The organism is Nonomuraea guangzhouensis (assembly GCF_019396345.1).
Classification (GTDB): Bacteria; Actinomycetota; Actinomycetes; order Streptosporangiales; family Streptosporangiaceae; genus Nonomuraea; species Nonomuraea guangzhouensis.
The window spans coordinates 109,353-219,787 of the sequence record NZ_JAHKRM010000024.1 but is presented as its reverse complement, the minus strand read 5'-3'; the positions used below and the strand labels follow the sequence as shown (position 1 = coordinate 219,787).

119 protein-coding genes, 2 tRNA genes, 1 other RNA gene and 1 pseudogene (1 of these 123 only partly in view) are annotated in these 110,435 nt (G+C 68.5%); 60 read left to right on the top strand and 63 right to left on the bottom strand.

Translation table 11 applies throughout. The features are described from left to right. Positions 1-1,004 precede the first annotated feature (1,004 nt). From KME78_RS42020 to KME78_RS42010, 3 genes are all read right to left on the bottom strand, one after another. Positions 1,005-2,054 carry a threonine aldolase family protein gene (locus KME78_RS42020; protein WP_219535091.1) on the bottom strand — a complete coding sequence of 350 codons (1,050 nt, stop codon included), beginning with the start codon at positions 2,052-2,054 and terminating at the stop codon, positions 1,005-1,007. 377 nt (positions 2,055-2,431) lie between these two features. Further along, positions 2,432-3,388, bottom strand: a complete 957-nt coding sequence (locus tag KME78_RS42015) for a D-alanine--D-alanine ligase family protein (RefSeq protein ID WP_219535090.1) — start codon at positions 3,386-3,388, stop codon at positions 2,432-2,434. A gap of 157 nt (positions 3,389-3,545) precedes the next feature. After that, the gene (locus KME78_RS42010) at positions 3,546-4,892 is read right to left on the bottom strand and encodes an aminotransferase-like domain-containing protein (RefSeq protein ID WP_219535089.1); all 1,347 of its coding nucleotides are present in this window, start codon (positions 4,890-4,892) and stop codon (positions 3,546-3,548) included. Between the two features lie 155 nt (positions 4,893-5,047). Between KME78_RS42010 and KME78_RS42005 the strand changes: the two genes are divergently transcribed. Next, a complete protein-coding gene (locus KME78_RS42005; protein WP_219535088.1) occupies positions 5,048-5,665 on the top strand; it encodes a GNAT family N-acetyltransferase in 618 nt (205 codons plus the stop codon). A gap of 78 nt (positions 5,666-5,743) precedes the next feature. On the opposite strand, the gene trxA is transcribed toward KME78_RS42005, so the two are convergent. The 8 genes from trxA to KME78_RS41965 all read right to left on the bottom strand — a co-directional run bounded on the left by trxA (position 5,744) and on the right by KME78_RS41965 (position 14,565). Then, the gene (gene trxA / locus KME78_RS42000) at positions 5,744-6,058 is read right to left on the bottom strand and encodes a thioredoxin (RefSeq protein ID WP_214635245.1); all 315 of its coding nucleotides are present in this window, start codon (positions 6,056-6,058) and stop codon (positions 5,744-5,746) included. A gap of 10 nt (positions 6,059-6,068) precedes the next feature. After that, the gene (gene trxB, locus KME78_RS41995; protein ID WP_219535108.1) at positions 6,069-7,001 is read right to left on the bottom strand and encodes a thioredoxin-disulfide reductase; all 933 of its coding nucleotides are present in this window, start codon (positions 6,999-7,001) and stop codon (positions 6,069-6,071) included. A 154-nt stretch (positions 7,002-7,155) separates the two neighbouring features. Beyond that, entirely contained in the window at positions 7,156-8,031 is an 876-nt protein-coding gene (locus KME78_RS41990; RefSeq protein WP_219535087.1) for an anti-sigma factor family protein, read from the bottom strand. Next, entirely contained in the window at positions 8,021-8,656 is a 636-nt protein-coding gene (gene sigM, locus KME78_RS41985) for an RNA polymerase sigma factor SigM (RefSeq protein WP_219535086.1), read from the bottom strand. The genes KME78_RS41990 and sigM overlap by 11 nt, the downstream gene beginning before the upstream one ends. Positions 8,657-8,672: 16 nt before the next feature. After that, positions 8,673-10,178, bottom strand: a complete 1,506-nt coding sequence (locus KME78_RS41980) for a protein kinase family protein (RefSeq protein ID WP_219535085.1) — start codon at positions 10,176-10,178, stop codon at positions 8,673-8,675. Positions 10,179-10,343: 165 nt separating this feature from the next. Next, a complete protein-coding gene (murJ, locus tag KME78_RS41975; RefSeq protein WP_219535084.1) occupies positions 10,344-11,957 on the bottom strand; it encodes a murein biosynthesis integral membrane protein MurJ in 1,614 nt (537 codons plus the stop codon). Continuing rightward, positions 11,954-14,071: a DUF6049 family protein gene (locus KME78_RS41970; protein ID WP_219535083.1), complete on the bottom strand. Its 2,118-nt coding sequence runs from the start codon at positions 14,069-14,071 to the stop codon at positions 11,954-11,956. The genes murJ and KME78_RS41970 overlap by 4 nt, the downstream gene beginning before the upstream one ends. 47 nt (positions 14,072-14,118) lie before the next feature. Next, complete coding sequence (locus KME78_RS41965; RefSeq protein WP_246653132.1) at positions 14,119-14,565, bottom strand: aminoacyl-tRNA deacylase; 447 nt, start codon at positions 14,563-14,565, stop codon at positions 14,119-14,121. A 227-nt stretch (positions 14,566-14,792) separates the two neighbouring features. On the opposite strand from KME78_RS41965, the gene KME78_RS41960 reads away from it, so the two are divergent. Then, positions 14,793-16,196, top strand: a complete 1,404-nt coding sequence (locus KME78_RS41960; RefSeq protein ID WP_219535107.1) for a CCA tRNA nucleotidyltransferase — start codon at positions 14,793-14,795, stop codon at positions 16,194-16,196. Positions 16,197-16,216: 20 nt separating this feature from the next. Here the strand turns inward: KME78_RS41960 and KME78_RS41955 are convergent, their stop codons facing one another. Next, on the bottom strand, positions 16,217-17,506 hold the full coding sequence (locus KME78_RS41955) for an MFS transporter (protein WP_219535081.1): 1,290 nt from the start codon (positions 17,504-17,506) through the stop codon (positions 16,217-16,219). Positions 17,507-17,603: 97 nt separating this feature from the next. Here KME78_RS41955 and idi point away from each other — a divergent pair, with 97 nt between their 5' ends. Then, entirely contained in the window at positions 17,604-18,209 is a 606-nt protein-coding gene (gene idi, locus KME78_RS41950; protein WP_219535106.1) for an isopentenyl-diphosphate Delta-isomerase, read from the top strand. Positions 18,210-18,236: 27 nt separating this feature from the next. Here the strand turns inward: idi and KME78_RS41945 are convergent, their stop codons facing one another. Next, positions 18,237-19,316: an inositol-3-phosphate synthase gene (locus KME78_RS41945; protein WP_219535080.1), complete on the bottom strand. Its 1,080-nt coding sequence runs from the start codon at positions 19,314-19,316 to the stop codon at positions 18,237-18,239. Between the two features lie 13 nt (positions 19,317-19,329). Beyond that, complete coding sequence (locus KME78_RS41940; protein ID WP_219535079.1) at positions 19,330-19,911, bottom strand: PadR family transcriptional regulator; 582 nt, start codon at positions 19,909-19,911, stop codon at positions 19,330-19,332. Between the two features lie 133 nt (positions 19,912-20,044). Between KME78_RS41940 and KME78_RS41935 the strand changes: the two genes are divergently transcribed. The 4 genes from KME78_RS41935 to KME78_RS41920 all read left to right on the top strand — a co-directional run bounded on the left by KME78_RS41935 (position 20,045) and on the right by KME78_RS41920 (position 25,550). Continuing rightward, complete coding sequence (locus KME78_RS41935; protein ID WP_219535078.1) at positions 20,045-20,431, top strand: DUF5318 family protein; 387 nt, start codon at positions 20,045-20,047, stop codon at positions 20,429-20,431. A 366-nt stretch (positions 20,432-20,797) separates the two neighbouring features. Next, positions 20,798-23,167 (top strand): transglycosylase domain-containing protein, encoded by a 2,370-nt coding sequence (locus tag KME78_RS41930; protein ID WP_219535077.1) that lies wholly within the window; start codon positions 20,798-20,800, stop codon positions 23,165-23,167. Continuing rightward, positions 23,164-24,483 carry a glycosyltransferase family 87 protein gene (locus KME78_RS41925; protein ID WP_219535076.1) on the top strand — a complete coding sequence of 440 codons (1,320 nt, stop codon included), beginning with the start codon at positions 23,164-23,166 and terminating at the stop codon, positions 24,481-24,483. The genes KME78_RS41930 and KME78_RS41925 overlap by 4 nt, the downstream gene beginning before the upstream one ends. A 2-nt stretch (positions 24,484-24,485) precedes the next feature. Beyond that, positions 24,486-25,550, top strand: a complete 1,065-nt coding sequence (locus tag KME78_RS41920; RefSeq protein ID WP_219535075.1) for a mannosyltransferase family protein — start codon at positions 24,486-24,488, stop codon at positions 25,548-25,550. Between the two features lie 63 nt (positions 25,551-25,613). Here KME78_RS41920 and KME78_RS41915 read toward each other — a convergent pair whose 3' ends face one another. Beyond that, a complete protein-coding gene (locus KME78_RS41915) occupies positions 25,614-26,357 on the bottom strand; it encodes a deoxyribonuclease IV (RefSeq protein WP_219535074.1) in 744 nt (247 codons plus the stop codon). 72 nt (positions 26,358-26,429) lie between these two features. On the opposite strand from KME78_RS41915, the gene KME78_RS41910 reads away from it, so the two are divergent. Next, a complete protein-coding gene (locus KME78_RS41910) occupies positions 26,430-26,609 on the top strand; it encodes a hypothetical protein (protein ID WP_219535073.1) in 180 nt (59 codons plus the stop codon). Between the two features lie 54 nt (positions 26,610-26,663). Here KME78_RS41910 and KME78_RS41905 read toward each other — a convergent pair whose 3' ends face one another. Next, a complete protein-coding gene (locus KME78_RS41905; RefSeq protein ID WP_246653078.1) occupies positions 26,664-26,990 on the bottom strand; it encodes a hypothetical protein in 327 nt (108 codons plus the stop codon). Between the two features lie 177 nt (positions 26,991-27,167). Here KME78_RS41905 and rpsF point away from each other — a divergent pair, with 177 nt between their 5' ends. The 7 genes from rpsF (at position 27,168) to KME78_RS41870 (ending at position 31,549) form a co-directional block, all read left to right on the top strand. Beyond that, positions 27,168-27,458 carry a 30S ribosomal protein S6 gene (rpsF, locus tag KME78_RS41900; protein WP_026214314.1) on the top strand — a complete coding sequence of 97 codons (291 nt, stop codon included), beginning with the start codon at positions 27,168-27,170 and terminating at the stop codon, positions 27,456-27,458. Between the two features lie 88 nt (positions 27,459-27,546). Next, entirely contained in the window at positions 27,547-28,122 is a 576-nt protein-coding gene (locus KME78_RS41895) for a single-stranded DNA-binding protein (RefSeq protein ID WP_219535072.1), read from the top strand. A gap of 144 nt (positions 28,123-28,266) precedes the next feature. Next, a complete protein-coding gene (rpsR, locus tag KME78_RS41890; RefSeq protein WP_020543048.1) occupies positions 28,267-28,503 on the top strand; it encodes a 30S ribosomal protein S18 in 237 nt (78 codons plus the stop codon). A 14-nt stretch (positions 28,504-28,517) separates the two neighbouring features. Next, positions 28,518-28,964 carry a 50S ribosomal protein L9 gene (gene rplI, locus KME78_RS41885; protein ID WP_219535071.1) on the top strand — a complete coding sequence of 149 codons (447 nt, stop codon included), beginning with the start codon at positions 28,518-28,520 and terminating at the stop codon, positions 28,962-28,964. A 127-nt stretch (positions 28,965-29,091) separates the two neighbouring features. After that, entirely contained in the window at positions 29,092-29,964 is an 873-nt protein-coding gene (locus tag KME78_RS41880) for an ABC transporter substrate-binding protein (protein WP_219535070.1), read from the top strand. Next, a complete protein-coding gene (locus tag KME78_RS41875; protein ID WP_219535069.1) occupies positions 29,961-30,809 on the top strand; it encodes an amino acid ABC transporter permease in 849 nt (282 codons plus the stop codon). The genes KME78_RS41880 and KME78_RS41875 overlap by 4 nt, the downstream gene beginning before the upstream one ends. Further along, positions 30,806-31,549, top strand: a complete 744-nt coding sequence (locus KME78_RS41870; RefSeq protein WP_219535068.1) for an amino acid ABC transporter ATP-binding protein — start codon at positions 30,806-30,808, stop codon at positions 31,547-31,549. Before KME78_RS41875 ends, KME78_RS41870 begins: the two co-directional genes overlap by 4 nt. A 3-nt stretch (positions 31,550-31,552) precedes the next feature. Here KME78_RS41870 and KME78_RS41865 read toward each other — a convergent pair whose 3' ends face one another. Further along, entirely contained in the window at positions 31,553-33,028 is a 1,476-nt protein-coding gene (locus KME78_RS41865) for an APC family permease (RefSeq protein ID WP_246653077.1), read from the bottom strand. A 67-nt stretch (positions 33,029-33,095) separates the two neighbouring features. Then, the gene (locus KME78_RS41860; protein WP_219535067.1) at positions 33,096-34,397 is read right to left on the bottom strand and encodes an MATE family efflux transporter; all 1,302 of its coding nucleotides are present in this window, start codon (positions 34,395-34,397) and stop codon (positions 33,096-33,098) included. 283 nt (positions 34,398-34,680) lie between these two features. On the opposite strand from KME78_RS41860, the gene KME78_RS41855 reads away from it, so the two are divergent. Then, the gene (locus KME78_RS41855) at positions 34,681-37,977 is read left to right on the top strand and encodes a replicative DNA helicase (RefSeq protein ID WP_219535066.1); all 3,297 of its coding nucleotides are present in this window, start codon (positions 34,681-34,683) and stop codon (positions 37,975-37,977) included. 100 nt (positions 37,978-38,077) lie between these two features. Here KME78_RS41855 and KME78_RS41850 read toward each other — a convergent pair whose 3' ends face one another. Continuing rightward, positions 38,078-38,251: a hypothetical protein gene (locus tag KME78_RS41850; protein WP_219535065.1), complete on the bottom strand. Its 174-nt coding sequence runs from the start codon at positions 38,249-38,251 to the stop codon at positions 38,078-38,080. A gap of 430 nt (positions 38,252-38,681) precedes the next feature. Here KME78_RS41850 and KME78_RS41845 point away from each other — a divergent pair, with 430 nt between their 5' ends. Further along, entirely contained in the window at positions 38,682-39,266 is a 585-nt protein-coding gene (locus KME78_RS41845) for a DUF4407 domain-containing protein (RefSeq protein ID WP_219535064.1), read from the top strand. A gap of 144 nt (positions 39,267-39,410) precedes the next feature. Here KME78_RS41845 and KME78_RS41840 read toward each other — a convergent pair whose 3' ends face one another. Continuing rightward, the gene (locus tag KME78_RS41840; RefSeq protein ID WP_246653076.1) at positions 39,411-40,049 is read right to left on the bottom strand and encodes a GtrA family protein; all 639 of its coding nucleotides are present in this window, start codon (positions 40,047-40,049) and stop codon (positions 39,411-39,413) included. Between KME78_RS41840 and KME78_RS41835 the strand changes: the two genes are divergently transcribed. The 4 genes from KME78_RS41835 (at position 40,030) to KME78_RS41820 (ending at position 42,518) form a co-directional block, all read left to right on the top strand. Beyond that, on the top strand, positions 40,030-40,212 hold the full coding sequence (locus KME78_RS41835; protein ID WP_219535063.1) for a hypothetical protein: 183 nt from the start codon (positions 40,030-40,032) through the stop codon (positions 40,210-40,212). The two genes, KME78_RS41840 and KME78_RS41835, sit on opposite strands and share 20 nt — an antisense overlap. A gap of 375 nt (positions 40,213-40,587) precedes the next feature. After that, on the top strand, positions 40,588-41,205 hold the full coding sequence (locus tag KME78_RS41830; RefSeq protein ID WP_219535062.1) for an alpha/beta hydrolase: 618 nt from the start codon (positions 40,588-40,590) through the stop codon (positions 41,203-41,205). A 33-nt stretch (positions 41,206-41,238) separates the two neighbouring features. Continuing rightward, complete coding sequence (locus KME78_RS41825) at positions 41,239-41,694, top strand: GbsR/MarR family transcriptional regulator (RefSeq protein WP_219535061.1); 456 nt, start codon at positions 41,239-41,241, stop codon at positions 41,692-41,694. Between the two features lie 11 nt (positions 41,695-41,705). Continuing rightward, complete coding sequence (locus KME78_RS41820) at positions 41,706-42,518, top strand: class I SAM-dependent methyltransferase (RefSeq protein WP_219535060.1); 813 nt, start codon at positions 41,706-41,708, stop codon at positions 42,516-42,518. Positions 42,519-42,530: 12 nt separating this feature from the next. Here KME78_RS41820 and KME78_RS41815 read toward each other — a convergent pair whose 3' ends face one another. Further along, positions 42,531-43,670, bottom strand: coding sequence for a sensor histidine kinase (locus KME78_RS41815; protein WP_219535059.1), 1,140 nt, complete (start codon positions 43,668-43,670; stop codon positions 42,531-42,533). Beyond that, the gene (locus KME78_RS41810; RefSeq protein ID WP_219535058.1) at positions 43,667-44,323 is read right to left on the bottom strand and encodes a response regulator transcription factor; all 657 of its coding nucleotides are present in this window, start codon (positions 44,321-44,323) and stop codon (positions 43,667-43,669) included. The genes KME78_RS41815 and KME78_RS41810 overlap by 4 nt, the downstream gene beginning before the upstream one ends. Positions 44,324-44,442: 119 nt before the next feature. Between KME78_RS41810 and KME78_RS41805 the strand changes: the two genes are divergently transcribed. Both KME78_RS41805 and KME78_RS67510 read left to right on the top strand, forming a co-directional pair. Continuing rightward, a complete protein-coding gene (locus KME78_RS41805; protein ID WP_219535057.1) occupies positions 44,443-45,522 on the top strand; it encodes a serine hydrolase domain-containing protein in 1,080 nt (359 codons plus the stop codon). A 32-nt stretch (positions 45,523-45,554) separates the two neighbouring features. Then, the gene (locus KME78_RS67510) at positions 45,555-46,997 is read left to right on the top strand and encodes a S41 family peptidase (RefSeq protein ID WP_219535056.1); all 1,443 of its coding nucleotides are present in this window, start codon (positions 45,555-45,557) and stop codon (positions 46,995-46,997) included. Between the two features lie 16 nt (positions 46,998-47,013). Here the strand turns inward: KME78_RS67510 and KME78_RS41795 are convergent, their stop codons facing one another. From KME78_RS41795 to KME78_RS41785, 3 genes are all read right to left on the bottom strand, one after another. Continuing rightward, positions 47,014-47,646, bottom strand: coding sequence for a hypothetical protein (locus KME78_RS41795; protein ID WP_219535055.1), 633 nt, complete (start codon positions 47,644-47,646; stop codon positions 47,014-47,016). Further along, a complete protein-coding gene (locus tag KME78_RS41790) occupies positions 47,643-48,188 on the bottom strand; it encodes an RNA polymerase sigma factor (protein ID WP_219535054.1) in 546 nt (181 codons plus the stop codon). The genes KME78_RS41795 and KME78_RS41790 overlap by 4 nt, the downstream gene beginning before the upstream one ends. Before the next feature lie 68 nt (positions 48,189-48,256). After that, positions 48,257-49,045, bottom strand: coding sequence for a phosphotransferase family protein (locus tag KME78_RS41785; protein ID WP_308127332.1), 789 nt, complete (start codon positions 49,043-49,045; stop codon positions 48,257-48,259). A gap of 127 nt (positions 49,046-49,172) precedes the next feature. On the opposite strand from KME78_RS41785, the gene KME78_RS41780 reads away from it, so the two are divergent. After that, positions 49,173-49,619 carry a universal stress protein gene (locus tag KME78_RS41780; RefSeq protein WP_219535052.1) on the top strand — a complete coding sequence of 149 codons (447 nt, stop codon included), beginning with the start codon at positions 49,173-49,175 and terminating at the stop codon, positions 49,617-49,619. A 1-nt stretch (position 49,620) separates the two neighbouring features. On the opposite strand, the gene soxR is transcribed toward KME78_RS41780, so the two are convergent. The 3 genes from soxR to KME78_RS41765 are packed head-to-tail and all read right to left on the bottom strand — an operon-like array spanning position 49,621 to position 51,298. Next, positions 49,621-50,121, bottom strand: a complete 501-nt coding sequence (gene soxR / locus KME78_RS41775; RefSeq protein ID WP_219535050.1) for a redox-sensitive transcriptional activator SoxR — start codon at positions 50,119-50,121, stop codon at positions 49,621-49,623. A 4-nt stretch (positions 50,122-50,125) separates the two neighbouring features. Continuing rightward, on the bottom strand, positions 50,126-50,851 hold the full coding sequence (locus tag KME78_RS41770; RefSeq protein WP_219535048.1) for a metallophosphoesterase: 726 nt from the start codon (positions 50,849-50,851) through the stop codon (positions 50,126-50,128). 9 nt (positions 50,852-50,860) lie between these two features. Further along, positions 50,861-51,298: an Lrp/AsnC family transcriptional regulator gene (locus tag KME78_RS41765; RefSeq protein WP_219535047.1), complete on the bottom strand. Its 438-nt coding sequence runs from the start codon at positions 51,296-51,298 to the stop codon at positions 50,861-50,863. Positions 51,299-51,368: 70 nt separating this feature from the next. Here KME78_RS41765 and KME78_RS41760 point away from each other — a divergent pair, with 70 nt between their 5' ends. Beyond that, a complete protein-coding gene (locus KME78_RS41760) occupies positions 51,369-52,247 on the top strand; it encodes an SMP-30/gluconolactonase/LRE family protein (protein ID WP_308127331.1) in 879 nt (292 codons plus the stop codon). A gap of 2 nt (positions 52,248-52,249) precedes the next feature. Here KME78_RS41760 and KME78_RS41755 read toward each other — a convergent pair whose 3' ends face one another. Next, positions 52,250-52,984, bottom strand: a complete 735-nt coding sequence (locus KME78_RS41755) for an ABC transporter permease (RefSeq protein WP_219535045.1) — start codon at positions 52,982-52,984, stop codon at positions 52,250-52,252. Next, a complete protein-coding gene (locus KME78_RS41750; protein WP_219535044.1) occupies positions 52,981-53,886 on the bottom strand; it encodes an ABC transporter ATP-binding protein in 906 nt (301 codons plus the stop codon). Before KME78_RS41750 ends, KME78_RS41755 begins: the two co-directional genes overlap by 4 nt. A gap of 109 nt (positions 53,887-53,995) precedes the next feature. Between KME78_RS41750 and KME78_RS41745 the strand changes: the two genes are divergently transcribed. From KME78_RS41745 to dnaN, 3 genes are all read left to right on the top strand, one after another. Next, positions 53,996-55,429: a sensor histidine kinase gene (locus KME78_RS41745; RefSeq protein WP_219535043.1), complete on the top strand. Its 1,434-nt coding sequence runs from the start codon at positions 53,996-53,998 to the stop codon at positions 55,427-55,429. Then, a complete protein-coding gene (locus tag KME78_RS41740) occupies positions 55,426-56,076 on the top strand; it encodes a response regulator transcription factor (RefSeq protein WP_219535042.1) in 651 nt (216 codons plus the stop codon). The genes KME78_RS41745 and KME78_RS41740 overlap by 4 nt, the downstream gene beginning before the upstream one ends. Positions 56,077-56,139: 63 nt before the next feature. Beyond that, positions 56,140-57,237, top strand: a complete 1,098-nt coding sequence (dnaN, locus tag KME78_RS41735) for a DNA polymerase III subunit beta (protein WP_219535041.1) — start codon at positions 56,140-56,142, stop codon at positions 57,235-57,237. A 9-nt stretch (positions 57,238-57,246) separates the two neighbouring features. Here the strand turns inward: dnaN and KME78_RS41730 are convergent, their stop codons facing one another. The 5 genes from KME78_RS41730 to upp form a co-directional block, all read right to left on the bottom strand. Beyond that, entirely contained in the window at positions 57,247-57,924 is a 678-nt protein-coding gene (locus tag KME78_RS41730) for a FadR/GntR family transcriptional regulator (protein WP_219535040.1), read from the bottom strand. A 97-nt stretch (positions 57,925-58,021) separates the two neighbouring features. After that, entirely contained in the window at positions 58,022-59,365 is a 1,344-nt protein-coding gene (locus KME78_RS41725) for a helix-turn-helix domain-containing protein (RefSeq protein WP_219535039.1), read from the bottom strand. A 97-nt stretch (positions 59,366-59,462) separates the two neighbouring features. Continuing rightward, positions 59,463-59,993, bottom strand: a complete 531-nt coding sequence (locus KME78_RS41720) for a PH domain-containing protein (protein ID WP_214635196.1) — start codon at positions 59,991-59,993, stop codon at positions 59,463-59,465. Between the two features lie 251 nt (positions 59,994-60,244). After that, positions 60,245-60,469: a hypothetical protein gene (locus tag KME78_RS41715; protein WP_214635195.1), complete on the bottom strand. Its 225-nt coding sequence runs from the start codon at positions 60,467-60,469 to the stop codon at positions 60,245-60,247. 127 nt (positions 60,470-60,596) lie between these two features. Next, entirely contained in the window at positions 60,597-61,235 is a 639-nt protein-coding gene (gene upp / locus KME78_RS41710; protein WP_219535038.1) for a uracil phosphoribosyltransferase, read from the bottom strand. 140 nt (positions 61,236-61,375) lie between these two features. Between upp and KME78_RS41705 the strand changes: the two genes are divergently transcribed. The 8 genes from KME78_RS41705 to KME78_RS41670 all read left to right on the top strand — a co-directional run bounded on the left by KME78_RS41705 (position 61,376) and on the right by KME78_RS41670 (position 66,176). Then, positions 61,376-61,885 (top strand): tRNA adenosine deaminase-associated protein, encoded by a 510-nt coding sequence (locus KME78_RS41705; protein WP_219535037.1) that lies wholly within the window; start codon positions 61,376-61,378, stop codon positions 61,883-61,885. A 16-nt stretch (positions 61,886-61,901) separates the two neighbouring features. Further along, positions 61,902-62,378: a tRNA adenosine deaminase-associated protein gene (locus KME78_RS41700; RefSeq protein WP_219535036.1), complete on the top strand. Its 477-nt coding sequence runs from the start codon at positions 61,902-61,904 to the stop codon at positions 62,376-62,378. Further along, a complete protein-coding gene (tadA, locus tag KME78_RS41695) occupies positions 62,375-62,830 on the top strand; it encodes a tRNA adenosine(34) deaminase TadA (protein WP_219535035.1) in 456 nt (151 codons plus the stop codon). The genes KME78_RS41700 and tadA overlap by 4 nt, the downstream gene beginning before the upstream one ends. 10 nt (positions 62,831-62,840) lie before the next feature. Continuing rightward, positions 62,841-62,930 (top strand) — tRNA-Ser (locus KME78_RS41690). Between the two features lie 273 nt (positions 62,931-63,203). Next, positions 63,204-63,341, top strand: coding sequence for a hypothetical protein (locus tag KME78_RS41685; protein WP_219535034.1), 138 nt, complete (start codon positions 63,204-63,206; stop codon positions 63,339-63,341). A gap of 155 nt (positions 63,342-63,496) precedes the next feature. Beyond that, positions 63,497-64,468, top strand: a complete 972-nt coding sequence (locus KME78_RS41680) for a YobF C-terminal domain-containing protein (protein ID WP_219535033.1) — start codon at positions 63,497-63,499, stop codon at positions 64,466-64,468. A 116-nt stretch (positions 64,469-64,584) separates the two neighbouring features. Then, positions 64,585-65,082 (top strand): SigE family RNA polymerase sigma factor, encoded by a 498-nt coding sequence (locus KME78_RS41675; protein WP_219535032.1) that lies wholly within the window; start codon positions 64,585-64,587, stop codon positions 65,080-65,082. Continuing rightward, on the top strand, positions 65,079-66,176 hold the full coding sequence (locus KME78_RS41670; RefSeq protein ID WP_219535031.1) for a CU044_5270 family protein: 1,098 nt from the start codon (positions 65,079-65,081) through the stop codon (positions 66,174-66,176). The genes KME78_RS41675 and KME78_RS41670 overlap by 4 nt, the downstream gene beginning before the upstream one ends. A 110-nt stretch (positions 66,177-66,286) precedes the next feature. Here KME78_RS41670 and KME78_RS41665 read toward each other — a convergent pair whose 3' ends face one another. The 6 genes from KME78_RS41665 to ypfJ all read right to left on the bottom strand — a co-directional run bounded on the left by KME78_RS41665 (position 66,287) and on the right by ypfJ (position 71,036). Further along, positions 66,287-67,336 (bottom strand): ABC transporter substrate-binding protein, encoded by a 1,050-nt coding sequence (locus KME78_RS41665; protein WP_219535030.1) that lies wholly within the window; start codon positions 67,334-67,336, stop codon positions 66,287-66,289. Continuing rightward, on the bottom strand, positions 67,333-67,935 hold the full coding sequence (locus KME78_RS41660; protein WP_219535029.1) for a GntR family transcriptional regulator: 603 nt from the start codon (positions 67,933-67,935) through the stop codon (positions 67,333-67,335). The genes KME78_RS41665 and KME78_RS41660 overlap by 4 nt, the downstream gene beginning before the upstream one ends. A 901-nt stretch (positions 67,936-68,836) precedes the next feature. Beyond that, entirely contained in the window at positions 68,837-69,286 is a 450-nt protein-coding gene (locus tag KME78_RS41655) for a TIGR03668 family PPOX class F420-dependent oxidoreductase (protein WP_219535028.1), read from the bottom strand. 76 nt (positions 69,287-69,362) lie between these two features. Continuing rightward, positions 69,363-69,812 (bottom strand): VOC family protein, encoded by a 450-nt coding sequence (locus KME78_RS41650; RefSeq protein ID WP_219535027.1) that lies wholly within the window; start codon positions 69,810-69,812, stop codon positions 69,363-69,365. A 36-nt stretch (positions 69,813-69,848) separates the two neighbouring features. Beyond that, complete coding sequence (locus tag KME78_RS41645) at positions 69,849-70,145, bottom strand: type II toxin-antitoxin system VapB family antitoxin (RefSeq protein ID WP_219535026.1); 297 nt, start codon at positions 70,143-70,145, stop codon at positions 69,849-69,851. A 48-nt stretch (positions 70,146-70,193) separates the two neighbouring features. Next, on the bottom strand, positions 70,194-71,036 hold the full coding sequence (ypfJ, locus tag KME78_RS41640) for a KPN_02809 family neutral zinc metallopeptidase (RefSeq protein ID WP_219535025.1): 843 nt from the start codon (positions 71,034-71,036) through the stop codon (positions 70,194-70,196). A 142-nt stretch (positions 71,037-71,178) separates the two neighbouring features. Between ypfJ and KME78_RS41635 the strand changes: the two genes are divergently transcribed. From KME78_RS41635 to KME78_RS41625, 3 genes are all read left to right on the top strand, one after another. Beyond that, positions 71,179-71,808 carry a LysE family translocator gene (locus tag KME78_RS41635; RefSeq protein WP_246653074.1) on the top strand — a complete coding sequence of 210 codons (630 nt, stop codon included), beginning with the start codon at positions 71,179-71,181 and terminating at the stop codon, positions 71,806-71,808. A gap of 73 nt (positions 71,809-71,881) precedes the next feature. Next, positions 71,882-72,505 carry an RNA polymerase sigma factor gene (locus KME78_RS41630; RefSeq protein WP_219535023.1) on the top strand — a complete coding sequence of 208 codons (624 nt, stop codon included), beginning with the start codon at positions 71,882-71,884 and terminating at the stop codon, positions 72,503-72,505. Then, the gene (locus tag KME78_RS41625; RefSeq protein WP_219535022.1) at positions 72,502-73,407 is read left to right on the top strand and encodes a CU044_5270 family protein; all 906 of its coding nucleotides are present in this window, start codon (positions 72,502-72,504) and stop codon (positions 73,405-73,407) included. Before KME78_RS41630 ends, KME78_RS41625 begins: the two co-directional genes overlap by 4 nt. Here KME78_RS41625 and KME78_RS41620 read toward each other — a convergent pair whose 3' ends face one another. The 7 genes from KME78_RS41620 to KME78_RS41590 all read right to left on the bottom strand — a co-directional run bounded on the left by KME78_RS41620 (position 73,408) and on the right by KME78_RS41590 (position 78,054). Next, positions 73,408-74,166, bottom strand: coding sequence for a MauE/DoxX family redox-associated membrane protein (locus tag KME78_RS41620; RefSeq protein WP_219535021.1), 759 nt, complete (start codon positions 74,164-74,166; stop codon positions 73,408-73,410). A gap of 9 nt (positions 74,167-74,175) precedes the next feature. Next, a complete protein-coding gene (locus KME78_RS41615; RefSeq protein WP_246653073.1) occupies positions 74,176-74,775 on the bottom strand; it encodes a cell wall protein in 600 nt (199 codons plus the stop codon). A gap of 10 nt (positions 74,776-74,785) precedes the next feature. Beyond that, entirely contained in the window at positions 74,786-75,235 is a 450-nt protein-coding gene (locus KME78_RS41610) for an RlpA-like double-psi beta-barrel domain-containing protein (protein ID WP_219535020.1), read from the bottom strand. A gap of 92 nt (positions 75,236-75,327) precedes the next feature. After that, positions 75,328-76,143, bottom strand: coding sequence for a hypothetical protein (locus KME78_RS41605; protein ID WP_219535019.1), 816 nt, complete (start codon positions 76,141-76,143; stop codon positions 75,328-75,330). 75 nt (positions 76,144-76,218) lie between these two features. Further along, the gene (locus KME78_RS41600; protein ID WP_219535018.1) at positions 76,219-76,884 is read right to left on the bottom strand and encodes a hypothetical protein; all 666 of its coding nucleotides are present in this window, start codon (positions 76,882-76,884) and stop codon (positions 76,219-76,221) included. Between the two features lie 7 nt (positions 76,885-76,891). Further along, positions 76,892-77,740, bottom strand: a complete 849-nt coding sequence (locus tag KME78_RS41595; RefSeq protein WP_219535017.1) for a hypothetical protein — start codon at positions 77,738-77,740, stop codon at positions 76,892-76,894. 2 nt (positions 77,741-77,742) lie between these two features. Further along, a complete protein-coding gene (locus KME78_RS41590; protein WP_219535016.1) occupies positions 77,743-78,054 on the bottom strand; it encodes a hypothetical protein in 312 nt (103 codons plus the stop codon). Positions 78,055-78,189: 135 nt separating this feature from the next. On the opposite strand from KME78_RS41590, the gene KME78_RS41585 reads away from it, so the two are divergent. Beyond that, positions 78,190-78,585: a YbaB/EbfC family nucleoid-associated protein gene (locus KME78_RS41585; protein WP_219535015.1), complete on the top strand. Its 396-nt coding sequence runs from the start codon at positions 78,190-78,192 to the stop codon at positions 78,583-78,585. A 46-nt stretch (positions 78,586-78,631) separates the two neighbouring features. On the opposite strand, the gene KME78_RS41580 is transcribed toward KME78_RS41585, so the two are convergent. From KME78_RS41580 to KME78_RS41565, 4 genes are all read right to left on the bottom strand, one after another. After that, positions 78,632-78,877, bottom strand: a complete 246-nt coding sequence (locus KME78_RS41580; protein ID WP_219535014.1) for a DUF6289 family protein — start codon at positions 78,875-78,877, stop codon at positions 78,632-78,634. A gap of 74 nt (positions 78,878-78,951) precedes the next feature. Continuing rightward, positions 78,952-79,185 (bottom strand): DUF6289 family protein, encoded by a 234-nt coding sequence (locus KME78_RS41575; protein WP_219535013.1) that lies wholly within the window; start codon positions 79,183-79,185, stop codon positions 78,952-78,954. Between the two features lie 290 nt (positions 79,186-79,475). Then, complete coding sequence (locus KME78_RS41570) at positions 79,476-79,748, bottom strand: hypothetical protein (RefSeq protein WP_219535012.1); 273 nt, start codon at positions 79,746-79,748, stop codon at positions 79,476-79,478. Between the two features lie 18 nt (positions 79,749-79,766). Further along, positions 79,767-79,854, bottom strand: a tRNA-Ser gene (locus tag KME78_RS41565). A 105-nt stretch (positions 79,855-79,959) separates the two neighbouring features. On the opposite strand from KME78_RS41565, the gene ffs reads away from it, so the two are divergent. Next, positions 79,960-80,055: signal recognition particle sRNA small type (gene ffs, locus KME78_RS41560), an RNA gene on the top strand. Between the two features lie 31 nt (positions 80,056-80,086). Beyond that, positions 80,087-82,873, top strand: coding sequence for a DNA polymerase III subunit gamma and tau (locus KME78_RS41555; protein WP_219535011.1), 2,787 nt, complete (start codon positions 80,087-80,089; stop codon positions 82,871-82,873). Positions 82,874-83,048: 175 nt separating this feature from the next. Here the strand turns inward: KME78_RS41555 and KME78_RS41550 are convergent, their stop codons facing one another. Continuing rightward, entirely contained in the window at positions 83,049-84,371 is a 1,323-nt protein-coding gene (locus KME78_RS41550) for a helix-turn-helix domain-containing protein (RefSeq protein WP_219535010.1), read from the bottom strand. A gap of 337 nt (positions 84,372-84,708) precedes the next feature. Between KME78_RS41550 and KME78_RS41545 the strand changes: the two genes are divergently transcribed. The 5 genes from KME78_RS41545 to KME78_RS41525 all read left to right on the top strand — a co-directional run bounded on the left by KME78_RS41545 (position 84,709) and on the right by KME78_RS41525 (position 88,599). Continuing rightward, positions 84,709-85,059, top strand: a complete 351-nt coding sequence (locus tag KME78_RS41545) for a YbaB/EbfC family nucleoid-associated protein (RefSeq protein ID WP_219535009.1) — start codon at positions 84,709-84,711, stop codon at positions 85,057-85,059. Between the two features lie 3 nt (positions 85,060-85,062). Further along, positions 85,063-85,662 (top strand): recombination mediator RecR, encoded by a 600-nt coding sequence (recR, locus tag KME78_RS41540; RefSeq protein ID WP_219535008.1) that lies wholly within the window; start codon positions 85,063-85,065, stop codon positions 85,660-85,662. Further along, entirely contained in the window at positions 85,655-86,185 is a 531-nt protein-coding gene (locus tag KME78_RS41535) for a DUF5063 domain-containing protein (RefSeq protein ID WP_219535007.1), read from the top strand. Before recR ends, KME78_RS41535 begins: the two co-directional genes overlap by 8 nt. Positions 86,186-86,269: 84 nt before the next feature. Then, complete coding sequence (locus KME78_RS41530) at positions 86,270-87,544, top strand: aspartate kinase (protein WP_219535006.1); 1,275 nt, start codon at positions 86,270-86,272, stop codon at positions 87,542-87,544. Further along, positions 87,541-88,599 carry an aspartate-semialdehyde dehydrogenase gene (locus tag KME78_RS41525; RefSeq protein ID WP_219535005.1) on the top strand — a complete coding sequence of 353 codons (1,059 nt, stop codon included), beginning with the start codon at positions 87,541-87,543 and terminating at the stop codon, positions 88,597-88,599. The genes KME78_RS41530 and KME78_RS41525 overlap by 4 nt, the downstream gene beginning before the upstream one ends. Positions 88,600-88,874: 275 nt before the next feature. Here KME78_RS41525 and KME78_RS41520 read toward each other — a convergent pair whose 3' ends face one another. Next, complete coding sequence (locus tag KME78_RS41520) at positions 88,875-90,080, bottom strand: YML083C domain-containing protein (RefSeq protein ID WP_219535004.1); 1,206 nt, start codon at positions 90,078-90,080, stop codon at positions 88,875-88,877. A 155-nt stretch (positions 90,081-90,235) separates the two neighbouring features. Here KME78_RS41520 and KME78_RS41515 point away from each other — a divergent pair, with 155 nt between their 5' ends. From KME78_RS41515 to KME78_RS41500, 4 genes are all read left to right on the top strand, one after another. After that, positions 90,236-90,904 carry a TetR/AcrR family transcriptional regulator gene (locus KME78_RS41515; protein ID WP_219535003.1) on the top strand — a complete coding sequence of 223 codons (669 nt, stop codon included), beginning with the start codon at positions 90,236-90,238 and terminating at the stop codon, positions 90,902-90,904. Between the two features lie 99 nt (positions 90,905-91,003). Then, entirely contained in the window at positions 91,004-91,960 is a 957-nt protein-coding gene (locus KME78_RS41510; protein WP_219535100.1) for an LLM class F420-dependent oxidoreductase, read from the top strand. Positions 91,961-91,974: 14 nt separating this feature from the next. Further along, entirely contained in the window at positions 91,975-93,393 is a 1,419-nt protein-coding gene (locus tag KME78_RS41505; protein ID WP_219535002.1) for an amidase, read from the top strand. A 65-nt stretch (positions 93,394-93,458) separates the two neighbouring features. Then, complete coding sequence (locus KME78_RS41500; protein ID WP_246653072.1) at positions 93,459-93,815, top strand: YkvA family protein; 357 nt, start codon at positions 93,459-93,461, stop codon at positions 93,813-93,815. On the opposite strand, the gene KME78_RS41495 is transcribed toward KME78_RS41500, so the two are convergent. The 3 genes from KME78_RS41495 to KME78_RS41485 all read right to left on the bottom strand — a co-directional run bounded on the left by KME78_RS41495 (position 93,812) and on the right by KME78_RS41485 (position 96,716). Further along, complete coding sequence (locus KME78_RS41495) at positions 93,812-95,008, bottom strand: amidohydrolase family protein (protein ID WP_219535001.1); 1,197 nt, start codon at positions 95,006-95,008, stop codon at positions 93,812-93,814. The genes KME78_RS41500 and KME78_RS41495 overlap by 4 nt on opposite strands. Positions 95,009-95,170: 162 nt before the next feature. Next, on the bottom strand, positions 95,171-95,920 hold the full coding sequence (locus tag KME78_RS41490) for a tyrosine-protein phosphatase (RefSeq protein ID WP_219535000.1): 750 nt from the start codon (positions 95,918-95,920) through the stop codon (positions 95,171-95,173). A gap of 10 nt (positions 95,921-95,930) precedes the next feature. Then, on the bottom strand, positions 95,931-96,716 hold the full coding sequence (locus KME78_RS41485; protein ID WP_219534999.1) for an SURF1 family cytochrome oxidase biogenesis protein: 786 nt from the start codon (positions 96,714-96,716) through the stop codon (positions 95,931-95,933). A gap of 164 nt (positions 96,717-96,880) precedes the next feature. On the opposite strand from KME78_RS41485, the gene KME78_RS41480 reads away from it, so the two are divergent. Continuing rightward, positions 96,881-97,528, top strand: a complete 648-nt coding sequence (locus KME78_RS41480) for a VC0807 family protein (protein WP_219534998.1) — start codon at positions 96,881-96,883, stop codon at positions 97,526-97,528. Positions 97,529-97,536: 8 nt separating this feature from the next. On the opposite strand, the gene KME78_RS41475 is transcribed toward KME78_RS41480, so the two are convergent. Further along, a complete protein-coding gene (locus KME78_RS41475; protein WP_219534997.1) occupies positions 97,537-98,001 on the bottom strand; it encodes a winged helix-turn-helix transcriptional regulator in 465 nt (154 codons plus the stop codon). A 60-nt stretch (positions 98,002-98,061) separates the two neighbouring features. On the opposite strand from KME78_RS41475, the gene KME78_RS41470 reads away from it, so the two are divergent. Together KME78_RS41470 and KME78_RS41465 are read left to right on the top strand one after the other, a co-directional pair. Then, on the top strand, positions 98,062-98,574 hold the full coding sequence (locus tag KME78_RS41470; RefSeq protein WP_219534996.1) for a GNAT family N-acetyltransferase: 513 nt from the start codon (positions 98,062-98,064) through the stop codon (positions 98,572-98,574). Continuing rightward, complete coding sequence (locus tag KME78_RS41465) at positions 98,571-99,161, top strand: TetR/AcrR family transcriptional regulator (protein WP_219534995.1); 591 nt, start codon at positions 98,571-98,573, stop codon at positions 99,159-99,161. Before KME78_RS41470 ends, KME78_RS41465 begins: the two co-directional genes overlap by 4 nt. On the opposite strand, the gene KME78_RS41460 is transcribed toward KME78_RS41465, so the two are convergent. After that, complete coding sequence (locus tag KME78_RS41460) at positions 99,115-99,459, bottom strand: hypothetical protein (RefSeq protein ID WP_219534994.1); 345 nt, start codon at positions 99,457-99,459, stop codon at positions 99,115-99,117. The two genes, KME78_RS41465 and KME78_RS41460, sit on opposite strands and share 47 nt — an antisense overlap. Before the next feature lie 137 nt (positions 99,460-99,596). Here KME78_RS41460 and KME78_RS41455 point away from each other — a divergent pair, with 137 nt between their 5' ends. Then, positions 99,597-101,006 (top strand): DUF7059 domain-containing protein, encoded by a 1,410-nt coding sequence (locus KME78_RS41455; protein WP_219534993.1) that lies wholly within the window; start codon positions 99,597-99,599, stop codon positions 101,004-101,006. 283 nt (positions 101,007-101,289) lie between these two features. Here KME78_RS41455 and KME78_RS41450 read toward each other — a convergent pair whose 3' ends face one another. The 3 genes from KME78_RS41450 to KME78_RS41440 all read right to left on the bottom strand — a co-directional run bounded on the left by KME78_RS41450 (position 101,290) and on the right by KME78_RS41440 (position 106,652). Further along, complete coding sequence (locus KME78_RS41450) at positions 101,290-104,334, bottom strand: AfsR/SARP family transcriptional regulator (protein ID WP_219534992.1); 3,045 nt, start codon at positions 104,332-104,334, stop codon at positions 101,290-101,292. 245 nt (positions 104,335-104,579) lie between these two features. After that, positions 104,580-105,224 (bottom strand): GNAT family N-acetyltransferase, encoded by a 645-nt coding sequence (locus KME78_RS41445; RefSeq protein WP_219534991.1) that lies wholly within the window; start codon positions 105,222-105,224, stop codon positions 104,580-104,582. A gap of 141 nt (positions 105,225-105,365) precedes the next feature. Continuing rightward, positions 105,366-106,652 carry a pyridoxal phosphate-dependent aminotransferase gene (locus KME78_RS41440; protein ID WP_219534990.1) on the bottom strand — a complete coding sequence of 429 codons (1,287 nt, stop codon included), beginning with the start codon at positions 106,650-106,652 and terminating at the stop codon, positions 105,366-105,368. A 79-nt stretch (positions 106,653-106,731) separates the two neighbouring features. Between KME78_RS41440 and KME78_RS41435 the strand changes: the two genes are divergently transcribed. The 4 genes and pseudogenes from KME78_RS41435 to KME78_RS41420 all read left to right on the top strand — a co-directional run bounded on the left by KME78_RS41435 (position 106,732) and on the right by KME78_RS41420 (position 109,173). Then, positions 106,732-107,667: a LysR family transcriptional regulator gene (locus KME78_RS41435; protein ID WP_219534989.1), complete on the top strand. Its 936-nt coding sequence runs from the start codon at positions 106,732-106,734 to the stop codon at positions 107,665-107,667. Between the two features lie 12 nt (positions 107,668-107,679). Continuing rightward, positions 107,680-108,351 carry a ribonuclease HII gene (gene rnhB / locus KME78_RS41430; RefSeq protein ID WP_219534988.1) on the top strand — a complete coding sequence of 224 codons (672 nt, stop codon included), beginning with the start codon at positions 107,680-107,682 and terminating at the stop codon, positions 108,349-108,351. 209 nt (positions 108,352-108,560) lie between these two features. Continuing rightward, positions 108,561-108,662: pseudogene (locus KME78_RS41425) on the top strand (IS481 family transposase); the annotation flags it as partial. A gap of 142 nt (positions 108,663-108,804) precedes the next feature. Beyond that, positions 108,805-109,173 carry a nuclear transport factor 2 family protein gene (locus KME78_RS41420; RefSeq protein WP_246653057.1) on the top strand — a complete coding sequence of 123 codons (369 nt, stop codon included), beginning with the start codon at positions 108,805-108,807 and terminating at the stop codon, positions 109,171-109,173. 253 nt (positions 109,174-109,426) lie between these two features. On the opposite strand, the gene KME78_RS68210 is transcribed toward KME78_RS41420, so the two are convergent. Beyond that, positions 109,427-109,666 carry an AbrB/MazE/SpoVT family DNA-binding domain-containing protein gene (locus KME78_RS68210; protein WP_372455053.1) on the bottom strand — a complete coding sequence of 80 codons (240 nt, stop codon included), beginning with the start codon at positions 109,664-109,666 and terminating at the stop codon, positions 109,427-109,429. Here KME78_RS68210 and KME78_RS41415 point away from each other — a divergent pair. Further along, a protein-coding gene (locus KME78_RS41415; RefSeq protein ID WP_219534986.1) for an LLM class flavin-dependent oxidoreductase crosses the window boundary here: on the top strand, positions 109,634-110,435 show its 5' portion. 182 nt of this gene lie beyond the right edge of the window; only the first 802 of its 984 coding nucleotides appear in the window; the start codon lies at positions 109,634-109,636; the stop codon falls past the right edge of the window. The two genes, KME78_RS68210 and KME78_RS41415, sit on opposite strands and share 33 nt — an antisense overlap.

The window sequence follows — 110,435 nt, the reverse complement described above, 5'->3', positions numbered from 1 at the left end:
GCCCGCCTCCGGCTCATCGTCGGCGACACACCGACCCCGAACCCACTCCCACAGACACTTACCGCTTAACCTGCAGAAACAGGATCACGCGAAGATCGATTCATACACCACGTCCGTGGACGTGACCAGGAGCGAGTGTGCTGTGCGCGAGGTCTGAAGCCGAACTGTCCCGAACATAGCGGGGACAGAGCGGCGGAGCGTGGCTTGGCGGCGTGAGACGCGGGTGCGCGTGGGGTGGGCGGGATGCGGGCCAGGGCGTGGTCATGGTGTGAGGCGTGCGGTGGCGAGTGTGGGTGTGAGGCGTGCGGTGGCGGGCGTGCGGTGGTGAGCGTGGGATACGGGTCACGGTGTGGGGCATGGGGTGCGGAGCGTGGGGCCTGGGGTGTGAGGCCTGGGGTGCCTGTTGGGTGTGGGGCGACTGCGGTCATGCGGAGCGGTTGCTCGCACGTCGCTGCCGCGGTGAGGAGGGCCGGTCTGCGTAGCCCATTTCCCCGGCGGCCGCCTACCGCCAGGCTCTGTCTGGTTGGGGAAGCGGAGGGTGGAAGCCGGCGAAGGGCAGAGCGTGGTGAGGATGTCGTGGGAAGCGTGCGCTCTAGTGGGGCTGGGCTTGGCTCGGTGTCGCGAAGGCGTTGTAGGCTCTCGGCGCATTCAGCGGATCCCCACACCTTGCGGTCGTTCTCTGTGGTGCGCAGTGCCGAGGCTCCAGGACGTGTCGCCCGGTGCACCCATGCCTTTGGTGGGCGTGGTTCGCATTGCGCGCATTAGTGGTGCGGTTCGCCTTTATGTGGCTCGGAAAGGCGGAGTGGTGCTGCGGCTTGGTGGATGCGCTGTCGGGTGAGCGGGTGGCGGGCGCGCTCTTGTCGGGGTGGTGGGTGGTTGGTTTCACGTGAAACAGAGGCGTTGCGGGTGCGTTGGCTGGCGGTGTGCGGCGATGTTTCACGTGAAACCGGGAGTCGGGCGCCTAGCGGAGCGGGTGCGCCGGGAGAACGGCCGAGCCGAGGGGATCAGGGGATGACGAGGGATTTGCGGATGACGTCGAGGAAGTCGTCGACGTGGTCCGGGGTGGTGTCGAAGGCGGTCATCCAGCGGACGGTGCCCGCAGCCTCGTCCCAGTAGTGGAACAGGTAGCGGTTGAGGAGGGCAGCGGTGGCCGCTTTGGGGAGGGTGGCGAAGACGGCGTTCGACTGGACGGGGTAGGCGATGGTGATGCCAGGGAGGTCGGCGACGCCGTTGGCGAGGCGGGTGGCCATTTGGTTGGCATGGGATGCGTTGTGGCGCCAGAGGTCGTGGGTGAGGAGGGCGGAGAGTTGGGCGGAGATGAAGCGCATCTTCGAAGCCAGTTGGAGGGACTGGCGGCGGAGGAAGGGGATGGCGTGAGCGAGAGAAGGGGAGAGGACTATTACCGCTTCAGCCGCCAGGGCGCCGTTCTTTGTGCCGCCGAAGCTGAAGATGTCCACGCCGACTTCCGTGGTGATCGCGCCGAGGGAGGTGTTCAGGTGGGCGGCGGCGTTTGCCAGTCTGGCGCCGTCCATGTGGAGGAGTAGGCCGGCGGCGTGTGCCGTGTCGGCGAGGGCGGCGATTTCTTCGGGGGAGTAGCAGGTGCCGAGTTCGGTGACTTGGGAGATGGAGACCACGCGGGGCTGGGGCTCGTGGTGGCTGCCCAGGGTGCTGAGGCGCGCGGTGACGTCCTGGGGGCGTAGCTTGCCGTCGGCTGTAGGAGTTGTCAGGAGCTTCGTGCCCAGTAGTCGTTCCGCCGCGCCTGTTTCGTGGGTGGCGATGTGGGCGGTGTCGGCGCAGACAATGGCGTCGTAGCGGCCGAGCATGGGGGCGAGGCCGACCATGTTGGCGCCGGCTCCGTTCAGGACGGCGAAGCCTTCCGCCTCGGGGCCGAAGGTCTCTTTGATGTGGTGCTCGAAGGTCGATGTCCAGCGGTCGCCGCCGTAGGCGGGTGCGTCCCCGTGGTTCGCCGCAGTCATGGCTTCGAGGATGGTGGGGTGGACGCCTGCGTGATTGTCGCTGGCGAAGCTCTTGGGGTAGGTCGAATCGATCAGCACATGGTCAGGCTACTTTCAGACGTTAGAGAAGGGAGGGGGAGGGCGGGGCCGCTCGGAGCGGGGGTACGGCGACGAAGGGCGCGAAGCCGAGCAGGAGCTCGACCCTGGAGGAGAAGGGAAGGCAGGGTCCCGTCTGGGATTGAGGGCAGGACAAGGTCTCCACTCGCCGCGTGAAGGCGGAGCGGCGCGGAGTCGGGAGCGGGGTTGTGACGGGAGGTAGGGAGCGTCTGGTCGCGCCAGCGGGCGACCCGGTGCCAGCCGACGTTAAGAAGGCGGGTGAGGGTGGACCGGGTACGGCCGTTCCCGAGGGAATGCCCGCGAAGGCGGGGCGAGGACGGCGTTAACGTATGAACAGGAGCGGCCTCCTGCGGATGTGGCTAAGCGTGGAAGCGAGAGGCCGCGTTCTGGAGGAGGATCCGGCAGAGGTCGCCAAGGTCCTGGCCCGCCGCCTCCGCCGCCATCGGCAGCAGGGACGTCTCCGTCATCCCGGGCGCCACGTTGACCTCCAGGAAGTGAGCCTCGTCTGAGGCGTCGACGATGAGGTCGGTGCGGGAGATGTCGCGGAGGCCCAGGGCGGTGTGCGCCGTCACGGCGGTTTCCGCGCAGGCGGCCGCTGCCTTGGCGGACAGGCGGGCGGGCGCGAAGAACTCGGTGTGGCCGGCGGTGTAGCGGGCCGCGTAATCGTAGACGCCCTCGTCCGGGACGATTTCGACGGCAGGCAGGGCGATCGGGCCGTTGCCCAGGTCGACCACGGAGACCGCCACTTCGACGCCCTCCACGTAACGCTCGATCAGCGCCGTGTCGCCGTACGCGAAACAGCCGACCATCGCGGCGGGGAGCTCTTCGGCGGTGCGGACGATCGAGGCGCCCAGGGCGGAGCCGCCGCGGGCGGGCTTGACGAACAGGGGGAGGCCGAGATGCTCCACGATGCGGCCCAGGACAGCCGTGGCGCCGAGGTCGTGGAAGGTCTCCTTCGGCAGGGTGACCGATGCGGGGGTGCGCAGGCCGACCGAGCGCACGACGGCTTTGGCGGTGGGCTTGTCGAAGGCGACCCGGCAGGCGTCGGGGTTGGCGCCGACGTAAGGGACGTTCAGGAGTTCGAGGATGGAACGGATGGCGCCGTCCTCGCCCGCGCCGCCGTGCAGCGTGACGAAGACCGCGTCCGGAGGATCGGCCAGGATGTACGGCACGAGGGACGCGTCAGTGTCGCGGGCCTCCACGTCGATGCCCACCGCCCGCAGCACCTCGCTCACCCGGCGACCGGAGCGCAGGGACACCTCCCGCTCGTAGGAGAGTCCCCCGGCCAGCACGAGCACGTGGCCCAGATCGCTCATTAGTTCTCCTCCGCTGATCGCACACGCTGTCCAACCGTACCGGCGCTGGGGCGGAATGGTGTACAGCAGGTGCTTTCTACCGTGTGAGCAACGGAGGTTCCGGGCACATCGGTACACGCCAAGCCGGCGCCCGCTCTGGACGCCGGCCAAGAACAGATCAGGCCAAGTCAGGCCCGGGCGTGTCCACGCCGATGTGCCCCCGAGTCGACCCCGTCCCGAACGTGTCCCGCAGCTGGATCTCCTGCTCGATCACCCCGGCCAGCCGCCGAACCCCTTCCCGAATCCGATCCGGCTCGGGGAAGCAGTAGGACAGCCGCATCTGCCGAGCCCCACTCCCATCGGAGAAGAACCCGGTCCCGGGCACGAACGCCACCCGCTCCGCCACGGCCCGCGGCAGGATGGCCTTCGAGTCCAGGCCCTCCGGCAGAGTCGCCCACACGAAGAAGCCCCCAGCCGGTCGGGTCCAGCTGACCTCGGGGGGCATGAGCGCCGAGAGCGCGTCGAGCAGCGCGTCGCGTCGCTCGCGATAGAGCTCCTTGAACGTTTTGATCTGCTCCCGCCACGGCTGCGTGGCGAGGTACTGGCCCACGGCCAGCTGGGTGAAGGACGAGTGCGAGAGCACGGCCGACTCCATGGCCAGCACGAGCTTGTCGCGGATGGCGTGCGGTGCCAGCGCCCAACCGACCCGGAACCCGGGCGCGAGCGTCTTGGAGAACGACCCGAGATAGACCACGCCGTCGGGATTGTCGGCCCGCAGCGCCCGCATCGGCTCGCCGTCGAAGCCGAGCAGCCCGTACGGATTGTCCTCGATGATCAGCACCCCGGCCCGCTGGCAGATGTCGAGCACCTGCTGCCGCCGCGCCATGTTCAGGGTGACGCCGGCCGGGTTCTGGAAGGTCGGGATCGTGTAGAGGAACTTGATCGGGGCACCCGCGGTCTCCAGCGCGTAGATGGTCTGCGCGAGGGATTCGGGAATGATGCCCTGATCGTCCATGGCGATATGAACGACTTTGGCCTGGTACGCGGCGAAAGTGCCGAGGGCGCCCACGTACGACGGGCCTTCGGCCAGCACCACGTCACCCGGGTCGATGAAGATCCGGGTGATCAGATCAAGCGCTTGCTGCGAACCTACGGTGACGACCACGTCGTTCGCCCCGGCCTGGATCCCCTCCAGCCGCATCACGTCGCAGATCTGCTCACGCAGGTGCGGATCGCCCTGCCCGGAGCCGTACTGCAGCGCGACCGTTCCGCGCCTGGTGACCAGATCGGACACCAGCTCGCCGACCATGTCGAGGGGGAGAGCCGTGACGTACGGCATGCCGCCCGCGAGCGAGACCACCTCGGGCCTCGACGCGACGGCGAAAAGAGCTCGGATCTCGGAGGCGACCATCCCGGTAGCTCGCGCGGCGTACCGATCGACATAGGCGTCGATGCGCGACCCTTGGGTCGCGGGCGTCTGACCGTGATCAAGCTCTTCCGTCACGGTCCACCTCCTTGGTGTCATTTGTCGCTGAGCTACCAGATTACGCCAGCCGGACATGTCGGCTGTGACCGGGCCTGACCGTGGTGCTAGCCGATAGCGGGACCGTCACTGGGCTACGATGCCAGGTGGGGACGCGTTTTTCGCGCGCTTTTCCGGGTCAACGATTGGGGCCGTAGTTGTCGCGTCGGCTGGTCAACATAACCCTGGATAATCTGGACGATCTGCCGCGCCGCTGTCGACGGTGCGTCTTCTGGGAGCTCGACCCGGTCAGCGGGGAGCGCGCGATCGATTCCGGTGATCCAGCGCTGGAGAAAGAGGCATGGCTCTCCGGCACGCTGCTCGAATGGGGGAGCTGCGGCAAGATCGTGTACGTCGACGGGGTGCCCGCCGGATTCGTCGTCTACAGCCCGCCGCTCTACACCCCCCGTTCGGTGGCCTTCCCCACCTCGCCGGTCAGCGCGGACGCGGTGCTGCTGATGACCGCGCACATCATTCCGGAGTTCTCGGGTGGCGGCCTGGGCCGGATGCTGATCCAGGGCGTGGCCAAGGACCTGACGCGCCGCGGGGTGAAGGCCATCGAGGCGTTCGGTGACCTCAAGTGGGAGGAGCCGAGCTGTGTGGTGCCGGCTGACTACCTGCTTTCCGTGGGTTTCAAGACGGTACGCCCGCATCTGCGGTTCCCCCGGCTCCGGCTGGAGCTGAAGACCGCCGTCTCGTGGCGTGAGGACGTCGAGGTGGCCTTGGAGCGCCTACTCGGCTCCATGAGTCCGGAACGAGCCCTTCGCCCCGTCTGACGCCTTCTGAGGCACGACAGCAAACGGAAGCCCCCTGGGAGTCCCAGGGGGCTTCCGTTTGCAACGGTACGGGCGTCGTCAGATGAGGCCCTCGAGCTCGCGCAGCAGCATGGCCTTCGGCTTGGCGCCGATGATCTGCTTCACGACCTCTCCACCCTTGTAGACGTTCAGCGTGGGGATTTGGAGTACACCGTAGTTACGCGGGACATCCGGGTTCTCGTCGATGTTGAGCTTGACGATCTCCAGCTTGTCGCCGTGCTCCTTGGCGATCTCCTCGAGGATGGGCGATACCTGACGGCATGGGCCGCACCACTCGGCCCAGAAGTCGACGAGCACGGGCTTGTCGCTCTTGAGGACCTCGGCCTCAAAAGTGGCGTCGGTTACTGCCTTCACGGTGCGCTCCTTAATTGTCGTTCGTGGCCAGCCAGCGCTCGGAGTCGAGAGACGCCGAGCAGCCGGTGCCGGCCGCGGTGATGGCCTGCCGGTAGATGTGGTCGACCACGTCACCCGCGGCGAAGACGCCGTCGATGTTGGTCTCCGTGGTGGGTGCGGACACCTTGACGTAGCCGTCGTCGTCGAGGTCGATCTGCCCCTTGACCAGCTCGGTGCGCGGGTCGTGGCCGATCGCTATGAACAGCGCGTCAGTGGCCAGCTCGGATTCCTCGCCGGTCTTGAGGTTGCGCAGCTTGACGGCCTCGACCCGGTCGGCGCCGAGGACGTCGGTGACCTCGCTGTCCCAGACGAAGCGGATCTTGTCGTTCGCGAACGCCCGATCCTGCATGATCTTGCTGGCCCGCAGCTCGCCGCGGCGGTGCACGACGGTGACCATGCGGCCGAAACGGGTCAGGAACGTGGCCTCTTCCATCGCGGTGTCGCCGCCGCCGACGACCACGATGTCCTTGTTGCGGAAGAAGAAGCCGTCACACGTGGCACACCAGGAGACACCGCGACCGGACAGCCGCTTCTCGTTGGGCAGGCCGAGCTCGCGGTAGCCGGAGCCCATGGCCAGGATGACCGACTTGGCGTAGTAGGTCTCGCTGTGGGTCTTGATCACCTTGGGATTGGCCGCCAGGTCCACTTCGAGTACGTCGTCCGCGACCAGCTCGGCACCGAACCGCTCAGCCTGCTTGCGCAGGTTGTCCATCAGGTCGGGGCCCATGATGCCGTCGGGGAACCCGGGGAAGTTCTCGACGTCGGTGGTGTTCATCAGCGCACCGCCCGCCGTGACCGACCCCTCGAAGACCAGCGGCTTGAGCTCGGCACGCGCGGAGTAAACGGCCGCCGTGTATCCAGCGGGGCCGGATCCAATAATGATCACGTTACGCACGTCGCTCAACGCTCTCACGCCTTCCTCGTCTGCTTTTGCCTGTCGCCACAACAGATCCTGGGCCGCCGTGATTCCCGGGGTTGCTCTCAACGTACGCCCATAACGTCAGAGCCCGCCGAAGCGGGCTCTGACGTGGGAATCAAGTTACCAGCGGCTCATCAAGCTACCAACTGCCCACCGTGGGCTTGCGTAGGTTCTTGCAGTTGAACGGGTCGACGATGTCGATGCGGAGCGTCTTGGCCGACTTGTTCTTCCAGGAGGTCATGATGACGGCCTCCTGCCCGTTGTACTGGCCCTGGTCGACCGCGAAGACCTTGAGCTTCGTACGGTTGGCCACCCGGTTGACGCACTTGTCGACCGCGTCGACGTCAGAGGAGCCGCCACCCACTATGGGAGCAGGCCCGAAAAAGTTTTCGAGTGGCTGCTTCAACTCCTGGTCGCTGTAGTTGTGCCCACTGTCGGTCAGCGCGTACGCCTTGGCGCGTAGTTCCGACGTGGTCGGGGCCGGCGCGTCAGTGGTCACTCCCTGCTGCCCGGCGACGACGGTGCCGCCACCCGAGAACAGGTTGGTCGAGATAACCGCGGTGCCCACCACAGCCGCAGCGGCGGCAGCGGCGACCGCGGGCATCGCCCACCGGCGTCGTCGTGCGGCCTTGCGCCCGGCCGGGACGATGGTGCCGTCGTCGGAGACCACTCCGAGGCGCACCGGCTCCGGCTGCTGAGGGTCGTTTCCCGGCACCCAAGGAGAGTCTCGCATGAGCTCATCCCAGTTGGGTGCTTCCGCGAGGCCGACACCCCCTCGCCCGGATCCCGCTTCGGCGGCCAGCGCCTTGTCGATGCGCAGGGCCACCCCCATCGGCATGGCCGGAGTCGGAGTCGCCGCGAGCACCTCGCGAACCGCTGCCAGGTCAGCCAGTAGCTCCCCGCAGGGGTCGCATACCGCGAGATGCTCGCGGACCTGGCGGGCCGTGCCAGCGTCTAGGAGACCCTCGGCCAACTCGGCCAGGATTTCCAGATCGTAGTGCGTATCACCCGTCACGAAGTTCTGCTCCCTTCGCGGATGAGACGCGACTGAGGTCCGATCGGTTCCGCAGATGCGAAAGAATTGGGGCAAGTTTCGCGCGCCCCCGCGCGCACCGGCTCTTCACCGTCCCGCTGGGCACTTCGAGCACCTGAGCTGCGTCTTCGACCGAATAGCCCATCATGTCGACGAGCACCAGCGCGGCCCGCTGGTCTGTGGGAAGCATTTTCAGAGCGGCCGAAACCTCCATCGAAACCTCACGCTCACCCGTCTGATCGGGCATCGGCGTGTCACGCTCGGCGGCCTCGATGAGCTCGTCATCGGCCACCGGTCTGACAGATTTACGGCGCATCCGGTCAAGGCAGGCGTTGACCACGATCCGGTGCAGCCACGTGGTGACCGCAGCCTCGCCGCGGAACGTGCCCGCCTTCCGGTAGGCCGATACGAAAGCGTCCTGCACGGCGTCGGCCGCCTCGTCGGGATCGCCCAGCGTGCGCAGGGCCACGGCCCACATGCGGTCACGGTGTCTTTTGACGATCTCGCTGAAGGCGTGAGGATCCCCATTGATGTGCGCGGTCAGCAGCTCGGCGTCGGTGACGGCGGGCCGCTCCGCGGATGAAGGTGTATCGGGTGGGGAGTTCACAAGAGGGATTCCTGGGTTATGCCGATCCGGGAGAATGCACCACTACTTCATAGATGGTGCCATGAAACTTGCCCGCATCTGCCGGAAGCCGGGTAAACCAGATCAAAACGTACCGACCACTTGCGGCTTGATCAGGCTTCAAGGTGATCTTCCCGGCCCCGTTTTTCTCCTTGGCGACGGTCTTCAGCGAGCCCAGCTCGGGCGCGTCGCCGACCTTCAGCTCGACGCTCGCACCGGACGCTTCGGCCAGCGTAGCCACCACGTCGCCGATCTGCATGGACTTGCCCATGTCGAGCAGCAGACCCACGCCGTCCTTGAGATTGCCCAGGTCGGCGCTGTTGTAGTTTTCCGTCTTCCAGAACGTGCTGGGCTTGCCGTCGATGGTGAGCGGCGCCATCTCGTTCTTCTCGTCCCGGTCGGCGAGCGGGTCGAAGCCTGTCGCCTTCTCCGGCTTCACGACGACCATCGGCTGCGCGGACGCGGAGGCCGAGGCGGTCGGGGAGGTCTCCGCCTGCGGGGTGTTCGGACTGCCCAGGCTGCGGCCGATCGTCCAGGCGCCGACGCCGACCGCGGCGATGACGAGCAGCACCACGACGGTCATCAGCACCCGGTTGAGCGTGCTGCCGCCGCCCTGCGCGCGGGACGGCATGGGTCGGGGCTGCGGGGGCAGCGGCGGGCGCCGCTCGGTCTCGATGCCTTCGGAGTGCGAGGCCGACTGCACCGCCGGCGTCGGGGAATAGGCGATCGGGATGGGCATGGGCCGGGCCACGTTGGCGAGCGCGTCGGCGATCTCGGACGGGCTGGTCAGCGGGGCGTTGCCCTTGCGGGACTCGGGCAGGCAGGCCCTGATGGTGACCGCGTCGAGGTATCCGGGCACTCCGGCCGTGACCTGGCGGGGCGAGCAGAAGTGCCCGTCGATCATCGGCGCCGTCGGCAGGCCGGTCTCCTCCTCGTCGCCCGGCCAGTGGCCGGACAGCCCCGCATAGAGCAGGCGGCCCAGCCCTTCGGCGTCGTCGAGGGCGGGCTGGTCGGTGGTGAGGCCGGACAGCGCCGCGTCGACCGCGACGCCGAGCACCTTGACCGTGTTGCCGGTCGTCCACACCAGGTGCTCGGGGCGCAGGCACAGGTGGTAGAGGTCGGACTCGTGGGCGTGGGTCAGCGCCTCGGCGGCCTCGGCGACCAGGCCGGCGGCTCGCTCCGGCTCCAGCGGGCCAGCCGCGAGCAGGTCGGACAGGTTGTCGCCGGTCACCCACTCACTGACCACGTACGAATGGTCGTCGTGCTCGGCCGCGTCGAACACCTGGGTCAGACGCGGATCGGTGAGCCTGCTGGCGGCGCGGGCGGCGGTGACCACTTCGTGGACACGGGGAAAGTCAGGGGAGAAGGTGTGGACCGCGACGGGTCGCGCGAGGATCTCGTCGATCGCCTTCCACAGAGTGGCTCCATCGGACTCGCTCACCCTGTCCTCAAGCCGGAAGCGTTCGGCGAGACGGGTGCCGGGTTCGACCGACGACGTGCTCACTGACTCACTCCGCTCGGCCGCTCGGGGGTGCACATGACTCGACTCACCTGCGTGGGGGTGTACCACGTAGGCACGCTATGCCGGGTGGATCCGCCCACGCCCCTCCTGCTTCCATTCGCGCGTGTCGGCACCATGCTAGTGCCGCGCCGGTTCCACCCGCGTTCTTTACCGGCCTACCCGCCCGGCAACCATCCCAACGATCGAGTTGACCTCCGGGATGCGCATGCGATGGGCGACGCCCAGGTACAGCAGCATGCCCAGCCCGCCGCCCACGGCCAGCGCGATCAGCGAGTTGAGGAAGGTGAGACCGCCGAACACGTCCTGAACCGCCCAGACGCAGACCAGCGCCAGCACCGCGGTGGGCAGCGCCGACAGGTACATCCTGGTCAGAGCCATTCCGATCTTCCAGCCACCCAGTCCCCTGACGCGACGAGCAGCGAGAATCCAGGCCCCGCCCGCGCCGATCGTATAGGCGACGGCATAGGCGAAGGCCAATCCCATCACCGCGTAGCGAGCCGGCAGCAGGACGTTGAACAGTACCATCAGCAGCGCGTTGACCGCGGTCGTCGCCGCGCCGACGTACACGGGCGTCCGGGTGTCGCCGAAGCTGTAGAAGACCCGCAGCAGCAACTGGAAGATCGAGAACGGCACCAGCGCCAGGCCGTAGACCTGCAGCACGTTGCCGATGTAGACCGCCGCGTCCGCCGAGGTGACGCCATGGGCGTACAGCGGCACGGTGATCGCCGGGCCGAGCACCATCAGCAGCAGCGACACCGGGACCATCACCGAGCTGATGAGCCGCACGCTCGATCCGAACTCGGAGCGGACCTCGTCGAGTCGCCCGTCTTCCACCGCCCGGCTCATCCTGGGCAGCATGGCCGTGATCACCGAGACGCCGATGACGCCGTAGGGCAGCTGGAAGAGCTGGAAGGCCAGCGTGTACGGGCTGATGCCGTGACCTTGCACCGCGTCGCCCGCCGCGCTGGACAGGTTGGTGGTCAGCATGAAGCCGAGCTGAGTGACCACCACGTAGCCGATGGTCCAGATTCCCGCCCGGCCCATCTCGCCCAGCCGCGCGTTGCGCACGTCGAAGCGCGCCACGAAGGAGAACCCGATCCGCTTGAGCGCGACGATCAGCACGGCGGCCTGCGCCACGATGCCCGCCGTGGTGCCCAGGCCGAGCAGCGCGATCTGGCCGTTGGTGACCAGGCCGATGTCGCCGCCGGTCTTGCCGGCCACCACGATGTAGAGCACCAGCACGCAGATGACCACGAGGTTGTTGACCACCGGCGCCCACATGGGGGCCGCGTAGCGGTCACGCGTGTTGAGAATGGCCCCGGCGACCGCGCCGACGCCGAAGAAGGCCAGCTGCGGCAGGATGAACCTGGCCAGCAGCACCGTGACCTCGAACTTGCGGCTGCCGGGCTCCCAGTCGGTGGTGTAGAGGTCGATGAGCAGCGGGGCCGCCAGCACGGCCAGCACGGCGACGACCATCAGCGCGACCGTGGCCAGCGTCATGAGCCGCTGCTCGTACGCCCGGCCGCCGTCGTAGTCGCGCTGCTGCGCCTTGACGATCATCGGCACCACGACGCTGCTGAGCACGCCGAGCAGCAGCAGGTCGAGAATGCTGTACGGGATGGCGTACGCGGCGTTGTAGGCGTCGCCCATGGCGAAGGTGCCGATCGCGGAGGCGAGCACCATCGTCCGCACGAATCCCGTGACCCTGGACACCATCGTGCCCGCCGCCATGATGGCGCTGGCCCGCAATATGCGGCTCATACGGTCTCACTTTCCCGGCTCTTGGCGGCCTTTGCGAGGCGTCGCTGTGATCGGCGCCGTAGCAGCCGTGTGACGACGGCGGCGAGCATAACCGCCAGCGCCGCCCCGACGATCACCAGGGCGATCCCTGTGTAGCCGGTGGTGCGGATCGTCAGCTTGACGGGCTTGCCGTACTTCAGGCCGTTCCTGGTCATGAGCTGGACGCTCACCGTGGCGTCACCGCTGGTCGTCGCGTTCATCGGCACCTGGACGCCGCCGTTGTTGTCATCGGGGATCGTCAGCAGCTTCTTCGCCGGCGTGTCGTCGATCTGGAGGAGCCCGGGGTTGTTGCTCTTCACGTCGATGTAGAGGGCGATCGTGTCACCGGTCGCGTTCTTCACGCTGATGGGCACCTGGCCGTTGCTCCCGGCCAGCGTGCGCGGCCGATCGGGGTCGGCGCCGGTGATGGAGATCTTGTCCATCTGGGTCTGGATGGCCTCGTCGACCAGCTTGGTGGCCGAGCGGCCCGCGCGCGTGCTGTTGCGCCAGGAGGCGGAGGTCAGCCTGAGCACCGCGGCGTCGAAGTCGGAGTGCTGCTTGGGCTCCGCGGCGATCAGGGCGGTGAGCTGCGCCTGCGCGGCGACGTCCTTGATCGGGCCGAGGTATTTGGCGCTGAGCTCGTCCTTGCGGTCCTGGTCGGAGTAGGTGAGCGCGGCCCTGGGCGTGGACGTCTTGCTCGGCTTGATCGAGCTGAGCGGGGTCAACTCCAGCCACGGCAGCCGGTTCGCGGTCTTGAGCAGGGTGTTGACCAGCGCCGGGCTCGGGTCCCAGCGCCGCGAGGGCGCGATGACCAGCGACCTGGGCTTCGTCTGACCGGGCTCGGCGGCGATCATCGCGGTCTCGGCGATGAAGTGCTGCTTGTTCAGCACGACCGAGCTCGGCGCGGTGGAATCAGGCTCGAACGTGCGGGTCAGCTCTGCGTCGGCGACCAGCGCGGTGACCGGCCCCTGGACGCTGTCGAGCGTGCCGGCGGCGTCGGGCGTGAACGTGACCGGCGGCTGCGGCGGCAGGTTCGTGGAGTTGAGCAGCACCCGGTCGACCTTGGCGACGGAGAGCAGGTCGAGCGCGTCGGGATCGAGCACGCCCCCGACCGGCCAGTTCGTGGTCAGCGGCACGTCGCGCTTGAGCAACTCCCTGGCGACCTGGCCGCCCATCTCGATCGCCTTGCCGGTCTGGCCGTCCAGGCCCTGGTGGGCAAGCGCGGCGACGTCGGGATCGCCGTACGGCGTGGCCACGACCGGGGAGTCGGCCAGCGCGGTGCGCAGCGAGTCGAGCCACTTCGTGGCGTTGGGATCGGCGGCCTGGTTCTTGCCCTTGAGCCGGTGCGGCTTGGACAGGGCCTGCACGTCGTCGAGGAGCGCGGGGTCGAAGAACCAGGTGACGCTCTTGTGCGCGGTCGAGGCGATGCCCGCCAGCTGGGCGAGTCGGCCTTTACCGGTCAGCTCCGCGCCCAGCTTGTCGTCGACGAAGTTGTCGTTCTCGGCCCGATGCGCCTGGTCGATGATGGGCAGGGCGATGGCCAGCCGGTTGCGCGGCAGTTTCTGCGGTGTCGTCGGCGCGTACGTCAGGTAGGTGCGCTGCGAGGAGATCGGCACATTGAACCGGGCCACGTCGACGGCTATGGGATAGACGCCGAACGACGTAAGCCCGAGCTGCACGGGCGTCGCCAGGATCTCGAAGGCCTTGGAGGCTCCCGCGTCCAACGCCGGGATGTCCATGAAGGACACGCGCTGAGAGACGATCGGCGGCAGGGTCGCCGGGTTCTGGTCGGACTGGTAGGCGGACATGGTGGCCCGGTCGGGGAACTTCTGCGCCGAATAACGCAGCTGAACCCGCAGGTTGGTCATCGCTTCGCCCATGTCGTTGCGGACCGTGCCGGTGATCTTGATCGGCGTGGTCAGGCTCGTCGGCGCGTCCGGCGTGATGGACGTGATCGAGATCGCCATCGTCTGCCTGCTCGCCTTCGCGGCGGTTGTGCCCGGCGTCTTCACGGCAGCCGTACTCGGCGTCGTCGCGACCGTGGGCGCGAGCAACGCGACGGAGAGAACGGCGAGGAGCGTGGCCTTACGGATCACGCGTCCGCCCGAGCTGGAGTACGACGCACGCCCGCAATGGTACGGGTTCAGTGCCGCAGCGCGACCGCCTGGCGGCTTCCTCTGGGTCGTGGGACACGCAGGTTCACCGTCTTGCCACGCAGGAGTGTCAGCAGGTCAAGGGCGCGCATGGTGAGGGCCGTGTGGCGCTCGCCAGTGGCCGTGAAGATCGCATCGGCATCGGCGCGGAGCCGGTCGTCCACTACCATGGCCAGGTCATCGGGCAGCAGGAACGGGCTGACGAGCCCGGCCGCGTAGTCGGTGGCGGAGTTGACCAGGAAAGCCGGGGCGAGGCGCACTTTCCGTACACCGAGCGCGCCGCCCACGGCCCCGGGCTGCGGCGGATCGGAGACGGCGGAGACGACGGCGACGACGACCTCGCGGCCGATTCTCGTGGCGACCTCGAACACCGTGACCGCCACGCACCGCTCGGGCGCGGCGGAGACCGCATAAGGCAACTCGTCCACGCAAGTCATGGGGCGCGGAAGGCGTACGATCTCATGATGGACCTGGTGTGCGAGGAGCCAGCGGTGGATCGCGAGGGCGTCCTTCATAGAAGACCTCCTGGCCTGGTTCCATGGCCCCCGACGGTCCCCTGACCGACGGTAACCCCGACTGGATGTGGCTCGGGGGATATGTTCCGGAATTAAAGGACCTACCCAGCTTGTCCGACTCAAATCTGACCGAAAGCCAGCAGCGGGCCATGACCGACCTGTTCCGCAAGATCGCTCCGGTGGCCGACGAGCTCGGCCGGTTGTTCGCCGCGAAGGGACACGAGCTGGCCCTCGTCGGCGGCCCGGTGCGCGACCTCCTGCTCGGCCGCGTGGGCAACGATCTCGACCTGACCACCGACGCCCGCCCCGAACGGGTGCTCGAGCTGGTCAGGGACTGGGCCGACTCGGTCTGGACGATCGGCATCGACTTCGGCACGGTCGGCGTGCGCAAGGGCGGCTCGCTGCTGGAGATCACCACCTACCGCAGCGAGTCGTACGACCCCAAGTCCCGCAAGCCCGACGTCATGTACGGCGAGACGCTGGAGGCCGACCTGGAGCGGCGCGACTTCGCGGTCAACGCGATGGCCGTGCGGCTGCCGGGGCACGAGTTCGTCGACCCCTACGGCGGCCTGACCGACCTGGCGGCCAAGCTGCTGCGCACGCCGGGCACGCCGGAGCAGTCCTTCGACGATGACCCGCTGCGCATGCTGCGCGCGGCCAGGTTCGCCTCGCAGCTCGGGTTCACGGTCGACGCCAAGGCGATCGAGGCGATGACCGACATGGCCGAGCGCATCGAGATCGTCTCGGCCGAACGCATCCGCGACGAGCTCGACAAGCTGATCTGCGGCACCTACCCGCGCGAGGGCCTGCGCCTGCTGGTCGAGACCGGGCTGGCCGCGCACGTGCTGCCCGAGCTGCCCAAGCTCCGTCTGGAGATCGACGAGCACCACCGGCACAAGGACGTCTACGAGCACACGCTGACCGTCCTCGACCAGGCCATCGCCCAGGAGGACGACGGCAAGCCCGACCGGATCCTGCGCTGGGCCGCGCTCCTGCACGACATCGGCAAGCCCAAGACGCGGCGGCACGAGGCGGCCGGCCGGGTCTCCTTCCATCACCACGAGGTGGTGGGGGCGCAGATGACCAAGAAGCGCATGGCCGAGCTCAAGTTCCCCAAGGACGTGGTGGCCGACGTGTCGCGGCTGGTGGAGCTGCACCTGCGCTTCCACGGTTACGGCACGGGGGAGTGGACCGACAGCGCGGTGCGCCGCTACGTGCGCGACGCCGGTCCCCTGCTCGACCGGCTGCACATGCTGACCAGGGCCGACTGCACGACCCGCAACAAGCGCAAGGCGACCGCGCTGTCGCGTACGTACGACCAGTTGGAGGAGCGCATCGCCCGGCTCGCCGACGAGGAGGAGCTGGCCAAGATCCGCCCGGAGCTCGACGGCAACGAGATCCAGCGCATCCTCGGCGTCGGTCCCGGCCCGGTCGTCGGGCAGGCGTACAAGTTCCTGCTGGAGCTCCGGCTGGACAAGGGCATGGTCGGCAAGGAGACCGCCACCGAGGCGCTGCTGGAGTGGGCGCGGGAGACCGGCGCGGCGCCCGCTTGATCAGGCCGCGGGCCGCCTGATCAGCGGGAGGCCGCGGCGCGCGGCGTCGGGGTGATCATCCGGTAGATCAGGGCGCCTACCAGGTAACCGGCCGAGATGATCACCACAGCCGCGTACGACTTGCCGTCGCTGGGCAGGATCCCCGCCGACAGGGCCGCGGCCAGCACGTACATGCCGTTGAAGAGCATGTCGTAGATCGAGAAGGCGCGTCCCAGATAGGCGTCCTCCACGTCACGCTGGACCGTGACGTCGGCGCAGATCTTGACGCTCTGCCCGGCGACGCCGAGCACGAACCCGGCGACCGGCAGGCTCCACGGCTGGAACGGCGCGACCAGCACCGCCGTGAGCACGCCGGCCGCGGCCAGCGCGATCGACACCCACCGCTCGATCGTGAACCGCTCGGTGGCGTACGGCGTGATGATCACCGCGAGGAAGTAGCCGACACCCGAGGTGGCCACGACCAGGCTGATCCCGCGCAGCGCCACCTCGGAGTCGCCGCCGGAGAAGTAGTAGCGATAGAGGATGATGCCGAGCGCGGTCGCCATGCCGTACATGAACCGGTGTGTGGCCATCGCGCCCATCGTCGCGGCGGCCCTGCGATGGCTCACCAGGTGCCTGGCGCCGTCGACGAGGCCGACGAGCACGTTGCGCACGGCCTCGCGGGCCTGCGGACGGTCAGGGTCGAAGGAGGGGCCGAGCAGCGAGCGCTCCATGGTGCGGGCGATCAGCGCGCTGAGCCCGAAGACCGTGCCCGAGACGACCAGGAGCAGCGCCACGCCGAGGTCGCCGCTGCCGAAGGCCTCGCGCAGCAGGAATCCCACCCCGGCGCCGACGAACGTCATGACCGTACCCGAGGTGGGCGTGACCGCGTTGGCGGCCATCAGCCGCTCCTGCGGCACCACGTGCGGCAGCGACGCGCCGAGCGCGGCCAGGAAGAACCGGTTGACCGCGAGCACGCCGAGCGCGGCCCCGTAGAAGACCGGGTCGGGCACGCCGACGGCGACCAGCGCCGCCGCCACGAGCAGCAACGCGCCGCGCACGAGCGGCGCGACGACGAGGATCTGCCGCCGCGACCACCGGTCGATGAAGACGCCGACGAACGGCCCCAGGATGCTGTACGGCAGCAGCAGCACGGCAAGCCCGGCGGCGACCTGCAGAGCCGTGGTCTGCGACTCCGGGCTGAAGAAGGCGAATCCGGCCACGCCGAACTGGAAGATCCCGTCGGAGAACTGGGACACCAGCCGCGTACCGAACAGCCGTCGGAAGTCCCGGCCCTTCAGGACCACACGAAGATCGGCGACGAATGACACGCAGTCAGCCTACTTCCGCCCGATTCACAGGTTGGTACAGCAGGCATTCATTCGTATCCAGTGGCCATCATGATCACGTACGCTTCGTAGCGTGACGATGGAAGAACAGGTGGTGTTGGTCGACAGCGCGGGCAACGCGATCGGCACCGCACCCAAGACCTCGGTGCACGGCCAGGAAACCCCGCTCCACCTGGCGTTCTCCAGCTACGTGTTCGACCAGGACAGTCGCGTGCTGCTCACCCGGCGCGCCACGCACAAGCTCACCTGGCCGGGCGTGTGGACCAACAGCTGCTGCGGCCACCCGCTGCCCGGTGAGCCCCTGGACCACGCGGTCATCCGCCGGCTCTCCTACGAGCTCGGCCTGACGGTCGACCGGGCGGACCTCATGCTGCCGACGTTCACCTACCGCGCGGTCATGCCCAACGGCATCGTCGAGCACGAACTCTGCCCCGTTTACCGCGTGATGGTGGACACCTCGGCCACCCCCAACCCGGATGAGGTGGACGAAGTCCGATGGATGCCCTGGAAGGAGTTCGCGGACGGCGTCCTGAGCACCCTGCTGGCGATCAGCCCGTGGTGCCGCGAACAGGTGCCCCTGCTGAACGAGCTGGGCACCAATCCACTGGACTGGCGCCCGGCCCCACTGAAAGACCTGCCCCCGGCCGCCTTGCGAAGCGCCGCTCAACCGGCCAACGGACAGTGAGGCGCCGCACGGCGCCGCACCGGAGACCTATCTGTCCACCTCGCCGCGGATGAACTTCTCGACGTAGTCGCGTGCCTCGTCGTCGGAGTACTGGACCGGCGGCGACTTCATGAAGTATGAAGACGCGCTCAGGATCGGCCCCCCGATCCCACGGTCGAGCGCGATCTTGGCGGCCCGCACGGCGTCGATGATGATGCCCGCCGAGTTGGGCGAGTCCCACACCTCCAGCTTGTACTCCAGGCTGAGCGGCGTGTCGCCGAACGACCGGCCTTCCAGCCGCACGTAGGCGAACTTCCGGTCGTCGAGCCACGGCACGTGGTCCGACGGGCCGATGTGCACGTCGGCCCTGGCCATCTCGTGCGGGATCTGCGACGTGACCGACTGCGTCTTGGAGATCTTCTTCGACTGGAGGCGCTTACGCTCCAGCATGTTCATGAAGTCCATGTTGCCGCCGAAGTTGAGCTGGTACGTGCGCAGCAGCTCGACCCCGCGGTCCTCGAACAGCTTGGCCAGCACGCGGTGCGTGATGGTGGCGCCGACCTGCGACTTGATGTCGTCGCCGACGATCGGCACACCGGCCTCGGTGAACTTCTCCGCCCATTCCGGGTCGGAGGCGATGAACACCGGCAGCGCGTTGACGAAGGCCACCTTGGCGTCGAGCGCGCACTGGGCGTAGAAGCGGTCGGCCGCCTCGGAGCCCACCGGCAGGTAGGACACCAGGACGTCCACCTGGCTCTCGCGGAGCACCTGGACGACGTCGACCGGCGCCTCGTCGGACTCCTCGATGATCTCGCGGTAGTAGTCACCAAGGCCGTCGAAGGTATGGCCACGCTGGACGATGACCCCCGTGGGCGGCACGTCCATGATCTTGATCGTGTTGTTCTCGCTGGCCCCGATCGCCTCGGACAGGTCGCGGCCGACCTTCTTGGCGTCGACGTCGAACGCGGCGACGAACTCGACGTCGCCCACGTGGTAGTCGCCGAACTTCACGTGCATCAGGCCCGGCACCCGCATGTCCGGGTCAGCGTCCTTGTAATAGTGAACGCCCTGAACCAGCGACGACGCGCAGTTGCCAACACCGACAATGGCTACGCGAACCGAACCCATCGCACTCGCTCCCTTACTCATCAGTTGATCTCTCAGGGTTCTCCTCAGCGGAGCCCCGTCTTTCCGTCGCGATCAGCTCGTTCAGCCAGCGCACTTCGCGCTCGACCGATTCGAGACCGTGACGTTGCAGTTCGAGCGTGTAGCTGTCGAGGCGCTCCCTGGTGCGAGCCAGGGCGGTGCGCACGCTGTCGAGCCGTTCCTCCAGGCGGCTGCGGCGGCCTTCGAGGATCCGCAGCCTCACCTCCGCCTCCGTGTGCCGGAAGAACGCGAAGTGGACGCCGAAGCTCTCGTCCTCCCACGCGGACGGCCCCGCCTGTGTCAGCAGGTCCTGGAGCCGTTCCTTGCCCTCCGCGGTCAGCTTGTAGACGATCTTCGAACGGCCTCCGACGATCGTGGTGGGCGCCGGCTGCTCCTCCACGATGAAGCCCTGTTCCAACAGTGATCGCAGGCAGGGGTAGAGCGACCCGTAGGAGAACGCGCGGAACATGCCGAGCAAGGCGTTGAGCCGTTTGCGCAGCTCATAGCCGTGGAGCGGCGTCTCGTGCAGCGACCCGAGCACGGCCAGCTCCAGCACTCTGCCTTGTCCGCTGGCCACTGGAACCGCCCCCTCTCACGTCGATGTATCGAGCCGATACATCCCGATGATACGTCGCGCCGCTATATCGCCGCAATTAACGACTTTGCCAAGCCGTTGGGATGATTCAGTAAAACGCCGTAGTCTGGCGCTCATGTGGTCACAGCGAAGGGTGGTGGATTACGGCCGTGTGAAGCGAGCCGTGGTCGAACCCCAGCGCTCCGGGCGGACGCCTCCCGGAGCGGTCTGTGACGCACAGCCACACCTCCTTCGTGCGGCCCGCCACCTCGGCGAACCGACCGAACACCTCTGCCCGGGGTGCGAGAGGGAGAACGTCACCAACGAGACTTATATCTACGGGGATTCGCTCAAGAGTCAGTCCGGTGCGGCAAAGATCGCGTCGCGACCCGTCGAGATGGCTCATGATTACGACGAGTTCCGGGTGTACGTCGTCGAGGTCTGCCAAGGTTGTTCCTGGAACCACCTGACGGCGTCGTTCGTCCTCGGCAACGGACCGCCGGATCTCGTCGGGCGACCGTAGAAGACCGAGGACGGCGAGGCACCCCACGCCCATCCGCCGTGCTATCCGACGACGTTGTGAGGACGTGTGAGTAACAGCAGCAATGAGGGGACGGGCCGGCCGGGAAGGCGCCGTCGCTCCAACTCATCCCGTTCTATGCCCCAAGAGACCTCGCCGCAAACTGGCGAGGCGGGCTGGGGCGGACAGCCGCAGCGTCGTCCGGAAGCCGCGTACGAGCAGACCGGCGCGATGGCCGCCCAGCCATACCCCGGCCCACAGCAGCCGGGCCCACAGCAGCCGGCCCCGCGCGCCCCCGAGCCCCGTGAGCCGGGCCGGCGCCAGGCCGCACCACGCGAGCCGGGGCGACGCCGTGATGGCGCACCCCGTATGGGCGGCGACAACGACACCCGCGCCCGCAGCAACCAGGAGACCATGATCAGCGACGCGCCCAGGCGGGCGCGCGGTCGAGGTTCCGGCGGCCCTCAGGGGCCTGGCGGCCCCGGTGGTCCCGAGGGCCCGGAGCGGCCCGGGGACGAGCGGCCGAAGTGGCGCCGCTTCATCCCCAGCTGGAAGATCGTCATGGCCTCGATGACCGTCCTCGCGGCCGGCATCTTCGGCATGATCGCGGTGGTCTACGCCAACACCACGGTGCCCGACGACAGCGACACGCAGGCCGGGGCGGTCGCACAGGGCAGCGCCATCTACTACGCCGACGGCAAGACGCTCATCGCCAAGCTCGGCACACCCCGGAAGATCATCCGGTACGACCAGATGTCCGAAAAGCTCAGGGACGCCACGGTGGCCATCGAGAACGATACGTTCTACGAGGACTCCGGCATCTCCATCTCCGGTATGGCCCGCTCGCTGTGGATGACCGCGACGGGTCAGCAGTTGCAGGGCGCCTCGACGATCACCCAGCAGATGGCCCGCGGCTACTACGGCGGCCTCAGCTCGGAAGTGTCGATCAAGCGCAAGGTCAGCGAGATCTTCATCGCGGTCAAGCTCAACCAGACGAAGAAAAAAGAAGACATCCTGCAGACCTACCTCAACACCGTCAACTTCGGCCGGGCCTACGGCGTCGAGGCGGCGGCCGAGGCGTACTTCGGCAAGGGCAAGCACGCCTCGAACCTCACCCTGTCGCAGGCGGCCTACCTGGCCGCGCACATCCAGACGCCGAGCTGGGGTTCCGAGGACCCCGCGCTCAAATACCGCTGGAAGACCGTCCTGGACTACATGGCCAAGCAGTGGCCGGACAAGTACGCCGCGGAGGCGAAGACGGCGGAGTGGCCCAAGATCAGGAAGGCCAACACCGACAGTTCCATGGCGGGCATCAACGGCTACATGGTCGAGGCGGTGAAGCGGGAGCTCGCGGGACGGGGCATCACCGAGGACGCCATCGAGAGCAGCGGCTACAAGATCGTCACCACCTTCGACAAGAAGCTCATGACGGCTGCCCAGACCGCGGTGCGCGAGTCGACGAGGGGTATGTCGAAGGAGTTCCACACGAGTCTCGCCGCCGTGGACCCGAAGAACGGCCGCGTGGTGGCCTTCTACGGGGGCACCGACTATCTCAAGGACCCGTGGAACGAGCCCTTCGACTCCGCGAAGCAGGCCGCCTCCGCGTTCAAGCCCTACGTCCTGGCCGCCTGGCTGAAGGCCGGGAAATCGATCAACAGCTACGTGCCGGGCAACGTGACGGTGCCGAAGGAACTGCCTGGGCAGCAGCCCGGCGGATTCAAGAACAGCCACAGCGTGGGCGCCTCGATCGACGTGGTCAAGGCGACCGCGCAGTCCGTCAACACCGCCTACGTGTCGATGGCGTTCGCGCTGCCTGATCAGCTCAAAGACGTCGAGAACCTCGTCGAGGCGGCCGGGTTCAGCGAGAAGCGCATGGCGGATGACGTCAAGGCTCACGGCTACGGGTTCGCCATCGGCAGCGCACCGGTGACCGCCGTGGAGCAGGCGGCCGGATACTCGATCTTTGCCAACGCCGGCAAGTACACCAAATATCACGTGGTGAAAGAGATCAAGCTGAACGGGCAGGTCGCTTACCCCGAGCAGAAGACCGCCAAGAACATCATCAGCCCCGAGGCCGCCGCCGACGCGACGGTCGCCATGCAGGAGGTGCTGCGGAGCGGCACCGCGCGGGGCAAGGGCCTGGGCAACCGCCCGGCGGCGGGCAAGACCGGCACGAACAACGAGGAGAAGGAAGCCTGGTTCGTCGGTTACACCCCGCAGTATTCGACGGCGGTTGGTATGTACCGCGAGGTGTGCAAGACGAAGAAGGGCACGGTCGTCCAGCCCATCAACTCGAACTGCCCCATCACCCCGAAGGGCAAGCCTTCCAAGAGATACAACATCAACAAGCCCTACACCACGGCATATGAGACGACGCTGGGCTTCGAGGGTGCGGACACGCCCACGACGATCTGGCGCGCGTTCATGACCGCCGCACTCGAGAACAAGCCGGTCGAGCAGTTCCCCGACAGGTCCGACATCGGGCAGCCGGACAACATCGTGCCCAGTCCCACGCCCACGCCGAAGGTCACCGACGATCCGCTTGAGGAAGAGGACCCCAACGCCAACTGCGGCGTCGTCCCGCCGTGCACCGACGACCAGATCATCACGGTCGACCCCAACGAGAACGGCACGGAGCAGCAGGACGACGGCGGCGGCGGTTTCGACGGTCGGGGCAGCCAAGGGGCGAACCCGGTCGTGGTTCCCGGGCCGACGCCGACCAGACGCGAGGACTGGTGAAGTCGAGCACCGAGGTTCGCCCGCCGCTTGAGTCGCGGGCCGTGCCGTACCTTCCCCTGGGGCTGTTCGCGGCCCTGGGGGCCACGCTCGCCTACATCGTGCGGCTGCCGTGCCGCACGGGCGGGTGGAACGACCAGGTGTCCACGTACACCAACTTCTGCTACACCGACATCTACCCGCTCTACTTCGACCGGCAGCTGGCGACCCAGAACCCCTACTTCGCCGACGTGCCGTTCGACAAGCACGTCGAGTATCCGGTGGTCCTCGGTGAGGTCATGCAGGTGATCAGCTGGATCGCCCGCTGGCTGGAGCGCGACGTGGTCGCCCAGGCGGTCAGGTTCTACGACATCACCGTCGTCCTGCTCGGCATCTGCCTGGTGGCCGGCGTGCTGTTGATGGCGGCGGTGGCCGGGCCGACGAGGCGGTGGGACGCGCTCTGGTACGCGCTCGCCCCCTCGGTCATCCTGGCCGCCTACATCAACTGGGACCTGGTCGCCGGCGCGCTGTCGATGGGCATGCTGCTGGCCTGGGCCCGGCAGCGGCAGGTGCTGGCGGGCGTGCTGCTCGGCCTGGCGATCGCGACGAAGTTCTATCCGCTGATGTTCGTCGGCGCGCTCCTGCTGCTCACCATGCGTACCGGGCGCTGGCGGCCGTTCCTCGTCACGATGGCCGCGACCGGCGGGGCGTGGCTGGCGGTCAACCTGCCGTTCATGGTGCTGGCCTGGGACGGCTGGCGCCGGTTCTACGTCTTCTCCGAGGAACGCGGCGTCGACTGGGGCTCGCCCTGGCTGTTCTTCCAGAACAAGGGCTGGCCGATCCTGGGCGACACCGACGTCAGCAAGCTGGGCATGGTGTCGCTGGGCCTGCTGTGCCTGGGCATCGCGGTCCTCGTGCTGGCCGCGCCGCGCCGCCCCCGGCTGGCGCAGATCTGCTTCCTCGCGCTGGCCGCGTTCATGATGACGAACAAGGTCTGGTCGCCGCAGTTCGTCCTGTGGCTGGTGCCCTTCGCGGTGCTGGCCAGGCCCAACTGGAAGCCGATCGGGCTCTGGCAGGTCGCCGAGGTCTGGTATTTCTGCGCGATCTGGCTCTACCTGCTCTCCCAGTCTCCGGTCAGCCGCGCCGATCTGGGCATCGGCGACAACACCTATTTCACCGCCGTCTGGGGTCGGATCATCGCCATCGCCATCATGATGGCGTTCGTGGTGCGTGACATCCTGCGTCCGGACAAGGACGTCGTACGGCAGGCAGGCATCGACGACCAGGCCGGTGGGGTCTTCAACGACGCGCCGGACCGGTTCACCCTGCGCTCCGCCTAGCCGTGATCACCCGCTCGGTTGATCGCGACGCGGCGTTGCTCTGGCTCTCCTCGCGGGCCGGGCTGCTGGTGGCGACGTTGTTCGGCGTAGCGCTGCAGGACTACTTGGGCACGTGGAGGAAGTGGGACGCCGGGCTGTTCATCACGATCGCCGAGCACGGCTACGACGGCGAGCCCGGTAAACCGCCCGACGCCGGGCTGCCCGCCTTCTTCCCCGGCATGCCGCTGGTGATGCGCGTGGTCCACCTGGTGGTGCCGGACTGGACGGCCTGCGGGTTGATCGTCTCGCTGGTCGCCGGGTTGGTGGCCATGATGGCGCTGGCCAGGCTGACCGAGCTGGAGGGCGGCTCGGGGTGGGCCGCCGTGGCCGGGCTGCTGCTGTTCCCGATGGCCGTCTTCCTGGCCGCCGGCTACAGCGAGGCGTTGTTCCTGGCGTTCGCGATCCCCGCCTGGCTGGCCGCCCGGCAGCGCCGCTGGCCGCTCGCCGTCGCCCTGGCGGCGGGCGCCTCCTGCGTACGCATCACCGGGCTGTTCCTGGCGGTCGCGTTGATCGTGGAGTTCGTCACCGGCAGGCAGCCCGTGCGGCAGGCGCCGTGGCTGCTGGTCCCCTTCCTGCCCCTGGTGGCGTACTCGTTCTTTCACTACAGCCGCTCGGGCGACTGGCTCGCCTGGAAGCACGCCCAGGAGGCCGGCTGGGGGCGGCAGATGGTGTGGCCGTGGGAGTCGTGGATCACGACGTGGCGCTCGGCCATGGGCACGGGCGACTTCGCCGTCGCCTTCCGCATGGAGCTGGCCGGCGCGGTGGTGGCCGTGGTCGTGCTGGTCTGGCTGCTGGTGATGCGCAGGTGGAGCGAGCTGGTCTACACGGGTTTACAGGCGGGTGCGCTCATGACCTCGGCTTACTACCTGTCGATCCCGCGCTCGCTGCTGCTGTGGTTTCCCCTGTGGGTGGCGTTCGGCCGGCTGGTGGCCAGGCATCAGTGGGTGATGGTGGTGTACGCCCTGGTGTCGGGGCCGCTCATGCTGCTCGACGCGGTCCGCTTCCTGAGCGGTGCCTGGGCAGGGTGACCTCTCTACCCACTCTCGGGACTTGGTAATCCAGGGAAGTTATCCACAGGCTGTGTGTATTCGCTAGAGATTCTTCCTCAGGAACGCGATGTCGTCGGCCTGTCCCTCGCCGGGCGTCTCCACGACGATGGGCGCCTGGGCCGCGCGGCAGACCGCCAGGATGAGCTCGGGGTCGATCTTCCCGTTGCCCAGGTTGGCGTGCCGGTCGGCACCGGAGTCGAACTCGTCGCGCGAGTCGTTGCAGTGCACCAGGTCGATCCGGCCGGTGATCGCCTTGACCCGGTCGACCAGGTCGAGCAGCTCCTCGCCGCCCGCGTGCGCGTGGCAGGTGTCGAGGCAGAAGCCCACGTCGAAGCCGTCGAGCGCGTCCCAGAGCCGGGCGATGCGGTCGAGCTTGCGGGCCATTGCGTTGTCGCCGCCCGCGGTGTTCTCGATCAGCACCGGGATCGGGCACTCCATGCGCTCGAACACCTTGCGCCAGTTGTCGAACCCGATCTGCGGGTCGTCGTTCTTGTTCAGATGGCCGCCGTGCACGATCAGGCCCTTGGCGCCGAGCCCGGCGGCCGCCTCCAGATGCTGGGCGAGCAGCTTGCGGCTCGGAATCCTGATGCGGTTGTTGGTGGTGGCCACGTTGATCAGGTAGGGGGCGTGGATGTAGATGTCGACGCCCTCGACCGGCTCGGCGGGCAGCACGGGCTTCTTGTAGCCCTGTGGATCGCCCAGGAAGAACTGCACCACCTCGGCGCCGATCGCGGCGGCTGTGGCGGCGGGGTCGTCCTGACCTACGTGAGCTCCGATGCGCACCATGTCACGAGCCTATCCGTTTGGAGAAGGAGGCTCAGGGAAGTCGCCAGACGCCCCCTACGCGAGGAGAACGACATGACGCGCTGGCGCTGGCGCTCACTGATCTTCTTAATTTATGTGCTGATAGGCATCTACGTGGCCTGGGTCTACCACTACATCACCCCGGGCATCCTGAGGGACATCGCCGAGGCGCTGCTCGCGGTCTTCCTCTGGTTCCTGGTGCTGCTCGGCGTGGATCTGCATATCGGCAAGTGATCCAAGGCGCACGGTCCCGGCCCGGCCGGGACCGTTCGTCATGGCAGGGGCCGGTTAAGGGAGGAATCCGCCGTGGGCGATGCCGAGCGCGACCCCGACGAACGACGCCACCAGCCCCATGATGTTGAGCGAGCGCTGCGGCGTGGTGACGGAGACGTACTGGGAGTAGAGCCCCATCCCAAACCCGAGTGTGCCGAACCACGACGAGATCGGGTGCGCGGTGACGAAGAACGTCGAGACGAAGGCCACCAAACCGCAGAGGAAGGTGGCGATGGCCAGGATGTTCTCGGTCGGGTGCGGGACCCCGTCAGTGTTGAGTGTGAGTCTGAACCGCTGGCTCTCCGGAGGTTGAAGGATGTGCGGCACTGGTGTCACCCCCATGGTGTTCCTACAGGTCCTTCCCATCCGCGCGCGGCTGGTAACCTGGTCAAGCTGCGTTGTGATGGGTGATCCATCAGCCCGAGCCGCCGAAAGGGGCGTCCGGGTCCTGACGTCAGCGTCCTCCTGTCACGGCAGAGTGTCGTGACCGCAAGAGTCCAGAGGAGGTTGGAGTCCCGCATGCGTCGTTACGAAGTAATGGTCATTCTGGACCCTTCGCTCGATGAGCGCACTGTGGCGCCGTCCCTCGACCAGTTCCTCACCGTGGTCCGCAATGACGGCGGCACCGTGGAGAAGGTCGACGTCTGGGGCCGTCGTCGTCTCGCCTACGACATCGACAAGAAGTCGGAAGGCATCTACGCCGTCATCGACCTGTCCGCGGAGCCCGCGACGGTCAAGGAGCTCGACCGGCAGATGAACCTCAACGAGGGCATCCTGCGCACCAAGGTTCTCCGCCCCGACGTGCACTAAGCAGCCGTTGCCCGGCTTTTTGTCGGGCGGCAGCCGTACTCTGAGCCGTAACCCAAAGCGAAGGCGTGCAGGAAGGCGAGCGCTAGCCATGGCAGCAGGCGACACCGTAATCACCATCGTCGGCAACCTTGTCGACGACCCGGAGCTGCGCTTCACCCCCACGGGTCAAGCCGTGGCTCGATTCCGCATCGCGTCCACTCCGCGGTTCATGGACCGTCAGACCAACGAGTGGAAGGACGGCGAAAGCCTCTTTCTGACCTGCAACGTGTGGCGACAGGCGGCGGAGAACGCCGCCGAGAGCCTGCAGCGCGGCATGCGGGTCATCGTGCAGGGGCGGCTCAAGCAGCGGTCTTACGAGACCAAGGAAGGCGAGAAGCGCACGGTCTACGAGGTCGAGGTCGACGAGGTCGGCCCGTCTCTGCGCAACGCCACCGCCAAGGTCAACCGCACCACCCGTCAGGGTGGCGGCGGGGGCGGCGGCTTCGGTGGCGGCCCCGCTGACGACCCGTGGGCCTCCGCGTCGCCCGCTCCGCCCCAGGGCGGGGGCGGCGGCTTCGGCGGCGGCGGTGGTGGCGGTGGCTACCAGGGCGGCGGCCAGCAAGGCGGCGGCTCCGGCGGCTTCGGCGGCGGCAGCAACGACTTCAGCGACGAACCGCCTTTCTAACACCTGAAGAATCCGCGAAGCGCATTCTTCAGGTGCGGAAGTACGTAAGGCCCGTAGGGCCTTTCGAAGATTGTAAGGAAGACCGCAAGGTCTTTGCCCGAGTCCATTCCCGCTTGACGGCGGGGCTCTGAAAGGAGCACCACGATGGCAAAGCCGGCACTGCGCAAGCCCAAGAAGAAGGTTTGCCTGTTCTGCCACGACAAGATCTCCTACGTCGACTACAAGGACACGGCGCTGCTGCGGAAGTTCATCTCCGACCGCGGCAAGATCCGTGCCCGCCGGGTGACGGGCAACTGCACCCAGCACCAGCGTGACGTGGCGACCGCGATCAAGAACGCCCGTGAGGTGGCACTGCTGCCCTACACGAGCACCGCGCGCTAGGGAGGACTGTCGATATGAAGCTCATCCTCACCAACGAGGTCTCCGGCCTCGGCACCCCTGGCGACGTCGTCGAGGTCAAGGACGGCTACGGCCGTAACTTCCTCATCCCGCGCGGCTACGCGATGCGCTGGACGCGTGGCGCCGAGAAGCAGATCGAGTCCATCAAGAAGGCTCGTGACGCTCGCGAGATCCGCGACCAGGGCACGGCCAAGGAGGTCGCCGGCCAGCTCGGCGCCCTGCGCGTCCGCCTGGTCACCCGCGCGGGCGACTCCGGCCGCCTGTTCGGGTCGATCACCACGGGTGACATCGCCGAGGCCGTCAAGGCCGCCGGTGGTCCCATCCTCGACCGCCGCCGCATCGAGATCGTCAACCCGATCAAGAGCGTCGGCTCGCACAAGGTCAGCGTCAAGCTGCACCCCGAGGTCTCGGCGTCGGTCGACGTCGAGGTCGTCGCCGGCTGACGACTCTCAGCTCCGCCGCTGCCCCCTCTCGTTTCCGAGAGGGGGCAGCGCTGTTATAAGCACATGTTTCCCACCAGCGTAGGATTTGCTCGTTCTTCCCACGCTCCTCATCCGGAGGCCCTCACCCATGGCCCGTCCCTCGATGCTGCTGGCCTTCGGCGCGCTCGCGGCGGCCGTCGCCTGCGCCCCTGTCGACACCCCGTCGAGCACCGCCTCGCTCAGCCCGACGGCGTCCGCCGCGTCCACCGCGTGCACCAAGGACCAGCTCAAGCTCGTCAACGCGGGCAAGCTGACGATCGGCACCGACAAGCCCGCCTTCGAGCCGTGGTTCAAGGACGACGATCCGAGCAACGGCCAGGGCTTCGAGAGCGCGGTGGCGTTCGCCGTCGCGGGTGAGCTCGGCTTCGACCGCAGCGAGGTGCAGTGGAGCACGGTCAAGTTCGACTCGTCCTTCGCACCGGGCGCCAAGCAGTTCGACTTCGACATCAACGAGGTCTCGATCACGCCCGACCGGGCCAACGCGGTCGACTTCAGCCACGGCTACTACACGGTCAGGCAGGCCGTCGTGGCCATGGAGGGCGGCAAGTTCGCCGCCGCGAAGAGTCTGGCCGAGCTCAAGGACGCCAAGATCGGCGTGCAGGTCGGCACGACCTCTCTCAACGCGGTCAAAGAGGTCATCAAGCCGGCCAACGACCCCAATGTCTACACTGATCAGATCGACGCCATCAACGCGCTGAAGAACAAGCAGGTCGACGCGATCGTCGTGGACCTGCCCACGGCCTTCTACGTGACGGCCGCCCAGGTCGAGAAGTCGAAGATCGTCGGCCAGTTCAGCTCGACCGGTGGCACGCCCGAGGAGTTCGGCCTGGTCATGGAGAAGGGCAGCGCGCTCAAGCCGTGCGTTGACAAGGCCGTCGACGCGCTGAAGTCGAAGGGCGAGCTGGCCAAGATCGAGCAGCAGTGGCTCAGCGCTGCCGCGGGCGCGCCCGAGCTGAAGTGAGCGAGACCTCTGCGGGCTGGGCAAAGAGCGAGCGGCAGCACGAACGGGAGCGGGTCCGCAGGTCGCGGGCCCGGCGCTCGGCCTCCATCGCCGGCGCCTCGACGGTCGTCTTCATCGTCCTGGTCGTGGTGCTGGTCACCAACTCGCCCGGCTGGCCGCGGGTGCAAGAGTTGTTCTTCAGCCCGAAATGGTTCGTCGAAGCGCTGCCGGACGTCCTGACCGGGTTCCTGCTAAACATCAAGATCTTCCTGATCGCCGAACCGCTGATCCTCGTCGTGGGGGTGCTGGTAGCCCTGGCCAGGTCCGTCACGGCGCCCGCCTTCTTCCCGGTCCGGGCGCTGGCCACGCTCTACACCGACATCTTCCGCGGCGTGCCGACGATCCTGGTCATCTACCTGGTCGGCTTCGGGCTGCCCGCGCTCAGGCTGCAGGGCGTGCCGACCGACCTGGTCACGCTCGGCATCATCGGCCTGACGCTCTCGTACGGTGCCTACGTGGCCGAGGTGTTCCGCGCGGGCATCGAGTCGGTCCATCCCAGCCAGGTGGCGGCGGCCCGCTCGCTCGGTCTGAGCCACGGCAAGACCATGCGGTTCGTCGTGCTCCCGCAGGCCACGCGCAGGGTTATCCCGCCGCTGCTCAACGACTTCATCTCGCTGCAGAAGGACACGGCGCTGGTGGCCACCATCGGGCCACTGGAGGCGCTCAGGCAGGCGCAGATCCTGGTGGCCAGCAAGTTCAACTACACGCCTTACCTGGTGGCGTCGCTGCTGTTCATCCTGCTCACCATCCCGATGGCCCGGTTCACCGACCACCTGGCCGCGCGTACCCGAAGGAGGCGCGGATGAGCCTGCTGAGCATCGACGGGGTGTGGAAGGAGTTCCGCGGCCACAGCGTGCTGCGCGGCATCGACCTCGAGGTGCGTCCGCACGAGGTGGTCAGCCTGATCGGCGCGTCAGGGTCGGGCAAGTCCACGCTGCTGCGCTGCGTCAACCTGCTGGAGACCGTCGACGACGGCGCCATCTACCTCGACGGGGAGGAGATCACCGACCCGCGGGTGGACGTCGACGACGTACGCAGGCGGCTGGGCATCGTGTTCCAGGCGTTCAACCTGTTCCCGCACATGACGGTGCTCGACAACATCACGCTCGCGCCCCGGCGGGTGCACGGCGTGGCGAAGGCCGAGGCGGAGGAGCAGGCCGGCGAGCTGCTGGCCAGGTTCGGGCTGGCGGACAAGGCCCGCTCCTACCCCGACCAGCTCTCCGGTGGGCAGCAGCAGCGGGTGGCCATCGTCCGCGCGCTGGCCACCAAGCCCCGGCTGATGCTGCTCGACGAGGTCACCTCGGCGCTCGACCCGGTGCTGGTCGTGGAGGTGCTCCAGGTCATCAGGGAGCTCAAGGAGTCGGGCATGACGATGATCCTGGCGACCCACGAAATGGGCTTCTGTCGCGATATTTCCGACACGGTGTGCTTCTTGGAGGGCGGGGTCATGCTGGAGAAGGGGCCGCCGGAGAAGATCTTCACCGATCCGGAGCACGCTCACACCAGGGAATTCCTGCGTGCGGTGCTCGACTCGGGGCGGCTCTAGGGTCTATCGCCGGTGGCGTCCCCGGGCGTGGTTGTTGGCCAGCGTCTCGGGCGCGGCCAGGAGGCTGTGGCGCCGGCCGTACACGAGATAGACGACCAGGCCGAAGGCCATCCACAGGGCGAACCACACCCAGGTGAGCACCTGCAGGTTCACCAGCAGCCAGAGCGTCGCGAGCAGGGAGAGCGCGGGCAGGAGCGGCGAGAGCGGGACGCTGAAGCCGCGGTCGAGGTGCGGCATCCTGCGCCGCATCACGATCACGCCCGCCGCGACGAACATGAACGCGAACAGCGTCCCGATCACCACGAGCTGCTGCAGCGTGAGCACCGGCACGAACTCCGCCAGCAGGATCGCCACCACCCCGATGAGCAGCGTCACCCGCGTGGGGGAGTGGTACCTGCGGCTGATCGTGGCCAGGCGGCGCGGGATCAGGCCGTCGCGGGCGATCGAGAACAGCACCCGCGTCTGCCCCACGATCAGCACCAGGATGACCGTCGTCAGCCCGAGCACCGCGCCGATGTCGATGACGTGCGCCATCCAGTCCACGCCCACCCCGCGGAACGCGCTGGACAGCGGTGAGTCACGGGAGATGCTGGTGTAGGGGATCATGCCGACCATGACCAAGGCCACCGCGAGGTAGATGATCGTGGCGATCACCAGGCTGCGGATCATGCCCTTGGGGACGGCCCTGGACGCGTTCACGGTCTCCTCGGCGGCGGTGGCGAGGACGTCGAAGCCGATGTACGCGAACGCGATGGCCGACGCCGCCGCGAACACCCCGAACCAGCCGAACGCGTGGCTCTGCCCCATGACCAGGTCGAGCACGGTCGCCGCCGGCGTCGTCAGCGGCTTCGGCTCGGCGTAAAAGTCCCCGAAGTTGGCCACTTTGACGTATCGCGCCCCGACGACGATGACCGCCCCGATGGCCAGCAGCTTGGCCGCCACCATCACCCACAGCGCCCGCAGCCCGACCCGCGCGTTGAGCGCCACGGTGCCTGTGAGCGCCACCAGGATGAGCAGCACGAACACGTCCTCGACCACGTTCTGGTACGGCAGGCGCACCCCGAACCCGGTGATCGCCCGGACCGTGATGATGGCCCAGGCCCTGGCCACCACGGCGGCGGCCAGCTCCAGCTCCAGGATCAGCGCCCAGCCGATGATCCACGCCCATACCTCGCCGAAGATGACATAGGTGAAGGTGTAGGCGCTGCCCGAGGTCGGCATCGTGGACGACAGCTCGGCGTAGCACAGGCAGGCCAGCAGGCAGGCGATCCCGGCGATCATGAACGACAGGATCACGCCGGGGCCCGCCATGGTGGCGGCCTGCTGACCGGCGATGCTGAAGATGCCCGCGCCGATCATCACGCCGAGCCCGAGCACGACCAGGTCGGCCGGTCGGTAGAGCTCGGCGAGGCTGTGGCGCGCGCCGGTGCGTAGCCCGGTTGCCGCGTCGGGCGGCAGGCGTCGGAGAATCGTGGACAAGGCACACCCCGCTCGTGCGACTCGCCCACAGTGCCTTACCACACCCGCAACAGCAAGCACGGGACGATTACGCCCCGGTCACCAGCCATGCCGTGCCGATCACCCGCCGTACCAGCGTGATCGAACGTGCGATCATCCACGCCCCGAGCGCGCACCAAAGTGCGACGATGCCGAATCCCGAGGCGAGGAAGGCGCAGGGCAGGTACGCCAGCGTCGTCCACACGCCCGCCCACGCGAGGTAGCGCTGGTCGCCCGCGCCGATCAGCACTCCGTCGAGCACGAACACCACGCCGCAGATCGGCTGGAACAGCGCCACCGGCCAGAGCACGGCCAGCAGTTGCTCCGTGACCTGTGGATCGGCGTCGAACAGGCCGGGCAGCAGCGGCCTGGCCGCGACGACGAGCACGCCGAGCGCGAGCCCGGACCAGAGGCCCCATTGCACCATGCGCCTGGTCGCGGCCCTGGTGGCGGCCACGTCGCCGGCGCCGAGCGTACGGCCCGTGATGGCCTGGCCGGCGATGGCGATGGCGTCCAGGGCGAAGGCCAGCAATGTCCAGACCTGGGTGGCGATGGCGTACGCGGCCAATGGGGCCTGGCCCAGCCTGGCGGCCGCCACGGTCGCCACGACCAGCACGACGCGCAGGCAGGCGGTCCTGATGAGCAGCGCGAAGCCGGCCGTACCCGCCTGCCTGACGCCCGCCAGGCCGGGGGTGAGCGGCGTGCCGAGCCGCAGCGCGCCCCTGGCCACCACGGCGAGGTAGACGGCGGCGCCCAGCGTCTGCGCGAGCACGGTGCCCCAGGCCGAGCCCGCGATGCCCCAGTGCAGTCCGAGCACGAACCACGCGTTCAGCCCCGCGTTGAGCGCGAACGAGCCCACCGCGACGGCCAGCGGCGTGACCGTGTCCTGCAGGCCGCGCAGCACGCCGGTCCCGGCCAGCACGACGAGCATGCCGGGCGCGCCGAGCAGTGAGATGCGAAGGTATGTCACGGCCTGCTCGGCCTGCTCCGGGCTCGCCCCGAACAGGCCGACGATCCACGGGCTGAGCGGCCAGCAGACCACGATGAGGGCGGCGCCGATGGCCAGCGCGAGCCAGATGCCGTCCACGCCGCTGCGCATCGCCCTCTCGTGGTTGCCCGCGCCGCTCTGGCGGGCCACGGACGCCGTCGTGCCGTACGCGAGGAAGACGCAGAGGTTCACCACCGTGGCCAGGACCGTGCCCGCGACGCCCAGGGCGCCCACGGCGGTGGTGCCCAGCCCGTGGCCGACGATGGCATAGTCGGCGAGCAGGAAGAGCGGCTCGGCGACCAGCGCGCCGAACGCCGGCACCGCCAGGCGTAGGATCTCCCGGTCCCGGGACGTAATGGGCATTTACCCATTATGGCCATTACACGGCGTGTCGAGCCAACTTTCTTTCCTCCACAGCCGGTGGACAATGTTTTCCCGGGTCAGCGCGGTGGGTGTGGATTGTGGGCAGAGTTATCCACAGCTCCGTCCACAGTACTTTCACACCCTGGGCGGAATAGTGCACAGCTTGACCACAGGGTTGTCCACAGGCCGCGTTGCCGTCTCACCGCGAACCCGCGAAACTGTCAGACCGGTCGACTACAAGTGGGGGTGGTGCGACCGCCTGCAAGGTGTTGAGGGGGCGCTGGTGAGCATTGACGAAGACGGCGGCGGAGGCCCGGGTTTCGAGCGCACGCCGCCCAGCAACATCGAGGCGGAGCAGTCGGTCCTGGGCGGCATGCTGCTGTCCAAGGACGCGATCGCCGACGTCGTGGAGCTCATCCGGTCCGACGACTTCTACCGGCCCGCCCATCAGATGATCTATGACGTCATCACCGACCTCTACGGTCGCGGCGAGCCGGCCGACGCGGTCACGGTCTTCGACGACCTGCAGAAGCGCGGCGAGATGGCCCGGGTGGGCGGCGCCGCCTACCTGCACACGCTGACGGCCGTCGTCCCGACCGCGGCCAACGCCGGCTACTACGCGAAGATCGTCCGTGAGCAGGCCATCCTCCGCCGCCTCATCGAGGCCGGCACGCGCATCGTCTCCTTCGGCTACGGCGGCCAGAACGAAGAGGTCGACGACCTGGTCGACCGCGCGCAGGCGGAGATCTACAAGGTCACCGAGCGGCGCACGTCCGAGGACTACGCGCCGCTGGCCGACATCATGCCGGGCGCCCTCGACGAGCTGGAGGCCATCGGCAGCCGTGGCGGCCAGATGGTCGGCGTGCCCACCGGCTTCCAGGACCTCGACCAGCTCACCAACGGCCTGCACCCGGGCCAGATGATCGTCGTCGCGGCCCGCCCGGCCATCGGCAAGGCGCTGGCGCTCGACACGCCGCTGCCCACCCCGGCCGGCTGGACGACCATGGGCGAGGTCGCGGTCGGCGAGCAGCTCATGGGGGCCGACGGCCGGCCGACCCGGGTGGTCGCGGCCACCGAGGTCATGCACGGCAGGCCGTGCTACGAGGTGGAGTTCAGCGACGGTACGGTGATCACCGCGGACGCCGGCCACCAGTGGCGGACGACGCGGGGCGTGGCGACCACGGAGGAGATCTTCCGGGCCGACCGAGGGGCGGACCACGCGGTCGAGGTGTCGGCGGCATTCGCGCTCGATGAGCGGGATCTTCCGCTTCCGCCGTACGCGCTCGGTGTCCGGCTCGGCTCGGGCGTTCTTCAAGAGAAGCACATCCCCTCTGACTACCTGCGCGCGTCGGAGAGCCAGCGGCGTGACCTGCTGGCGGGCCTGCTCGACGCGGACGGGTGCGTCGGCGGAGACGGGCAGATCCAGTTCGCCGTGGCGGAGCGGCGGCTCGCTCATGACGTTCACGAGCTCATCCTGAGCCTGGGCTACCACGCCGTCCTGCGCACCAAGCCGGATTCCTGCCACGTGATCGACTTCACCACGGGGGTTCGCTCCATCGTGGACGTGCGGCCGGTCCCCTCTCAGCCGGTCCGCTGCGTCGAGGTGGACAACGCGGATCACCTCTACCTTGCGGGCAGCACGTGCATCCCCACCCACAACAGCACCCTGGGGCTGGACTTCGCGCGTTCCGCAGCGATCAAGCATGGGATGACCACCGTCATCTTCTCGCTGGAAATGTCGCGCAACGAGATCACGATGCGACTGCTGTCGGCCGAGGCCCGGGTCGCCCTGCACGCGATGCGCTCCGGCATGATGGGCGACGACGACTGGACCCGGCTGGCCCGGCGGATGAGCGAGGTGGCCGAGGCGCCGCTGTTCATCGACGACTCGCCCAACATGTCGATGATGGAGATCCGGGCCAAGTGCCGGCGCCTGAAACAACGCAACGACCTGCGGTTCGTGGTCATCGACTACCTCCAGCTGATGAGCTCGCCGAAGAAGACCGAGAGCCGCCAGAACGAGGTCTCGGAGATCTCCCGTGCGATCAAGCTGCTGGCCAAGGAGCTCGAGGTGCCGGTCATCGCGATCTCCCAGCTCAACCGAGGCCCCGAGCAGCGTACGGACAAGCGGCCCGCGGTCAGCGACCTACGCGAATCGGGATGCCTGACGGCTGACACCCGAGTCCTGCGAGCCGACACGGGGGCGGAGGCGTCATTGGGCGAGCTTCTGGAGTCCGGCGCACGCGACATCCCCGTGTGGTCCCTGGACGAGAACATGCGGCTCGTGCAGTGCACCATGACGCACGTTTTTCCCAGTGGCACGAAGGAGGTCTTCAAACTACGGCTGACGTCGGGTCGGGAGATCAAGGCGACGGCCAATCACCCCTTCATGACCTACGACGGCTGGCGCCCCTTGGGGGAGGTCGGCCCGGGTGCTCGCCTCGCCGTCCCGCGCCACGTCCCGCCCCCTCGGGACCTTCAGGAGTGGCCAGAAGAGGAAGTCATCCTGCTGGGGCACATGATCGGAGACGGTTCGTTCGTCAGGAGGCAGCCGATCCGGTACGCGAGCAAGGACGAGGCTTGCCTGGAGGCGGTCACGAAAGCGGCCACGCATTTCGGAGTCAGTGCGGTCCGGGACGAATCCCCCGCCGCGCGGGTCACCACGCTCCGGCTCCCCGCCCCCGACCGGCTCACACACGGCAAGCGCGACCCCATCGCCGCCTGGCTTGACGGTCTGGGGCTGTTCGGCCTCCGCAGCCACGAGAAGTTCATTCCGCAGGGGGTCTTCTCCCTGCCGAAGAAGCAGATCGCCCTGTTCCTCCGGCACCTGTGGGCGACCGACGGATGCGTCTGGTGGGACGAAGAGCGTGGCCAGTCGCGGGTCTACTACGCCTCGACGAGCCGCCGCCTGATCGATGACGTTGCGCGGCTGCTCCTTCGGTTCAATGTGATGACTCGCATCAAGACGACACAGAAGGGCGACCACCGACCGGGGTTCCAGCTCCACGTCTACGACTCGGAGAACCAGCTCCGCTTCCTGGACGAGGTGGGCGTGCATGGCGAACGGGCGAAACAAGCCGCTCGCTGCATACCGGAACTTCGGGCGGCCAAGGGCAACACGAACCTCGACACGGTTCCGCGCGAAGTCTGGGACCGTGTCCGTGGCGCGCTGACAGAGAAGGGCATGACCCATCAGGCGTTCTCTGCCGAACTGGGCAGGGAGCGCCTTGGCCGGGTGGCGGCGATTCTGGACGACGCTCAGATGGACATGCTGGCGACGAACGACGTCTTTTGGGACGAGGTCGCCTCGATCGAGAGCTTGGGCGAGCAGCCGGTCTATGACGCCACGGTGTTGGGCGGACACAACTTCGTCGCCAACGGCATATCCGTTCACAACAGCATCGAGCAGGATGCGGACATGGTCATTTTGCTCCATCGCGAGGATGCGTACGAGCGTGAGTCGCCCAGGGCGGGTGAGGCGGACCTCATAGTTGCCAAGCATCGAAATGGTCCAACTGCCACCGTCACTGTCGCTTTCCAGGGCCACTACAGCCGCTTCGTCGACATGGCCCAGCATTAGGGGTCGTCTTGTAGCCTCCGCGATTCCGTGTCGTCTGTCTGTCGCTTGCGACATGAATCGCGGACTGGCAGGTGTCCTGACTCAGCGAAGCTACGGGCCGTCATGCGGCGAGCAGGTCGAGCGGTCCGCCGACCAGCACCAGGGCGAACGCCGCCCAGCGGAACACATGCAGAGGCCGAGTGCGATGCAGGAGCGCGCCGAGAAGTGTCTCGGCCGCGCCCATCAGCGCCCACCACGCTGCCTTGGCGAGCAGCCAGCTCCGGATCGCCTCCACGTACCGGCGCCGCGTTCACGGGCTGCTCCTTCGCGTGCGCAGCGGCCTGCCGCTCTCATCGCCTTTGCTGAGCCGCACCCTGAGCCATCCAGCTCAGCACATCTGATGCACCGCAGGTAGGCGCCGCCACGCCGGGCATCACTTCGACTGAGTCAGGACCGCAGGTCAGTTTGCTCACTCGATCCGCCAGTATTCCCGGCAGCCTCAGCCCTTCGCCGAACGCCGAGGAAATGACACCAGGTGCGGGACGATCAAGGCGACACGGAGCGTGGAACGACACCGAAAAACCGGATTCCGCACAATCGATTAATAGTGCGATCGCGGCCTATTTCCATGATCTACCGTATCCCGCTCCAGAATGTCGCCGGGGGGCTGATGTATTCCAACCGGCGATATGGCGTCAGCGTAGGCGGCGATCTAAGGTGTCCCAATGATCTCCATGATCACCAAGCCGCCGGGGTGGATCTTCCTGATCGGGCTGCTGGCCCCATGCCTGCTCGTGCTCTACTGGGCCAGCGTGCCGTTCTGGTACGACATCGAGATGTTCCTGCTCGGGGTCTTCGTCTTGGGCCCGCTGGTTCTGATCTACATCGGCCGCCTCATTGCGGCCTCGCTGGAGGGCCAGGTCAACGGTCGACCATGGCGATGGCTGGTAGCCCCGCTGATTGTCTTGGCCGTGATTCTGGCGCTCGTCACGAACGCGCCTTTTCATCTGAGGTTCGCGATCTCTCTTCCCGAGATGGAGGCGTATGCCGCGACGGTGAAGGAGCAGTCGCGGTTCGGCGCGCCCTGCGAGTGGGTCGGTCTGTATCGGGTGTGCTCCTCAGCCCCGCACTACGTCGAGTCGGAACCGGTCCCGGGCTCGGCCTACCTCGGCACCGAAGAATGGGCCATTCACAGTAATACCGGCTTCCTCATGGTGCCTCATGGAGAACCGGAGGCGGAGACCATCGACGACGAGTACCGTCACGTCGGTGGCCGCTGGTTCGGCCATCATGGATGGGACAAGTGGTGAGGCCTGATGGCTAGCTCGACCCGTGCCGTTCTCTCTGGTCCGTGTCGTGGGCCCGAAGTAGAGCGTCGTCCCATGTGACACCGAAACGCGGAACTCCGCGAGCAAGTGCGGCAATCGCCGAAACGGCTTCTGGATTCGCTGCCATCAAGCCGCCTCGTCCGTTAAATCGGGAGTGGGAGCCAGCCGCACGCTCCCGGGCTGGGCCTTCTCGTCGGGGAAGACCCACTTCCGCAGCGCCCAGAAACGGAAGACCATGGCGATCAGCGTGCCGATGATCTGTGCGCTCATGAAGTCGGCGATCTCCTGGGTCACCAGGCTCACATCCGGGGTCTCCAGGTGAAATGCGTACCGGGAGATCCATAGCGGCGCGGAGCTGAGCACTAGACCGACGCCACTGACCAGGAAGAACAGCGCCGCCTCGTGACGGCGCTCGCGGCCGCCCCTGGTCCGGAACGACCATTCGCGATTCAACACGTAGGACACGATCGTCGCCACGAGCACCGCGATGATCTTCGCGGTCACGGGCTTCGGTTCCAAGATGGTCAGCTTCAGCCCATAGAACACCGTGTTGTCGACTAAGAACGCCGTTCCGCCCACCGCCGCGAACTTCAGCAGTTCACGGTGCTTCAGCGCAAGTGCGTGCAGCGGTTCCGGCAATCTTGTGAGTACTGCGTTCGCTATTCGGAGCACCCCCGATCTTCTCACCGGTCGAACACCCTGGTAGCAGGATTTACGGACACGGCTTGCGATCGCGTGGCCGGCGGTGGCGGTGCTGGTGGCCATGGGCCTCATGGAGGCGTCGCCGTGGTTCGTCACGGCGCTCGCGGCCGGCGCGGTGCTCAGCGTCGGCATGGGGGCGCTGGTCGCCAGGACCGTGCTGAGGCGGGCCGGCGAGGACCCGGTCATGCTGCCCGAGCGCACACAGCTCGGCCGGGCTCCCTTCTGAACGACGCGTGGTGCCGTCAGCCGGTGCCACGCGGCTGGAGCAGCGGCACGGGCCGTCAGATCATTCCTCCACCTGATCTTCTGCACTCGGCTTCCACAGAGACAGGACTGGAACGCCTGGCTCTCGCACCCACGCTGATCGTGGTCCTGGTCGGCAGTCCTGTCCGGCTGGCGGTGCCGGTCTCGCGGACCACGGTGCTGCGCTTGTCGATGAGCGTTCCCGCTCTCAACGTCAAGCTGCCCTCCCGAGCGCGTTGCCCTTCCCACTGCGGTTGACAGTGCTAGCTATTTCAGTCATAATTGAAATAGCTAGCAACGTGGAGAAGGGGCCAACCATGGAACACGTGACCTTCAGCAGCCTTGGGACCCGCTGCGCGTGCTCGGACACAACGGGGTCATGGTCAAGGAGGCCCTGGCATTCTTCGCGCCGTACTTCGTCAAGGCTGGGTTCGCGGTGTTGGCCATTGACTACCGCACGGTGGGTGCCAGCGACGGTGAACTGCGGGGCCAGGACTACCCGGAGCGGCAGGTGGAGGACTTCCGCAGCGCCGTCTCCTACCTGCGAACCCGCCCCGAGGTGCAGCCGGAGCGGATCGGCGTGTGGGACGGATGGCGTTACCTGGACCGCCTCTTGGGCCGGGCCGGCGTCCACGCGCTACGCGACAGCCTCGACGAGGACTGGCAGCGGCGTTACGAAGGCGGGCAGAGCGCGCGGGTGCCGCACCTGACGCCGACGCCGCTGCTGATGATCGCCAACGGTGGGTGGGACCCGTACCACATGCTCGAGGAGGCGCAGAGCGCCTTCGACAAGGCCGGCGAACCCAAGCGGCTGGAGGTGCTGCCCCACGACGTGCTCGGCCTTTATACCGGCCCGGGCCTGGAGGAGGCGATGGCGTTCGCGATCGACTGGTTCGACCTCTACCTGCGTAGGACCCGGCTCGCGGACATCACCCCGACACCTACCTTCGAGTCGGTGGCCGCCATGACACCATGAGCCCCGCACGCGATCAACGAAGGAGGATGCGACATGTCCGGGCAACAGCAGCAGGAACGACTGCTCCGGTGGGTGGAGCGAGTAGCCGCCTTCTGCGTCGAGGAATGGGGACTGCCCCCCATCACCGGGCGCATCCTCGGGTGGCTGATGATCTGCGATCCGGCCGAGCAGTCCGCCGGTCAGATCGCGGAGGTGATCGGGGCCAGCCGCGCGTCGCTCACCTCGAACATGCGGTTCCTCACGGCCATAGCACTGGTCAAGAAGGTACGAAAGCCCGGCGATCGCACCGCCTACTACCGCATCGAAGACGACGCCTGGCAGAAGGTCATCCAGCGCAAGCTCGAAAGCCTGAGCGCGTTCGGCGAGATCGCCGACGAAGGGCTCGACATCGCAGGCGGCGAGGGCCCCCGCGTCGAGCGCATCAAGGCCGCCCATGACTCCCTGACCTGGCTGCAGAACCTCGCAGCCCGCCATCCACTACGCCGCTAAGGAAAGCGCCCATGCATCGCCGGCAACCCAAACTCGGGCTGATCCCGGAAACGCTGCTGCTCACCCTCTATGCCAGGGCCCTGGACGCCAAGCTGCCCAGCCCGATCCTCGGCGACACGCTCTCCGCCGAACTGGCCGACACCATCGACTATGACTTCCGCCGGCTGAAGCTGAAGCCCAACCTGGTCGTCACCACCGCACTGCGCGCCAAGAAACTCGACGACGTCGTCCGCGCGTACATCGCCGCCCACCCCGAATGCGTGGTGCTGGATCTGGGCTGCGGCCTCGACACCCGGATGGTCCGCTGCGCTCCGTCCCCGGACGTCGACTGGTACGACATCGACTTCCCGGAGGTCGTCGATCTCCGATCCGAGTGCCTGCCCGGCCGTTCCCATGTGATCGCAGCCGACCTCACCGAACCCGGCTGGTTGGACACCATCCCCGGCGACCGCCCAGCAGTGATCATCGCCGAGGGACTGCTCCCGTTCATGCCCGGCGACTCCTTCCAGCACATGACCCGCGAGCTGACCGCCCATTTCCCATCGGGCGAGCTCGCGATCAACGGCTACACGCGATTCGCCGCATGGGCCATGAAGTACCACCCGACCATCAAGGCACTCGGCATCAAGGCCGCCCAGGGCTTCGACGACCCACACGAACCCGAGAACTGGGGCGCCGGCCTCGAACTGGTCGAAGAGGAAATGCTGACCCGCGCACCTGAAGTTGCGCGGTTCCCACAGCCGCTGCGCGCACTCACCCGGCTCACCGCCCGCAGCACGGCCCTGTCACGGCAGGGAGCGCGGATACTCCGCTACCAGTTCTGACCGGCACGAGATCTAACAATTCCGGCGTTGGGACGTCATCGGGCTTCGCGGGAGGTCGACGGTGATGTCGAGGCCGCCGCCGGTGCGGGCGGTGACCGCGATCCGTCCTCGGTGGGCGAGTGTGACCGCGCGCACGATCGACAGCCCCAGCCCCAAGCCGTCAGTACGGACGCGGGTCCCCTGTCCGTGCACGAACGGTTCCAACAGCGTCTCCGCCTCGCCGGGCGGGATCTCCCGGCCGGTGTTGAAGATCCGCAGGATGGCGCGCCCGCCCGCCGTACCCGTGTCGACGACCAGGTCCCCACCCGCCCGGTTGTAGCGGACCGCGTTGTCGACCAGGTTGCCGATCATCCGTTCCAGCAGGACGGGTTCGCCGGTGACCGGTGCGTGCCGGAGCTCGGATCGTACGGCGACGCCGGCGGCTGCCGCCCGTGCTCCGGCGGCGTCGAGGGCGCCGGCCGCGACAGCGGCCAGGTCGACCGGTTCCCGCGCGCCGAGCCCGGCCTGGCTGCGGGCCAGCAGCAGCAGCCCGTCCAGGACGCGTTGCATGTGCTCGACGGCACCGCGTACGTCGCCGGCCATCGTGAGCAGCTCGGCACGGCTGGGGTCTCCGTCCAGGGTGACGTCGATCGCGGTACGCGCGGTGGTCAGCGGTGTACGCAGCTCGTGGGCGGCGTTGGCGGTGAACAACCGCTGGCTGTCCAGGATCCGGTCCCGCTCGGCGACGTCGCGCTGGATGCGGTCCAGCATCCCGTTGACCGTGCCCGCCAACGCCGACAGCTCGTCAGCGGGGGTGGTGACCGGGACCCGTTCGGTGAGGTTCTCGGCTGACAGGCGCCGGGCGGTGGCGGAGATCACGCGGATCGGTCGCAGCACCCGACCGGCCACCAGCCAGCTCAGTACGGCGGCCAGCCCGGTCACCACGATGAGCGCCAGAGCGGCCTGGGGCACCAGCGCGGAAAGGGTGTCGGCCTGCACCCGGTCGGCGAGAGTGAGCAGCCCGTCCGGCGTGGGAGTGCCGATCGGGTCCAGGCGGGTGAAGATCGCGCGGCGCCGCATCAGCAGGTAGGTCAACCCGGTCAGCGCGGCGCCGGCGGCCAGCACCAGGGCGGTCTGCAGCGACGCGAGCCGAGCCCGGGCGGTCAGTTTCACGGTCCGATCCGATAGCCGGCGCCGGTGACGGTTTCGATCAGTGGCGGGTCGCCGAGCTTGCGGCGCAGCGTGCCGACGGTGATCCGGATCGCGTTGGTGAACGGGTCCGCGTACTCGTCCCACACCTTGTCCAGCAGGGTTTCCGCGCTGACCACGGCACCGTCGGCGGCCAGCAGCTGCTGGAGCACACCGAACTCCTTGGGCGTCAGGCTCAGCAGCCGCCCGTCCCGCTCGGCGCTACGCCGGGCCGGATCCAGGGCCACACCGGCGGCGCGCAGCACCGGCGGGCGGGCCGGCGCGCTCCGCCGTACCAGGGCGTGGACCCGCGCGACCAGCTCGGAGAACGCGAACGGCTTGCCCAGGTAGTCGTCCGCGCCCAGCATCAGCCCGCCCACCCGGTCCTCCACGGCGTCGGACGCGGTCAGCATCAGCACCCGCGACCTGCCCTGCTCGGCGAGCCGGCGGCACACCGCGTCGCCGTGCACGACCGGCAGGTCCCGGTCCAGGACCACCACGTCGTACGGCGTGATCTCGCACTTGTCCAGAGCCGTCTGCCCGTCGAGGGCGACGTCGACGGTGAAGCCGTGCTTGCGCAGCCCGGCCTCGATGTACCCGGCGAGGGGTTGCTCGTCTTCCACCAAGAGCACGCGCATCCGGGCAGTATCCCAACGCCCGCATATGGAACGGATATGGGTCGCCGATCGGCCACCCATCGATGCCGGCCGGTAGATCTGGTCGCCCTTGAAGTCCCGTCAGGAAAGGGTGATCGACCATGAGGCGTGGCAGAGCAGCCGGCATGGCCGGGCTGGCGTGCGCGGTGCTGGCATTGAGCGTCACAGGACCCGCGGCCGCCGCCGACCAGGTCAAGCTGGGAGACGTCCAGCAGGCGATAGAGAACGTGGCGAAGACCGACGGCGTGGTGGGGGCCATCGGACAGGTGTACGTCGACGGCAAGCAGGTGGGCCAGGGGACGGCGGGTTCACGCCTGATCGGCGGCAAGGGCGGACGCATCCCCCCGGACTCCCGTTACCGCATCGCGTCCCAGACCAAGCTCATGGAGGCCACGATCGTCCTGCAACTGGTCAAGGAAGGCAAGCTCGGCCTGGAGGACAAACTCAGCGCCGTCCTGCCCGACATGGCCAAGTACGACTATGTGGATCGGGCCGACGAGATCACCGTGCAGCAGTTGATCCGCCACACCTCCGGCATCCCCGACTTCATCGAGAGCGGGAAGTTCGACGTATTCGACTTCACCACCGCCTACAAGCCGATCGACCTGGTGAAGGCCGCACGTACCGTACCTCGCAAGGGCGAGCCGGGCGAATACCTCTACTCCACCACCAACTACGTCCTCCTCGGCATGATCATCGAGAAGCTGACCGGCCACGATCGGGCCACCGAGTTCAAGCGGCGCCTGTTCACCCCGCTCGGCATGAAGCACACCTATCTGGCCACCAAGGTCTCCGACCAGATCAAGGGTCCGCACGGACACGGCTACTACCCCGACGCCAAGGGCAGGCCGCGCGACGTCGACCGGCTCAACGCCACCATCGGCGCCGAAGGAGCGATCTCCACCGCGCACGACGTCAGCGCCTTCTACCGCGCGCTCAACCAGGGCAAGCTGCTGCCGCCGGACCTGCAACCGCCGCGGCCGCGGCCCAGCCTGTGCGGCGGAACGGTCGCGGCGGCCGCGGGCGGCATGCCCGGGATCAACTCCGTCACCTTCTCCTCGACCGACGGCCGGGTTCAGTTCGCGGTGGCCGCCACATTGAAGATCGACAACGAGCAGGCCATGGCCGTCGGTGACGCCATCAACGCGGCCGCGGAAGCCGTGCTCTGTCCCGGTCAATAGTCGACCGCGATACGTGAAGGAGACACATCAGCGTGAAGCGTTCCCTCCTACCCGTGCTGGCCTGCACCGGCGTCCTGACGTTGGCGACGTCCGGCGCCGTGGCGACCGTGCGGACCGAGGCAGCCGTACGGACCGCCGCCTCCGCGTGCGGCGCCAAGCCGGACCAGCCCGTCGCCACCGGCCTGAGCACCATCAAACAGGCGTACGACTGCATCTTCACCGCCTTCTACGGTCGCGAGCGACTCGACCACCGGGCGGTGCTCGCGGCCGGGTTCGCCGGTCTCACCGAGGAGTTGAACCGCCGCGGCACCGACCGGCCCGACGCCACCATGCCGCCGCTGACCGGGAACCGCACGACCGACCTGAACACGTTCGCGGCCGGGTACGAGCGGTTGATGGCCGATCTGCCGGACGACGCCACGCTCCGGCAGGCCGTGGCCGGAGCGACGATCAAGGGCATGGTGGGCAGCCTGCACGACAATCACTCGCAGTGGGGCCGCCGAGCGCAACCGCCCGGCAAGCCGGGCGACGCCTACGGCCTCGGCTTCACCACCTCGCCCGGCTATTCGATCACGTACCGGGCACCGCAGAAGGCGGTGGCCCCGTTGTTCGTCAACGCCGTGCAGGGCGGCCCGGCCGCCGCCGCCCGTATCCGTCCGGGCGAGATCGTGCAGTCCGTCAACGGCGCGCCCGTCTTCGTGGACGGTGTCCTGTCCAGCGGCGCCATGAACCTGCTCAACCCCGAATACTCAAGTGACCAGCCGGCCCCGGTACGGCTGGCGCTGCTCGACCCGTCAACCGGCCGCGTCAGGAAGACGACGCTGCGGCCGAAGCTGTTCACGCCCACGACGCGGCCGGTGACGGCCCGCCGGGTCGACGGCGACGTGGCCGCGGTCAAGCTCACCAACTTCCAGCCCGGGACCGCCGACCAGGTCCTGGCCGCCATCGCCGGACTGCGGGCAGACAAGAAGCTGCGGGCGGACAAGAAGCTGCGTGGCATCGTCCTCGACCTGCGCGGCACCAACGGCGGCTCGCCCGCCGAGGTCGTCAAGCTGCTCAGCGGCTTCGTACACGGCAAGGTGCACAGCTACGACTGCGCCCCGGACGGCACGTGCACACCCAACCGCACCGACGACGCGGTCCCGCTGCTCGGTCTGCCCCTGGCCGTGCTCACCGACGGCATCTGCGCCTCGGCCTGCGACGCCTTCTCCGCTGCGGTCAAGGACCTCAAGGTCGGGCCGCTGATCGGGTCGCGCACGTCGGGCATGGTGTCGGGATCCGCCGGTATGTTCACGCTGGACGACGGAAGCCTCCTGACCCTGCCCGCGGCCTACCAGGTGGGCGCCGACCACGAACTGATCAACGGCATCGGCGTGGCGCCCGACCACTACCTGCCACTGACCGCGAAGGACCTGCGCAAGGGCCGCGACCCGGCGATGGCCAAGGCCCTGTCCCTGCTTCCCGCCGCCCGGTAGGAGCACACCCGGCCAGTCAGCCGCCGTTGGTGGTCTGGCCGGGCCCCTCGCCCGTCTTCTCGTCGGTGGACGGGCCGTCGCCGGTGGAGCCGGAGGTCGGGGGGAGGTTCAACGGGGTCGCCTCGCAGGGCGCCACCGCCCCCCTGACCACCTCCAGCGAGGTCGCGATGGGCGGCTTGTCCGCCTGGTCGACGGAGACCGCCAGGACCAGCGTCTGCCCGTCCGCCACCTGCCCCTTGCCGATCCGGAACACGATCCCCGTGCCGTCCCTCCCGACGCCGATGCCGTTCTCGGCCCGCCCGTAGCCGGCCCCGTGCTCCCCTCGGGGCTGCTTACAGGTCTGGCCCGCCGGCAGGTAGTCGACCACCGTCGTCACTCCCGCCGCGGCGAGCTTGGCCGCCAACTCGTCCGGGTCGCGGAACTCGTTGATCCGCACCTCGACCGACCCGTCCGCGCTCTTGGTCACGGCGAAGGCGGGAGCGGCCGCTCCGCCGTACACGTTGATGGCCACCACCGTGGCCGCCGCCACCGCGGCGGCCAGTCCCACGATCCGGCGGCGGCGCACCGGCGTTTCGACGACCATGTCCGCCTTCCGGGCGGCGATGTCGTCCTTGAGCGCGCTGAGCAGGCGCTCCTCGAAGTTGCTCATGCCTGTCCCTCCACATACATAGCCGATGACGAAGCGACGTCTTCGAGGGCGCGTCTGGCCCGATGCAACCGGACTCGTGCGGTCACCCCGTTGATGCCCAAGGCCGCAGCGGCCTCCTTGACGGTGAGCTGATCGATCGCGACGAGTTCCAGTACGGCCCGTTCGCCCTCGGGCAGCTTGCCCATGGCCTCCAGGGCGCGGCGCATCTGGCGCTCGGCGTCGATCCGTTCCTCCATCCGGTCGAGATCGTGGTCGTCCATCATTCGCCTGCCCGCGATGCGGCTGGTCGCCTTCGTCTCGCGGGCCGTGCGTCGATACTGGGCGGACACGACGTTGCGCGCCACGCCGTACAACCAAGCGGTCTCGCTGCCCCGGCCGGGGCGGTAGGTGTGCCCGGAGTCCAGGGCCGCCAGGAAGATGTCGGCGGTCAGATCGGCGGCCAGATGAGGATCGCTCACCCGGCGTACGACGAACCGCATGACGCCATCGACATGGCGACGATAAAAGGCCTCAAAAGCCTCGGGGTCTTCGTTGAGGCGCACAGGCCTCGCTCCCTTCGTCGTTCGCCCTTACATCTGTACTTGGACCGAAGGACGCGGAGCGTTTCCGATCAGATCGGCCGGAGGCGTTCGGCGACGTCGAGCCAGACGGTGACCTCGGCGGCGGTGAAGTGCCGGATCGCCCAGTCGACCATCCGCAGACTCATGTGGGCCCAGCAGACCAGGGCCACCTGCTCGTCGAGCCGATCGTCGAGCAGGCGAGCCAGCTCCGGCGCACGGTGCGTGAGGTCGAAGCGCAGCGTGACGAGGTCGAAGTCGGCGTCACCCCGCGTGGCGCCGTCCCAGTCGATCACCCCGGTGACCGTGCCCGATTCGTCGACCAGCACGTTCTCGGGGTGGAAGTCGGTGTGGACGAGGTCGTCGCCGTCCAGCCGCTCGGGGAGGGCGGCGCCGACCTCCTCCACCTGGTCGAGCAGGCGCCGCGTGCGGCTGTCGTACGTCCGCAGCGGCTCGTGCAGGCAGAAGCCCGGCCCGTCGGCGCGCAGGAAGAGCGCCATCCCAGGCAGGTCCGTACGGCCGGCGAGCAGGCCACGGCAGCGCCGGTTGACGTCGAGCATCGACTCGATCGTGCGCGGGGAGGGCTGGCCCGGGGGCGAGCCGGGCAGCAGCTCCTGCACCACGATCGGCGGGCGCACCAGCTCGTACCGCGGCGCCGGGACACCCGCCGCGCGGGCCACCTCCAGCAGCGCGCTCACGTCGGGCCCGCGGGTGAGCACTGACCGGTGGCCGTCGGGCCAGCGCACGTACGCGGCACCGACCTGGCCGCCGGGGCACGGGCCTTCAAAGGTGAACGGGACGTCGAGCAGGCGCAGGACGCCGTCGATGTCGAGCCGGGGCACGCGGGGAAGTATCACAAGAACCCTCCAGGTGTGACACAACAGACAACGGCTCGCGGAATCACGGCTGATCGTCCCGCTGCTGCAACAAGGGAGTGAGCTTCAAGCGAAAAGCGAAGGGAAGCACGCCATGACCATCCTCGTCGCCTACGACGGCTCGGCCGACTCGCGCGCCGCGATCGAGTTCGCGGCCAAGCACCTGGCCGCCGAGCCCACGCTCGTCGTGACCGTGTGGGAGCCGCTGCTCGTGCAGATCAAGAGGTATCCACTGGCCGGTGCCGGGGTCGTCTCCGACTCCGGTGAGGAGTGGCGGATCCAGGCCGAGCAGTACGCCAAGGAAGGGGCCGAGCTGGCGATCGCCTCGGGGCTCGCGGACGTGACCTATCGGGCGGTGGCCGACAACGAGTCGATCTGGCGGACGATCGTGGACGTCGCGGACGAGGTCGACGCGTCGCTGGTCGTCACCGGATCGCGAGGACTGGCCGGCGTGCGCTCCGTACTGCTGGGCAGCGTCTCCAACCACGTGCTGCACCACGCCCACCGGCCGACCCTGATCGTCCCCCCGGCCAAGAAGTGACCTAGCGGGCCTGCGAGGACGGCGGGCAGCATTGCTGAGGCGGGGTGAGCCGCGTGTCGATGCGCCTGGCGCCCGGCCCCTCGTTGCCCAGCTGGTCGTGCGGGTTGGCCAGCGCGCACCGGTCGAGCGACAGGCACCCGCATCCGATGCAGTCCGTGAGGTCGTCGCGGAGCCGCTGGAGCTGCTCGATCCGGTCGTCAAGCTCGCCCCGCCAGGTCGCCGACAGCCGCGCCCAGTCGGCACGGGTGGGCGTACGCCCCTCCGGCAGCTCGGCCAGCGCGTCCTTGATGGTCCGCAGGGGGATGCCCAGCCGCTGCGACAGGCGGACGAACGCGACCCGGCGCAACGTGTCACGCGTGTAGCGCCGCTGGTTGCCCGCGGTGCGGCGGCTCCCGATGAGCCCCTTGGCCTCGTAGAAGTGCAGCGCCGACACGGCCACGCCGCTGCGCTCGGCGAGCTGGCCGACCGTCAGCTCCTTGGAGTTCCATGCCACCTTGGTCATAACCTCAAGAATAGTTGAGGATTACCGGGCGGAAGTGGGTGACGAGCCGTCCGCCGTCGAAGATGTGCAGCGCGTACGCGGGCGGCAGGTCGTACGAGACAGGGAACTCCGCGTCGGTCTCCACGCTCGTCAGGGCGGTCGAGATGACGCCGGGCGCGACGACGAGCGGCAGTCCGGCGAAGCGGGCCGACACGGCGGTGTGCGCGTGGCCGGTCAGCACCGCGGCCACGTTCGGGTGCCGTGACAGCAGGTCCGCCAGCCGTTCCGGCTCACGCAACCGGATCTTGTCGACGTACGGGATGCCGAGCTCGATCGGCGGATGGTGCATCCCCACGAACGCCGGGACGTCAGGCCGCTCCGACAGCACCTCGTCGAGCCAGGCCAGCGTCTCGTCGGCCAGATAGCCATGGTGATGGCCGGGCACGCTCGAATCGGCCAGGGCGATCGTCACGTCGTCGAGCTTGAGCGCCTGGTTGGCGGGGCCGAGCAGCTTCTCGAACGCCGGCACCGAGTCGTGGTTGCCCGGGCAGACGGCCAGCGGCAGCTCGCCACGGAACAGCTCGTCCGCGATCGCGTACTCCTCCGGCAGAGCGTGGTCCGCGATGTCGCCAGTGACCAGGACGGCGTCGAGCCGCAGCGTGCGCAGGTGCCGCAGGACCTGCCGTGCGCGCTCGACACTCTCGTCGGAGCCCCCGATGTGCACGTCGCTGATCTGCGCAAAAATCGCCATCTGAGCACCCTATTCCACGTGCACGGGCCGTTCGAAGAACGTCTCCAGCACGACGACCGTCTGGGTCCCGGTCACGCCGTCGACCTCGAACACCTGCCGCAGCACCTGCTGTAATTCCCGCGTGTCGGTCGTACGGACCTTGAGCAGAATCGAGGCGGGCCCCGCGATGACATGAGCCTCCTCGACCGGCGCGATCGCCGCCAGCCGCGCGGCGGCGTCGCCCATCCAGGTGCCGCCGTCGACCAGCACGTACGCCACCACGCCCCGCCCGAGCGCCACCGGATCCACCTCGATCGTGGTGCGTTTGATCACGCCACGCTCGCGCAGCTTGCGCACCCGCTCGTGCGCCGCCCCGCCCGACAGGCCAACGGCCTGGCCCAGAGCCGCGTACGACCGCGTGGCATCCTCTTGAAGCAGGCCGATCAGCATCTTGTCGATCTCATCCATAACAGTATGCTATTCGACTATGGAGCCAATTTACCGAACACCATCCAGCACGATCCCCACGGAGTTTGAGGTGCTGGACGAGCGCTTCGCCGCGGTCGGCGGCGACGACCTGGTCGAGCGGATCTACACCGGCACCCGCTGGGCCGAGGGGCCCGTCTACTTCCCGGCGGGCCGGTTCCTGGTGTGGAGCGACATCCCCAACGACCGGATGCTGCGCTGGGACGAGATGACCGGCGTCGTGGGCCCGTTCCGGCAGCCCGCCGGCTACGTCAACGGCAACACGCTCGACGGCCAGGGCCGCCTGATCTCGTGCGAGCACGGCGCGCGCCGGGTCACCCGCACCGAGGCCGACGGCTCGATCACCGTGATCGCCGACCGCTGGCAGGGCAAGCGGCTCAACAGCCCGAACGACGCGGTCGTCCGCTCCGACGGCTCCATCTGGTTCACCGACCCCGCCTACGGCATCGACAGCGACTACGAGGGCCACCGGGCCGATCCCGAGATCGACGGCTGTCACGTCTACCGCGTCGATCCGGTGACGGGGGAGGTGGCCCGGGTGGCCGACGACTTCGACCGGCCCAACGGCCTGGCCTTCTCGCTGGACGAGTCCCGCCTCTACATCGCCGACACCCGCCGCACGCACATACGCCTGTTCGACGTGCACGACAACGGCACGCTCTCGGGCGGCAAGGTCTTCGCGCAGGGGACCGACGGCGACACCTTCGACGGCATGCGACTGGACGACAAGGGCCGCGTGTGGGCGGCGGCGGGCAAGGCGGTGCTCTGCTACGACCCCGACGGGACGCTGATCGGCCGGCTTCATCTGCCCGACTCCATCGCCAACCTGGTGTTCGGCGGGCTCAAGCGCAACAGGATGTTCATCGCGGCCTCGACCTCGCTCTACTCGGTGATGCTGAACGTCACGGGCGCCCGTCCCGTCTGGTCCTAGCGCTACTCCCAGCGGAACAACCGAATCGCGATCCCGCCGAAGGCCAGCAGCCCGGCGGCCATGACGATGAGGTGCAGCGGCTGCGGCGCGTGGCCCGCCCAGGTGTCGCGCAGCGCCTGGGCGAACGGCCCGGCCACCGAATAGTCGCTCACCGCGCGCAGCGCGTCCGGCATGGCCTCGCGCGGGATCCACATCCCCGCCACGAACATCAGCGGGAACATCACCACCGACCCGATCCCCGGCGCCGACTTGCCCGTCGGCGCGATCGAGGAGATCACCAGCCCCAGGGCCAGCAGCGCGGCTGAGCCGAGCAGGAAGACCAGCACGAAACCGGGGAACTGCTTGGGCATCGCGGCGCCGAGCACCACGTACCCGAGCACCACCAGGAGGAAGACCGACACGGTGCCGACGACCAGGTTGATGATGAGCTGGGCGGCCAGCAGCCGCCCCGGTGCCACGGGCGTCGTCGACATCCGCCTGAGCACCCCCTGCTCGCGATAGGTGACGAGGACGGCCGGGAGCACCGAACAGGCGAGCGTCAGCACCGCCAGCAACGTCATCTGCGCCGGTAGCTGGGTGTCGATGTACCGCTCCCCACCCATCCCCGGATTGGGCTTGGCCAGGTCGGGGAGGCTGCCGAGCCCCAGCAGCAGGGCGAGCGGCAGGCCGATGGTGAAGATCATGTTGGGCCACTGCCGCAGGTGCAGCTTGGTCTCGACGAGGAGGATCTTCCTCATGACAGCTTCCTTCCGGTCAGCGCGAGGAACGCGTCGTCCAGCGTGGCCTGCTCGATGCGCAGGTCACCGGGGACGATCTGGTGGTTGGCGAGCGTCAGCATGACGACGGAGGCGAGATCGCCGGTGCCCGTCACCACGACCTGCTGTCCGCTCCTGGCGACCTCGGTCACCTCGGGCAGAGCCAGCAGGAGATCGTCGGAGAAGGGCCCGGTCGGCCGGAATCGCAGCCGCTGCGCGCCACCGACCTGGGCGATCAGCCCCGCCGGCGAGTCGGTGGCGACGACCCGGCCCGCGTCGATGAGCGCGACGCGGTCGCAGAGCCGCTCGGCCTCCTCCATGAAGTGGGTGACCAGCACGATCGTCACGCCGGAGTCGCGTACCTGCTCGATCAGCTCCCAGGTGTCCCTGCGGGCCTGCGGGTCGAGCCCGGTGGTGAGCTCGTCGAGCACCGCGACGCGGGGCCTGCCCACCAGCGCCAGCGCGACGGACAGGCGCTGCCGCTGGCCGCCGGAGAGTTTGCCGAAGTGCGTGCCCCGCTTGTCGCCGAGCCCGACGCGTTCGAGCAGCTCGGACCAGTCAGCCGGATCCGGGTAGAAGGAGGCGTAGAGGTCCATGGCCTCCCACACCTTGATCTTGTCGGGCAGCGCCGCGCTCTGCAGCTGCGTGCCCAGCACCCGGCGCAGCGCGTCCCTGTCCTGCTGGGGGTCGATCCCGGTCACGCGTACGGTGCCACGATCGGGAGTGCGTAACCCCGCGACGCACTCAACGCTCGTGGTCTTGCCGGCGCCGTTCGGGCCGAGGATGCCGAAGATCTCGCCATCCGACACCTCGAACGACACGTCGTCCACCGCCACATGGTCGGGATACCGCTTGTGGAGGTTCCTGACCTCGATGATTTTCATGCCTTCGACGCTAGGAATCCCGGCTCGCGCGGGGAATCGGGCTGGGTACCCGGCAAAGGTGTATCTAGGTGCAATGTTCGGGAAGCTCCGGCTCGCGCACACTGGAGCCATGTTGAGAAGGTACGGCCAGACCGCGGTGCTGCTGGCGCTGATCCTCGTCGAGGTGCCCGCCGTCGCCGCCTCCTTCACCATGCTCGTCCTGGCCTTCGGCCTCGGCGTGGTCCCTCTCCTCCCGCTGCAGGTCCGGCTGGTCCGACGGCTGGCCGAGCACACGAGAGGGCTGGTCGGGGAGTGGACGGGGAGCCGGATCGACTCGCCGTACCTGCCCAAGCCGCCGCCCCCACAGCGGCAGGCCGACGGGATGTACCGGTCGAACCGCACGCTGTACAAGTCGCCGCGAGTGCCGGCCTGGAACGACCGGTGGAAGTGGATGATCACCGACCCGGCGACCTGGCGCGACTGCGTCTGGCTGCTCTTGGACCCGGTGGTCAAGCTGTGTCTGCTGCCGCTGTTCCTGCTGCTGCCCGACCGCGGGCTGCGCCTCTACAGCCTGTGGACCGACCTGGTCCTGGCCGCGACCGCCGCGAGCCGCCTGGCCGGGCAGGTCAGCCATCTCCAGCGCGTACGCAACCTCGCCGCCGACACGCAGGCCGCCGAGATGCGCAGGATCGAACGCGACCTGCACGACGGCACGCAGGCCAGGCTGGTGGCGATCGGCATGACGCTCGGCGCGGTCGAGCAGCTCGTCGACACCGACCCGGCCGCGGCCAAGGCGCTGCTGAGCAAGGCCAAGGAGGCGTCCTCGGAGACGCTGACCGAGCTGCGTACGGTCATCCGCGGCATCCATCCGCCGGTCCTGGCCGAACGCGGGCTGGGCGACGCCGTCCGAGCCCTGGCCATCGACAGCCCGTTACGGGTGAGCGTGGACGTCGAGCTGGCGCACCGGCCGGAGCCGCCGGTGGAGGCCGCCGCCTACTTCGCGGTCAGCGAGCTGCTGTCCAACGCAGCCAGGCACGGCGGCGCCGCCACGGCCACGATCGACATCAGCAGCAATGGCCCCGACCTGCGGATCTCCGTGACCGACGACGGCATGGGCGGCGCCGACCCGAGCAAGGGCACCGGCCTGATGGGCATCGAGCGGCGGCTCGCGGCCTTCGACGGGGTGCTGGCCCTGAGCAGCCCGCCCGGCGGGCCGACCACGGTGACCATGAACATGCCCAAGGTGCTGCCGCAGCACTGGGCGGGCAGCCTGCCCAAACTGCCCCGCTGGAAGGCCGCCGTGGTGGCCATGCTCTGGCTGACATCCTGGTGCCCGCTGTTCCCGCAGGGGATCGTGGCGGCCATCTTCAAGGTCTTCGGCATGGAGGAGAAGGCGTGGTTCCTCGCGCTGTATCTGCCCGAGCCCTGGCAGTGGCCGTGCATCCTGTTCATGATCACACTGGGCGGCGCCATGTACCTGATGGCCGTACTGATCCCGGCCTGCCACAACAGGGAGCGCTGGCTGGCCGAGGCGACACCCCGCCGTCTATGGTTCAACCGATGAACCGCGTTCTCATCGCCGAAGACCTCTACCTGCTCAGGGACGGCCTGGTTCACCTGCTCCAGGCGCACGGTTTCACGGTCGTGGCCGCTGTGGAGAGCGGGCCCGAGCTGCTCAAGGGCCTGATCGAGCTGCGCCCCGACGTCTCGATCGTGGACGTACGGCTGCCACCCACCTTCACCGACGAGGGCCTGCAGGCCGCGCTGGCGGCCCGCAAGCAGGTGCCCGGGCTGCCGATCCTGGTGCTGTCACAGCACGTCGAGCAGTTGTACGCGCGCGAACTGCTGGCCGACGGGTCGGGTGCGATCGGCTACCTGCTCAAGGACCGGGTGTTCAACGCCGAGCAGTTCATCGACGCCGTTCGCCGGGTCGCCGAGGGCGGCACCGCGATGGACCCCGAGGTGATCGCCAAGCTGCTGGCCAGCAACGCCCGCAACGAACCGCTGGCCGCCCTCACGCCACGCGAGCGGGAGGTGCTGGAGGCGATGGCCGAAGGGCGGTCCAACGCGGCCATCTCCCAGCGGCTCTACCTCAGCGAGAGCGCGGTGGCCAAGCACACGGCCGGCATCTTCGCCAAGCTGGGTCTGGGGCCTTCCGACGACGACAACCGCCGCGTCCTGGCGGTGCTCGCCTACCTCAACAGCAGATAGTCCGCATTGTCGGTGGCACCGGCTACCTTTCATAGGAGGCAGCGACACGAAAGGGTGGGTCAGGTGAAGATCCGGGTAAACCGCGATGTTCTGGCGGACGCGGTGGCATGGGCCGCCAGAGTCCTGCCAAGTCGCCCTGTGGTGCCCGTGCTCTCCGGCTTGCTGCTGGGGGCCGACGAGGAATTGAGCCTGTCCGCGTTCGACTACGACGTCTCGGCTCAGGCCAGGATCGAGGCCGACGTGGCCGAGGAGGGCCAGGTGCTCATCCCCGGCCGCCTGCTGGCGGAGATCAGCCGCAGCCTGCCCGCCGAGGACGTCGAGATCGTCACCGAGGGGCAAGAGGCGGTCCTGACCTGCGGCAGCGCCGAGTTCGGCCTGATCACGATGCCCGTCGAAGACTTTCCGACCATGCCCACGATGCCGCCGAGCATCGGCGCCATCGGCGGTGGCGTCTTCGCCTCGGCCGTGGGCCAGGTCGCGCCCGCGGCCAGCCGCGACGACACGCTGCCGATGCTCACCGGCATCAGGGTCGACATCGAGGGCGAGTCGCTGACGATGGCGGCCACCGACCGCTACCGCATCGCGGCCCGCGACCTCACCTGGCGCCCGGTGGCGCCCGACGTCGCCGTGTCCGCCATGGTGCCCGCCCGCGTGCTGGTCGACGTGGCCAAGACGCTACGCGGGGGCGAGGTGGCGATGGCCCTGGGCGACGGCGTCGCGGGCTTCGAGAGCGTCGGCCGCAGCACCACGGTCCGCCTGCTCGACGAGCAGTTCATCGACTACCGCACCAGGCTGACCGCCGACTGGTCGATCAGGGCCGATGTGCCGGTGACGGCGTTCGTCAACGCCATCAAGCGCGTGGCGCTGGTGGCCGAGCGCAACACCGCGATCCGGCTGTCGTTCAGTCAGGGCCACGTACGCATCCAGGCCGGCGGCGGCGACATCGGCCGCGGCTCCGAGGTGGTCGAGTGTGAGCTGCGCGGCGACGACATCCAGATCGCCTTCCAGTCGCAGTTCCTCCTCGACGGCCTGACCGGCATCGACACCGACCTGGCCCGCATCAACATGGAGTCACCGACCAGGGCCGCGCTGATCCAGGATGTTCCGGGGGACGCGCAGCCCAGCTTCCGCTATTTGGTGATGTCGCTGCGGCTCGGCTGAGCCGCAGGATCATTCGCCTTCGGTGAGCGCGATGAGAATGTGCTCCATGCAGGCGTGGCCGGCGCGCTCGGCGGCGGTGGCGTCGCCCGAGGAGATGGCCCGCGCGATGGCGTCGTGGGGAATGTAGCTCTTGTTCAGCGACGTGCCCGCGGCCGTGATGCTGGCCCGCAGCGCCGCCGAGAAGTCCTCATAGAGGTCGATCAGCACGAGGTTGTGCGTGGCGTGCGCCACCGACATGTGGAACGCCAGGTCGGCCTCGACGAAGGCGTCCGGGTCGTCCAGCTCCCAAGCGCGGTCGCGCTCGGCCAGTGCGGCCTCGATGCGCACGATGTCCTCGTCAGTGCGCCTGGTCGCGGCCAGACGGGCCGATTCGACCTCCAGCGCGCGCCGCACCTCGAGGATCTCCAGCTGCTCCGCCTGGCGCAGGCGCCTGAGCATCGCGCCGGAGAGCTCGCTCGTGGCTCGGACATAGGTCCCGTCGCCCTGGCGGCACTCCAGCAGCCCGGCGTGGGTGAGCGCGCGTACGGCCTCGCGTACGGTGTTGCGCCCCACCCCGAGCTGCTCAGCGAGCACCGTCTCGGTAGGAATCTTGCCGTTCATCTGCCACAACCCTGAGGTGATCTGCTCCTTGAGTTGATCGATCACCTGGTCGACGAGCGAAGCTCGCTGAGCCGTACGCAGACTCACAGTCCGCCTCCTCCGGGGTGCCAGTCATCCCATGAGTCAATGACTGGTAGACCCTAATTATTCCAGACTCAAAAACCAAATCTGGAGCTCCCGGAGGCTAGCGGGACACAGAAGCGTCGATCTTCACCCCTGCCAGTGCGGAATGAACGCCGGCCGCTTCCAGCGCCTTGCGATAGGCGCGGGTCTGCTGTGCCTTGTCCCCTGACTTGCCGTAAAGGTCGCCCAGCTCTCGCCAGCAGCGTGCGGCCTGCCTGTCGGAGCCGAACACCGGATGGTTGAGCGTGTCGAGCAATTGCTGGGCCTCGCCCAGGTGCCGCGCCGTGTCGGCGTTGAGCGCGAGCGCGACGGTGGCGAGCACCAGATGCGCCTCGGCCGGTGCCGTGCCCGGGGCGTCGTGCACCAGGTCGAGCGCCGACGTGGCCAGCTCACCTGCCCGCACGGCGTCCTGCTTCCGCAGCTTGACCCTGGCGTGCGCGATGAGACTCTCGCCGTGCTCCTGCGCGCTGCCCGCGGTGCTCGCGAACGCGCGAGTCGCCGCCTCGGCCCACAGGTCCGCCTCGGCGAGCGGCGACGAGTCGAGCCTGGCCCAGTGCATGGCCGCCCGGGCCAGCTGGAGTGCCAGCCTGGCGGGCCGACCTGCCATGATCGCGTCGTCGGCCAGTCGTACGGCCAGCGCGGAGTCCTCGCCACCGGCCGCGGCAACGCTGGCCTGCCAGAGGGTGTGGATCTCAGCGGAACGGTCCACAATGTCAGGCACGCCGCTGGCGTCGAGCACCCGCCGGACATAGTCGAGCTCGGGGGAGTCGCCTTCGCGTCCGCTGCGCGCCTCGACCAGCGCGGCGGCCAGGTCGATGGCGATCTCGCCCTGCGTGACCGCGAGCCGCTCCGCCTGCTCCAGCGCGTGCGCGGCCAGGTCGCGAGCCCGCAGACGGTCGCCCGCCCGCTGGTAGCAGCGGCTCAGCGCCACGGCGAGCGGCAGATCGGCCAGGCGCTCGGGATGCGCCGCCGCCTCTCTGCGCAGTCGCTCGAACGCCTCGACCGCCTGGCCGAGCCGACCCTGTGCTTCGAGAGCGCGCGCCCTGCCGAAGCGGGCGTGCGCGGTCAGCAGCGCGTTTTCCTCGTCGGACGCCTTCACGATCTCCGTGAAACGGTCGGCCGCGACGATGGGGTCGCCGTGCTGCAGCTCAAGCTCCGCGTGGCGGAGGCCGAGCTCGGTATCGATGCGCTGCCGAGGCTCGATCCCATGCAGGAGGAACTCGGTGGTGCACCCCAGGCGCTCGGCCAGGAGTCTTGCTACAACCGGAGTCGGTGTCCGCTTGCCCGACTCGATGAGCGAGACATAACTGTCAGAAAGGTCGGGTCCGGCCAGCTGGGCCTGAGACATCCGCCTGTTTAGCCGCAGTCCTCGGACGCGGTCTCCGATGGTTCCCTGACTCGGCATCTCATCTCTCAAGGCGGGGAAGGGTCAACACTCCGCAATGATTGCATGAAGTCGCGCAATCGGGTATCCCCGCGTGAAGAATTCCCTGAGTCACGGATTAATCGTCGCTGTCGTCCTTGCTGGGGAAAAGCATCTGGCAGACCTCGAGGTACAAGGTCTCCGGATACGGAATGTACTCGACTGTTGACAGCGCCTGATCCTGACCAGCGGATTCGAGGATGAACTCACCGTAACCGAGCATGCGCCCAAGCAGAGATCGCTGGAAGCTCATGTCGGTGACCTTGCCCAAAGGCATCATCGCGACTTTGCGGGTGATGAGGCCTGTGGTGAGCAACATCCGCTTTGAGGTAACCACAAAGTAGTCAACCGACCACTCCGCGACTTTCCATACAAAACGGATCAACAGCAGCAACCAGAGCCACCACACGACAACGAGGGCCGTGCTGCTCCCCTCGCCGCCGAAAATCTTGCTGAGCAACCCGGCGACGATCAGGCCGCCGAAGACCTCGGCGACCGGGCGAAGCAGCACGGCTGGGTGACGCCGTACCATGATGACCTGTTGTTCGTGGGGGAGAAGGTAACGGTTGACCGACGCCGGAGCAGAGTCTCCGTGGGTCACAAGTCTCATGAGAGAACGTTCACGAATTGGGCCAGTGAGTCGGCCCCGTTGATCATGGTGTCGAACGCCCCTCTGACCGCCTCAGCGGCGTCGGTTGGTCGCGCGAACAGGTAGTACGCCACAAAAGCGATACCCCCGTATGTGAAGACCTTTTTGACCTGCACTGTCGCCTCCGTACCACTACCTTCTACACCCGCCGTATACATTACCCACCCCAATGCCGGGGTAAAGGTGACTTTGCGGGTTAGTTTTGATCTTGCTTAGCCACGTTCGCTGGCCACCAGAGCCAGGACGTGAAGGTGCTTGCGCGCGATCCGCTCGACGAGACTCGGATGGGCGTAGCCCGTGACCTCCAGCGCGCCGTAGTGCGCCGCTTCGACGCAGCGCGTTACGGTGACCGCGGAGTGGATGCCGGCGAACTCCTCGCGGAGTGCCGTCTCCACGTCCGCGTACGGACTTGACTCCGCCTCGGTGTGCTCACTCACGAGAACACCTCGGTAATCGGAAACTCGCTCATCGTGCTCCCCCCACGCGCGTGCGGAAGTTGCCTTCCCCTCACCCCATACCCACGTGACAACAGTATGTAACGAAGTGAGTGCGCAGCGTGGCAGGTCAGACAACTCCGTAGAGTCGATCTCCCGCGTCACCCAGCCCTGGAACGATGTAACCGTTCTCGTTCAGCCGCTCGTCGAGGGCGGCGGTCACGACGCGGATCGGCTTGCCGGAGTTGGCGAACACCTTGTCCATGTACGCCAGCCCCTCGGGCGCCGCGAGCAGGCAGATCGCCGTGACGTCGACGGCCCCGCGGTCGAACAGGAACCGCACGGCCGCGGCGAGCGTGCCGCCGGTGGCCAGCATGGGGTCGACCACATAGCACTGGCGCCCGGAAAGGTCGTCGGGCAGCCGGGTGGCGTAGGTCTCGGCCTGCAGCGTCGACTCGTTGCGGATCATGCCGAGGAAGCCGACCTCGGCCGTGGGCAGCAGCCTGGTCATGCCGTCGAGCATGCCGAGGCCCGCCCGCAGGATCGGCACGACCAGCGGGGACGGCTTGGCCATCCGTACCCCGTGGGCATCGGCGACCGGGGTCTGCACGGTCACGTCGATGACCCGGACATCGCGGGTCGCCTCATACGCCAGCAGGGTCACCAGTTCGTCCGCCAGCCGGCGGAACGTCGGCGAGTCCGTCCGGACATCACGTAGCGTCGTGAGCTTGTGTGCTACGAGAGGATGGTCGACGACGAGGGTTTCCATAAGGGACAACGCTATCTTGTGTGCAACGAACCGGCACGTCGCGTCATCGGTTTTGATCACAATTTGGTCGGAGCGGCACACGGGGGGTGGTCGGGTCTGGAACGATTGGAGGCCGAAGTGGCCACGTCGTGGGGTGGACGATGACAGAAGAAGATGCGCTCGACTTCGCCATCGTGGTCTATCGCGAGGATGAATGCTGGGACGCCGAGCTGCTGCCGGTCGCGCTGACGTCCGATCTGCACGGCCTGATCAAGGCTCTGCGCCAGCAGCCGAGCGAGAGTGGCACGATCGGCCTGGTCGCCGTCGGAGACGAGTTCTTCGTGGCGCTGCGGGTCCTCGGTGATCGCGTCGATGTCTTCCTGTCCGACATCGCCGCGTCCTGGGACTTCCCGCTGGCCGAGCAGGTTCTCGATTTCCTCGACGTGCCGATCCCCGACGAGGAGGAGCTCGACGAGATCCTCCAGGACGAGGAGACGGTGCTCCCCGCAGGCGATCTGTCGATCTTCGCGGACCTGGGACTCGACGAGATGGAGCTGGGCATACTCTCCGGCGACATCGAACTCCTCCCGGAGGACGTGCTGTCCAGCATCGCCGCGCGGCTCGGTTTCTCCGAGCCGTTCGAGCGGGCCATCGAATCGGTCTTCGGCTGACCCCTGGAGCACGGACATGGCGTCCAACACCTTTTCCGCGGCCTTCGTCAAGATCTCCGGCGGCTGGAGCGGCGCCGAGGTCGATCTCGGCGCGGCCGAGATCGTCGACGACTTCGGTGACGCGGTGACCGAGGCCCTCGGCCTGTCCGGTGACGAGCTCGCCCTGCTCTGCGTCGAGGTGGAGGACGAGTGGTTCGCCATCGTCCGCTACCGCGGTGACGAGGAGCCGCGAGTGTTCCTCTCCGACGCGCACGCGATCCTGTCCGACACGCTCGGCGAGCTGTTCGCGGAGTTCGCCGGCGTGGCTCCCGACAAGGAGAGCAACGGGCTGGGCGTCAAGCCGGCCGGCGACTTCGAGCTCCTCAGCGACCTGGGCGTGAGCTCGGAGGAGCTGCTGGAGCTGAGCATGGAAGAGGGCGTGCTGCCCGCCGACATCCTCTCCGTGATCGCCGAGCGGCTGTCCTTCGCCGACGAGCTCGACCGGTTGCGGTGAACCACGCCGACGCGATGCGCCTGGCCCTGACCGAGGCCGTCGCGGCCGGCGCCCGCGGCGAGGTCCCCGTCGGCGCGGTCGTGCTCGGCCCGCTGGGCGAGGTGCTCGCCTCCGCCGGCAACTCCCGCGAGGCCTCCTTCGATCCGACCGCCCACGCGGAGGTCCTGGCCCTGCGGCAGGCCGCTCAGTCGCTCGGGCGGTGGCGGCTGGACGGCTGCACCCTGGTGGTCACGCTGGAGCCGTGCACGATGTGCGCGGGCGCCGCGGTGCTGGCCCGGGTCGACCGCGTCGTGTACGGGGCGGTCGACGAGAAGGGTGGGGCCGTGGGGTCACTGTGGGACGTGGTCCGGGACCGCAGGCTCAACCACCGGCCCGAAGTCGTCATGGGAGTGCTGAGCGAGGAGTGCGCTGCCGTACTAAAGGAGTTCTTCGGCACTCGGCGGATCCGGTAAGCTCGTCGACGGTGGTGTCGCCTAGTGGCCGAGGGCGCACGCCTCGAAAGCGTGTGATGGGGCAACTCATCCGTGGGTTCAAATCCCACCACCACCGCCACTCGTTTGGGCCTCCAATCTGCACTAGCAGGTAGGAGGCCCTTCGCGCGTCAAGATCATGAGGGCATTTGGGGGACAACGCCGTTGCCTCAGTACGGCGCGGCGGTCACTGGCCGGGCCGCTGTGTACGGCTAGCGGACCATCTTGAGCCCGGTGTCCCCCGCCGTTCATGTCCACTTCCAGACGGGTTTGTTGCCCCAGCAGTAGCCCTGGAGGTTGGTGCCCTTCTTGACCACCCCTGGTCTGGGGCCTGGCGGCGGGCGGGGTCACCACGTTGTTGCTGGGTATCGACGTGGCGACCACGCTCAGCTCCTTCTGGGCCGGGTTCGCGGCGGTGTGCGCCGGATTCCTGGTGTGCTCGGTGGTGTTCGCCGCGATCACCTGGCCGCATCCCGCGTCTCCAGAGGAATAGGTCACTTGCCGAACTCAGCGCTCAAGCCGGCCTGATCAACGCCATCGACGACCTCAGCGACGACGACCGTTCCCTCATCGCCCAGCCGAACTCCGTCATGGGGCAGCCGCGGACGGCTTGACCCTGACACCGTGTCAGGCGGCACGGTGCGGGCTATGTCTGTCACCTATGTGGGCTCCGGGCCCTATTGCTACGCCAACTCCCTCGCGATGATCCTCGACGGCCAGGCGCCGCCCCCGGCCGTGATCGAGGTCCTGACGGGCTCCCCTTACGGGATGCAGCTCACTGGCGGGCGGCTACCGCTGTTCGGCCCGTTCGGCTGGGACCCCGAGATCGGGCTCGACGCCGCGATCGACCTGCTTGGCTGGGAGTGCGAGCGCGTGGACGACGGGACGGCCGCGGCAGCGCTCGACCGGCTGCGCCGGGCCTGCCAGGACGGCCCGGTGCTGGCCGGGCCGCTCGAGCTCGGTCTGTTGGCCTACCAACCCGGCTCGGGCAAGGCGGTCGGCGCCGACCACTACCTGGTGGTGCTGGAGGTGGGCGACGACACCGTACTCGTGCACGACCCGCAGGGCTACCCGTACGCCACGCTTCCGGCCCACACCTTCGCCGAGGCCTGGCGCGGAGAGTTAGTCCCCTATCTGCGGCGGCCGTTCCGGATGCGGTACGGGTTCACCCGGCGCACGCAGATCGGCTCGAAGGAGGCGTTGCGGCGCTCCCTGCCCGCCGGGGTGGCCTGGCTGGCCGGCCGGACGGACGTGGAGGTCCCTTCCGGCACGCTGGGGCAGGCCCAGGCGGCCGAGCGCACGGCCGAACTCGTGGAGGAAGGACTGGACCCCGAGATCAGGATGTTGTGGAAGGTGTTCGCGGTGCAGGTGGGCGCCCGCCGCCTCAACGACCTGGCGGTCGGCCTGTCGCTCCTCGGCCTTGACACAGGCGCGGCCGTCGCCGCGGAGCAGGCCTGTATTGTCGGCGGCTTGCAGGGTCCGCTCATGTCGGGCGACGACCTGGCGCTCGCGGCTGGCCTACGTCGATTGGCTCCGACGTACGAAAGGCTGCATGCCATCCTGATCGCCGGCGAGGAAGCCCGGTCTCTGGACGTGGGAACGCCCTCTCGAAGGGGTTGACTGTCCGCGACACTCGGCCAGATATCCGGCAAGATCGACACGTTCCCGGTGCGAGGGCGCGGAAACAATCCTGGCTTTCTGCCAACCTTTTTCCGGCACCTCCGCGTTGAGGCCATGTGAGTGATCCAACGGAAGACGCCGCGTACGCCGCCTTCGCCGAGGCGGCCTGGAACAGGCACATGCCCGTCGCCATCCTGCTCACCGGCGACCGTCACCGGGCTGAGGAACTGCTCCAGGACTGCCTGGTGCGGCTGTACGTGCGGTGGCGACGCGTAGGTCCCACCGACCCGCATGCCTATCTGCGCCGCATGCTGGTCAATGGGAACGTCAGCTGGTGGCGGCGACGTCAACGCGAACTGCCTACCGCCAATCCGCCTGATCACGCCGATCCTCGGTCCGGGCCGTACGAGCCGCACGAGGATTTACGCCGCGCGTTGCTCTCCCTGCCGCGCAGGCAGCGCGCCATAGTCGTGCTCCGGCACTACGAGGACTTGACGGAGAAAGCGGTCGCGGCGTCCCTCGGCTGCACGGTCGGCACAGTCAAGAGTCAGCACTCCAGAGCGATGGCGCGGCTGCGCACTGCTCTGCGGGACAACCAGGAGGCAGCGCGATGAACGACGATCATGAAGAGTTCGCACAGGCCTTGCGGACTCTCGCCCAGCGTGAACCGGTCCCGCCCGCGCCGGTGTCGGCTCTGGTACGCCGGGGACGCCGGACCAGGCGGACCCGTGCCGTGGTGGGCGCCATCGCCGGAACAGCCCTTGTCTCGGCAGCCGTCGTGGTGGTTTGGGGCAGCGGCGGATTCGTCCCGGCCGGCCCGCCATCGATCGCCAGTGTGCCGCTCTCCGGCGATGGTTCACGGTCCTCGCATTCTCCCCGTACGCAATCCCTGGACGCTCGGTCCGTCCTGCTGGCCGCAGCCGAGACCGCCGCCCGCGAGCCGGCCACGTCAGGCCCCTACTGGTACACGCGTCAACGCACCTCCCAGCCGGTGCATTACTTCGGGAAGAAACTCAAAAGGCCGCAACGGCAGAAGATCCCCTTCTCGGCGACCGTGGCGAGTACCCAGGACAGCTGGTACGCGAGCGCGAAGGGCGCGCCCAGCCGAACCGTGACCGGCCAGAACCCGAAGGTCACCTTCGCTTCCTCCGCGGACGAGGCGAAGTGGAAGCGACTGGGCTCGCCCGCCCTGGCCGAAGAGAAGCCGTCGACCAACGACTACGACATGGAACTCCACTTTCAGATCGGCAACCACAACTTCACAGTCCGGCAACTGCTCAAGCTGCCGACCAGCAAGGACAGACTGGAGAGCCAGCTGCGGCGGCTGTTCGACGAGGAGTCCGCAAGCGACTGGTGGCCCGCCAAGCCGGAGTTCACCGACTACGTGTGGTCGGCGGCGCATGACCTGCTGGCCGGTCCGATCAGCCCTGGGACCCGCTCCGCCCTCTACCGGCTGCTTGCCGAACAGCCCGCGATCAAGTCGCTGGGAGAGGTCACCGATTCGCTGGGGCGCACCGGCGTCGCCCTGGCATGGGCCACAGCGGGGAATGGGGACGCTGCGGGCGAGGCTCGACTGATCGTGGACGACGACACGGCGGAGCTGCTCTCCTACGAGTTCCGCGACCAAGGGCAATCAGCGCCGACACTGCAGGTCACCTACGAGGATCTGGGCTGGGCCGAGGCCTTGAGTGAGCGCCCGCAAAGCTGACCCCGTCCGAGGCCGGGGCCGAACGGGGTAGGGATCGGCGCCGGGTCAGTCGCAACGGCGGGGGACCAATGTAGGCCTCTGACCTGTCTGACCGGGTCAGAGGCCTTCTTCTATGGCGGGACCTTGGGGTGGCGGGGCCTTGTCGTCACAATGGCGGGGCCTTCGGCGCCCCACCTGGTGAGTGCCGTCTGGTGTCCGATCTGGGCACCAGTGCGATGATCCACCTTGAAGGTGCCGAACATGGTGGTGGTTTCCAACGTCGTGGCGGCAGACCACAGCGCCTCCCGGGCTGTGCTGCCGGCTTGCCGGGCACAATGCGTTGCGATGGCCGCGGCGGCGATGGCCTGTACGGCTGGATAGTCCGGGAGCGAGCCGGCGCGCTCGCGGTAGGCGGCCAGGAAGTCGTCCTCGGCGATGAACAGCTCGACACGACCGCCTGCGCCGGGGAACCACTGCCCGACGCCGTAGACGCCCAGAGGATCGTCGACGGCCTCGCCGAACTCGCGCACGCCCGCGGCCACGGCGCAGACGGTCCGCGGCGGCGTCGGCAGTGATCTGGCCGACGTGACCGTTTCCGCGTCTTCCTCGAAGGAGCCGGCGCAGAACAGGCTCCACGCTTCCGGCGCCGGAAAGTCGTGGATGCCGGTCGGCTTGAGGCGGGTGGTGCGGATGTTCAGGGAATGCGCCATGCGCTCGGCTCCGTCGGCCACCTGCCGGCCGAAGCTGCCCTTGCCCTGCAGGATCCAGAGCGGGTGTGGGTCACGCTGGGCGGCGAGGTGGCGGATGAAGGGCTCCGCATATCGGCTCGTGGGAGTGAGCACCGAGACGACATGCCCAGGGTGGGCTGTTTCAACGTCGTCGCCGGATCCGCCGTGGTTCCAGATCAGGTGGTCCATGGCCTCGGCGAGCGCTCCCGCTCGGCGCATCAGCAGCGTCGAGTACGGGCCCAGCAAGATGTCGCAACTCTCCGCCAGACGGGGGAGCAGAACTTCCAACTGGTCGGGGTCGCTGCCGTCGTCCTCGACGGTGAGCTCTACTCCCTCGGTCATGGACTGCCAGATGTCCAGGCCCAGCCCAGCCTGCTTGCCGAACCGGGCGAACTTGCCTGACAGCGACAGACAGGCGCCGAGGCGGAGTCGACTGCTGGACGGTGTGGTCATCGCATCTGCACCTCGTATCGGCTCACCTCGCGATGGATCGGCCCATGCGGATCCTCGATCACCGCGTAGACGCCGCCCTTGATCCTCTGAGGTACTGCGATGACCGTGTCCGCGACCAGGTCTGCGGGGTAGCAGCTGTCGCACAGCGCGACGGGTTGCCCGTCGGCGAGAAACGTACGGCGGCGCACGACAACAGGCGAGCCCTCGGCGATCTTCAGGCGCGTGGCCACCTCCGCAGAGGAGTTGATCGTCACAACTTCGCGAAGAACCTGTTCGGGAACCATGCCCTGTTCGCTCACCTGAGCGTTGAAGCCGGGCAGGCCGGCACTGCGGTGTCGTTGGTAATTCGACCCACTGATCAGCAATCTGACGCGAGGCTTGGAACGCACGAACGCTCCCTGCCCCTGTCTGGTGACGATCAGACCTTCCCCTTTCAGAAAGGCGAGCGCTCGCCGGACAGTAGGGCGTGTTGTGTCGTACTGATCGGCGAGCTCGTTCTCGGACGGCAGTTTCTCGTCGGACACTCTGGTGCCGGTCATGATCTCGTCACGCAGCTCGTCCAGGATGCGCTGATACGGAAAGCCGGGGCCTGCGGGCATGCTGCCGAGGAGACCAGGAAGTCGCTGGACAGCCAGACAACTGCGCTGATCTTCCAACAACAGAACGGGCCGGCAGGCGGGCGAACGCCGTACCGGTTCGAGGCCAGTCTTCGCGCCGCTTATCCGGGCTGGACAGTCTGGCGTCGGCACAGCTTCTGGTACGCCACCGGGCCTTGCCGGCTGATCACGTGTGGCTGCAGAAGGACGCTGCACGCGTCCAGCGGCGAGAGCTTACGCGACCAGCTGGCCGCTCAGAGATCCGGAGGTGAGGAGCAGACGTAGTGCCATCGCTCGACACGTGGGTGCCAGCTGCGTTGATCGCAGCCTCTCTACCAATCCGGCGGCCCTTCCCCCGTATGGTCGCCGGATTCCGCCCTGCTCATGCTGAGTCGGGCAGGGCCGGGCCGGGGCCCGCGGCCCACCACGCGTGCGGCCCAGGGCGGAGAGTTCCTGATCCTCCGGTACAACGGCAGCGGCTACGAGGAGACAGAGCGAGGCCGTTACGCCGAAGCGCGCCAGGTGTGGAAGTGCCTCGTGCGGGCGCACAGGGTACGCGTCACAAGACACGGGCCAGACCCCGACCGCTGGATCTTGTCAATCGCGCCGAGGTGCGGCACGTCATCCCTCCCGGCGGCTCTGCCGGGCCTACTCGCCGCCTAAGCAGACCTCCCTGCGCGGGTCTCGATCTCGGGAAGCCGAGCGTTCACGTGAGGCCGCGGTCCGCCTATCAGTTTCTGGCTGCTGGTCGAGATCCCTGTCACATTCATCGGTTGGCGGGTGAAGCGCACTGTTCCGGGTGCAGCACTACCAGCAGGGCCCGCACCCGCCGCAGCTGTACTAGAGCACTTCGACGCCCATCGAGCTTAGATTCGGGGGTCGGCTAGGGATGGCCAGGGTGTCGTTACGGCTTTGCTGGATCATCCCTTCCTCCATGCGCTGATTCGCTGCAGGCCCAGCCGCTCCACCGTTCGACGGTGATCGCGACCACCGGGCCCGTGGGGCGTCGCTCCACGTACTGGTCGTAGCGTGCGGCCAGCCGGTCGAGCCACTGGTCGCGGGTGGTGTCGTCGTCGACGAGCGCGGCCGTGCCGTCGGCTCGTGCCCACCACAGGTGCCGCCAGTCGTCTGCGTAGTGGTCGACCAGGACGCACACCCGGTGGTTGCTCGCGATGTTGCGAAGCCTGCGGAGGTCTGTCGTCCGCTTCGGTTTATCGTCCACGGCGAAGCCGATCATGTCGTCCGCCACGGCGAAGACGATGGGCACCAGGTGCGGCGCCCCCTGCTCGTCCACGGTGGCCAGCCTGGCGCTGCGTGCTGCCAGGAACTTCGCTCGCGCCACGGCCTCGTCCATCACACCAACTCTCAGCCGTCCTCTGAGTCGGACCGCCTCTCAGAGGACCTTCTGAGAGGCCGCCCAAGACGGCCCCTCAGACGACGTCGAACTCGTTGCCCTCGGGGTCCGTCATCGCCACCGCGTAGTGGTCCACCCCGGGCTCGGCGAGCACGCGCACGACGGAGGCGCCCGCGCGGACCAGCTGCTCCACTTTGGCGTCCACGCGGGCTCTGCGGGTCGCCAGCGGAACCTCCTCCCGCTTGCCGCCCACCTTGATGTCGAGGTGAAAGCGGTTTTTCACCACCTTGCCCTCTGGGACCTGCTGGAACCAGATCCGCGGGCCCGCGCCCTCCGGGTCGACGATGCTGTCGGCACAGTCTCCGTCGCCGAGCTCCTCCTCCGGCACGCCGATGCTCTGCCAGTATTCGCGCCAGGTGTCGAAGTGGCCCGGCGGCTCCTCCAGCTCGTAACCCAAGCCGTCAGCCCAGAAGCGCGCCAGCCGGTCAGGAGCGGCGCAGTCGATCACCAGCTGAAAAAAGACCATGGCGGCATCCTGCCCGAGGGGACCGACATTTCTTTTTCAGCTGGGCATCTCCAGGACCCTGGCGTGCAGGATCGATCGCTGGTGCAGGGCCGCACGGAGAGCCCGGTGCAGCCCGTCCTCCAGATAGAGCTCGCCCTGCCACTGCACCACGTGCGGGAAGAGGTCGCCGTAGAACGTGGAGTCGGCGGCGAGCAGGGAATGCAGGTCCAGCATGGCCTTCGTGGTGATCAACGAGTCGAGCCGGACCTGCCGTGGGGGGATCTGCGCCCATTCTCTGGGGGTCAGACCATGGTCGGGATAAGGGCGTCCGTCACCGACGAGCTTAAAGATCACCCCAACGATTTTAGGAGAGAATCCGATTACTTGGGGTCTTCGGGGCTGTTATTGAAGATCAGACTGTGCACATTGTGCTGGGTCGCCGGTCTTGTAACCGCGATTCAGCGCGTTGACGCGTTGCTCCGAGCTGCCGTGCGTGAACGACTCCGGGTCGATCCTGCCTTGAGTGCGTTGCTGGATCCGGTCGTCGCCGACCGCCCCCGCCGCGTCGAGCGCCTCGGCGAACTCCGAGGTGGTGAACGGTTTGTCGTAGAAGCCGGTGTCGACGGCGTGCTTGGCCCACACTCCCGCGTAGCAGTCGGCCTGTAGTTCCGTCGCCACCGAGTTGCCCTCGGAGAGTGCGCCCAGCAGGTCCTGGACGTGGTGGCCGTACTCGTGGGCGATCACATACGCCTGCGCGAACGGTCCTCCTTTGGCGCCGAACTGGCTCTGCAGCTGGGTGAAGAAGCTCAGGTCGAGGTAGACGCGCTGGTCGCCGGGGCAATAGAAGGGACCGAGCGCTGAGCTGGCCGCGCCGCAGGCGGTACGCAGGCTGCCGGAGTACAGGACCGTCTTCGACGGGCGATAGTCGGAAATCTGCGTCTTCCAATAGTCCTGGATGCTGTTGACCACACCCACGACCCGGCACTTCTCCGACTGGTCGGCGTCCTTGCCGGTCCGGCACTGTTGCGACAGATTCGAGGACGGCTGCCGCTGAGCGGGCTGGCTGTTGTCGCCGCCGCTCAGGTTGTTCAGGACGAAGACCACGACGAGCACGATCAGGCTGACGATCCCGCCACCGCCGATGACCATGCCGCCAGGGAACCCGCCGCCGCCACCACCGCCGCCACTGCCGCCAACGTCCTCCACCTGTGAGGCGTCGAGGTTGGCGTCGTCCCTGAAGTCCATCGCTGAGGTCCCTTCTCGGGTGCTGCTCGGATGACAGCTTCCCGAAAGGGGCCCTTAGATGCCACCGGTGAGCCCGTCACGCCGCCCCTTGCCCGATGAGCGCGGAGAGAATGTCCGCTAATGTGCCCATATGACGGGCGGAATGCTGGGAATCGCACTGGTGTCGTTGGGCATGGTCCTCACCCCGGGGCCGAACATGATCTATTTGGTGTCCCGCTCCATCACCCAGGGCCGCCGGGCCGGCCTGATCTCCCTCATCGGGGTGGCGCTCGGCTTCACCGTCTATCTGACGGCCACCTGCCTGGGCCTGACGGCGATCTTCGCGTACGTGCCGGCCGCCTACACCGTGCTCAAGCTGGCCGGCGCCGCCTACCTGCTCTGGCTGGCCTGGAACGCCGTCAAGCCCGGCGGCACCTCCGCCTTCGAGCCGCGCGAGCTCGAGATCGAGCCGCCGCGCAAGCTCTTCGCCATGGGCCTGCTCACCTGCCTGCTGAACCCGAAGATCGCGATCCTGTACCTCTCGCTGCTGCCGCAGTTTATCGACCCCGCCATGGGACACGTGCTGCTGCAGAGCCTCGCGCTCGGGTCGGTCCAGATCTTCATCGGAACCCTGGTCAACGCCCTGATCGCCGTGTCGGCGGGCACGCTGGCGGCCTTCCTGGCCCGCCGCCCGCTCTGGCTGCGGGTCCAGCGCTACTTCATGGGGACCGTACTCGCCGGCATCGCCGTCCACCTGGTCGCCGACCGCTCCAAGGCGCTCGTACCGGCATAGCGAAAATTTCGGGAACCGCGCGGCCTCTCGGCGGTAATTACTCGTGTCATGACAGACACCCGAGAGGCACGAGATGCGACACGAGAGCCGGACGGACGCACCGCCCTGGTCCGAGGCCGTGGAGGCGGCCGACGATGCCGCGGTGATCGCCCGATCCCGGCATGAGCCCGAACACTTCACCACGTTGTTCACCCGCCACGCCCCGGCGCTCAAGCGCTATGTCATCAGGCGACTGGGCCCGGATCCGGCCGAGGACATCGTCGCGGAGACGTTCGCGCGGGCCTTCCAGCACCGGGAGACGTACGACCTGGCCCGCGACGACGCGCGGCCATGGCTGTACGGCATCGCCACGAACCTCATCGGGCGGCACCGGCGTCACGAGATCAGCCAGTATCGGGCACTGAGCCGCACGGGGGCGGACTCGGTGACCGCATCGTTCACCGACGAGGTCGACCAGAGGGTGGCCGCGGACGGTGCGCGACGCCGTCTGGCCGGCGCTCTGGCCGGGCTTCCTCGGGGGCACCGTGACGCGTTGCTGCTGGTGACGTGGGCGGAGCTCACGTACGAGCAGGCTGCTCACGCGCTGGGCGTTCCGGTGGGGACGGTGCGTTCGCGGGTCAATCGGGCTCGAAGCAAGCTACGGCGGGTGCTCGGTGGCATCGACCCAACCGACGCGGACGAAGGAATGAACCGTTGAACGAGCTCGAACTCCTCAACAGGCTGCGCGACGAGGTCCCGGCGCGGCCCGACGTGCGGGCGGAGGAACGCCGGCTGCTCGCCGAGATCCGGGGCGGCTCCCCGGCACCGCGAAAGCGGCCGGTGCTCCGCCCGCGCTGGGGCCTGGCCCTGGTCGCCTGCGGTGTGGCCGCCGCCGCGGTGGTCGTGAGCCAACTCGGCGGAGCCGAGCCGCCGGCCAAGGTACGGCCGGCCGACCGGGTCGGCCTGCTGGAGAACGCGGCCCTCGTCGCCGCGCGTACCAAGGCCGTCGAGATCCGCTCCGACCAGTGGTTCTACATGAAAGAGACCCAGCACATGCCTGGTGGTGGCGGCCTGCCTGGCTTCGAGCACTGGAGCCGGATGGACGGGGTGAAGGACGCCGTACGGGTAAGGGGCAAGCTGAAGATCGGGAACGCCGAGAAGGGGCCGGCGAACCCGGGCAAGACCGCACGGGAACTGGAGGCTCTGCCCGCCGATACCGACCAGCTGCTCGCGCACTTCCGCGGGCTCAAGGAGGAGCGGACTCCCCTGTCCATCTGCCAGCCCAACTGCCCGGAAGGCACGCTCCCGGACGTCAACGCCTTCGGGGCGATCGGGTGGTATCTGAAGTTCGGGCCCATGATCCCGCCGGACAAGGCGGCGGCGATGTACCGGGCCCTGGCGAAGATCCCGAACGTCACCGTCCAGGAGAACGTCTCGGACGGTGACGGTCGCCAGGGCATTGGCGTCGTCCTGGATCTGGGCGAGGCAGGCAAAGGCACGTACATCCTCGACCCGGAGGACTACCACTACATGGGGATAAAGGTCGAGCAGGACGGCGAGACCGCCTCCATGTCCGTACTGGGCTCCGGGATCGTCGACCAGCCCGGCCAGACGCCCTGATCAGGTGAGTGCGACGCGGATGGCCGAGGGGTCGACTCCGGACAGGGGGATGGCGAAGACGGCCGTCCGCTCGCGCGCCCCGTACACCACGAACCGCAGGCCGTCCTCATCCCATACGTCCTGGACGTCCGAGGTGAGCTGCGCGGACGCCGAGCAGTAGGCGGGGCTGAGGTAGAGCAGGTGCAGCGAGGCCTCCAGCGGGATCTCCGCTGGCGAGCGTACGGCGAGCGGCCGGCGGATCCGGACGAGCAGCTGGCGCAGCGGGACCAGCCAGTAGCGGTCCAGCTCCGCCGACAGGCCGAGCAGGGCGATGACCTCCACCAGGCCCAGCGTCACGAGTGGGGGATCCAGCGGGTACGGCCGTGCCCAGATCGCGGCGACGCCCGCGAGGCACAGCAGCCCCGCGCGGGCGAAGGCGCGCCAGTTCACGGGATGGGAGTGCGCGCCCAGGCAGCCGCAGGACGAGGTGGGCGCGGTGGCGTACGAATAGGTGAGATAGGCGAGGAATCCCGTGGAGAGCAGGGCGGCGACCGCGCCCTCCTCAGGGGAGACCGGAGGCAGCAGCAGTGCGGCCGCCACCGCGAGCTCCACCACGCCGACGAGCCGGAGCGTGGGGACCGCGCGCGCCGCGCCGACCAGCCGGGCCAGTGCGGTCCGCCCGGCTTCCGCCCGCATTCGACGGCTGAACAGTTTCATCAGGGCCGCCCAGACGAGGAAGAGGGCGATCACGTACGGCTGAAGCGCGGCGATCCCGTGCATCTGTCGCTCCTAGTGCGGGGAGAAGACGGTGGCGATGTCGACCTCGTTCGTGTCCGGCCGCCACGCGCCCAGGATCTGCACGTGCTGGCTCACCCGCAGCATCGACAGGTCCGAGGACGCTGGTGACTCGGAATGGATGGCGACCGACTTGCCAGGTACGACGTGGCAGAGGACCTCTTGGCCGTTGTGGTCGAGGTGGAGCTTGTCGCTGGTGATGTTCTTGATGTGGCCTTTGATGTTGACGATGTTGAGCCATACCGCCTCGGCGGCGAGCACTCCGTCGGGCATCCGGACGCCCCGGGCGTACAGGCCGTCACCCGGCTTGGCCTGGTCGAAGGGGACCGGCCCGAGCTTCCAGAGGCTCGTGCCGTCCACGACCCTGATGTTGTGGAACACCATGTTCGAGCCCAGGACGAGGAGCGTGTTGTCCTTGATGGAGCGGATCCGGCCCTCGGCGAAGTTGGGGTCGGGAGCGCCTGGCTCGACGTCCTGAACCGTGGTCGAAGCGAACGCCGCCTCGGGGCCGAGTGAACCCAGCGTGGTCGCGGCGACCACACTGGCGCCGCCACCGAGCAGGGCGGACTTGAGCATTTGCCGTCTGCTGGTCATCGTCAGCTCCCTAGGGCGTCGAGATCTCGCACGGTCGCAGGCCGGTGGAGAGACTGGCGATCTTGCTGTAGGCGGCCGGGGTGAGGTCGATGATGCGGTCGGTGGCGCAGGTCGCGCCGCAACAGCTCTTCTCACCGCAGAACAGGTCCGTCTGCGGACCGCAGTCGGCGATGGCGGTGACGACGCTGGAACCGCTGCACAGTCCCGTGATCTTGTGCTGGAAGCCGCAGGTCCGCCGGGAGAGGTTGAAGCCGCAGGTGTCGGGGTGGGTGATCGCCCAGCACGCGTCGGAGGTGTTGGGCCAGGCGTGCTGGAGGCTTCCCGAGTTGCAGGTGCCACAGGCTCCCTTGCCGGTGGTGCTGCATGGTCCCCAGGCTGTGCCGCAGCAGAACCAGGAGACCTCTCCTCGGACGGCGGCGAGTAAGTCGACGGGTGGGTCAGTGGGCTGGCTGCGCGCCATGCGCGTCCTCCTTGGGGTTGGCTCCGGACGGTCCCCCGATGAGGTGGTGAAACTTTCCGACTTGATCTATCAAAACATGTAACTATTTTTCGTCAATGCCCAAATGTGGTGAGAAGCGGAGGAAGGGCGATGAGCCGGGGTTGCGGCTGGACGCGGCGCTCGGCGGGGAAGAGCCGGTAGATCGCCTCACGGACGACTTCCTGGCGAACGCGGCTGACGAAGTCTTCGGGGTTCGTCCCGCACAGGCGACGGAGTTCTTCCGACTCGTCGAGCAGGCTCTGGATGAGCATCGCCTGGTCGGTCAGGCCTCGGGTCCGGCCGGCGGCGTCCACCAGGCAGCCGTGCCGGCCGACGTAGACGAAGCACGACGGCGGTCGTACCCCGGACTCCAGGGTCACCGGGTGGCGCTCGGCCGGCAGGGCGCGGCGCCAGTAGTTGGGCTCGGTGCGGTCGAGCGTCGCCAGCTCCTCGTCATCGAGCCAGAGCACGAACAGCCGCGAGGTCTCGCCGGGGGCCTCCACCGGTACGGCGGGCAGGTAGCCCCACTTGTTCACGTGCGCGGAGACGCCGGCGACGATGCCGTCCACATCGGCGAGCGTCATCGGGATGATCGGCCGGATCGAGTGGCTGAGGAACTTGCGGCGCAGCTGGCTGGGGGCGGCGTTGGATCCCACGGCCACGATGGGACGGCGGGCCGACATCGGCGAGCGCCCGAGGCGGGCCAGCAGCTGTTCCAGCGTCTCGTCGCCCACCCGCCACTCGTCCGCCGGCCTTCCCTCGACGGGGTGCAAGGGCAGGTAGGCATTGTCGACCACCACCCCGGAGGTGCGGGGCAGGCGGCCTGGATAGGTGAGCGGCCGGGCCGTCGGATCGTCGTGGAAGAGGTCGGGGATTTCCGCGCCCGTCATGGCGGTCCTGGTCATTGGGGGCAACTAATCGTTGGGGGTAGCTAAGACCACAACGCTACGACGAGTGCCCCCGTGCTATCGCCTCAGCCGCTCCAGGGCGAACGAGCGGATCTCTTCGGTCTCCGTGTCGGCGGCGCGCTCCAGAAGCGTCGAGTCCGCTCCATTCCTTGCGGACAGGCGGGCCGCCGCCGCGGCGGCGAACAGGCGCGTGGTCAGGTCGCCGGCTTCGAGTCGTTCGATGATTTCGCGGGGGTCCGCCTGCTCGGTTTCCTGGCTGAGTAGCCATTCCGTCAAAGTTCTGATGTGGTCCGGCGGTAGATGCGGCACTCCGGCCGCCAGCTGATCGACCGTCGCGCCGGCCAGGAAACGGAGCACCTTCCAGCGCACGGCGGGTTCAGGGTCCTGGCTCAGGTTCAGGGTTCGCGCGATCACCGGTCCGTCGGCGGCGTTCGTCAGGACGACTTCGACGGCGAAGAATCTTACGTAGAGGAGTGGGTGGCCGAGGAGTGCCGGGATTTCCGTCATCATGGGCGCGGCGCGCTCGCCCAGCTCCGAAAGCAGCCAGGCGCCCGTCTTCACGGACGTGGCGTCGTCGCTGTGAATGAGCCTGCCCAGGTTTTCGACGGGATAGCCCGCGTACAGCTCGGCCAGCAGGTCATTGGCCGCGGGGCCGACGACGGCGTCGTCGTCGGGATGCGTGCGAATGCGTTCTATCAGGTCGTCCCCTGATCGCGTGTTCATGGATCCTTCACCATTCATTCAGGTCTTCGTTGATCCTCTTCAGGGCTTCCCGCTCGCGGCGCATTCTTTCCGCGTGGCCCGCGTCAGATCCGCCGAGCCATGCGTCTTCTTCCTCTCGTGTCTTGATGCTGTCCTCCAGGTCTTTTTTTATTCGCCTTTTCTCTCTTTCCGTCATTCCGGTAGTGGTATTTGGTACGTCGCCGTGAAATTTCCCGGTGTTGTCCTTCCTGCCCCACGCCATGTTCGTACGCAGGCCGCGGTCCCTGATCGGGTTCTCGTACGGGCTCAACCGGCCGCCCGGCCCGGCCAGCGCGGGGCCGCCCCGCGGGCCGACCGCCTTTCCGCCGAGTTCCTCGAGCCGGCGGGTGATGCGTTCGACGGCGGGGGTGAGACGGGTGGCGACGCCCCGCTCGAAGGTGTGCTTGATCCGCTGGATCGCCGCGCGGGAGAAGGCCATTCTGCTCGCCGCCAGGCCCGCTCCCGCCGCGCCCGCTCCCAGGGTCAGTTTCAGGACGCTCGCGAGATCCACGAGCTGGGTGATCTCGGCGAGCCGGGCGGCCGAGGCCACCGAGGCGAAGCCGTTCGTCACCGGTGGCAGGACGTTCATGGCGGCGGCGGTCTGGTGCAGGCCCCCGCCGTTACGCTGCCAGTTCTCCGCCAGCGCCGTCGCCGACTGTCCTTGGTAGCCGTCGGTCGCCCGCTCCATGGTGGAGTCGGCGTTCTCGGACAGTGTGGTCAGGTTCGGGACGGTGTCGCTCACGGCTCTCGCGTCCGTCACCACCTTGTCGGGATCGACGTCGAGGACGTTGACGCCGATCAACTGGGCCAGTTCCTCGATGAGGGGCGGCGTGTCCATGCCTATGCCGTGGTCCTTGTCGCCGGGATGACGCTCGCGGCGTCGGCGTTTCTCATCGTGGCGGCCGTGTCCGCCAAGCCGCTTCCCGTGGTGTCGAGCACGGCGCCATGGACGGACAGTGTGCGCACCCCGGCCTGCACGCATTCCGCGAACGCCATGACGAACGGCGCGATCAGCCCGTCACTGCCCCATGAGCCGGCGAGTCCCAGCTGTTCCAGATGCCGGGGCACCGACTGGTACTCCTCGGCATGCCGCCCCATCTGCTCGGATCCGGTTTCCAACGACTCCGGATCTGCCACGAATTTTCCGTACATTCCCGGCACGCTAGGCAGCGACCAGCAGCTTGGCGGACGTTTCGAGGAACTTGTAAATGCTCGCTCTCGCCGAGTCACGGCTGGAAGACTTTCCGCACCAGACGTGATTGTGGGGGCCGCGTGCGACCGTCGTCCATGCAGGAAGACCGTGAATACCTGGACCATCTGCTGCCGCGGGCGGAGGATGCGATCCGCGGCCTGCGTGACGCTCATGCCCGGCTCGGGCGGATCACCGGTGCGGGCGAGGGGGCCGAGGGGTTGGTCCGTGCGGTGGCCGATGGGCGGGGAAGAGTACGGGAACTCGTTCTCGAGCCGCGGAGCAAGCGACTGGACGCCGAGGCTCTCGCCCGGGAAGTCGGCGAGGCGATCCTGACCGCTCAGCGGGACGCCGAACGCCAGGTCCAGGCGATCATGGACGAGGTCGACGCGAAGATCGCGGCACTGCCCAAGGCGCTCGACGCGGAGTTCGTGCAGGAACGGATCGAGCAGGTGTCCCGCGAGATCGACGCCGCGATCGACGTCGCGATGTGAAATTCCGGCGGGGCCGCCGGTGCGCCACCCCGCCGGATGCCTTCGCTCAGCCGCAGACGCTCGTGGTCCGGTCGAAGTAGCGAGTGACGGCGCCCCAGGTGGAGCGCTCACCGTCGCAGAATTCCGTCTTGCCTCCGACCACGTTGGTGTAGGAGAGGTCGGAGTAGTAGATGGTGTTGCATTGGTAGCCTGCCGGGCAGGCGAAACCCTGCGTGCCGGCTTGCGCGGTGGCCGGTACGACAGCGAGTGCGGCGGCGGCCAGGACGGTAGCGGCCAGGGCGCGACGGATCATGAACGGTCCTTCCTAAGCACGAAGACGATGTGGAGCTTCGGCAGCTCGATGGGGAGGAACTGCCCGGCATTCGCTCAGCAGGGGCTTCGGTAGAGGTCCACATAGGCGCTGCGCCCGCCCCAGACGTACAAGGTGCCGTCGCAGGCCTCCTCCCGCACGCCGATCACGGTGGTGTGGGCGGCGTCGGAGTAGTACGTGGTGATGCAGTGGTAGTCGATCGCACAGGGTTGAGCCTGCGCGGGGGCGGTGGGGAGGGCGACGAGGGCAGTGGCGGCCACGGCTGCGGCGGCCAGCGCGCGACGGATCATGAATCGTCCTTCCTGAGCACGAAACGGTGTGGGACTCCCCTCCTGGCCGGAGGTGTCCCAACCCATGATCAAAATGATCTGTCCCGCCCGCATGAAACGCAATAATTACTCACATATATGACGATCTGTAGAAGGGCCGGTGCATTTGCAGAGCGCGTTATGGCGTGGCGTTATTATCGGACCATTGATGATGCGTGGTGAGATGCTCGCCTGGCGTTATGTCTGCTGTTCGTGCCAGCTGCACCTGCGCTGTCCCGATAATTCGGACGCACCTCAAGCCGGTTTTTGATCTACGGATTTGGTAAGGCCACCAGCCCGTCGAGGCGTTCAGAAAAAATTTTCCGGAGATATGCGGTGGGGATACAGAGGGCTGCATGGGCATCCATGTCGAAATTTGCGGCGGAATGCGGGTCGGAAATCTCGTTCGTGGAGCTGCGCGCGGCCGGACCGGCGCTCGGCGCCTGCGTCGGGCTCTGGCCCGCTGCCGGGGTCATGCGGATCAAGCGGGGGGTCTGGCAGCCCTGTGTGAGGCTCGAACGCCAGAAGGGGTGTGCCGTGATCACGGCACACCCCTTCTGGACTGGCGGAGGATAGGAGATTTGAACTCCTGAAGGGTTGCCCCTTACACGCTTTCCAAGCGTGCGCCCTCGGCCACTAGGCGAATCCTCCGCCGAGTAGCTTACCGGACTCCGGTGCATGCCGAGACCACGATTTACGGGTGACGAGGCCTCGGTTTAGCTGCAGCGAGCACTGCCGGATGTGGCTAGACTGTCCAAGGACCCCTCGCGCGGCGTCATCCTGTGAACCTCCCCAGGGCCGGAAGGCAGCAAGGATAAGCGGGCTCTGGCGGGTGTGCGGGGGGTCTCTTCGTTGGGAGCCCCCTCGCAGGCGGGATGGTCGCATGAGCCTTGCGCTTTATCGCAGGTACCGACCTGGGACCTTCGCTGAGGTCAAGGGTCAGGAGCACGTCACAGATCCACTCCGCCAGGCACTGCGTACGGGTCGCATCAACCACGCCTACCTCTTCAGCGGGCCGCGCGGCTGCGGCAAGACCTCCAGCGCCCGCATCCTGGCGCGCTCGCTCAACTGCGAGAAGGGGCCCACCCCGGATCCGTGCGGCGTCTGCGAGTCGTGTGTCGCGCTCGCCCCCACCGGGCCGGGCCACCTCGACGTCATCGAGATCGACGCCGCCTCCCACGGTGGTGTGGACGACGCGCGCGACCTGCGCGAACGAGCCTTCTTCGCGCCCGTCTCCGCGCGCTACAAGATCTACATCATCGACGAGGCGCACATGGTGACCCGAGAGGGTTTCAACGCGCTGCTCAAGCTCGTCGAGGAGCCTCCGCCGCACCTGAAGTTCATTTTCGCGACTACCGAGCCGGAAAAGGTCATCGGCACGATCAAGTCGCGTACCCACCACTATCCGTTCCGGCTGATGCCGCCCGCGACGCTGCGCGCGCTGCTCGAAGAGATCCTCCTCGCGGAGAACGTGCCGTTCGAGCCGACCGCCCTGCCGCTCGTCGTACGCGCCGGTGCCGGATCCGCGCGTGACTCGCTGTCCATCCTCGACCAGCTGCTCGCTGGGGCCGAGGACGACGGCATCACCTACGCCAAGGCCGTCTCGCTGCTCGGCTACACCGACGGCGACCTGCTCGACGAGGTCGTCAACGCGTTCGCCACCCGTGACGGGGCGCAGGTCTTCCACACCGTCAACCGGGTGATCGAGGGTGGCCACGATCCCCGGCGGTTCGCCGCCGACCTGCTCGAACGCTTCCGCGACCTGGTGATCCTGGCGAACGTTCCCGAGGCGGTCACCAGCGGCCTGCTCGACCGCCCGGCCGACGAGCTGGATCGCCTTGTCCAGCAGGCAGGCTCGATGGGGCCGGCCGAGCTCACGCGGGCCGCTGAGATCTTCAACACCGGCCTCACCGAGATGCGTGGCGCCACCTCGCCGCGGCTCCTGCTCGAGTTGATGTGCGCGCGCGTGCTGCTGCCCGGCGCCGCGCAGGGCGAGGACGCCCTGCTCGCCCGCCTCGAACGCCTCGAACGCGGCGGCGCCGTCGCCCAGATGGCCGCCCGGTCCGCGGGTACGGTCCACGCGGCGGCGGGCTCCGGTCCGCCGGTGGCGCCGCCCATGCCGCAACCGGGGGCGGCGTCCGCGCAGGGTGGTGCTTCTCACGTGGCCGGGGGCTCCTACGCGGCCGGTGTCGCGCAGGCCGGTGGTGCCGGGCATCCCGGTAGTGGCGGGTACGCGAGTGGCGGCCCGCAGGCGGGGAGTGCCGCGTACGCCGGCGATGCCGCGCACGCGGGGAGTGCCGCGTATGCCGGCGGTGCCCCGCAGGCGGGGAGTGTTGCGCCTGCCGGTGGGCCGCAGGGTGGGGCGGGCGTGCAGGCCGACGGTCCAGGGGCGGGTGGTGCCTCTACGAGCGCGGGTTCCCAGGCGGGCGGTGCCGACGACTGGCCGGAGCCGGCACGTCCCGGTCGGCCCGCGCAGTCAGGCGCCGGGGCTCAGGGCGCGGCGCCGCATGGCGTCGGGTCCCAGGCGCCGTCGTCGCATGCCGCCGCGTCTCAGGGAGCGTCGGTCCAGGGGCAGTCCTCCCCAGGCCAGTCGTCCCACGGTCAGGGATCCTATGGTCAGGGGGCCCAGGCTCAAGGCTCGTCGGCTCAAGTGGGTGCGGCTCATGGCGGTGGGGTCGCGGCGGGTGGTGCTGGGGCGGTTCAGCAGCAGTGGCCCGCTGTGCTGGCCGCGCTCAAGCAGCGCAGCATCGTCGTCTGGGCCAACGTGAGCACCAACGCCCAGGTGGTCGGCATCGAGGGCAACCTGGTCACGCTCGGCTTCGGCCAGGTCGGCGCGATGAAGAACTTCACCGGTGGCGGCAAGGACGCCGTGGTGGCCAGCGCGCTGGGCGACGTTTTCGGCGGCACCTGGCGGGTCGAGGCGGTCGTGGGCGGTTCCCCGGTCCCTCAGGGCTCCGGCGGCCCGCGGCCGGGCTCTCCCTCGGGTCCTCAGCCGGGATCTCACTCAGGCCCTCAGCCAGGCTCGCACTCAGGTCCCCAGCCGGGTCCTCACTCGGGTCCTCAGTCCGGCTCGCACGCGGGCCAGCAGGATCCGTCGAGCGCTTCCCGGCACAACCAGCCAGGCTCCAGCGCCGCCCCGCAGGTCAACGCCCAGGGCGGGCAGCCTTTGTCGGGGCATGGCCGCACTCGTTCGCATGGCTCGTCGGACGACGAGTCCGGCTCCCAGGAGGCGAGCCAACCTCCGGGACCTGCCGCCCAGGGCGGTGGCCGCCAGACGACGGACGAGTCCTGGCCGGACGCCCCTGACGATTCGAACCCCGGCTCACCGCCCACCCCGGACCCCACTCAAGCGACTTCCGGGGTCCGGCCCCAGGGGCAGGCCGGCTCGGGCGCGCTCGGAGCAACCCCTCCGGCGGGGGGTGGCTCGGCCGGTGCCGGTCTGGCTGCCGCACGGTCGGCCGCGATGGCAGCCGCCCAAGCGGGGCCCAGAGCCCCCGCACCCCGTCAGGGCGGCGCCGCCGCCTGGCCGGACGCGGTCCCGGAACGCCGGAAGGGCCCGGAGGCCGACGAGGTCGACCCGCTGAACGACGCCGACGCGGACGTGAACGAGCTGTCCGGCATGGCACTCCTCCAGAGCCAGCTCGGCGCCCAGGTGATCGGCGAAATCTGACCACACCGACCACACCTGATCGTCGGCACCGCTCCAAGGTGTCTTCCGCCGCTGGGTCGTGCGAGGGGCTGATGGCAGGAGCGTCCCGCGCCAGGCCGGGCGAAGAGCTGGCGGGTGAGTGTCTTCCCATGTTTGGCCGTGCGGAGCGCCGTATGGGGAAGGTGGTTGGACAGGGTCAGGCGCGTAGGCGGGCGCGGGCGGCGGCGGCGCGGTGGTCGGTGGCGGGGAGGGTGGTGGCGAGGCGTTGCAGGACCTCGAAGTCCTCTCGGCCCCCGGACGTCTGCGCGTACGCCCACAGGTCGTCGGGTGAGCCGCGCAGCAGCAGGCACGTACGTACCTGGACCTCGAGTTCGTCACGTTCGCGGCGGATCTCGGGGGATTCTGAGCGGGGCAGCAGGGGGCCGGTGTAAGCGCGGGCCAGTGCCGCGGGGTCCGAGCTGGCCAGGAGGTGTCTGAGCTCCAGGAAGTCGGCCTCGATGGGTGTGGTCAGGCGGTATGGGCGGGCGCCGATCGTGTCGCCGAGTTCGGCGCGGAGGCGGTGGATCTCGACCCGGATCGTGCCCGGGTTGCCGTCGTCGCCGTACAGGTGGAAAGAGAGTTGTTCGGCGGTGAGGCCGCTGGGGTGGAGTGCCAGGAGGGCGAGGATCTCCGTGTGCCGGAGGGAGAGCGGCAGGCGGTGCTCGGCCACCAGGGCCGTCGGCGAGTTGTCGCCGAGGAAGCCGTGGAGACGGAGGCGGGCCGGAGCGGGGGTGGGTGGTGGGGGTGCGGCGCGCAGGAGGTAGCCGTCGGAGAAGGGTTCCAGGAGGACGAATCGGCCGTCTCGGAGGATCATGCGCTCGCCGGGGGCGGGTAGCGGGACCCGTTCGCCGAGCGTGCCCAGCGGGTCTCCAGAGATGACACGGCCCGTCGGCGAGAGCAGGATGCCGGGGCGGCCGCCCAGCGCCTCGTAGCGGCGGCGCAGGCGTTCGTCGCGTTCGTGCATGCGCAGGGCGAGCTGGGTCTCGGCGAGCTTGGCGGTGGCGCAGACCAGTGCGACCGCGGCCGGGTGGGGAGAGCGCGCCGGATCGGTGATGTCGACGCAGCCGAGTATCTGGTCGGTGTCGGGGTCGATGATCGGGGCGGCGCTGCACGACTGGACGTGCAGCATGCGGATGAGCTGTTCTTCCGGGTAGACCTGCACCGGTGGGCGGGTGGCCATACTCCTGGTGAGGTCGGGGACGCGTGTCGGGTCAGGGTTGCCGTCACGTCCCAGGATCCTGCCGTCGGCGTCCGTCACGACCACGACATGGGCGGATTCGTCGGCTATGTGGGCGAGTAAGGGGAGCAGCGGCTGCAACGGGTGTGGCTTGGGTGCGTCGTGGCTGTCCGAGACGTCGCGGGGGACGATCCCCCTCTCCGGAGACTGCTGCCCGGAGGCAGAGGGCAGTCCGCGCGTAACCGCCGTTTCGTGCGTCCCGAGAGACCGGCGGGAGTACGCGTCTGGATGGGTGCGACGCATCAGACACTCCAAGTAGTCAATTACTTACGGTGAGCATCCGCTTCGAGGTTGGCGGGCGCAACCGGTTCGGTGGGATTGCAAAGGAGGATTGCAGAGGGGGATTGCAAAGGGTGATTGAATCAACGCAACGTGTGTGCAACGTTGTCGCGGCTAGCGTGCGGCAACGCGTCGGCGTGGTGCGGCCGCTCCGGCCGGCGTGTTGGCCGGGTCTCGGACACTGGAGGGGGGCCGGGATCCGGCCAAGGCGAAACACGGGCATCCCTCCAGTACATGACGAGGCCCAAACACCGTAGGCTCGTGGCAGTCAAGAACGCGGAGCCACGAGGAGCGCACGACGGTGAACCCAGGGGATGTCAACCTGCAGCAGCTGCTGGAGCAGGCACAGCTCATGCAGCAGCAGCTTGTGAGCGCCCAGCAGGAGCTCAACGACGCGCAGATCGAGGGCTCGGCCGGCGGCGGCATGGTCACGGCCGTTGTCAACGGCTCGGGAGAGCTGCTCGAACTGAAGATCGACCCAAGCGTGATCGACGCCGAGGACCCGCAGGACACGGCCGACACGATCGCCGACCTGGTGATCGCCGCGGTCCGTGACGCGGTGCGCGCGGCGGCCGACCTGCAGCAGGAGAAACTGGGCCCGCTGGCCCAGGGACTCGGCGGCGGCGGTCTCGGACAGTTGCCAGGGTTCTAGGCCATGTACGAGGGGGTCGTCCAGAACCTGATCGACGAGCTCGGCATGCTGCCCGGCGTCGGTCCCAAGAGCGCGCAGCGGATCGCGTTCCACCTGCTGGCGGCCGACCCGGCCGATGTGAAGCGGCTGGCCCACGCGCTGCTGGAGGTCAAGGAGAAGGTCAGGTTCTGCCGGGTGTGCGGCAACGTGGCCGCCGAGGAGGAGTGCCGCATCTGCCGCGACCAGCGCCGGGACACTCATGTGATCTGCGTGGTCGAGGAGTCGAAGGACGTCGTCGCGATCGAGAAGACGCGCGAGTTCCGCGGGACCTATCACGTGCTCGGCGGCGCGATCAGCCCGATCGACGGCATCGGCCCCGACGATCTGCGCATCCGTGAGCTCATGACGCGCCTGGCCGACGGCCGGGTCACGGAGCTCATCCTCGCCACGGACCCCAATCTCGAGGGGGAGGCGACGGCTACCTACCTTGCCCGTCTGGTCAAGCCGATGGGTCTGAAAGTGACACGACTGGCCAGCGGTCTGCCTGTGGGCGGTGACCTCGAGTACGCCGACGAGGTGACCTTGGGCCGCGCATTCGAAGGACGGAGGCTGCTGGATGTCTGACCAGTGGAGCGCGCTGGCGGAGGAGATAGCCGGCCACGCGCAGAACTATGTGGATGGCCTGACCAGGGTCGCCAGCGGCGAGGGCGGTGACGCCATCTGGTCGCTGTTGCTGGTCGAGGTGGCGCAGGTGAGCCTGGCGGGCGCCAAGCTCGGCGCCAACGAGGATGTGATCCTGTCGGGCAACTACGAGCCGCCGCTGAGCGCGGATCCCGACATCGACGGCGTGCGCACCGCGTTGTCGGAGTTGCTGGAGGCGGTCGATGACTATGCCGAGGTGTTCGACCCGTACAAGGACACGGGCGTCACTCCGTACCGGCTCTCCGACGACCTGACGGCGGTCGCGGCCGACCTCATCCACGGTCTGCGCCACTTCCAGGCGGGGCGGCCGCACGAGGCGTTGTGGTGGTGGCAATACTCCTACTTCAACACTTGGGGCAACCACGCGGGCGCGGCCATGCGCGCACTTCAGGCACTGGCGGCTCACTCGCGGCTCGACGTGGCGGAGGAGACCACGACGGTGTGATCATCCACATAGTGGTATGAACCATTCGGCCCATGAGAGGCCCCCAGTAGACTGGCAGCTCACAGTCCGAACCGGGAGACTCTCGTGGCGCTCGTTGTGCAAAAGTACGGTGGTTCATCCGTCGCCGACGCGTCCTGCATCAAGCGGGTCGCGCAGCGGATCGTGGCGACGAAAAAAGCCGGCAACGACGTGGTCGTGATCGTCTCCGCGATGGGCGACACGACGGACGAGCTGCTCGACCTGGCGGAGCAGGTGTCGCCGCTGCCTCCGGGCCGCGAGCTCGACATGCTGCTGACCTCCGGCGAGCGCATCTCGATGGCCCTGCTGGCGATGGCGATCGCCAACCTGGGGCACGAGGCCCGCTCGTTCACCGGCTCGCAGGCGGGTGTGATCACCGACTCCACACACGGCAAGGCGCGCATCATCGACGTGACGCCGAGTCGCATCCGTGAGGCGCTGGACCGGGGCCACATCGCGATCGTGGCCGGGTTCCAGGGCGTCTCGCAGGACACCAAGGACATCACCACGCTGGGCCGCGGCGGGTCCGACACGACCGCCGTGGCGCTGGCCGCCGCGCTGGAGGCGGATGTCTGCGAGATCTACACCGACGTCGACGGCATCTTCACCGCCGACCCCCGCATCGTGCGCGCGGCACAGCAGATCCCCAAGATCTCCTATGACGAGATGATGGAGATGGCCGCCTGCGGGGCGAAGATCCTGCATCTGCGCTGCGTCGAGTACGCTCGGCGCTTCCATGTGCCGATCCACGTACGCAGTTCGTTCAGCACCAAAGAAGGCACCTGGGTCGTTTCCGATCCTTACACCGAAGGAACCGAGATGGAGCAGCCGATCATCTCCGGCGTCGCGCACGACCGGAGCGAGGCCAAGATCACCGTTGTCGGGGTGCCCGACAAGGTCGGCGAGGCTGCCGCGATCTTCAAAACTCTGGCGGACGCCGGGATCAACATCGACATGATCGTGCAGAACGTCTCGGCCGCGGCCACGGGCCGCACCGACATCTCCTTCACGCTGCCCACGACCGACAGCTCGACGGCGCTGACGGCGTTGAAGCGGATCCAGGGCGACATCGCCTACGAGTCGCTGCTCTTCGACGACCAGATCGGGAAGGTGTCGCTGATCGGGGCGGGCATGCGCTCGCACCCGGGCGTCACGGCGACGTTCTTCGCGGCCCTCGCCGACGCGGGGGTCAACATCGAGATGATCTCCACCTCGGAGATCCGCATCTCGGTGATCGTCGAGCAGGACGGTGTCGACACGGCCGTGGCGGCCGCTCACCGGGCCTTCGATCTCGACGCGGACCAGGTCTCAGCAGTGGTGTACGGAGGTTCAGGACGATGAGCAGGCCCAATCTGGCGTTGATCGGCGCGACCGGGGCCGTCGGCACCGTCATGCGCGACCTGGTCACCAACCGCGCCGACATCTGGGGCGAAGTACGCCTCGTCGCCTCTCCGCGCTCGGCGGGCAAGCTGCTCAAGGTGCGTGGCGAGGACGTCGTCGTGCAGGCGCTGGCGCCTGAGGTGTTCGACGGCATCGACATCGCCATCTTCGACGTGCCCGACGAGGTGTCGGCCGTGTGGGTGCCGATCGCGGCCGAGCGTGGCGCCATCGCGATCGACAAGTCGGGCACGTTCCGCATGGAGCCCGACGTCCCGCTGGTCGTGCCGGAGGTCAACCCGCTCGACGCCCGCGTGCGGCCGCGCAACATCATCTCGACGCCCAACTGCACCACGCTGTCGATGATGACGGCCATGGGCGCGCTGCACGCCGAATACACGCTCAAGGAGCTCGTTGTGGCCTCCTACCAGGCGGTCTCCGGTGCGGGCGTGGCGGGTTCGGCGCGGCTGTACGACGAGGTCGAGGCGCTCGCCGGTGACCGGTCGATCGGCCAGGTCGCGGGCGACGTGCGTAAGGTGCTGGCCAACAGGCTGCCCGAGGAGTCGCCGTTCCCGGCGCCGATCGCGTTCAACGTGGTGCCGTGGGCGGGCTCGTACAAGGAGGGCGGCTGGGCGTCCGAGGAGCTCAAGCTGCGCAACGAGTCGCGCAAGATCCTCGGCATCCCCGACCTGAAGGTCTCGGCGACCTGCGTCCGGGTGCCGGTGATCACCACGCATTCGCTGGCGGTGCACGCGCGGTTCGAGCGTGACATCACGGTGGCGGACGCGCACCGGGTGCTGGAGGCGGCGCCGACGGTGGTGCTGATGGACGACCCGGCCAACGGGGTCTACCCGACGCCGGTGGATGTCGTGGGCACCGACCCGACGTACGTCGGGCGGATCCGGCAGGCGGTGGACTTCCCGAACACGCTGGATCTGTTCGTCTGCGGCGACAACCTGCGCAAGGGGGCGGCCCTGAACGCCGCCGAGATCGCCGAGCTGGTGGCTGCCGAGCTGTAAGCCGTCCGGAGCTCTGTATGCGGCGCGTCGCACGTTCTCGTGCGGCGCGCCGCCGCGTTTTTCGCCATGGGCGGGGCGCGGGTCCGTGCGGGGTGCCGTTCTTGGCTTTTTTTACGGCAGAGCACGGTGGGCCGCCACCCACCGACGTGGGTGGCCGTCTGTCCAGGGGGACGCTTACCAGGTGGGCGGACGCGCCGCCGTTACGCCGCGGACGCCGGCCGGTGTCGTGGCCGGTTCGTCGGCCACCTGGTAAGCGGCTGGGGCCGTCGGCCCTGTCACCGGAACAGGATGTCCCAGTGGTCTGTCTCGTCGGCGAAGACCGTGCCCGAGGGCGATCGGTAGAGGGCGGCGCCGTCGCCGCGCGTGCCGGATTTTTCGTTCTTTTTGGTGATGTATCGGTCGATGCATGGGTTGTGGGTGATGTCGAGCTTGTAGCCCTTGCTGTGGCTGAAGCGGCCCGGGGCGTGGCCCGTTTCCGTGCCGCCGGTGACCATGATGGGGCAGCCGCTCTGGCGCTTGAGCTCGATCACCCGCGTGATGGTCGAGGTACGGACCTCTTCCAGGGATGTGCAGTGGAACAGGTTCCGGTTCGTGCAGTGGCCCGAGGACTTCGTCCGCAGGCCCTCGTCCCGGAGCCAGTCGGCGGCGAGCGCGTGGGACAGATGCACGGTCGCGGCCCTCGGCTTGACGCGGTTGAGGTTCACCCCGGCGGTCTTCTGGGCGGTCCGCAGAGGCCTACGGGCGTTCTGCGCGGTGGCCGTGCCCGACTTTCGCTGGGTGGCCGTGTCGGTCTTTCGAGGGGTGGTCGTATCGGTCTTTCGCGTGGTGTTTCCGGGTTTTCGCATGGTTTCTGGGTCGAGTTTCAGTCTGGCGGCGATGCCGGCGTACCGCACGGAGATCGAGGGCTTCGCCGCGTCTGTGAGCGGCTCGGCCGGTGCGTCGGGTCGCTGAGCGGCGAGTGCGAGGCTCTGTGACTCCGTCGGCGGGTTGGTCGCGTCCCGGTGGCGGACGGCGGCCTCCTGGCCGCGTACGGCCGTCTCCGGCGCGTTCACGGCCGGGCTGTCCTCATCCGTGACGGGGCCGAACGCGATCGGCTCCGGGTCGCTCACGGCCGGCTCCGAGTCGCGGCCGAACATTGCCCGCCCGCGGCTGAACGTTGCCTGCCCGCGCCCGGCCGTCGTCCGGCCGCGGGCGGGCGTGTCAGGGTCGCGCCCGATGGACTTCTGGCCGTGGGCGGAGGGCCCCCCGTCGTTCAGGGCGGGTTTCGGGCCGAAATCGGCCGGATCCGCCGAAGGGTGCCAGCGGCGCGCCTCGATCGTCCCCCCGATGTGGTAGGACCGAGTGATCGGTGATGGTGTCTGCCGCTGCCCCCGGTCGGGAGCGTGCGAAGCGGCGGAAGCGGCCGACGCCAGCGCGATTATGGAGATCTCAATGTTGAGGAATACGACCGCTAGCAGCCGTACTGTTCCACGTATCCACATGTCGATGCCTTTTCGCGGAATAGCCCTTCCGCCAGAAACATCAATCCCATGGTTCGCACGAGCTAACCCCTGTCGCACCGGGATTTTTGCCGTGAGGTGGGGATCACCGTGATCCTTCCTGACCTAGCGCACTACTACCACGTAAAGTGACGAACGTGTCCGAAGCCCGAAACCGAGGATCGGAGAGCACCCGGGAAGTCATCGTCGAGACGGCTTTGCGGCTGTTCCGGGAGCGCGGCTTCGATGCGACGACCATGCGGGCCATCGCGGCCGAGGCCGGTGTATCCGTCGGTAACGCCTACTACTACTTCGAGAGCAAGGAGGCGTTGATACAGGCGTACTACGACCGTGCCCAGACCGAGCACGAGGCGGCCTGCCGTGACCTGCTGGCCACGGAGTCGTCGTTCGCCGCCAGGCTGAGTGGGGTGCTGCGGGAGTGGGTGCGGGTCTCGGAGCCGTACCACGAGTTCGCGGTGAAGTTCTTCAAGCACGCCGCCGAGCCCACGAACCCGCTGAGCCCGTTCAGCGCCCAGTCCTCGCCGGCCCGTGAGGCGGGGATCGCGATCTACCGGCAGGTGGTCGAGGGGGCGCGTGACCGCATGAACTCCGAGCTGCGCGAAGAACTGCCGGAGCTGCTGTGGCTGCTGTCGATGGGCATGGTGCTGTTCTGGGTGCACGACACCTCTCCCGGCTGTGTCCGTACCCATCGCCTGATCGACGTGACGGTCCCGCTGGTGGACCGGCTCGTCGGCCTGTCGCACCTGCCGGGGCTGCGGGGGATCACGAAGGACTTCATCGCGGCGGTCCACGAGCTACGCGCCTGACGCGCGCGAGCCCGGAACGGCAGGACGGCGACCACATACCGCCCGGTTGGTATGGTCGCCCTGTTGAAGCCTGAACCGCCCGGCAAGCTGGAGGCCGCGATGACTCAGAACTGGGGCATGACGATCCCGTTCAACGACCGTTCACTGGCGGACTCGCAGGAGCTGATCGCGGAGCTGCCCGCCCTCGGCTACACCGACGCGTGGTCGGCCGAGGTCAACGGGGTCGACGGGTTCGTGCCGCTGGCCATGGCCTCACAGTGGGCGCCGGGGATCCGGCTGGGCAGCGCCATCGTGCCCGTGTTCACCCGCGGTCCGGCGCTGCTCGCGATGCAGGCCGCCACGCTGGCCGACCTGGCGCCCGGCCGGTTCGTGCTCGGCATCGGCTCCTCCTCCCCGGCGATCGTGGAGCGCTGGAACGCGGTCGAGTTCGCCAAGCCGTACGCGCGTACCCGTGACACCCTGCGCTTCCTCAAGGCGGCGCTGACGGGCGAGAAGGTGTCGGAGCGCTACGAGACGTTCGAGATCAAGGGGTTCAAGCTGGAGCGGGCGCCGAAGACCCCGCCGAAGGTCGTGCTGGCCGCGCTGCGGCCCCGGATGCTGCGACTGGCCGCCGAGGAGGCGGATGGCGCGATCACCAACTGGCTCTCGCCCGACGACGTGCGGAAGGTACGGGCCGAGATCGGCGACACCGAGCTGATCGCCCGCCTGTTCGTCTGCGTGAGCGAGGACACCGACAAGGTACGCGCGCTGGCCCGCTGGATGCTCGCCGCCTACCTCACCGTGCCCGCCTACGCCGCCTTCCACGACTGGCTCGGCCGGGGCGAGGTGCTGCGGCCGATGCACGAGGCGTGGGCGGCCGGCGACCGGCAGGCCGCGCTCAAGTCGATCCCGGACGAGGTGGTCGACGCGCTGGTCATCCACGGCGACGCGGCGACGTGCCGGGCCAGGATCCAGGAGTACGTGGACAATGGCCTCGACACACCCGTGCTCGCGCCGATCCCGGGTGGCGAGGTGACCATCACGCAGGCGGTCCGTGATCTGGCTCCCACGGCCTGACCCAGGAGGATGCGGTGGATGACGTACTGAGGTGGGACGCGACCGAGCAGGCCGAGGCCGTCCGCGACGGGCGGGTGTCCCCGCGCGAGCTGGTCGAGGCGGCGATCGCCAAGATCGAGGCGCACGACGGCGACCTGAACGCGGTGATCTGCCAGCGGTTCGAGCGGGCGCTGGCCGAGCTCGACGCCATCCCCGCCGACGCGCCCTTCCGCGGCGTGCCGATCCTGCTGAAGGACCTGGGCTGGCCCCAGGCGGGCGAGCCGTACGGCGGGGGTTCGCGGACGCTCGACGGCGTCGTGGTCACACAGGACGGCTACGCCACGGCCAGGCTGCGCGCCGCGGGGTTCGTGGTGCTGGGGCGTACCAACACGCCCGAGTTCGGCAGCACGATCACCACCGAGCCCGTCGCGTTCGGGCCCACGCGCAACCCCTACGATCCGGGCTACTCCGCGGGCGGGTCGAGCGGCGGGTCGGCGGCGGCGGTGGCGGCCGGGATGGTCGCGCTCGCCACGGCCAGCGACGGCGGCGGCTCGATCCGCATCCCCGCGTCCCTGTGCGGGCTGGTGGGGCTCAAACCGACGCGCGGGCGCTCCAGTGTGGGTCCGTCGGTCGGAGAGGGCTGGAGCGGCTTCTCGTGCCAGGGATTCGTCAGCAGGAGCGTACGCGACACCGCGGCGGCGCTCGACCTCGTGTCCGGCTATGTGCAGGGTGACCCCTACGACGCCCCAGGCCTGCCGAGGCCGCTCGCCGAGGAGGTCGGCGCGGAGCCGGGACGCCTGCACGTCGGCTTCGTCTCCACGCATCCCAGAGGCGACGTGCCGGCGGCGCCCGAGCTGACCGAGGCGGTCGACGCGGCCGCCGCCCTCCTGGCGGCGCTCGGCCACGACGTGGTCCCCGGCTGTCCCGAGGCGCTCGGCGATCCCGGATTCCCCGCCCGCTTCGGCGCGATCGTGTCGGACAACCTGGCCGCGGAGATCGAGATGGTCGGCGCCTGGCGCGGCAAACCGGTCGAGCTGGACGAGTTGGAGCCGCGCAACGCCGCCATGGTCCGCGCCGGGCGCGGGCACAGCGCCACCGACCACATCCTGACCATGCATTGGATCGACGACTTCCGCAGGCGGATGGCCGCGTGGTGGCGGTCGGGGTACGACCTGCTGCTGATGCCGTCTCTCGGCGTCGAGCCGTTCCCGCTCGGCTGGATCCCGCCGGACGACGTGAGCACCGCGTTCGGCAGGACCGCGCACGCCGTGGCCTTCACCGCGCCGGTCAACGCGACGGGCCAGCCCTCGATCTCGCTGCCGCTGCACAGGACCGCTTCTGGTCTGCCGGTGGGCGTTCAACTGGTGGCCGCGGCCGGGCGGGAGGACCTGTTGGTCAGGGTCGCGGCGCAGATCGAGGCCGCCCGGCCGTTCGAGCACGCCGCCGTACGCTGACCGCCGGGAACTCGGCCCCCACGGTGACGCGTTATGTCGTGAGAGGCCAGGGTATGGAGAGCGACATGATGGCTAAGGCAGGACGGGCTGCAGCGGCCTGGCGTACGTATCGCGAAGTGAGCAAGCCCGGCACGCCGGGCTTGATGGTCAGGTTACGAGCGATCCCGCGGATGATCGGCGCCGTGATGCGCGGCCAGTACGCGGGCATGGGCAAGAGCAAGCTGGCGCTGATGGGGTTCGGTGTGGTCTACATGATCTCGCCGATCGACCTGGTGCCGGACTTCCTCGTGCTCATCGGAGTCGTGGACGACTTCGGGGTCTTCCTCTGGCTGCTCTCCTCGCTGCTCGGCGAGAGCGGGCGCTACGTGGACTGGGAGCGCGAGGTCGTCAAGGGAAGGGTCCAGGGCAAGCTCGACGGTTAGATCTCCTCCATCCGGAGCCAGGCACGTGACGGCAGCGGATGGCCGAACAACCGGGCGGCGTTGCCGTAGGCGACCCTGGCGATGTCGGCGGGCGGCAGCGTGCCGAGGTTCTGGGCCACCGACTGCTGGGTGTCGGGCCAGGTCGAGTCGGAGTGCGGGTAGCCGCTCTCCTGCAGCACGTGGTCGAGGCCGACCGCCAGACGCACTCCCGACAGGGCCTGGTCGTTGAGGGTGCCGAAGTAGAAGTTGCGGCGCAGCACCTCGCTGGGCTTGAGGCCGCCGTCCCACTGCGCCTCGCCCGCCACGGGGTGGTCGAGCGCGTAGTCGGCCCGCGCGGCCAGCATCGGCAGCCAGGCCACGCCGCCCTCGACGATGAGGATGCGCAGGTTGGGGTAGCGCAGCGGGAGCCCTGACCAGAGCCAGTCGGCGCAGGCGAACATCGCGCTGGTCGGCATCAGCGTGGTGATCGCCTCGATGGGCGTGTCGGGTGAGGGCACCGGCGACCAGCTGGAGCTCCCGGTGTGCAGGCAGACGACGGTCCCGGTCTCCTCGCACGCCGCGAAGAACGGGTCCCAGTGGCCGCTGTGGATCGACGGCAGCCGCAGCCGGGTCGGGAACTCGGGGAAGACCACGGCCTTGAAGCCACGGGCCGCGTTGGCCCTGATCTCCTTGGCGGCGAGGTCGGGGTCGGGCAGCCAGGGCAGTTGCAGGCCGATCATGCGTTCGGGGTAGGTGCCCGCCCAGACGTCGATGTGCCAGTCGTTCCACGCCTTGACCAGGGCCAGGCCGAGCTCCTGGTCGCGGGTCCTGGCGAACGGCATGCCCGCCTGGCCGGCCAGCATGCCGGGGAAGCAGAGCGCCGCCCAGATGCCGGCCAGGTCCATGTCGTCGATGCGGGCCTCGATGTCGTGGCAGCCGGGACGCATGTGCTCGAACCTGACCGGGTCGAGCGTCCACTGCTCGCGTGGCAGGCCGGCGCCCACGTCGAGCCCGGCGCACGGATATGTGGCGCCCGCGTATCGCCAGACTTGGTGACCGCCCTCCGTCTCCACGACCTTGGGCGCGACCTCGGCGTATTTCTCCGCGAGCCGGCCCTCGAAGAGGTCTGGCGGCTCGATCAGGTGATCGTCGGCGGAGATGATCACATAGTCGCGCCGCCTCGGATCCGGGTCGGGTAGCAGCGGCGTAGTCACGCAGGTAACCGTACGACGGCCGCATAACGTCGAACAAGCTGCGACGTCTCCGTTGGGTATCCACTCGGCCCGAGGACCCGGGGTCGCCGGGAGGGGGATGTGGCGACCCCGGGCCATGAGGTCCGCTTTGCGAGGCTGCTGCCCTGCGAACCCCGGTGCCGCCTACCCTGCGGAGATCGGATCAATCCCGGAGAGAAGACTGTTCTGGAGTTCTTCGATGGTCCCCGCACCGACCTGCAGGATGTCGGTGCAGTATTTCCCGACCGAGCCGTGCCGGGCGGCCAGATCGGCGAGGAACAACCGCATCGCCTCGGCCGGCGCCACTCCGAAACCGGGCCACCGGGCGACGTTCGGATTCCGGCGCTGCCAGCTCGCGATGAAGCGCTCGGTGGCCAGGCCCGTCAGCGCGTAGTCGTCGATGATGTCCTCGTCGGCCACGCCCACGAGGCTCAGGATGAGCGCGGTGAGCAGGCCGGTGCGGTCCTTGCCCGCCGCGCAGTGCACGACGACGGGCGCGCTGCCGGACCGGGAGATCGTCTCGACGGCCGTGCGGAGGTTGTCCACGCCGTCCTCGGTCACTTCGAGGTAGCGGTCGGCGAGGTATCTCGCGACGTCCAGCCGGTCGTCGTAGGCGGAGAGGTCCCAGCGGCGGCCCTCGATGGGCAGATTGCGGTAGTCGAGCCCGTCGGACTCGGGCACCCGGCCGTTCTTCTCCACCTCGAAGGGGTGGCGCAGGTCGATGACCGTCCGCACGTTGAGGGTCTGGAACGTGACGAGATCGTCTCCCGCCAGCCAGCCGAGGGAGTCGGCCCGATAGAGGCGCTGCCACCGGACGGTCCGCCCGTCCCTCGCGGCATATCCACCTACGTCTCGGAAATTGTGGATATTGGCGAACTCTATGTGCCGGATCACCCGATCTACCTTAAGTGCTGGGCGCGCCGACTTCCTGGACCGGCGCGTCCTCTGCGGCCTTCCTGTCAGCCACTTCGCGCCGGATGAGCAGGATCCAGCCGCCGACGGCCACGCCGATGAACAGCCACCACTGCACGCCGTACGCGAGGTTGAGGCCGCCTCCGGCGCCCACGTCGGGCGCGGGCACCGGCACGGGCGCGGCCGCCGCCTCCGGCTGCTGCTTCATCAGGTCCACGTAACCGCCCACGAGCTGGTACGGGAGCGCCTTGCCTATTTTCCCGGTGTCGATGAGCAACACCTGACCGGCCGGCAGACCAGGGCGGTCCTTGATCCCGGCCGTCTCCTCGGTCTCGCTGAGACGTAGCCTTCCGGTGACAGTTACCTGACCTGTCGGCGGCGGAGGCACCTCGGGGGGCGCGTCGGCGGTGGCCCCGGCCTTCACCCACCCCCGGTTGACGAGCACGGCCTTGCCCGGACCGGTGACCAGCGGGGTCAGCACGTAGAAGCCCAGCTGGCCCTCCTGAGGCCGTCTGCGGACCACCAGCGCGTGAGCCGGGTCGTAGCTCCCCGACGCCGTGACCGCTCTGAACCGGTCCGACTCCTTCAGCCCCTGGCTCACCAGGCTCTCGACGGGCACGGGATCGGCCGCCAGGTTCGCGGTGACCAGCGTGCTGTTGGCGGAGCGCTCCTCGAACCGGCCGAACTGCCACCGGCCCAGAAACACGAAGGCCGGGATCACCAGCAGCACCACGATGTGGAGCGCGATCCAGCGGGGCGTGAGCAGGAACCGGTACACCCCTCAAGCCTAGGCACCCGGGCCGATGCTCCTTCACCTGGCTCGGTCCGCCGGAAAGTGACCTAATCGCAATCTGGTCGAAACTCTTACCGAAAGCCACTTCATCGCGTACGGTCGGGATTCGTCCCCTGAGCTCCCCCTCCAGAGAGCGCCTCAATAGCCATATGACCGTGCTTGCCGCGCCGTCCGAGGCGCCCGCGTTCGAGCTGCCCCGGTTCGGCCGTCTGGTGCGCCATGCTGTGCCCCGTGTGCTCGAGGGCATGATCCTGCCCGTCGCCGTCTTCTACGTCGGGATGATCCTTTCCGGGATCACCGGCGGGATCGTCGTGGCTGTGGCCTGGGTGTACGCGGGAGTGGTCTGGCGGCTGGCCAGGCGCAAGGCGGTGCCGGGGGCGGTGCTGCTGGCCGCGGGCACGGTCACCGTCAGGGCGGTGCTCGCCCTGCTGTCCGGGAGTGCGGTGATCTTCTTCCTGCAGCCGACCCTGGGCGTCTTCTGCGCCAGTGCCGGGTTCCTGGCAACGGCCCGGCTACGCAGGCCGCTGGCGCAGCGGGTGGCGGAGGATCTCGTGCCGCTGCCGGAGCACGTGATCGAGCGGCCGGTGATGCGGCGCTTCTTCGCCAGGCAGTCGCTCGTGTGGGGATGCGCGCAGCTCGGCAACGCCTCGCTCAGCCTCTGGTTGCTGCTCAGCCAGACGATCCAGACGTACCTGATCGTGCGCACCACGGCCGTCGCGGTGCTGCTGTCGGGCGCGGCGCTTCTGACGCTGATCGACTTCCGGCTCTGCCTGCGCGCCCTCCAGCGCGACGCCTGACCCGGGGGCTACGCGGTCTTCAGCTCGGCGCCTGAGCCGGGCAGGGGGGTCACCTCGCGGGGCCCCGCGACCTCGTGCCCCTCGGCGCAGCGGAAGTGCTGCTCGATGAGCGCCCCGCAGTCGCGGTGGGTCAGCACCACGGGTGGGCCGTCGTCGGCCAGGTATTTGTCGCCCCAGTGCATGAGGGCCACGAGCAGGGGATAGAGGTCACGCCCCTTCTCGGTGAGCCGGTATTCGTCGCGCTGGCGCTGGCCGGGCTCGCGATAGGGCTCCTTGCGCAGCAAGCCCTCCTCGACCAGCCGCGCCAGCCGCGCGCTGAGCACCTGCCGCGGTGCGCCAGTGGTCGCCTGCATGTCGGCGAACCTGCGTACGCCGCGGAACGCCTCGCGCAGCACGAGGAAGGTCCACTTCTCGCCAACGATGTCCAGGGTGCGCTCGATGGAGCAGTTGTTCACCTGGAAAGCCAACTTCATGCGTCACATCATACCTGAGTTCAATTGACAGACCCAGGCGTGGAAGGGCAAGCTGAGTCCATGTTGGGAACTCAGATCCGGCCGGCCCGGCCCGACGACGACGAGCGGATCCGGCGCTTCCTCGCCCGCTTGTCGCTGCACACCCAGACCTTGCGGTTCTTCACCGGGTTCAGCGCCCCGGCCGCCGGCCTGGTGCGCGTGCTCATCGCCGTGGACGAGCGCAGGGACGCCCTGGTCGTCACCCTGGAGGGTGAGATCATCGGCCACGCCATGAGCTACCGGGGCGATGTGACCGACGTCGAGATCGCCGTCGTGGTCGCCGACGAGTGGCAGGGCAAGGGGCTCGGGCCGCACCTGATCAACACGCTGCTGATCAGGGCCGCGGTGCGAGGGGCGAAGACGGTCGGCATGGACGTGCTGGGCGAGAACAGGCGGGTGCTCCGGCTGATCCGCAGGCTCTGGCCCGACGCCCAGATGAAGGTGACTTCCGGGTCGGTCGCGGTGACCGCTATGATCCATCAGGCGGGGGTATTTGCGGAACAAGGTTCTGGTGCTACACCATTGACAGTGTGAAGAGTGCCAAGAACGGACGCGACGGGCGCACCCGCATCATCGAAGGTGCCCTGCGCCGATTCAGCCAGGACGGGGTGTCGGCCACCACGCTGGCCAGCCTCCGCGAGGAGAGCGGTGTAAGCGTCGGCAGCTTCTACCACCACTTCGCCAGCAAGGAACACGTCTTCGGCGTCCTGTACGCCGAGATCCTCGCCGCCTACCAGGCGGCCTTCCTCACCGAACTGGTCAACCACCAGGAGGCCCGCGACGGCATCGAGGCCGTCGTCGCCCTCCACATGCGCTGGGCCGGCGAGCACCCGGAGCGGGCGCGGCTGCTGGTCAGCGAGCGCCCGCCGCGTAAGACCGAGCCGGGCGGCGCCGAGGTGGCGGAGGCCAGGCGGGCCTTCTTCCGCCAGGTGTCCGACTGGTGGCGGCCGCACATGAAGAACGGCCAGCTCCAGGTCGTGCACCCCACCATGTGCTACGTGCTGTGGCTCGGACCGGCGCAGGAGATGTGCCGGCTGTGGTTCGCCGGCGCCCACACGCCGACGGACGAGGAGATCAAAGGCCTCGGTGAGGCCGCCTGGCAGAGCCTGCGCCAACGCTAGAGACCGCCCTGATCCGGGACGGCACCCGCCAGCAGGCCGTGTCGAGCGAGATGTCGAGCCGCAGGTCGCCACGCTGCCTGCGCAGCCCCGGCACGCGCACCCGGGCGTGCACGTCGAACCGGCCCCGGCAGGGGTAGCCGAATCCCAGCTCTCCCGGCAGCACGCGCAGGTCGTCGCGGTTGCCGCAGTTGGGGCAGGTCCATGAGACGAGGTCGAGCCCGCGGTCGTAGTCGGAGCAGGCGCGGAAGTAGTCGTCGGGCCAGAAACGGGACTCGCAGGCCAGGCAAGGGATCTGCATGGATCCGCTCCTCTTCGAACGTGGGTCTCCATAGAGATATCGTTCGCCACTTGCAAACGGCTTGGATGTTTCGGTAACAGTATGATTACTGTAGGTATCGGATCATGCGCGGGATTCTGCGGTGAAAGGATGGTCTCGTGGAACGACTGCGCGATCACCTCCTCGAGACCGGCTACACGATTGACGGCGTCCGCGACCGGCTGGGCGCCATGGCGGCCTCGGCCCTGGCCCGCGAGGAGCTGGTCCCGGCGCTGCGGGCCACGGACGACGACGACCCGCTGGCCGCCCTGATCCGGCTCTGGTGGCTCGGCGTCGACGTCCCGGCCGCGCGGTTCCCGGCCACCGTTCTCGAAGAGGCCTGCGCATCGGGCCTGGTCGCCGCCGACGGTGACCGCGTACGGGCCACCGTGCACCTCCAGCCCTGGGAGACCGGCGGCTACGTCGTCTCCCATCGCAAGGTGCGGCCCGGAGACCCGGCCCTGCGCCCCGACCACGTGGTGGGGGCGGGCGGCGCCTCGGCCAACCTGGCCCAGCTCGTCACCCGCCGCCCGGTCCATCGGGCCCTCGACCTCGGTACGGGCTGCGGCGTGCAGGTGCTGCACCTCGCGGACCGCGTCGATGAGATCGTGGCCACCGACCTCAACCCGCGCGCGTTGGAGCTGGCCCGGCTGAGCTGGCGGTTGTCCGGGATCGAGGGTGTGGACGCCCGGGCCGGCTCCCTGTTCGAGCCGGTCGAGGGGGAGCTGTTCGACCTCGTGGTCTCCAACCCGCCGTTCGTCATCTCACCCGGCGGCGAGCTGACCTATCGGGAAACGGGCGCCGACGGCGACGCGTTCTGCCGCGACCTCGTACGTCAGACGCCCCGCTTCCTCAATCCAGGCGGCCAGGCCCACTTCCTGGCCAACTGGCTGCACGTCGAGGACGAGGACTGGCGCGACCGCGTCGGCGGCTGGCTCGGCGAGACCGGCTGCGACGCCTGGGTGGTCCAGCGGGATGTGCAGGACCCGGCCGAATACGTCGAGCTGTGGCTGAGGGACGCCGCCGTGCAGGGCACCCCCGGCTACACCGAGCACTACGACCGCTGGCTGGCCTGGTTCGAGGAGCACAAGGTGCGGGGCATCGGCTTCGGCTGGATCACCATGCGCAACGCGGGCACCCTGGACCCGGTGGTCCGTGTGGAGCAGCTCACCCACCAGGTCACGCTGCCCGTGGGCGACTACGTCGACCGCGTGCTCGACTCCATCGCGACCGCCCACCGGGTGCGCTTCCTCGACTCAGCGCACCTGCGGACCGTGGCGGGCCTGCTGGACGAGCGCATCGGCCTGCCCGGCGCGGAAGACCCCATGCGCATCGTGCTGCGCCAGACGGACGGCCTGCGCCGCAGCAGGGAGGTCGGCACCGTCGAGGCGGCCCTGGCGGGCGTCTGCGACGGCGACCTCGCGCTCGGCCCGCTGCTCAACGTCATCGCCGAGCTGGTCGGCGACGGCGAGATCCTGCACCCCGACGCCATCCGGCCGCTGATAGCCGAGGGTTATTTCCTGCTTTGATCGACCGTTGATCGGATGTTGACCGCCCGGGTGGAGGCTTCTCAGCAAGACACGGGCCCGGGGGGTTCGAGGCTCGTGTCGGGTCCGGCCGGTCGTCGATGTGAGGCGGCTAGCCGTTACGCGGAGCATCCGGAAAACCGGGCCCCCTAGCGACGCGTGACGGTCAGATGGCCGGCCGGGCTAGCAATCGCGGCACTGTATGGATCACGGGGGCTCCGTGACTCCCAAAGGGACAGCCTTGATCAACCATGTGTGGATGACACGTCTGGACGACGAGCTGTACTCAGAGCTCGACGACGGGCTCGACGACGGGCTCGACGACGGGCTCGTTGACGGGCTCGTTGACGGGACCGACAACAGGATCGACGACCGGGGTCTGGGCGAGGCGGGCCTTGAGGTCCTCCGCCTCGGGGGCGCCGAGCATCGAGAAGATCTCGAAGGCCTGCCGTAGGCAGTCATGGCTCCTCGTGGCGCTGCCCATGCCCTTGAGCGCCTCTCCGAGCACCATCAGCGAGAGCGCCTCGCCATAGGGATGGCCGATCTCCCTCGACACCACCAGGGCCTGCTCCGCGTGCCGTACGGCATCGGGGTAGCGCCCGGCGGCGATGAACGTCTCGGCGAGCCGCGAGCAGACCCGCTGCTCCCAGACGCGCTGCTTGCTGGCGCGGAAGAAGGCCAGGCACTCGGCGTGGTGGTGGACGGCCTCGGTGATGCGGCCCACCCGCGACAGGACGATGCCCAGGTGGTAGCGGGCGCGGGCGGTGCCGGCGCCGCTGCCGATCTCGGTGAAGATGGCCAGGCCCTTCTCCGCCGCGGCGATCGCGTCCTCGGGGCGGCCGAGGCCGAGGTGGTCGCGGGCCGAGTAGCTGAGCACGAGCGCCTCGCCGGCCGGTACGCCGTTCTCGCGATACCAGCGCATGGCCGAGTCGAACCAGGTCAGCGCCTCGGCGTGGCGGCGCTGCCGGCCCACGACGACGGCCAGCGCGTTCATCACCTCGCCGGTGACGACCTTCTCGCCGCGGTCGACCGACAGCTCGTGCACGATCCTGAACTGCTCCTCGGCCTGCGTGAGCCGGTTGCTGGCGAACAGCACCCGGCCGAGCACGTAGCGGGCGCGCAGCTCACTGCCGGTGTCGCCGATGCGCTTGGCGGTGGCCAGCACGGCCCGCGTGCCCTGGTCGAACTCACGGGTGTGGGTGCCGGACTCCAGCAGCGGCTCCATGGCCACCAGCAGGTCGCCTGCGGGCAGCAGCGGCTCCGGGGCACGGGCGGTGGCGGCGGCCTGGTTGATCGCGGCGAACAGCGAATCGCCCTCGGCGACCAGCCAGGCGACGGCCTCGCCGACGGAGTTGAACGAGAGCCCGCTGCCGTCCACCTGGAGGTTGTCGGCGATCATGCTGCCCTCGTAGGCCAGCCGGTGCGCCGACTGGGCGGAGGCCAGGTAGAACCCGAGCAGCCGGCGCAGCGCCATCGTGCGGGACTGCGGCCGTTCGGTCTTCTCCAGCGTCCGGCGGGCGAACAGCTTGAGCAGGTCGTGGAAGCGGTAGCGGCCCGGCGCGGGCGCCTCCAGCAGGCTGGCGTCGACCAGCGACTCCAGCAGGTCCTCGGTGTCGAACACGCTCGCCGACAGCACGGCCGCCGCCGCATGGGCCGAGATGTCGGGCCCGTTGGGCAGCGACAGCAGCCGGAACGCCCGGGACTGGGCGGTGTCCAGGTGCCCGTAGCCGAGCGCGAACGTGGCCTCGACCGCGAGGTTGCCCACCCGCATCTCGTCGAGACGGCGCTGCTCGTCGGCCAGCCGGGGCACCAGCGAGGCGACCGTCCACGAGGGCCGCGCGGCCAGCCTGGCCGCCACGATCCGTACGGCCAGCGGCAGGAACCCGCAGGCGGCGACCACGTCCATGGTGGCGTCACGCTCGGCCGCCACCCGCTCGGGCCCGGCCACCGAGGCGAACAGCGTCAGCGCCTCGTCCGGCTCCATCACGTCCAGATCGAACAGCCGGGCAGAGGGCAGGTCGGCCAGCTTGTGGCGGCTGGTGACGATGGCCGCGCAGCCCGGCGAGCCCGGCAGCAGCGGGCTGACCTGCTCGGCGTCGTGGGCATTGTCGAGCAGCACGAGGATGCGCCGCTCGGCGAGCAGCGAGCGGTAGAGCGCCGACCGCTCGGCCAGGCGCTCGGGGATGACGTCGGACGGGACGCCCAGCGCGCGCAGGAACGCGCCCAGCGCCGATTCGGGGCCGGTCGCCTCGTCGGTGTAGCCGCGCAGGTCGGCGTAGAGCTGGCCGTCGGGGAACAGGTCGCCGGCCGCGTGCGCCACGTGCACGGCCAGGGTGGTCTTGCCCACCCCGCCGATCCCGCAGATCGCGGCCACCGGCACGCCCTCGGCGGCCGACTGCGAGGCCAGCAGGGTACGCAGCCGCCCGGCGATCTCCATGCGCCCGGTGAAGTCGTTCACGGCGGCGGGCAGCTGCGCGGGACGCGGCAGGTGGAGCGTCGGCTCCTCCTCTTCCCGCGCCCCTTCCTCCTCGGCCACCTCGGCGACGGTCAGCGTGGGGTCGGCGGCCAGGATGCGCTGGTGCAGCGTGGTCAGCTCGGGGCCGGGCTCGATGCCCAGCTCCTCGATCAGCGCCTCGCGCGTCTCGGTGAAGACGGCCAGCGCGTCGCCCTGCCGGCCGCACCGGTAGTAGGCCAGCATGAGCTGGGCGCGCAGGCGCTCACGCAGCGGGTGCTCGGCGGTCAGCGCGATCAGCTCGGAGACGACCGCGGCGTGCTCGCCCAGCTCCAGGTCCACGTCCATGAGCGTCTCGACCACGCTGATCCGGCGCTCGACCAGCCGGTCGCGCTGGTGCTCGGCGTACGGCCCGACGGCTCCGGCCAGCGGCTCGCCCTCGAACAGCGACAGCGCGGCCCGCAGAGCCTGGGCGGCCTCACGTGGCTTGCCGGCCCGGCGCGCGGCCTCGGCCTCGTGGGTGACGCGCTCGAACCGGGTCAGGTCGAGCGTTCCTTCGGGCAGCCGCAGCGCGTACCCGCGGCCGACGGAGGTCAGCAGCTCGGGCCGCGAGCGGGCGGCCCTGCCGGGCTCCAGGACGGTGCGCAACCGGGAGACGTACGTACGCAGGGCGCCGAGGGCGCGCGGCGGCGCTTCCTCGCCCCAGACCGCGTCGATCATCTCGGTCGGAGTCACCGCACGGCCCTCGCGCAGGAGCAGCATGGCGAGAATGGAGCGCTGCAGCGGAGTGCCCAGGTCGACTTCCTTGCCATCGCGCCACGCGCGGACGGGACCGAGCACGGCGAATCTCAGCTCGCCTTCGACGCTCTGACCAGTCATGTCGCCTGTCTCCAACGCAATGGAAAGATTTGTTACCAAATGATAGGTCCATCCTTGCCCAACACATAGGCATCCGCCCATTCGTTAACCGAAGCGTTGATCGGTCGTTAATCGAGTGTTGAGTCCGGCGACGGATCCTGAGGGTCAGCAGCGACATGGCCCCAATTACCACGGGGGCGGCCATGACCCTGGGCATATAGCAAGACACAGGCCCCGCCGTACGGCGGGGCCTTGGCGGATGGTGCTTATGCTGCTTCGGCGAGGCCGAGCCTCTGGGCCAGGCGTTCTCGAATCCCGGGCCATTCAGAGTTGAGGATCGAGTAGAACGCCGTATCTCGGACGGTGTCATCGGCGCCCCTGCATTCCGCCCGGCGTATCCCGTCGAAATGCGCGCCCAAGGCGGCTATGGCGGCCAGCGACCTGTTGTTGCGGACGTCTGACTTGAGCGTGATGCGGTGGACGTTCCACGTCTCGAAGGCGTGCGAGAGCATCAGGAACTTGCTCTCCCGGTTCGCACCCGTGCCCTGGGCGGAGGCGCCCAGCCAGGTGTAACCGATGTCGGCCACGGACGGGACCTCGCCCACCACGCCCCGCGTACCCGGCGGCCAGGGCATGGGGCCCTGCCAGTACTCCAGGTGCATAAGACGGGTGGCACCGACGACTCGGTCGGTGTTCAGCCACCGGACGGCGAAGGGCAGCGTGCGGCCCTCCGCCTGCTCAGCCAGTGCGGCCTCCACATAGGAGACCATCTCGTCCCGGCCGGCCGGGACACGGGTGAAGGCATACGTGGAGCGGTCTTCACTCGCCGCGGCGACGAGGTCGTCGATCACCGCGAGGCTGAGAGGTTCCAGGCGCACGAGGCGCCCGGACAAGGTGACAAGAGCGGGCATGAGCACATGATGGAGGCTGCTTGGTATGCCGGAGAACAGGTCTCGTCCAGCATTCTTTGCAGCTTGTTGCAACCTGGGTGTTTATGCAGCTCAGCGGGCCGATTGCGGGGTCACCGCACCGGCCCGTGGACAAAGTTTCGCCTAACTGTGACATGGCGTCGGCACGAGCGCCGGGTGCAGTTCACGCACCGGGCTCCGCTGACGCAGCGAGAGCTCTGTCAAGCCCATCGACAGCAGGTCGAGATTGGCCGCGATCCACGGCAGTTGGAGTGGATCTTGGCTGTTCAGCGCGGTCAGGCGCTCCTCCGAGGTGTCCCCGTAGAGCAGGCTCACCGCGACCCGCACTCGCGCGGCGCTGGGATCGTCGCCGAACGCGTGGCCGGGCAGCACGCCGATGCCGTGGTCGTCGAGCAGGATGCGGGTGATCTCGGCCGAGCCGCCGAGCCGTAGGTGGCTCAGGTCCGGATAGAGATAGAACCCGCCCTGGGGAGTGGGCACCGAGGCGCCGATCCCCACGAACCTGTCCCGCACCGCGTGGGCGAGCGTTCCGTGCAGCCTCCGGCTCCGCACGATGCGCTCGACCAGCTCGGGCGGGTCGGTGAAGGCGTAGGCGGCGGCCTCCTGCACGGGGGCGGCCGGGGCGGACCAGATCTCGCTCGCCACCGCGAGCAGCCGGGCGCGCAGGTCGTACGCCTCGTCCGGCAGCCTGGCCACGCCGATCCGCCAGCCGCCCAGTGCCAGGCTCTTGCTGAGCCCGGTGGTGACGACCGTGCGCTCGGGCGCCAGGTCGGCGGGCGAGGTGAACGGGAGCAGCGGGTCGTGCAGCAGGTCCCGGTAGATCTCGTCGGAGATGATGTACAGGTCGAGCTCGCGGGCGACTTCCACCAGTCGCTGGATGGTCTGCGAGGACGCCAGGCGCCCGGTGGGGTTGTCGGGCAGCGTCACGAGCACCGAGCTGACGGTCCTGCCCTGGGCGCGAGCGTGCAGCACGGCCGAGGTCACCCGCTCGGGATCTGGTACGCCGCCCTGTCCCGCCGGGGGCGGAACCAGGATCGGGTGGGCACCGACCAGGTCGGCCTGCGCCGCGTAGCTGACCCAGCTGGGCATGGGCAGGACGATGTCGCCGCCGATGGCCAGCAGCACGCCGTACAGCAGGGACTTGCTGCCAGGTCCGCAGACGATCAGTTCGGGGTCGGTGGGCAGTCCCCGACGTGTCCAGTAGCCCGCCGCCGCGCTCCGCAGGTCGGCCGCTCCCGCGACCGGCCCGTAGCCGTTGCGTTCGGATGCGGCGACCAGCTTGTCGCGCAGCGCCGGGTGGACGGGCAGGCCGGCCTCGCCGAAGGCGAGGTGCAGCACCCGTTGCCCGGCGCCTCGTCTTCGTTCGATCTCTTCGTTGGCCGCCAGCGTGGCGGAGAGGGTAACCGTCATGGTTGTCACGTTCCCAGCGTGGTTTGATGAAGGCATCAGCACAAGCGAGGCTTTTTGTGGGTAGGCGTAAGGAAGTCCGATGCTCGAATTACGGCGTTTGGTGTTGATCTGCGAGTTTGCCCGTCGAGGCAGCATCGCGGCGACCGCCGAGTCGCTCGGATACAGTCCTTCGGCCGTGTCCCAGCAGTTGGTCGCCCTCGAACGTGAGACCGGAACCGCGCTGATCGACCGGACGGCGCGCAGCGCCGAGCTGACCGACGCGGGCCGCCGCCTGGTGACCCATGCCGAACGCATCCTGTCCATGGTCGAGGAGGCCGAATCCGACCTTTCGGCTCACGCGGCCTCGCCGTCCGGCCGGGTGGTGCTGACCGCCTTCCCCACGGCGGCGGTCGCGTTCGCGCCGGCGCTCGCCCGCACGCTGCGCCGTTACACCGAGCTGACGCTCAGGCTCGGGCAGAGCCGGTCGGGGCGGGGCATGCGGGAGGTGCAGTCGGGCGAGGTCGACATCGCGCTCGTGGACGACTGGTACGGGCGGGTCGGCGACAACGACAGCCTGCGGGTGTTCCCGCTGCTGTACGACCCGCTGGTGCTGGTGGTGCCGCGCAAGCACCGGCTGGCCGACCCCGAGGTACCCCTGGACCTGCGCGAGCTGCGTGACGAGCCGTGGATGGCCACCCCGGACGGTGAGCCGTCGCGCCTCGCGGTCGACCGGCTCTTCGTGGACGTGGGCGGCACCAGGCCGACGCCGTGGGAGTTCGAGGGGCTGGGCACGATCCTGTCGCTGGTCGCCAAGGGCATCGGGATCGCCGCCGTGCCCGCGCTGGCGCTGGCCGCCGGTGTCCGGGGCATCGCCGTACGCCAGTTCGCCGGCAACCCGGTGGGCCGCGAGGTGCTGGCCGTCGCGCGCGGCTCCAGCGTCCATCGCCCGTCGGTGTCGGTGACCCTGCGGGCCATCCACGTCGCGGCGCGCTACCTCGCCGCCGATCTGGATCCGGTACGCCTCGCGGAGCGATAACGTCTGGTGCCCATGGCGCCCTCCTACGACATCGAGCACCTGTTGCTCGCGCAGCGCAGCACGACCACGGTCGCGGGCCTCGACGAAGTGGGCCGGGGCGCCTGGGCCGGCCCCGTGACGGTGTGCGCCGTCGTCACCGACCTGTCGGATCCGCCCGCTGGGCTGACGGACTCCAAGCAGTTGTCGGCCGCCAAGCGCGGGACCGTGGCCGCCGAGCTGGAGTCGTGGGCGGTCGGCATCGGCTTCGGCGACGCCACCCACACCGAGGTCGACGAGCTCGGCATGACGGAGGCCCTGCGCCGCGCCGCTCGCCGCGCCCTGGCCGCCCTCCCGCTGCGGCCCGACGCGCTGATCCTCGATGGCTCGCACGACTACATCGGCGCTCCGTGGCCGGTACGCCTCGAGGTCAAGGGCGACTCGGCCAGCATCTCGGTGGCGGCCGCCTCGGTCCTGGCCAAGGTACGCCGCGACGCCTACATGGGGACGATCGGCTGCGCGGAGTACGGCTTCGCGGACAACGCCGGCTATCCGTCACCGGTCCACCAGGAGGCGCTGGCCCGTCTGGGGCCCACGGAGCACCATCGGCTGTCGTGGTCCTACCTGGACGACCTGCCGCGCTGGCGGCACCTCAAGCGGCACCGGGATCCGGCGGTGGGCGAGGGCCAGGCGACCCTCTTCGGCTAGTTGTACTGACCACAGAGGTTGAGTACGGGGCGACATGGCTTCGATGATCTTGTAATTGGGTGAGGGCCTTCGGTTTGGTGTGGATTGCGACATCTACCACCGAACCAGAAAGGCCCTCATGCCCCACCGTAACGCGCCGCTGACCGAACTCGGGCGTCTGCGCCTGGCCCGCTGCGTGGTCGAGGACGGCTGGCCGCTGCGCCGCCCTACCGGCCTGGGTGCACACCTACAATCACCACCGCGGACACACCGCACTGAACGGCCTTTCACCCGCCAGCCGCGTACCCAACCTCACGGGACAGAACAACTAGTCCGGCGGTGTGGATGCTGGTGTTCAGGGTTAGTTGTCGAAGTGATGTCGAGAACGCTCTGGCCGCTCCGACCTACCCGCGGGGGACCGCCGGTTCGCACGGCGGCGCCTCCCCGGACGGCCCCCGATTCGAAGGAGTAGCCATGTCACGGAACATCGAGACCGTCAACACCTACCTGGACGGTTTCCGTAAGAACGATCACGAGCAGATCCTGTCCTGCCTGACCGACGACATCGAGTGGACCGTCTTCGGCGCCTTCCATCTGACCGGCAAAGACGCCTACGACAAGGCCATCGACGGCCCGCCCGGACTCATCGATCCTCCTCACCTGGAGGTCGTGCGCATGGTCGAGCAGGGCGATGTCGTCATGGCGGAACTCACCGGGACGGTGAAGCGAGTCGCTGGCGGCGAGATGCGCATGTCTATGGCGGAGGTGTTCGTCATGCGCGACGGCAAGATCGCCGAGCGTCGTGCCTGGGTCATCGAACTGAAGGAGAACGACTACCGCTGACCCGAGGAGTTCAATCACGGGCGGCCCTGATCGGCGATGGCAGCGCCCCGGGCCGCCCGGCTCATGACCTACACGTGGACGAACGGTTTTCGCGCGACACCCGCGCAACCCACTGCGCGGACGGCTCATCAACTCAGTAATAACGCACCGTCACCACAAGCAAGATCAACAGTTGAGATGTGACACAGGCGCTTGGTCGGGGCAGACCAACTCGACTCTGGGAGGTAGGTGCGGAAGTGGTGCGCGTGGCGGGTCAGCAGGCGGTAGGAGCGGACGGCGGCTCGCCCCGGGTCAGGGTGTCGTCGCTCCGGGTGATCCGCAGAGTGTCGACGACCTCCACCTCGTCGCCTTCGCCCAGGTTGTACTTCCCCCTGAGCGGGGCCGGGACGGTGACCTGCCTTCTCTGGTACGTAGCCCTGAGCGGTGTCCCGTGCTCCGGGAATCGGTCATCATCGGTGGGGTGCGAATCGGGATCTTTCTGATCGTGGCCCAATTTCCGGACCAGAAATCAGAGCATGTGCTGGCGAATGCCCTTGAGCTCATCGTGGCCGCCGAAGAGGCCGGGTTTGCCGATGCCTGGATCGCCGAGCACCATTTCATGTCGTATGGCGTCTGCCCTTCGGCCACCACACTGGCGGCCGTGGCGATCGGGCGGACCAGCCGCATCGGCGTCGGCACCGCAGTGAGCGTCCTGTCCACCCAGCACCCGGTTGCTTTGGCTGAACAGGCAGCCATGCTGCACCACCTGTCGGGCGGCCGGTTCACGCTGGGCGTCGGCAGGGGCGGCCCGTGGGTGGACCTGGAAGTGTTCGGCACCGGGCTGGAGCGCTTCGAGCGAGGCTTCGAGGAGTCGCTGGACGTACTGCTGGGCGCGCTCTCGGGTGGGCGGGTGTCGGCGGCGGGGGAGTTCTTCAGCTTCCGCGAAGTCCCGCTGGTGCCGCCGACCAGGCTGCGCCCGGTCGTGGCGTGCACCTCGCCGCCGACCGTGGAACTGGCCGCGACCCGCGACCTCCCGATGCTGCTCGGCATGCACATCGACGACCAGCAGAAGAACTCGATGATCGCCATGTATGAGTCTCACGGGGGAACGGCTCAAGCCCCTCACATGGCAGCGGCCGTCGCCCACGTGGCGGACTCCACGGCCGAAGCCCGAAACGACCTGAAGGAGTCCTTGCCGCGCTGGCTGAAGCCCGGCCTCGCCGGCTACATCCCGGTGGACAACAGAGAACCACCATCGCGGGATATTTCGGCATATGTGGACT

Excerpts from the sequence above, each read along its gene's own strand:
- KME78_RS41475 (WP_219534997.1), bottom strand. The coding sequence starts at position 98,001 with ATGAAGTTGGCTTTCCAGGTGAACAACTGCTCCATCGAGCGCACCCTG.
- KME78_RS41930 (WP_219535077.1), top strand. The coding sequence starts at position 20,798 with ATGGGCGGCGACAACGACACCCGCGCCCGCAGCAACCAGGAGACCATG.
- KME78_RS41500 (WP_246653072.1), top strand. The coding sequence starts at position 93,459 with ATGATGGCTAAGGCAGGACGGGCTGCAGCGGCCTGGCGTACGTATCGC.
- KME78_RS41840 (WP_246653076.1), bottom strand. The coding sequence starts at position 40,049 with ATGGCCACCAGCACCGCCACCGCCGGCCACGCGATCGCAAGCCGTGTC.
- KME78_RS41520 (WP_219535004.1), bottom strand. The coding sequence starts at position 90,080 with ATGTGGATACGTGGAACAGTACGGCTGCTAGCGGTCGTATTCCTCAAC.
- KME78_RS41440 (WP_219534990.1), bottom strand. The coding sequence starts at position 106,652 with ATGACGGTTACCCTCTCCGCCACGCTGGCGGCCAACGAAGAGATCGAA.
- KME78_RS41420 (WP_246653057.1), top strand. The coding sequence starts at position 108,805 with ATGTCACGGAACATCGAGACCGTCAACACCTACCTGGACGGTTTCCGT.
- KME78_RS41810 (WP_219535058.1), bottom strand. The coding sequence starts at position 44,323 with ATGCGCGTGCTCTTGGTGGAAGACGAGCAACCCCTCGCCGGGTACATC.
- KME78_RS41590 (WP_219535016.1), bottom strand. The coding sequence starts at position 78,054 with ATGTACGGAAAATTCGTGGCAGATCCGGAGTCGTTGGAAACCGGATCC.
- KME78_RS41620 (WP_219535021.1), bottom strand. The coding sequence starts at position 74,166 with ATGCACGGGATCGCCGCGCTTCAGCCGTACGTGATCGCCCTCTTCCTC.
- idi (WP_219535106.1), top strand. The coding sequence starts at position 17,604 with ATGGAAGAACAGGTGGTGTTGGTCGACAGCGCGGGCAACGCGATCGGC.
- upp (WP_219535038.1), bottom strand. The coding sequence starts at position 61,235 with ATGGAAACCCTCGTCGTCGACCATCCTCTCGTAGCACACAAGCTCACG.
- KME78_RS41820 (WP_219535060.1), top strand. The coding sequence starts at position 41,706 with ATGCATCGCCGGCAACCCAAACTCGGGCTGATCCCGGAAACGCTGCTG.
- KME78_RS41435 (WP_219534989.1), top strand. The coding sequence starts at position 106,732 with ATGCTCGAATTACGGCGTTTGGTGTTGATCTGCGAGTTTGCCCGTCGA.
- KME78_RS41780 (WP_219535052.1), top strand. The coding sequence starts at position 49,173 with ATGACCATCCTCGTCGCCTACGACGGCTCGGCCGACTCGCGCGCCGCG.
- KME78_RS41770 (WP_219535048.1), bottom strand. The coding sequence starts at position 50,851 with ATGGCGATTTTTGCGCAGATCAGCGACGTGCACATCGGGGGCTCCGAC.
- soxR (WP_219535050.1), bottom strand. The coding sequence starts at position 50,121 with ATGACCAAGGTGGCATGGAACTCCAAGGAGCTGACGGTCGGCCAGCTC.
- KME78_RS41745 (WP_219535043.1), top strand. The coding sequence starts at position 53,996 with ATGTTGAGAAGGTACGGCCAGACCGCGGTGCTGCTGGCGCTGATCCTC.
- KME78_RS41905 (WP_246653078.1), bottom strand. The coding sequence starts at position 26,990 with ATGGGGGTGACACCAGTGCCGCACATCCTTCAACCTCCGGAGAGCCAG.
- KME78_RS41585 (WP_219535015.1), top strand. The coding sequence starts at position 78,190 with ATGCAGGAAGACCGTGAATACCTGGACCATCTGCTGCCGCGGGCGGAG.
- KME78_RS41910 (WP_219535073.1), top strand. The coding sequence starts at position 26,430 with ATGACGCGCTGGCGCTGGCGCTCACTGATCTTCTTAATTTATGTGCTG.
- KME78_RS41945 (WP_219535080.1), bottom strand. The coding sequence starts at position 19,316 with ATGGGTTCGGTTCGCGTAGCCATTGTCGGTGTTGGCAACTGCGCGTCG.
- KME78_RS41795 (WP_219535055.1), bottom strand. The coding sequence starts at position 47,646 with ATGAGCAACTTCGAGGAGCGCCTGCTCAGCGCGCTCAAGGACGACATC.
- KME78_RS41895 (WP_219535072.1), top strand. The coding sequence starts at position 27,547 with ATGGCAGCAGGCGACACCGTAATCACCATCGTCGGCAACCTTGTCGAC.
- KME78_RS41610 (WP_219535020.1), bottom strand. The coding sequence starts at position 75,235 with ATGGCGCGCAGCCAGCCCACTGACCCACCCGTCGACTTACTCGCCGCC.
- KME78_RS42015 (WP_219535090.1), bottom strand. The coding sequence starts at position 3,388 with ATGAGCGATCTGGGCCACGTGCTCGTGCTGGCCGGGGGACTCTCCTAC.
- KME78_RS41450 (WP_219534992.1), bottom strand. The coding sequence starts at position 104,334 with ATGACTGGTCAGAGCGTCGAAGGCGAGCTGAGATTCGCCGTGCTCGGT.
- KME78_RS41825 (WP_219535061.1), top strand. The coding sequence starts at position 41,239 with ATGTCCGGGCAACAGCAGCAGGAACGACTGCTCCGGTGGGTGGAGCGA.
- KME78_RS41535 (WP_219535007.1), top strand. The coding sequence starts at position 85,655 with ATGTCTGACCAGTGGAGCGCGCTGGCGGAGGAGATAGCCGGCCACGCG.
- KME78_RS41580 (WP_219535014.1), bottom strand. The coding sequence starts at position 78,877 with ATGATCCGTCGCGCCCTGGCCGCTACCGTCCTGGCCGCCGCCGCACTC.
- KME78_RS41605 (WP_219535019.1), bottom strand. The coding sequence starts at position 76,143 with ATGACGGGCGCGGAAATCCCCGACCTCTTCCACGACGATCCGACGGCC.
- KME78_RS41960 (WP_219535107.1), top strand. The coding sequence starts at position 14,793 with ATGACCGACCTGTTCCGCAAGATCGCTCCGGTGGCCGACGAGCTCGGC.
- KME78_RS41575 (WP_219535013.1), bottom strand. The coding sequence starts at position 79,185 with ATGATCCGTCGCGCGCTGGCCGCCGCAGCCGTGGCCGCCACTGCCCTC.
- KME78_RS41805 (WP_219535057.1), top strand. The coding sequence starts at position 44,443 with ATGAGGCGTGGCAGAGCAGCCGGCATGGCCGGGCTGGCGTGCGCGGTG.
- rplI (WP_219535071.1), top strand. The coding sequence starts at position 28,518 with ATGAAGCTCATCCTCACCAACGAGGTCTCCGGCCTCGGCACCCCTGGC.
- KME78_RS41845 (WP_219535064.1), top strand. The coding sequence starts at position 38,682 with ATGATCTCCATGATCACCAAGCCGCCGGGGTGGATCTTCCTGATCGGG.
- KME78_RS41630 (WP_219535023.1), top strand. The coding sequence starts at position 71,882 with ATGCGACACGAGAGCCGGACGGACGCACCGCCCTGGTCCGAGGCCGTG.
- KME78_RS41765 (WP_219535047.1), bottom strand. The coding sequence starts at position 51,298 with ATGGATGAGATCGACAAGATGCTGATCGGCCTGCTTCAAGAGGATGCC.
- KME78_RS41870 (WP_219535068.1), top strand. The coding sequence starts at position 30,806 with ATGAGCCTGCTGAGCATCGACGGGGTGTGGAAGGAGTTCCGCGGCCAC.
- KME78_RS41445 (WP_219534991.1), bottom strand. The coding sequence starts at position 105,224 with ATGCCCGCTCTTGTCACCTTGTCCGGGCGCCTCGTGCGCCTGGAACCT.
- rpsR (WP_020543048.1), top strand. The coding sequence starts at position 28,267 with ATGGCAAAGCCGGCACTGCGCAAGCCCAAGAAGAAGGTTTGCCTGTTC.
- KME78_RS41595 (WP_219535017.1), bottom strand. The coding sequence starts at position 77,740 with ATGGACACGCCGCCCCTCATCGAGGAACTGGCCCAGTTGATCGGCGTC.
- KME78_RS41670 (WP_219535031.1), top strand. The coding sequence starts at position 65,079 with ATGAACGACGATCATGAAGAGTTCGCACAGGCCTTGCGGACTCTCGCC.
- KME78_RS41470 (WP_219534996.1), top strand. The coding sequence starts at position 98,062 with ATGTTGGGAACTCAGATCCGGCCGGCCCGGCCCGACGACGACGAGCGG.
- KME78_RS41460 (WP_219534994.1), bottom strand. The coding sequence starts at position 99,459 with ATGCAGATCCCTTGCCTGGCCTGCGAGTCCCGTTTCTGGCCCGACGAC.
- KME78_RS41655 (WP_219535028.1), bottom strand. The coding sequence starts at position 69,286 with ATGGACGAGGCCGTGGCGCGAGCGAAGTTCCTGGCAGCACGCAGCGCC.
- KME78_RS41880 (WP_219535070.1), top strand. The coding sequence starts at position 29,092 with ATGGCCCGTCCCTCGATGCTGCTGGCCTTCGGCGCGCTCGCGGCGGCC.
- rpsF (WP_026214314.1), top strand. The coding sequence starts at position 27,168 with ATGCGTCGTTACGAAGTAATGGTCATTCTGGACCCTTCGCTCGATGAG.
- ypfJ (WP_219535025.1), bottom strand. The coding sequence starts at position 71,036 with ATGGACTTCAGGGACGACGCCAACCTCGACGCCTCACAGGTGGAGGAC.
- KME78_RS41615 (WP_246653073.1), bottom strand. The coding sequence starts at position 74,775 with ATGACCAGCAGACGGCAAATGCTCAAGTCCGCCCTGCTCGGTGGCGGC.
- KME78_RS41720 (WP_214635196.1), bottom strand. The coding sequence starts at position 59,993 with ATGAGACTTGTGACCCACGGAGACTCTGCTCCGGCGTCGGTCAACCGT.
- KME78_RS41525 (WP_219535005.1), top strand. The coding sequence starts at position 87,541 with ATGAGCAGGCCCAATCTGGCGTTGATCGGCGCGACCGGGGCCGTCGGC.
- KME78_RS41665 (WP_219535030.1), bottom strand. The coding sequence starts at position 67,336 with ATGACCACACCGTCCAGCAGTCGACTCCGCCTCGGCGCCTGTCTGTCG.
- recR (WP_219535008.1), top strand. The coding sequence starts at position 85,063 with ATGTACGAGGGGGTCGTCCAGAACCTGATCGACGAGCTCGGCATGCTG.
- KME78_RS41555 (WP_219535011.1), top strand. The coding sequence starts at position 80,087 with ATGAGCCTTGCGCTTTATCGCAGGTACCGACCTGGGACCTTCGCTGAG.
- KME78_RS41740 (WP_219535042.1), top strand. The coding sequence starts at position 55,426 with ATGAACCGCGTTCTCATCGCCGAAGACCTCTACCTGCTCAGGGACGGC.
- KME78_RS41635 (WP_246653074.1), top strand. The coding sequence starts at position 71,179 with ATGCTGGGAATCGCACTGGTGTCGTTGGGCATGGTCCTCACCCCGGGG.
- KME78_RS41700 (WP_219535036.1), top strand. The coding sequence starts at position 61,902 with ATGGCGTCCAACACCTTTTCCGCGGCCTTCGTCAAGATCTCCGGCGGC.
- KME78_RS41750 (WP_219535044.1), bottom strand. The coding sequence starts at position 53,886 with ATGAAAATCATCGAGGTCAGGAACCTCCACAAGCGGTATCCCGACCAT.
- murJ (WP_219535084.1), bottom strand. The coding sequence starts at position 11,957 with ATGAGCCGCATATTGCGGGCCAGCGCCATCATGGCGGCGGGCACGATG.
- KME78_RS41480 (WP_219534998.1), top strand. The coding sequence starts at position 96,881 with ATGACCGTGCTTGCCGCGCCGTCCGAGGCGCCCGCGTTCGAGCTGCCC.
- KME78_RS41755 (WP_219535045.1), bottom strand. The coding sequence starts at position 52,984 with ATGAGGAAGATCCTCCTCGTCGAGACCAAGCTGCACCTGCGGCAGTGG.
- KME78_RS41705 (WP_219535037.1), top strand. The coding sequence starts at position 61,376 with ATGACAGAAGAAGATGCGCTCGACTTCGCCATCGTGGTCTATCGCGAG.
- KME78_RS42010 (WP_219535089.1), bottom strand. The coding sequence starts at position 4,892 with ATGACACCAAGGAGGTGGACCGTGACGGAAGAGCTTGATCACGGTCAG.
- KME78_RS41660 (WP_219535029.1), bottom strand. The coding sequence starts at position 67,935 with ATGCCCGCAGGCCCCGGCTTTCCGTATCAGCGCATCCTGGACGAGCTG.
- KME78_RS41915 (WP_219535074.1), bottom strand. The coding sequence starts at position 26,357 with ATGGTGCGCATCGGAGCTCACGTAGGTCAGGACGACCCCGCCGCCACA.
- KME78_RS41650 (WP_219535027.1), bottom strand. The coding sequence starts at position 69,812 with ATGGTCTTTTTTCAGCTGGTGATCGACTGCGCCGCTCCTGACCGGCTG.
- KME78_RS41725 (WP_219535039.1), bottom strand. The coding sequence starts at position 59,365 with ATGCCGAGTCAGGGAACCATCGGAGACCGCGTCCGAGGACTGCGGCTA.
- KME78_RS41510 (WP_219535100.1), top strand. The coding sequence starts at position 91,004 with ATGACTCAGAACTGGGGCATGACGATCCCGTTCAACGACCGTTCACTG.
- KME78_RS41860 (WP_219535067.1), bottom strand. The coding sequence starts at position 34,397 with ATGCCCATTACGTCCCGGGACCGGGAGATCCTACGCCTGGCGGTGCCG.
- KME78_RS41965 (WP_246653132.1), bottom strand. The coding sequence starts at position 14,565 with ATGACTTGCGTGGACGAGTTGCCTTATGCGGTCTCCGCCGCGCCCGAG.
- KME78_RS41600 (WP_219535018.1), bottom strand. The coding sequence starts at position 76,884 with ATGAACACGCGATCAGGGGACGACCTGATAGAACGCATTCGCACGCAT.
- rnhB (WP_219534988.1), top strand. The coding sequence starts at position 107,680 with ATGGCGCCCTCCTACGACATCGAGCACCTGTTGCTCGCGCAGCGCAGC.
- KME78_RS41680 (WP_219535033.1), top strand. The coding sequence starts at position 63,497 with ATGTCTGTCACCTATGTGGGCTCCGGGCCCTATTGCTACGCCAACTCC.
- KME78_RS41550 (WP_219535010.1), bottom strand. The coding sequence starts at position 84,371 with ATGCGTCGCACCCATCCAGACGCGTACTCCCGCCGGTCTCTCGGGACG.
- KME78_RS41935 (WP_219535078.1), top strand. The coding sequence starts at position 20,045 with ATGTGGTCACAGCGAAGGGTGGTGGATTACGGCCGTGTGAAGCGAGCC.